This window comes from Micromonospora sp. WMMA1996, assembly GCF_002573675.1.
Lineage (GTDB): Bacteria > Actinomycetota > Actinomycetes > Mycobacteriales > Micromonosporaceae > Micromonospora > Micromonospora sediminicola.
Map to the genome: position 1 here is coordinate 281839 of NZ_PDHU01000005.1, position 115343 is coordinate 397181.

99 protein-coding genes, 4 tRNA genes and 3 pseudogenes (2 of these 106 only partly in view) are annotated in these 115343 nt (G+C 72.9%); 71 read left to right on the forward strand and 35 right to left on the reverse strand.

Translation table 11 applies throughout. The features are described 5' to 3' along the window. On the reverse strand, positions 1-1254 hold the 5' portion of the coding sequence (locus COO58_RS26860) for a glycoside hydrolase family 10 protein (RefSeq protein WP_098747768.1). 408 nt of this gene lie to the left of the window's left edge; the window shows 1254 of its 1662 coding nt (coding positions 1-1254); the start codon lies at positions 1252-1254; the stop codon falls past the left edge of the window. A gap of 276 nt (positions 1255-1530) precedes the next feature. On the opposite strand from COO58_RS26860, the gene COO58_RS26865 reads away from it, so the two are divergent. Continuing rightward, a complete protein-coding gene (locus COO58_RS26865; protein WP_098747770.1) occupies positions 1531-3027 on the forward strand; it encodes an amino acid permease in 1497 nt (498 codons plus the stop codon). A gap of 96 nt (positions 3028-3123) precedes the next feature. On the opposite strand, the gene COO58_RS26875 is transcribed toward COO58_RS26865, so the two are convergent. Genes COO58_RS26875 through COO58_RS26895 form a run of 5 tightly spaced genes read right to left on the reverse strand, consistent with a single transcriptional unit; the run spans position 3124 to position 8818 of the window. Beyond that, positions 3124-4137: a glycoside hydrolase family 43 protein gene (locus COO58_RS26875; protein ID WP_091569451.1), complete on the reverse strand. Its 1014-nt coding sequence runs from the start codon at positions 4135-4137 to the stop codon at positions 3124-3126. Beyond that, positions 4134-4958, reverse strand: a complete 825-nt coding sequence (locus COO58_RS26880) for a carbohydrate ABC transporter permease (RefSeq protein WP_091569455.1) — start codon at positions 4956-4958, stop codon at positions 4134-4136. Before COO58_RS26880 ends, COO58_RS26875 begins: the two co-directional genes overlap by 4 nt. Before the next feature lie 10 nt (positions 4959-4968). Beyond that, complete coding sequence (locus COO58_RS26885; RefSeq protein ID WP_098747772.1) at positions 4969-5931, reverse strand: carbohydrate ABC transporter permease; 963 nt, start codon at positions 5929-5931, stop codon at positions 4969-4971. 6 nt (positions 5932-5937) lie between these two features. Continuing rightward, a complete protein-coding gene (locus COO58_RS26890; protein ID WP_091569466.1) occupies positions 5938-7269 on the reverse strand; it encodes an ABC transporter substrate-binding protein in 1332 nt (443 codons plus the stop codon). Between the two features lie 37 nt (positions 7270-7306). Continuing rightward, the gene (locus tag COO58_RS26895) at positions 7307-8818 is read right to left on the reverse strand and encodes an alpha-N-arabinofuranosidase (RefSeq protein WP_098747882.1); all 1512 of its coding nucleotides are present in this window, start codon (positions 8816-8818) and stop codon (positions 7307-7309) included. A gap of 151 nt (positions 8819-8969) precedes the next feature. Here COO58_RS26895 and COO58_RS26900 point away from each other — a divergent pair, with 151 nt between their 5' ends. Next, positions 8970-9977, forward strand: coding sequence for a LacI family DNA-binding transcriptional regulator (locus COO58_RS26900; RefSeq protein WP_091569476.1), 1008 nt, complete (start codon positions 8970-8972; stop codon positions 9975-9977). Between the two features lie 124 nt (positions 9978-10101). On the opposite strand, the gene COO58_RS26905 is transcribed toward COO58_RS26900, so the two are convergent. The 3 genes from COO58_RS26905 to COO58_RS26915 form a co-directional block, all read right to left on the reverse strand. Continuing rightward, entirely contained in the window at positions 10102-10827 is a 726-nt protein-coding gene (locus COO58_RS26905; RefSeq protein ID WP_098747773.1) for a methyltransferase domain-containing protein, read from the reverse strand. A gap of 564 nt (positions 10828-11391) precedes the next feature. Beyond that, positions 11392-11709, reverse strand: a complete 318-nt coding sequence (locus COO58_RS26910) for a hypothetical protein (protein ID WP_091569484.1) — start codon at positions 11707-11709, stop codon at positions 11392-11394. Between the two features lie 38 nt (positions 11710-11747). After that, on the reverse strand, positions 11748-13385 hold the full coding sequence (locus COO58_RS26915) for an ABC-F family ATP-binding cassette domain-containing protein (RefSeq protein WP_098747775.1): 1638 nt from the start codon (positions 13383-13385) through the stop codon (positions 11748-11750). Positions 13386-13470: 85 nt separating this feature from the next. Between COO58_RS26915 and COO58_RS26920 the strand changes: the two genes are divergently transcribed. The 3 genes from COO58_RS26920 (at position 13471) to COO58_RS26930 (ending at position 15001) form a co-directional block, all read left to right on the forward strand. Next, positions 13471-14241: an ROK family protein gene (locus tag COO58_RS26920; protein ID WP_098747777.1), complete on the forward strand. Its 771-nt coding sequence runs from the start codon at positions 13471-13473 to the stop codon at positions 14239-14241. Positions 14242-14327: 86 nt separating this feature from the next. Beyond that, entirely contained in the window at positions 14328-14690 is a 363-nt protein-coding gene (locus COO58_RS26925) for a M48 family metallopeptidase (RefSeq protein ID WP_091569498.1), read from the forward strand. A 56-nt stretch (positions 14691-14746) separates the two neighbouring features. Beyond that, on the forward strand, positions 14747-15001 hold the full coding sequence (locus COO58_RS26930) for a Smr/MutS family protein (RefSeq protein ID WP_013288724.1): 255 nt from the start codon (positions 14747-14749) through the stop codon (positions 14999-15001). A gap of 142 nt (positions 15002-15143) precedes the next feature. Here the strand turns inward: COO58_RS26930 and COO58_RS26935 are convergent, their stop codons facing one another. From COO58_RS26935 to COO58_RS26945, 3 genes are all read right to left on the reverse strand, one after another. Next, positions 15144-15593 (reverse strand): GNAT family N-acetyltransferase, encoded by a 450-nt coding sequence (locus COO58_RS26935; RefSeq protein ID WP_091576919.1) that lies wholly within the window; start codon positions 15591-15593, stop codon positions 15144-15146. A 192-nt stretch (positions 15594-15785) separates the two neighbouring features. Continuing rightward, positions 15786-16388 carry a dihydrofolate reductase family protein gene (locus tag COO58_RS26940; RefSeq protein WP_091569503.1) on the reverse strand — a complete coding sequence of 201 codons (603 nt, stop codon included), beginning with the start codon at positions 16386-16388 and terminating at the stop codon, positions 15786-15788. A gap of 85 nt (positions 16389-16473) precedes the next feature. Beyond that, the gene (locus COO58_RS26945; RefSeq protein WP_176558986.1) at positions 16474-17070 is read right to left on the reverse strand and encodes a TetR/AcrR family transcriptional regulator; all 597 of its coding nucleotides are present in this window, start codon (positions 17068-17070) and stop codon (positions 16474-16476) included. Positions 17071-17188: 118 nt separating this feature from the next. On the opposite strand from COO58_RS26945, the gene COO58_RS26950 reads away from it, so the two are divergent. Continuing rightward, entirely contained in the window at positions 17189-18046 is an 858-nt protein-coding gene (locus tag COO58_RS26950; protein WP_098747781.1) for an SDR family oxidoreductase, read from the forward strand. A gap of 20 nt (positions 18047-18066) precedes the next feature. Here COO58_RS26950 and COO58_RS26955 read toward each other — a convergent pair whose 3' ends face one another. Beyond that, on the reverse strand, positions 18067-20448 hold the full coding sequence (locus COO58_RS26955; RefSeq protein WP_098747783.1) for a M28 family peptidase: 2382 nt from the start codon (positions 20446-20448) through the stop codon (positions 18067-18069). A gap of 297 nt (positions 20449-20745) precedes the next feature. Here COO58_RS26955 and COO58_RS26960 point away from each other — a divergent pair, with 297 nt between their 5' ends. From COO58_RS26960 to COO58_RS26990, 7 genes are all read left to right on the forward strand, one after another. Next, entirely contained in the window at positions 20746-21957 is a 1212-nt protein-coding gene (locus COO58_RS26960) for a PP2C family protein-serine/threonine phosphatase (RefSeq protein ID WP_091576921.1), read from the forward strand. Between the two features lie 28 nt (positions 21958-21985). Beyond that, positions 21986-23755 carry an ATP-binding protein gene (locus COO58_RS26965; RefSeq protein ID WP_098747784.1) on the forward strand — a complete coding sequence of 590 codons (1770 nt, stop codon included), beginning with the start codon at positions 21986-21988 and terminating at the stop codon, positions 23753-23755. Beyond that, positions 23752-24204 carry a response regulator gene (locus COO58_RS26970; RefSeq protein WP_091569521.1) on the forward strand — a complete coding sequence of 151 codons (453 nt, stop codon included), beginning with the start codon at positions 23752-23754 and terminating at the stop codon, positions 24202-24204. Before COO58_RS26965 ends, COO58_RS26970 begins: the two co-directional genes overlap by 4 nt. Further along, positions 24197-25006, forward strand: a complete 810-nt coding sequence (locus tag COO58_RS26975) for an inositol monophosphatase family protein (protein ID WP_091569525.1) — start codon at positions 24197-24199, stop codon at positions 25004-25006. Before COO58_RS26970 ends, COO58_RS26975 begins: the two co-directional genes overlap by 8 nt. Before the next feature lie 191 nt (positions 25007-25197). Beyond that, complete coding sequence (locus tag COO58_RS26980; RefSeq protein WP_098747786.1) at positions 25198-26241, forward strand: hypothetical protein; 1044 nt, start codon at positions 25198-25200, stop codon at positions 26239-26241. Between the two features lie 36 nt (positions 26242-26277). Continuing rightward, positions 26278-27831 (forward strand): fused MFS/spermidine synthase, encoded by a 1554-nt coding sequence (locus COO58_RS26985; protein ID WP_098747788.1) that lies wholly within the window; start codon positions 26278-26280, stop codon positions 27829-27831. Between the two features lie 71 nt (positions 27832-27902). Then, on the forward strand, positions 27903-29531 hold the full coding sequence (locus tag COO58_RS26990) for a serine/threonine-protein kinase (protein ID WP_098747789.1): 1629 nt from the start codon (positions 27903-27905) through the stop codon (positions 29529-29531). 68 nt (positions 29532-29599) lie between these two features. On the opposite strand, the gene COO58_RS26995 is transcribed toward COO58_RS26990, so the two are convergent. Together COO58_RS26995 and COO58_RS27000 are read right to left on the reverse strand one after the other, a co-directional pair. Then, entirely contained in the window at positions 29600-30268 is a 669-nt protein-coding gene (locus COO58_RS26995; protein ID WP_098747791.1) for a TrkA family potassium uptake protein, read from the reverse strand. Next, complete coding sequence (locus COO58_RS27000) at positions 30258-31592, reverse strand: TrkH family potassium uptake protein (RefSeq protein ID WP_098747884.1); 1335 nt, start codon at positions 31590-31592, stop codon at positions 30258-30260. The genes COO58_RS26995 and COO58_RS27000 overlap by 11 nt, the downstream gene beginning before the upstream one ends. A 106-nt stretch (positions 31593-31698) precedes the next feature. On the opposite strand from COO58_RS27000, the gene COO58_RS27005 reads away from it, so the two are divergent. Continuing rightward, the gene (locus tag COO58_RS27005) at positions 31699-32817 is read left to right on the forward strand and encodes a glycerophosphodiester phosphodiesterase (RefSeq protein WP_098747792.1); all 1119 of its coding nucleotides are present in this window, start codon (positions 31699-31701) and stop codon (positions 32815-32817) included. A gap of 595 nt (positions 32818-33412) precedes the next feature. Here the strand turns inward: COO58_RS27005 and COO58_RS27010 are convergent. Next, a pseudogene (locus tag COO58_RS27010) lies at positions 33413-33644 on the reverse strand (GntR family transcriptional regulator). Positions 33645-33922: 278 nt separating this feature from the next. On the opposite strand from COO58_RS27010, the gene COO58_RS27015 reads away from it, so the two are divergent. The 8 genes from COO58_RS27015 (at position 33923) to COO58_RS27055 (ending at position 43694) form a co-directional block, all read left to right on the forward strand. Then, positions 33923-34228, forward strand: a complete 306-nt coding sequence (locus COO58_RS27015) for a DivIVA domain-containing protein (protein WP_091569557.1) — start codon at positions 33923-33925, stop codon at positions 34226-34228. A gap of 345 nt (positions 34229-34573) precedes the next feature. Continuing rightward, positions 34574-37858 carry a VWA domain-containing protein gene (locus COO58_RS27025; protein WP_255292780.1) on the forward strand — a complete coding sequence of 1095 codons (3285 nt, stop codon included), beginning with the start codon at positions 34574-34576 and terminating at the stop codon, positions 37856-37858. Positions 37859-38150: 292 nt separating this feature from the next. Further along, positions 38151-39353, forward strand: a complete 1203-nt coding sequence (locus COO58_RS27030) for a substrate-binding domain-containing protein (RefSeq protein WP_098747796.1) — start codon at positions 38151-38153, stop codon at positions 39351-39353. Positions 39354-39356: 3 nt separating this feature from the next. Beyond that, entirely contained in the window at positions 39357-40100 is a 744-nt protein-coding gene (locus COO58_RS27035; protein WP_098747797.1) for an ABC transporter ATP-binding protein, read from the forward strand. Beyond that, positions 40100-40831, forward strand: a complete 732-nt coding sequence (locus tag COO58_RS27040) for an ABC transporter ATP-binding protein (RefSeq protein ID WP_098747799.1) — start codon at positions 40100-40102, stop codon at positions 40829-40831. Before COO58_RS27035 ends, COO58_RS27040 begins: the two co-directional genes overlap by 1 nt. Further along, a complete protein-coding gene (locus COO58_RS27045; protein WP_098747801.1) occupies positions 40828-41718 on the forward strand; it encodes a branched-chain amino acid ABC transporter permease in 891 nt (296 codons plus the stop codon). Before COO58_RS27040 ends, COO58_RS27045 begins: the two co-directional genes overlap by 4 nt. After that, the gene (locus COO58_RS27050; protein WP_098747802.1) at positions 41715-42833 is read left to right on the forward strand and encodes a branched-chain amino acid ABC transporter permease; all 1119 of its coding nucleotides are present in this window, start codon (positions 41715-41717) and stop codon (positions 42831-42833) included. Before COO58_RS27045 ends, COO58_RS27050 begins: the two co-directional genes overlap by 4 nt. Positions 42834-42938: 105 nt before the next feature. Next, positions 42939-43694, forward strand: coding sequence for an SDR family NAD(P)-dependent oxidoreductase (locus COO58_RS27055; protein WP_098747804.1), 756 nt, complete (start codon positions 42939-42941; stop codon positions 43692-43694). A 58-nt stretch (positions 43695-43752) separates the two neighbouring features. On the opposite strand, the gene COO58_RS27060 is transcribed toward COO58_RS27055, so the two are convergent. Then, positions 43753-44574, reverse strand: a complete 822-nt coding sequence (locus COO58_RS27060) for a hypothetical protein (protein WP_091569586.1) — start codon at positions 44572-44574, stop codon at positions 43753-43755. A 142-nt stretch (positions 44575-44716) separates the two neighbouring features. On the opposite strand from COO58_RS27060, the gene COO58_RS31020 reads away from it, so the two are divergent. The 4 genes from COO58_RS31020 to COO58_RS27080 all read left to right on the forward strand — a co-directional run bounded on the left by COO58_RS31020 (position 44717) and on the right by COO58_RS27080 (position 50386). Continuing rightward, the gene (locus COO58_RS31020; protein WP_255292781.1) at positions 44717-46786 is read left to right on the forward strand and encodes a BTAD domain-containing putative transcriptional regulator; all 2070 of its coding nucleotides are present in this window, start codon (positions 44717-44719) and stop codon (positions 46784-46786) included. Further along, complete coding sequence (locus COO58_RS27070; protein WP_098747806.1) at positions 46783-48903, forward strand: RecQ family ATP-dependent DNA helicase; 2121 nt, start codon at positions 46783-46785, stop codon at positions 48901-48903. The genes COO58_RS31020 and COO58_RS27070 overlap by 4 nt, the downstream gene beginning before the upstream one ends. A 135-nt stretch (positions 48904-49038) precedes the next feature. Next, positions 49039-49269 carry a heavy-metal-associated domain-containing protein gene (locus COO58_RS27075; protein WP_091569593.1) on the forward strand — a complete coding sequence of 77 codons (231 nt, stop codon included), beginning with the start codon at positions 49039-49041 and terminating at the stop codon, positions 49267-49269. Then, positions 49262-50386 (forward strand): hypothetical protein, encoded by a 1125-nt coding sequence (locus COO58_RS27080; protein ID WP_098747807.1) that lies wholly within the window; start codon positions 49262-49264, stop codon positions 50384-50386. Before COO58_RS27075 ends, COO58_RS27080 begins: the two co-directional genes overlap by 8 nt. Positions 50387-50390: 4 nt before the next feature. Here COO58_RS27080 and COO58_RS27085 read toward each other — a convergent pair whose 3' ends face one another. Continuing rightward, a complete protein-coding gene (locus COO58_RS27085; protein WP_091569599.1) occupies positions 50391-50810 on the reverse strand; it encodes a helix-turn-helix domain-containing protein in 420 nt (139 codons plus the stop codon). Positions 50811-50992: 182 nt separating this feature from the next. On the opposite strand from COO58_RS27085, the gene COO58_RS27090 reads away from it, so the two are divergent. Next, a complete protein-coding gene (locus COO58_RS27090; RefSeq protein ID WP_091569602.1) occupies positions 50993-51424 on the forward strand; it encodes a hypothetical protein in 432 nt (143 codons plus the stop codon). Here COO58_RS27090 and COO58_RS27095 read toward each other — a convergent pair. After that, positions 51421-52575 carry an SAM-dependent methyltransferase gene (locus tag COO58_RS27095; RefSeq protein WP_091569605.1) on the reverse strand — a complete coding sequence of 385 codons (1155 nt, stop codon included), beginning with the start codon at positions 52573-52575 and terminating at the stop codon, positions 51421-51423. The genes COO58_RS27090 and COO58_RS27095 overlap by 4 nt on opposite strands. 162 nt (positions 52576-52737) lie before the next feature. Further along, the gene (locus COO58_RS27100) at positions 52738-54408 is read right to left on the reverse strand and encodes a DEAD/DEAH box helicase (RefSeq protein ID WP_091569609.1); all 1671 of its coding nucleotides are present in this window, start codon (positions 54406-54408) and stop codon (positions 52738-52740) included. A gap of 307 nt (positions 54409-54715) precedes the next feature. Between COO58_RS27100 and COO58_RS27105 the strand changes: the two genes are divergently transcribed. Then, positions 54716-55360 carry a ferritin-like fold-containing protein gene (locus COO58_RS27105; RefSeq protein ID WP_098747809.1) on the forward strand — a complete coding sequence of 215 codons (645 nt, stop codon included), beginning with the start codon at positions 54716-54718 and terminating at the stop codon, positions 55358-55360. A gap of 46 nt (positions 55361-55406) precedes the next feature. Here COO58_RS27105 and COO58_RS27110 read toward each other — a convergent pair whose 3' ends face one another. Next, entirely contained in the window at positions 55407-55634 is a 228-nt protein-coding gene (locus COO58_RS27110) for a DUF3107 domain-containing protein (protein WP_013288692.1), read from the reverse strand. Between the two features lie 65 nt (positions 55635-55699). Further along, positions 55700-56338, reverse strand: a complete 639-nt coding sequence (locus COO58_RS27115; RefSeq protein ID WP_091569618.1) for a TetR/AcrR family transcriptional regulator — start codon at positions 56336-56338, stop codon at positions 55700-55702. Between the two features lie 149 nt (positions 56339-56487). On the opposite strand from COO58_RS27115, the gene COO58_RS27120 reads away from it, so the two are divergent. The 6 genes and pseudogenes from COO58_RS27120 to COO58_RS27145 form a co-directional block, all read left to right on the forward strand. Next, complete coding sequence (locus COO58_RS27120) at positions 56488-59568, forward strand: hypothetical protein (RefSeq protein WP_098747810.1); 3081 nt, start codon at positions 56488-56490, stop codon at positions 59566-59568. Positions 59569-59617: 49 nt separating this feature from the next. Then, positions 59618-60658 carry an alpha/beta fold hydrolase gene (locus COO58_RS27125; protein ID WP_091569843.1) on the forward strand — a complete coding sequence of 347 codons (1041 nt, stop codon included), beginning with the start codon at positions 59618-59620 and terminating at the stop codon, positions 60656-60658. A gap of 5 nt (positions 60659-60663) precedes the next feature. Continuing rightward, positions 60664-61527, forward strand: coding sequence for a DUF3152 domain-containing protein (locus COO58_RS27130; RefSeq protein ID WP_091569847.1), 864 nt, complete (start codon positions 60664-60666; stop codon positions 61525-61527). A 76-nt stretch (positions 61528-61603) separates the two neighbouring features. Next, positions 61604-62416, forward strand: a complete 813-nt coding sequence (locus tag COO58_RS27135) for a DUF3152 domain-containing protein (protein ID WP_091569852.1) — start codon at positions 61604-61606, stop codon at positions 62414-62416. Positions 62417-62457: 41 nt separating this feature from the next. Continuing rightward, positions 62458-63705: an adenylyltransferase/sulfurtransferase MoeZ gene (moeZ, locus tag COO58_RS27140; RefSeq protein WP_176558987.1), complete on the forward strand. Its 1248-nt coding sequence runs from the start codon at positions 62458-62460 to the stop codon at positions 63703-63705. 73 nt (positions 63706-63778) lie between these two features. Next, a pseudogene (locus tag COO58_RS27145) lies at positions 63779-64648 on the forward strand (hypothetical protein); the annotation flags it as partial. Positions 64649-65323: 675 nt separating this feature from the next. On the opposite strand, the gene COO58_RS27150 reads toward COO58_RS27145, so the two are convergent. Both COO58_RS27150 and proB read right to left on the reverse strand, forming a co-directional pair. Then, positions 65324-66565 carry a glutamate-5-semialdehyde dehydrogenase gene (locus COO58_RS27150; protein WP_091569861.1) on the reverse strand — a complete coding sequence of 414 codons (1242 nt, stop codon included), beginning with the start codon at positions 66563-66565 and terminating at the stop codon, positions 65324-65326. Positions 66566-66630: 65 nt separating this feature from the next. Then, the gene (proB, locus tag COO58_RS27155) at positions 66631-67788 is read right to left on the reverse strand and encodes a glutamate 5-kinase (protein WP_091569866.1); all 1158 of its coding nucleotides are present in this window, start codon (positions 67786-67788) and stop codon (positions 66631-66633) included. Positions 67789-67801: 13 nt separating this feature from the next. Between proB and COO58_RS27160 the strand changes: the two genes are divergently transcribed. The 3 genes from COO58_RS27160 to COO58_RS27170 are packed head-to-tail and all read left to right on the forward strand — an operon-like array spanning position 67802 to position 71041. After that, positions 67802-68116 carry an MGMT family protein gene (locus COO58_RS27160; protein ID WP_098747812.1) on the forward strand — a complete coding sequence of 105 codons (315 nt, stop codon included), beginning with the start codon at positions 67802-67804 and terminating at the stop codon, positions 68114-68116. Positions 68117-68148: 32 nt separating this feature from the next. Then, complete coding sequence (locus COO58_RS27165; protein WP_098747814.1) at positions 68149-69507, forward strand: MFS transporter; 1359 nt, start codon at positions 68149-68151, stop codon at positions 69505-69507. A gap of 55 nt (positions 69508-69562) precedes the next feature. Further along, on the forward strand, positions 69563-71041 hold the full coding sequence (locus COO58_RS27170; RefSeq protein ID WP_098747815.1) for an aminotransferase class V-fold PLP-dependent enzyme: 1479 nt from the start codon (positions 69563-69565) through the stop codon (positions 71039-71041). A gap of 55 nt (positions 71042-71096) precedes the next feature. Here COO58_RS27170 and COO58_RS27175 read toward each other — a convergent pair whose 3' ends face one another. From COO58_RS27175 to COO58_RS27185, 3 genes are all read right to left on the reverse strand, one after another. Then, the gene (locus COO58_RS27175) at positions 71097-72050 is read right to left on the reverse strand and encodes a hypothetical protein (protein ID WP_091569883.1); all 954 of its coding nucleotides are present in this window, start codon (positions 72048-72050) and stop codon (positions 71097-71099) included. 117 nt (positions 72051-72167) lie between these two features. Next, positions 72168-73364 (reverse strand): hypothetical protein, encoded by a 1197-nt coding sequence (locus COO58_RS27180; protein WP_091569888.1) that lies wholly within the window; start codon positions 73362-73364, stop codon positions 72168-72170. Beyond that, a complete protein-coding gene (locus COO58_RS27185) occupies positions 73357-73917 on the reverse strand; it encodes a SigE family RNA polymerase sigma factor (protein ID WP_091569892.1) in 561 nt (186 codons plus the stop codon). The genes COO58_RS27180 and COO58_RS27185 overlap by 8 nt, the downstream gene beginning before the upstream one ends. A gap of 263 nt (positions 73918-74180) precedes the next feature. Here COO58_RS27185 and COO58_RS27190 point away from each other — a divergent pair, with 263 nt between their 5' ends. The 3 genes from COO58_RS27190 (at position 74181) to COO58_RS27200 (ending at position 76829) form a co-directional block, all read left to right on the forward strand. Beyond that, positions 74181-74477 carry a hypothetical protein gene (locus tag COO58_RS27190; protein ID WP_098747817.1) on the forward strand — a complete coding sequence of 99 codons (297 nt, stop codon included), beginning with the start codon at positions 74181-74183 and terminating at the stop codon, positions 74475-74477. A 438-nt stretch (positions 74478-74915) separates the two neighbouring features. Continuing rightward, positions 74916-75476: an NADH-quinone oxidoreductase subunit B gene (locus COO58_RS27195; protein WP_091569900.1), complete on the forward strand. Its 561-nt coding sequence runs from the start codon at positions 74916-74918 to the stop codon at positions 75474-75476. 36 nt (positions 75477-75512) lie between these two features. Then, positions 75513-76829 (forward strand): DUF2252 domain-containing protein, encoded by a 1317-nt coding sequence (locus COO58_RS27200; protein ID WP_091569905.1) that lies wholly within the window; start codon positions 75513-75515, stop codon positions 76827-76829. An 18-nt stretch (positions 76830-76847) separates the two neighbouring features. Here COO58_RS27200 and COO58_RS27205 read toward each other — a convergent pair whose 3' ends face one another. After that, on the reverse strand, positions 76848-77894 hold the full coding sequence (locus COO58_RS27205; protein ID WP_176558988.1) for a glucose 1-dehydrogenase: 1047 nt from the start codon (positions 77892-77894) through the stop codon (positions 76848-76850). A gap of 102 nt (positions 77895-77996) precedes the next feature. Between COO58_RS27205 and COO58_RS27210 the strand changes: the two genes are divergently transcribed. Next, complete coding sequence (locus tag COO58_RS27210) at positions 77997-78752, forward strand: NADH-quinone oxidoreductase subunit C (protein ID WP_098747820.1); 756 nt, start codon at positions 77997-77999, stop codon at positions 78750-78752. Beyond that, positions 78752-79714 carry an NADH-quinone oxidoreductase subunit NuoH gene (nuoH, locus tag COO58_RS27215; protein ID WP_091569914.1) on the forward strand — a complete coding sequence of 321 codons (963 nt, stop codon included), beginning with the start codon at positions 78752-78754 and terminating at the stop codon, positions 79712-79714. The genes COO58_RS27210 and nuoH overlap by 1 nt, the downstream gene beginning before the upstream one ends. A 102-nt stretch (positions 79715-79816) precedes the next feature. Here nuoH and COO58_RS27220 read toward each other — a convergent pair whose 3' ends face one another. Beyond that, positions 79817-80881: a glutathione S-transferase family protein gene (locus COO58_RS27220; protein WP_369700223.1), complete on the reverse strand. Its 1065-nt coding sequence runs from the start codon at positions 80879-80881 to the stop codon at positions 79817-79819. 76 nt (positions 80882-80957) lie between these two features. On the opposite strand from COO58_RS27220, the gene COO58_RS27225 reads away from it, so the two are divergent. The 9 genes from COO58_RS27225 (at position 80958) to COO58_RS27265 (ending at position 90368) form a co-directional block, all read left to right on the forward strand. Further along, positions 80958-81374 carry an ester cyclase gene (locus tag COO58_RS27225; RefSeq protein ID WP_098747823.1) on the forward strand — a complete coding sequence of 139 codons (417 nt, stop codon included), beginning with the start codon at positions 80958-80960 and terminating at the stop codon, positions 81372-81374. Between the two features lie 60 nt (positions 81375-81434). After that, the gene (locus tag COO58_RS27230) at positions 81435-82022 is read left to right on the forward strand and encodes an NADH-quinone oxidoreductase subunit I (protein ID WP_091569924.1); all 588 of its coding nucleotides are present in this window, start codon (positions 81435-81437) and stop codon (positions 82020-82022) included. Continuing rightward, positions 82019-82678 (forward strand): NADH-quinone oxidoreductase subunit J, encoded by a 660-nt coding sequence (locus COO58_RS27235; RefSeq protein ID WP_255292783.1) that lies wholly within the window; start codon positions 82019-82021, stop codon positions 82676-82678. The genes COO58_RS27230 and COO58_RS27235 overlap by 4 nt, the downstream gene beginning before the upstream one ends. Next, positions 82675-83049, forward strand: a complete 375-nt coding sequence (nuoK, locus tag COO58_RS27240; RefSeq protein WP_098747825.1) for an NADH-quinone oxidoreductase subunit NuoK — start codon at positions 82675-82677, stop codon at positions 83047-83049. The genes COO58_RS27235 and nuoK overlap by 4 nt, the downstream gene beginning before the upstream one ends. Further along, the gene (locus tag COO58_RS27245) at positions 83046-84974 is read left to right on the forward strand and encodes an NADH-quinone oxidoreductase subunit L (RefSeq protein WP_098747827.1); all 1929 of its coding nucleotides are present in this window, start codon (positions 83046-83048) and stop codon (positions 84972-84974) included. The genes nuoK and COO58_RS27245 overlap by 4 nt, the downstream gene beginning before the upstream one ends. Further along, a complete protein-coding gene (locus COO58_RS27250) occupies positions 84971-86476 on the forward strand; it encodes a NuoM family protein (RefSeq protein ID WP_098747829.1) in 1506 nt (501 codons plus the stop codon). Before COO58_RS27245 ends, COO58_RS27250 begins: the two co-directional genes overlap by 4 nt. Further along, on the forward strand, positions 86473-87942 hold the full coding sequence (locus COO58_RS27255) for an NADH-quinone oxidoreductase subunit N (protein WP_098747831.1): 1470 nt from the start codon (positions 86473-86475) through the stop codon (positions 87940-87942). The genes COO58_RS27250 and COO58_RS27255 overlap by 4 nt, the downstream gene beginning before the upstream one ends. 150 nt (positions 87943-88092) lie before the next feature. Next, positions 88093-88971 (forward strand): zinc metalloprotease HtpX, encoded by an 879-nt coding sequence (gene htpX / locus COO58_RS27260; RefSeq protein WP_098747885.1) that lies wholly within the window; start codon positions 88093-88095, stop codon positions 88969-88971. Positions 88972-89108: 137 nt separating this feature from the next. Continuing rightward, complete coding sequence (locus COO58_RS27265; RefSeq protein WP_091569953.1) at positions 89109-90368, forward strand: MFS transporter; 1260 nt, start codon at positions 89109-89111, stop codon at positions 90366-90368. A 4-nt stretch (positions 90369-90372) separates the two neighbouring features. Here the strand turns inward: COO58_RS27265 and COO58_RS27270 are convergent, their stop codons facing one another. The 4 genes from COO58_RS27270 to COO58_RS27285 form a co-directional block, all read right to left on the reverse strand. Next, positions 90373-90894: a hypothetical protein gene (locus tag COO58_RS27270; RefSeq protein ID WP_091569957.1), complete on the reverse strand. Its 522-nt coding sequence runs from the start codon at positions 90892-90894 to the stop codon at positions 90373-90375. Beyond that, positions 90875-91381 (reverse strand): SigE family RNA polymerase sigma factor, encoded by a 507-nt coding sequence (locus tag COO58_RS27275; protein WP_098747833.1) that lies wholly within the window; start codon positions 91379-91381, stop codon positions 90875-90877. The genes COO58_RS27270 and COO58_RS27275 overlap by 20 nt, the downstream gene beginning before the upstream one ends. A 66-nt stretch (positions 91382-91447) precedes the next feature. After that, the gene (locus tag COO58_RS27280) at positions 91448-92788 is read right to left on the reverse strand and encodes an MFS transporter (protein ID WP_091569967.1); all 1341 of its coding nucleotides are present in this window, start codon (positions 92786-92788) and stop codon (positions 91448-91450) included. Positions 92789-92880: 92 nt separating this feature from the next. After that, entirely contained in the window at positions 92881-93375 is a 495-nt protein-coding gene (locus tag COO58_RS27285) for a YajQ family cyclic di-GMP-binding protein (protein ID WP_091569971.1), read from the reverse strand. 147 nt (positions 93376-93522) lie between these two features. On the opposite strand from COO58_RS27285, the gene COO58_RS27290 reads away from it, so the two are divergent. Next, a tRNA-Tyr gene (locus COO58_RS27290) sits at positions 93523-93606 on the forward strand. 633 nt (positions 93607-94239) lie between these two features. Here COO58_RS27290 and COO58_RS31025 read toward each other — a convergent pair. Then, positions 94240-95010 (reverse strand): hypothetical protein, encoded by a 771-nt coding sequence (locus COO58_RS31025; RefSeq protein WP_245666652.1) that lies wholly within the window; start codon positions 95008-95010, stop codon positions 94240-94242. Between COO58_RS31025 and COO58_RS27300 the strand changes: the two are divergent. Both COO58_RS27300 and COO58_RS30020 read left to right on the forward strand, forming a co-directional pair. Beyond that, positions 94978-95229, forward strand: a pseudogene (locus tag COO58_RS27300) (HAD family hydrolase); the annotation flags it as partial. The gene COO58_RS31025 and the pseudogene COO58_RS27300 overlap by 33 nt on opposite strands. 123 nt (positions 95230-95352) lie before the next feature. Further along, a complete protein-coding gene (locus COO58_RS30020; RefSeq protein ID WP_141561958.1) occupies positions 95353-97116 on the forward strand; it encodes a hypothetical protein in 1764 nt (587 codons plus the stop codon). A gap of 359 nt (positions 97117-97475) precedes the next feature. On the opposite strand, the gene COO58_RS27315 is transcribed toward COO58_RS30020, so the two are convergent. Beyond that, positions 97476-97979 (reverse strand): hypothetical protein, encoded by a 504-nt coding sequence (locus COO58_RS27315; protein ID WP_141561959.1) that lies wholly within the window; start codon positions 97977-97979, stop codon positions 97476-97478. A gap of 767 nt (positions 97980-98746) precedes the next feature. Here COO58_RS27315 and COO58_RS27320 point away from each other — a divergent pair. The 17 genes from COO58_RS27320 to COO58_RS27400 form a co-directional block, all read left to right on the forward strand. Continuing rightward, positions 98747-101275: a bifunctional diguanylate cyclase/phosphodiesterase gene (locus COO58_RS27320; protein ID WP_091569989.1), complete on the forward strand. Its 2529-nt coding sequence runs from the start codon at positions 98747-98749 to the stop codon at positions 101273-101275. Between the two features lie 96 nt (positions 101276-101371). Continuing rightward, a tRNA-Thr gene (locus COO58_RS27325) sits at positions 101372-101444 on the forward strand. Positions 101445-101469: 25 nt separating this feature from the next. Beyond that, positions 101470-101542, forward strand: a tRNA-Met gene (locus COO58_RS27330). A gap of 132 nt (positions 101543-101674) precedes the next feature. After that, positions 101675-101842, forward strand: a complete 168-nt coding sequence (gene rpmG, locus COO58_RS27335) for a 50S ribosomal protein L33 (RefSeq protein WP_013288652.1) — start codon at positions 101675-101677, stop codon at positions 101840-101842. 119 nt (positions 101843-101961) lie between these two features. After that, positions 101962-102408, forward strand: coding sequence for a MaoC family dehydratase N-terminal domain-containing protein (locus tag COO58_RS27340; RefSeq protein ID WP_091569995.1), 447 nt, complete (start codon positions 101962-101964; stop codon positions 102406-102408). Between the two features lie 2 nt (positions 102409-102410). Beyond that, positions 102411-102803, forward strand: a complete 393-nt coding sequence (locus tag COO58_RS27345; protein WP_091570006.1) for a MaoC family dehydratase — start codon at positions 102411-102413, stop codon at positions 102801-102803. 127 nt (positions 102804-102930) lie between these two features. After that, positions 102931-103003, forward strand: a tRNA-Trp gene (locus tag COO58_RS27350). Between the two features lie 215 nt (positions 103004-103218). Next, on the forward strand, positions 103219-103608 hold the full coding sequence (gene secE, locus COO58_RS27355; RefSeq protein WP_091570011.1) for a preprotein translocase subunit SecE: 390 nt from the start codon (positions 103219-103221) through the stop codon (positions 103606-103608). A 35-nt stretch (positions 103609-103643) separates the two neighbouring features. After that, on the forward strand, positions 103644-104366 hold the full coding sequence (gene nusG, locus COO58_RS27360) for a transcription termination/antitermination protein NusG (protein WP_091570014.1): 723 nt from the start codon (positions 103644-103646) through the stop codon (positions 104364-104366). 186 nt (positions 104367-104552) lie between these two features. Continuing rightward, positions 104553-104984: a 50S ribosomal protein L11 gene (rplK, locus tag COO58_RS27365; protein WP_091570017.1), complete on the forward strand. Its 432-nt coding sequence runs from the start codon at positions 104553-104555 to the stop codon at positions 104982-104984. A gap of 88 nt (positions 104985-105072) precedes the next feature. Continuing rightward, a complete protein-coding gene (gene rplA / locus COO58_RS27370; protein WP_091570020.1) occupies positions 105073-105789 on the forward strand; it encodes a 50S ribosomal protein L1 in 717 nt (238 codons plus the stop codon). 81 nt (positions 105790-105870) lie between these two features. Further along, the gene (locus tag COO58_RS27375; RefSeq protein ID WP_245666132.1) at positions 105871-106977 is read left to right on the forward strand and encodes an ATP-binding cassette domain-containing protein; all 1107 of its coding nucleotides are present in this window, start codon (positions 105871-105873) and stop codon (positions 106975-106977) included. Then, positions 106974-107663 (forward strand): hypothetical protein, encoded by a 690-nt coding sequence (locus COO58_RS27380; protein ID WP_091570026.1) that lies wholly within the window; start codon positions 106974-106976, stop codon positions 107661-107663. Before COO58_RS27375 ends, COO58_RS27380 begins: the two co-directional genes overlap by 4 nt. 316 nt (positions 107664-107979) lie before the next feature. Further along, a complete protein-coding gene (gene rplJ / locus COO58_RS27385) occupies positions 107980-108528 on the forward strand; it encodes a 50S ribosomal protein L10 (protein WP_091570029.1) in 549 nt (182 codons plus the stop codon). Between the two features lie 54 nt (positions 108529-108582). Continuing rightward, positions 108583-108972, forward strand: coding sequence for a 50S ribosomal protein L7/L12 (gene rplL / locus COO58_RS27390; protein ID WP_091570033.1), 390 nt, complete (start codon positions 108583-108585; stop codon positions 108970-108972). 571 nt (positions 108973-109543) lie between these two features. Then, the gene (locus COO58_RS27395) at positions 109544-112975 is read left to right on the forward strand and encodes a DNA-directed RNA polymerase subunit beta (RefSeq protein WP_091570037.1); all 3432 of its coding nucleotides are present in this window, start codon (positions 109544-109546) and stop codon (positions 112973-112975) included. An 80-nt stretch (positions 112976-113055) separates the two neighbouring features. Next, positions 113056-115343, forward strand: partial view of a DNA-directed RNA polymerase subunit beta' gene (locus tag COO58_RS27400; RefSeq protein WP_091570040.1) — the 5' portion only. It continues 1600 nt past the right edge of the window; the window shows 2288 of its 3888 coding nt (coding positions 1-2288); the start codon lies at positions 113056-113058; the stop codon falls past the right edge of the window.

A 115343-nucleotide genomic window follows, 5' to 3' on the forward strand; every position in this document is an offset into this window, starting at 1 on the left:
GTTGGCCCGGACCTGCACCGCCGAGAAGTGCACGTTGCCGAGCACCTCCGGGTAGGACCGGTTCAACGTCAGGTGGTTCGACAGTTCCTGCGGGTTCATCCAGAACGACCCGTACGCCGGCTCACCGCTCTTGTAGTCGGCCTGGCCGATGTAGAGCTGGACGCGGGTGCCGCGCACCTGCTCGGCCCACCACGGCACCAGCCGGGCGTAGTCGGCCGCCGGGTACTGGCCGATGTACCAGTAGAGCTGCGGCACGACGTAGTCGATCCACTCCTCCTTGATCCACTTGCGGGTGTCGGCGGAGATGATGTCGTACGACTGCGAGCCGGTGGTGTCCGAGCCGTTCGGGTCGGCCGACGCGTTGCGCCAGATCCCGAACGGGCTGGCCCCGAACTTCACCCACGGCTTGGCCGCCTTGATCTTGGTGTTCATCTCCTGCATCAGCAGGTTGATGTTGTCCCGCCGCCAGTCGGCCTTGTCGGTGAAGCCGCGGTTGTACTGCGCGAACGTGGCGTCGTCCGGCACCTGCCAGGTGCCGCTCGGGTACGGGTAGAAGTAGTCGTCGAAGTGCACGCCGTCGACGTCGTACCGCGTGACCGCGTCCATCATCGCGGTCTGGACGAACTCGCGGACCTCGGGGATGCCGGGGTTGTAGTAGAGCCGGCTGCCGGCGACGCCGGCGGGCGGGTAGGCGAAGACCCAGTCGGGGTGCTGCCGGGCCGGGCTGTTCGGCGCCAGCTTCGACAGGTCGGCGCCGGCGCCGCCGGGCGCGGGCATGGAGACCCGGTACGGGTTGAACCAGGCGTGGAACTCCAGGTTCCGCTTGTGCGACTCGGCGACCAGGAAGGCCAGCGGGTCCCAGCCCGGGTCCTGGCCGCGCACCCCGGTCAGGTACTCCGACCACGGCTCGTACGGCGAGGGCCAGAACGCGTCCGCGGTCGGGCGGACCTGGACCACGACGGCGTTGTGGTTGAGCTTCTGGGCCAGGTCGAGCCAGGCCAGGTATTCGGCCTTCTGCTTGGCGACCTGGTCCGGCGCGGTCCAGGAGTCCTTGCTGGGCCAGTCGATGTTCGTCACCGAGGCGATCCACATGGCCCGGAACTGCCGCTTCGGCGTGGCCGGGTTCGTGACGCAGTCGGTGGAGGTCGTGTCGGTGGAGGTGGGCGCCGGCGCGGCCTGCGCCGGGCTGCCGGCGACCAGCGCGCCGAGCAGCGCCGCGGCCAGCGCGGCGGCTCCCAGCCGAGTTGCCTTCATGCGGTGCGGTCCCTTCGTCGGGTCCGGTGGGACGGCAAGATTCGCCGCGTGACTCAAGTCACCGGTAGAAAACTTTCATCAATCCGTACGCGGCGCAAGACCTCCGCGCCGGATCGATGCGTCCGGTCCGGCCGGCGGCTCCCCGGTGAACCCCGCCACGTTTCGCATCGTGACCGAACCGACACGTGGGGTGCTGGATTGGGCAGGGGGAGGGCTGGGTAGCTTGGCCGGTCACGGACCGCCACCGCGGTGGTCACACCGTGGGGGAGGTGATCCATGTCAGTCCTGCGGACCAAGCCGATCCAGGACGTGCTCGCCCAGGGTGACGCCGACGGCAGCGACGGCAAGCCCGGGCTGCGCCGCCGGCTCGGCTCGTTCGACCTGATGGGCTTCGGCATCGGGATCGTGATCGGTACCGGCATCTTCACGCTGACCGGCATCGAGGCGAAGAACAGCGCCGGCCCGGGTGTGGTGATCTCCTTCGGCATCGCCGGCGTGGTCGCGCTGCTCGCCGCGCTCTGCTACGCCGAGCTGGCCGCCAGCGTGCCGACCGCCGGCAGCGCCTACACCTACGCGTACGCGACCATGGGCGAGATCGTCGCCTGGATCATCGGCTGGGACCTGCTGCTGGAGTTCGCGCTCGGCGCGGCGGTGGTGGCCCGGGGCTGGTCCGGCTACCTCGCCGACCTCGTCGGCCTGCCCAGCGCCTGGTTCGCCGAGGAGGGCAGCGTCGTCAACCTCGGCGCGATCGCCATCGTGCTGGTGCTCGGCGCGATCGGCATCGTCGGCATCCGCGAGTCCGCCCGGGTGACCAACCTGCTGGTCCTGGTGAAGGTGGCGATCTGTGCCTTCATCATCATCGCCGGGCTGTTCTTCGTGAAGGCGGCCAACCTCAGCCCGTTCGTCCCGTCCAGCGAGCCGGCCGGCGCCGGCGAGGACGGGATCCGGCAGCCGGTGACCCAGGCCATCTTCGGGATGGAACCCTCCGTCTTCGGCTTCGCCGGCGTGCTCACCGCCGCCGCCGTGGTGTTCTTCGCGTACACCGGGTTCGAGGCCGTGGCGAACCTGGGTGAGGAGACCCGCAAGCCCAAGCGGGACCTGCCGCTGGGCCTGCTCGGCACGCTGCTCATCTCCACCGTGCTCTACATCGGCGTCTCGCTGGTCGTCGTCGGCATGGTCAAGTACACCGAGATCGACGAGGGCGCGCCGATCGCGTCCGCGTTCAAGGCGGCCGGCGCCGGATGGGCCGCGGTGCTCGTCTCCATCGCCGCGATCGCCGGCCTGACCAGCGTGATCCTGGTCGACCTGGTGGCCATGGGCCGGATCGGCTTCGCCATCGCCCGGGACGGGCTCATCCCGCCCTCGATCGCCAAGGTGCACCCGCGCTGGGGCACCCCGTACCGGATCTCCGCGATCATGACCGTGGGGGTCGCGCTGCTCGCCGGCTTCCTGCCGCTCTCCGCGCTGGCCGACCTGGTCAGCATCGGCGCGCTCTGCGCCTTCGTGCTGGTCTCGATCGCGGTGCCGATCCTGCGCCGGCGGCGGCCCGACCTGAACCGGCCGTTCAAGGTGCCGTTCTCGCCGGTGCTGCCGATCGTCTCCGCGCTGGCCTGCCTCTACCTGATGTTGAACCTGTCGGTGGAGACCTGGCTGCGGTTCCTGGCCTGGATGCTGCTCGGCGGCATCATCTACTTCGGCTACGGGCACCGCAAGAACCGCCTGGCCCGCCGCGAGCACTCCTCGGACACCCCCGAACCCGCCCCCACCCCCTGAGGCGGGCCCCTGAAAGGAAGGGCCCCTTCTTAACACCCCGGTGTTAAGAAGGGGCCCTTCCTCTACCGGAGGCGTTAAAAGGGGGCCCTTCCTTCCTCAGGGGCGGGGCTGGGCGGACCCGGTGGGGCCCTTGAGCACCGGCTTGCCGTCGGTCCAGACGATCTCGTCCAGCCACACCTGCCGACCCGGGTCGGTGGTGCCCTCCTGCCCCGGCGGCCACGCGTGGTAGATCAGCCAGGTACGCCCGTCCTTCTCCACCATCGAGGCGTGCCCCGGCCCGGACGCCACGTCGTTGCTCTTCAGGATCGGGTTCTCCGGCGCCTTCACGCACGGCCCGGCCGGCCCCTCGCACACCGCATAGCCCTCGGCGTAGGTGTCCCTGTCGTACGCGTTGGCGGCGAAGAACAGGAACAGCTTCCCGTCGTGCCGGTGCAGGAACGGCCCCTCGATCAGGGTGCCCTCCCACGGCTCGGTCTGCTTCAGCAGCTTCGCCGCCGGGCCGGTCAGCCGCAGCCCGTCCGGGGAGAGGCGTTGCGACCAGAGCCAGGTGTCCACCCCGATCGCGTTGCCGTCGTTCTTCCACAGCAGCCACAGGCTGCCGTCGGTGTCCCGGAACGGGCTGGCGTCGATCGAGCCGCCCAGGTCCGCCTGGCAGACCAGCGGCCCGGCGGAGTCGTCGACGTACGGGCCGAGCGGTGTGCTCGCCTTCGCCCGGCCCAGGCACTGCCGGCCGGAGGCGCGGTCGGCCACGGTGTAGTAGAGGACGAACCGGTCCGGGGCGAGCTGGATCACCTCGGGCGCCCAGGTCTTGCCCGCGTCCGCCCAGTCCGGCAACTCCGGCAGCGCGTCGCCGGCCGGGGTCCACTCGACCAGGTCGGGTGAGGTGAGCACCGGGACGTTACGCCCGCCGGCGTTGGTGTGGAACAGGTACCAGGTCTCGCCGACCCGGATCGCCTGCGGGTCGGGGGCGTCGCTGCGGACGACCGGGTTGGTGAACACGCGCGCGTCCTCCGGCGTACTCGATGGGGTGGGTCCGCTGTCGCAGCCGGCGACGAGCAGCGCGGCGGCCAGGGCCGCCGCGCCGCGTCGCCGGAGTCGCCGGCCGGTCATCCCTTCAGGCCGCTGCGGGAGACGCCCTGGATGACGTGACGTTGCGCCAGCACGAACAGGATCAGCACGGGCACGCTGGCCAGCATCGCGCCGGCCATGATGACCGGGTAGTCGGTCACGTACGCGCCCTGGAGCAGGCCCAGGCCCGCCGGCAGGGTCAGCCGCTCCGGGCTGAACAGCACGTACACCGGCCAGAGGAAGTCGTTCCAGTTGGTGAGGAACGACAGCACCGCCAGCGTGGCCAGCGCCGGCTTCGACAGCGGCAGCAACACCTGGCGGAAGATCTGCCACTGGTTCGCCCCGTCCAGCACCGCGGCCTCCTCCAGCTCGGCCGGGATGGAGAGGAAGAACTGGCGCAGGAAGAAGACCCCGAACGCGCTGGCCGCGCCGGGCACGATCACCACGGTCAGCGTGTCGATCCAGCTCAGCCGCTCGGCGATGATGAAGTTCGGGATGATCAGCGAGGTCGGCGGCAGGAACAGGGTGCCGACGATCAGCGCGAACAGCACCCTGCGGCCCCGGAACCGCATCCGGGCCAGGGCGTACGCGGCCATCGACGCGGTGACCAGCACCAGCAGCGTGTGCAGGGTGGCCGCCAGCATGCTGTTGAGGAACCACCGCAGCACCGGGTTGGCCGCGTTGTTCAGGATCTGGTCGTAGCCGTAGGTGGAGAACGGGTTCGGCAGCCAGCCCGGCGGGACCTGCTGCGCGTCGTCGTAGGTCTTCACCGAGGTCAGCAGCATCCAGACCAGGGGAGTCACGAAGATCGCGGTGATCAGGAGCAGGACGGCGTAGCGCAGCGCCGGACGCAACTTCGACATGGCGGTCCCCTCAGTCTTCCCGGTAGCGGAACAGCCGGAAGTTGACGATGCTCACCACCGCCAGCATCAGCGCGAAGAACACGCTCATCGCGGCGGCCCGACCGGCGTCGTAGTCGCGCAGCCCTTCGTCGACGATCCGCCAGACCACGGTCCGGGTCTGTTCGCCCGGCGCGCCCTGGGTGATCAGGAAGGCCTGCCCGAAGACGTTCGCCGAGGCGAGGATCGTGGTGGTGAAGACGAAGAGCATGACCGGGCGCAGGCCGGGGATCGTGACGTGGCGGAAGCGGTCCCAGCCGCCGGCCCCGTCGACCTTCGCCGCCTCGTACAGCTCGGCCGGGATGTCCTGGAGACCGGCCAGGTAGATCACCGCGTTGAAGCCGCAGGTCCACCACACGGTCACGCCGACCAGCGAGACCCAGGCCCACGGCACGTCGGTGACCCACGGCGTGTCCGAAGGGAGCCCGACCAGGCCGAGCAGCCGGTTGACCAGGCCCAGGTTGGCGTCGAGCAGGAACCGCCAGAGCAGGCCGATCACCGCCACGCCGAGCACGTACGGGGCGAAGAACGCGGCCCGGAAGAACGTGCGGCCGGGGAACGAGCGGTTGAGCAGCAGCGCCAGCCCCAGCGGGACGACCACCAGCAGCGGCACCGAGAAGAGGGTGAAGACCCCGGTCGCCCGGACGCTGGACCACCAGTCCCCGTAGATGGCCGAGTCGCTGGAGAACAGGTCCTGGTAGTTGTCCAGCCCGATGAACGGCCGGTTGGGCAGCTGAAGATCCCACTGGTGCAGGCTGATCCAGACCCCGAACAGGATCGGCGCCAGGCCGAAGACGCCGAACAGGACCAGGTACGGCGCGAGGAAGAGGTACGGCGTGGCCCGGTTGCCGCGTTCCGTCGCGCCCCGGCGGCGGGTGCGCCCCGCCGGGGGCGGCGCGCCGTCACGCGCCGCCCCGACCTCGATCACGTCCGCCACGACGGATCAGTTCCCGTACTTCTTGCGGTTGTCCTCGAGCTGCTTGTTGGCCTTCGCCACGCCGTCGTCCAGGGCCTGCTTCGGCGACTTCTTGCCCAGCGCCGCCTCGTTGAAGGCGCTGTAGAAGGTCAGCATCGTCTCGCCGAGACCCGGGGCCGCCGGCGGGAACGCGGCGTACTCCAGCTCCGGCGCGAGCGCGTTGACCTCGGTGAGCGCCTTGAACTCGGCGCTGTCCCGGACCGCCTTGCGGGCCGGCACCTGGCCGCCCTTGGCCCAGTCCAGCGAGTGCTGGCTCAGCCAGTTGATGAAGACCTTCGCGCCGGAGACCTTGTTGTCGTTCGCCGCGCGCTGCTTGACGATGGTGAAGTTGTGCGAGTTCGCCCAGGCGGCCTGCTGGGTGCCGATCTGGGGCAGCGGGGCCACGCCCCACTCCACGTTCGCGCTCTTCTTCAGGTCGTTGATCTGCCAGATGCCGTTCCAGTTGAACGCGTTCTTGCCGCTCTTGAACGCCAGGTAGTCGGCGTCCTGGCCGACGTTGGCCGGCGAGTGGCCCTGCTTGATCAGGTCGACCAGCCAGGTGCACGCCTCGACCGCCGGGTCGGAGTTGAAGGTCGCCTTCGCCACCTCGTCGTCGAAGAGCTTCCCGCCCCACTGGTGCAGCAGGCTGTAGAACGTCATGCCGCCGGTGAACTGGAACGGGCTGACCCAGAAGCCCTGCACGCCGGACTTCTTCAGCTCGGTCAGCGCGGCGGTGTACTCGTCCTTCGTCGCCGGCGGCTTGTTCGGGTCCAGGCCGGCCTTCTGCATGACGGCCTTGTTGTAGTAGAAGCCGAGCGGGTGCATGTCCAGCGGGATGCCGTACCGCTTGTCGTTGTAGAGGCCGCCCTTCCACACCGTCGGGGCGAAGTCGCCCTCGCTCAGCTCCAGGGTCTTGGCCACGTCGTCCAGCTCGCTGATCGTGCCGCGGGCGGCGAACGTGGCGAGCTGGTCCATGTGCATGACCGCGATGTCCGGGCCGTTGCCGCTGGACACCGCGCCGGGGAGCTTGCTGTAGTAGTCCTCCCACTGGTACGTGATCACGCTGACCGCGATGTTCTGGTGCTCGCTGTTGAACTGCTGCACCAGGGCCTTGAAGATGTCGCCGTCGCCGCCGGTGAAGCCGTTCCACAGCTTGAGGTCGACCTTCGGCCCGGTGTATTCCTTGCCGCCGTTGCCGGCCGCGCCGGACGGGCCGGAGCTGCTGCCGCCACCGCATCCGGTCAGCGTCAGCGAGGCCGCCGCACCGAGGCCGAGGCCGAGGCCGAGCAGGCGCCGCCGGCTCATCTCGTTCTGGATCATGCTTACTCCTTGGGGGACGGGATGAAGTATTGCCTGGTCACGACTGCGGGGCGAACCGCAGCAGGTTCCAGGAGGTGGCGGGCAGCGCCACGGTGCAGCGGCCGCCGTCGAGGGTGGGGGTGTGGAGCTGCCGCGGCGTGACCCGCTCGGGGTCCGCCTCGGTGTTGGTGGCGGCGGGGTCGGCCCCGGCCGCGAGGGTGGTGTGCGCCTCGGCGCGCAGGCCCGGCAGGCCGCGCAGGTCCAGGTCGAGCGGGACGTCGTTGGGGCCGCGGTTGACCGCGAAGACGGCCAGGCCGCCGGTCTCCTCGTCGTGCACGGCGACGGTGTCCAGCACCGGCACGTCGCCGTACCGGCTGGTCCGGTAGGTCGGGCCGACCGGCTCGGTGCGCAGGACCGTGCCGCGCGCGTACCGGGCGGTGAGGGCGAACGGGTGGAAGATGCTCTGCCGCCAGGCGGGGCCGCCGGTGCGGGTGCGGATCGGGGCGATCACGTTGGCGAGCTGCGCCTGGCAGGCCACGCCCACCCGGTCGGCGTGCCGGAGCAGGGTGATCAGCAGGTCACCCACCACGACGGCGTCGACCGCGGTGAAGTCGTCCTCGATCAGCGCCGGGGCCTCGACCCAGCCGCGCCGGTCCAGGTCGGCCTGGAGACGGGACTGGTACCAGACGTTCCACTCGTCGAAGGAGATCTTCAGCTTGCGCTTCTGCCGCAGCTTGGCGCCGACGTAGTCGGCGGTGGCGGTCACCTCGGTGATGAAGGCGTCCATGTCGACGGCGGAGGCGAGGATGCTGGCCCGGTCGCCGTCCGAGGGGTCGTAGTAGGTGTGGGCGGAGATGTAGTCGACGTGCTCGTAGGTGTGCTCCAGCACCGTCGCCTCCCACGACGCGTACGTGGACATCTGCCGGTTGGAGCTGCCGGAGGCGATCAGGCTGATCGACGGGTCGATCATCTTCATGGCGCGGGCGGTCTCGGCGGCCAGCCGGCCGTACTCGTCGGCGGTCTTGTGCCCGACCTGCCACGGCCCGTCCATCTCGTTGCCGAGGCACCACAGCCGCACCCCGTACGGCTGCTCGGCGCCGTGCTTGCGGCGCAGGTCGGACAGTTGGGTGCCGCCCGGGTGGTTGGCGTACTCCAGCAGGTCGCAGGCCTCGGCCACGCCGCGGGTGCCGAGGTTGACCGCCATCATCGGCTCGACCTCGGCCTCGGCCGCCCAGGTCATGAACTCGTCCAGGCCGAACGCGTTGGTCTCGATCGTCTTCCAGGCCAGGTCGAGCCGGCGCGGGCGGTCGCCCACCGGCCCGACGCCGTCCTCCCAGCGGTAGCCGGAGACGAAGTTGCCGCCGGGGTAGCGGACCACCGACACGCCCATCTCCCGGGTCAGGTCCAGCACGTCGCGCCGGAGGCCGAGCGGATCGGCGGTCGGGTGCCCCGGTTCGTAGACCCCGCCGTAGACGCAGCGGCCCATGTGCTCGACGAAGGAGCCGAAGAGCCGTCGGTCGGCCGGACCGACCCGGAACGCCGGGTCGACCGTGAGCTGCGCGTTCGGCACGAGTGCCACCTTTCCCTCGGTGCTGTCGCCGGGTGACCGCGGTCACCCGTGTCCCTGGTTTCTACAACGTTGTAAGCAACGCTGTAAAGGGGTCGTTACGTCGTCGTGACGCGGTAGAGTGCGGCCAGCGTTCACCGGGGAGGGAAGTTCAGTGCGGCACAGGCTCAAGGACGTGGCGGAGCGGGCCGGCGTGTCGGTGAAGACCGTCTCGAACGTGGTCAACGGCTACCAGCACGTCCGCGCCGACACCCGGGCCCGGGTCGAGGAGGCCATCGCCGAACTCCACTACCGGCCCAACCTCTCCGCCCGCAACCTGCGCAAGGGGCGCACCGGCGTGATCGCGCTGGCCGTGCCCGAGCTGGACATCCCCTACTTCGCCGAGCTGGCCCGGCACGTGGTCACCGCCGCCGCCGAGCACGGCTGGACGGTGCTGATCGACCAGACCGGCGGCGGCTCCGAGCAGGAACGCAAGGCGGCCAGCGGGATCGGCGACCACATGATCGACGGCCTGATCCTGAGCCCGCTCGCGCTCACCGCCGACGACCTTGCCGCCCTCGACGGACTGCCGATGGTGCTGCTCGGCGAGCGCGTCGACCACGGCCCCGCCGACCACGTCATGGTCGACAACGTGGCCGCCGCCCGGGAGATCACCGCCCACCTGGTCGGCCTCGGCCGCCGCCGGATCGCCGCGATCGGGTCGCAGCGCACCCCCGAGGGTGCCAGCGCCCGGCTGCGCCTGGCCGGCTACACCGCCGCGCTGGCCGAGGCCGGCATCGCGTACGACGACAGCCTGGTGGCGCCCGCGCCGGCCTGGCACCGCGCCGACGGCGCGGCCGCCATGCGGCACCTGCTCACCTCCGGGGTACGCCCCGACGCCGTGTTCTGCTTCAACGACACGCTCGCGCTCGGCGCGCTGCGCGCCCTGCACGAGGCGGGCCTGCGCGTGCCCGAGGACGTGGCGGTTGCCGGGTTCGACGACATCGAGGACGGCCGCTTCTCGATCCCGACGCTGAGCACCGTCGCCCCGGACAAGGAGCGCGTCGCCCGGCTCGCGGTGGAGCTGCTCGCCGGCCGGCTCGGCGCCGATCGCGAGGCCCCGCCGAGGGAGCTGGTCGCCCCCCACCGCCTGGCCCTCCGCGAATCCGCCCCACCCTCCTGACCCTCCACGCCCCCGCGCCCCGCCCGCCCCCCGCCCAGCCTCGTCGATCATGAAGTTGGCGGCGTTTTCGATCTCTGAGAGTGCCGCTAACTTCATGATCGACGGGGTGAGCGGGTGGGTGGGGTCAGTCGAAGAAGCGGGCCAGGTGGGAGGGGGGTGGGGCGGGGGCGTCGGGAGGTAGGGGGGTGAGGTCGGCGAAGACGGAGGCGCCGTCGCAGCCGACGTGCAGCGGATACCAGCGCGGGGTGCCGGGCGGGCGCTGGCCGCAGATGCCCTTGAACGTCTGCACGTCCAGCAGTCGGACGTGGGTCGGGTCGGCGACCGCGTTCACGTGCCGCCACCAGGGGCTCATCACGTGCAGCACCCCGCCCGGTCGCAGCACCCGGTGGCACTCGTCGAACAGTGGCAGGAAGTCGATCAGGTGCTCGACGATGTGCACCGCGAAGAACACGTCGACCGAGTCGTCGCGCAGCGGCAGTGAGCCGGCGAGGTTGGCGACCGCGTTCACCCCGGGCGCCGGATAGATGTCCAGCCCCAGGTTGCCCGGCCACTGCTTGGTCGCCCCGCAGCCGAGGTCGACCACCACCGGCGGCCGGCCGGCGACGCCCACCCGGCACCACACGCCGAGCACCCCGGACAGCCGGCCGATCAACTCCCGGACCAGTCGCAGCTCCGCCGGGTCGGCGACCTCGCCGGTCAGGTGTGCCACCCCCCGGTCGAAGCTCACCTCCACGGTCACCCCGCGCAACCGCTCGTCGTGCCGGGCCATGTCGGCCCACGCCTCGGCGAGGAAGCCGTCGGCCTGTCGGAGCCGCTCACCCGAGAGCGCGGCCTGCCCCATCGCCACCATGTGCCACCTCCGGCGGCGCGTTACCCCCAATTCACCCCGATACACACCCACCATGCCCTGCCGGCCGGGACCCGGACGCACCCTGGGCCGTTACCGACCACGCGACGAGCCGTCGGGCCGTCCGGCCCCGAGCGCGGCCATGGGCCCTCCGCCGCGCTGCATCACCGGGCGGCGGCTTGCCCGTCCGGGCCTGTCGCGCCGACGAAGACCCCCGACGCCGTCTCCCCCGGCGGCGGCTCGCTCGCCCGGGTGCCTCGCGCCCGCGAAGGCCCCGGCGCTGTTCCCTCCCGCGTCGGCGGCGGCTCGCTCGTCCGGGCGTGTCGCGCCCACGAAGGCATCCCCCTGACAACGATATGACTCAGAGTCATAAATATGACCAGGAGTCATATCGCTCCGGGGGCGGTAATCACCCGCCAGCCAGCACGAGCCGTTTGCGCATGCGCACTCCCTCGCCCTCGACGATGACCAAGGAGTTTGTGTCGTGAGTGGCCCGCCCCGCTGACGCAAACTCCTTGATCACCGCCGGGACGGGGGAGCGGGGGGAGGGGAGGGAGGGGGAAGGGGTCAGGTGGGGAGGGTGCGGCGGGGGGTTCGGGAGCCGCGCATGCGCTGGCGCGGTTGTGCCGGGGCCGTCTTCGGGCGCTTGAGGTGGTAGCGGTGCAGCTCGGCGTTGCCGGGCAGCGACGGGTCCTCGCTCATCGCTACCAGCTCCCAGCCCTGGTCGCCGGCCCGGTTCAGGTGGGCCAGCGCGGTGTCGCCGTAGGGCGTCACGTCGATCATGGAGCCGTCCGGGCCGTACCAGATGAAGACGATCTCCCAGCCGGTGTCCGTGGTCGCGGCCTGGCGGCGGCGGACCAGCAGCGCGTACTCCCACTTGAGCATGGGCTCATTGTGGCCCCGCGCGCGCCGGTCGGCACGGATCAATCCTCGGCGATCCGCCCGTCGGTCACGCGCAGCCGCCGGTTCACGCTCACCGCGTCCAGCATCCGCCGGTCGTGGGTCACCAGCAGCAGCGTGCCCGGGTAGGTGGCCAGCGCCGACTCCAGCTGCTCGATCGCGGCCAGGTCGAGGTGGTTGGTCGGCTCGTCGAGCACCAGCAGGTTGACGCCGCGCCCCTGGAGCAGGGCCAGCGCGGCCCGGGTCCGCTCGCCCGGGGAGAGGGTCGCCGCCGGGCGCAGCACGTGGTCGGCGCGCAGGCCGAACTTGGCCAGCAGTGTCCGCACGTCCGCCGGCGTGAGATCTCCTACGGCGGCGCCGAACGCGTCGAGCAGCGGCTGGTCGCCGAGGAACAGTCCCCGGGCCTGGTCCACCTCGCCCACCACCACACCCGGCCCGAGCGCGGCGTGGCCCTCGTCCAGCGGCAGCCGGCCCAGCAGCGCGGCCAGCAACGTGCTCTTGCCGGAGCCGTTCGCCCCGGTGATCGCCACCCGGTCGGCCCAGTCGACCTGGAGGTCCACCGGGCCGAGGGCGAAGCCGCCCCGGCGCACCACGGCACCGCGCAGCGAGGCCACGACGGCGCCGGCGCGGGGCGCGGCGGCGATCTCCATCCGCAGCTCCCACTCCTTGCGCGGCTCCTCGACCACCTCCAGCCGCTCGATCAACCGGGCGGTCTGCTTGGCCTTCGCCGCCTGCTTCTCGGTGGACTCGGTCCGGAACTTGCGGCCGATCTTGTCGTTGTCGGTGGCCTTGCGCCGGGCGTTCTTCACGCCCTTCTCCATCCACGCCCGCTGGGTCCGGGCGCGCGCCTCCAGGTCGGCCTTCGTGTCGGCGTACTCCTCGAACTCCTCGCGGGCGTGCCGGCGCGCCACGGCGCGCTCCTCGAGGTAGGCCGCGTAGCCGCCGCCGTACTGGTTGACCTGCCCCTGGTGCAGGTCCAGCTCCACGATGCGGTTGACCGTGCGGGTGAGGAACTCGCGGTCGTGGCTGACCAGCACGGTGCCGGCGCGCAGCCCGGTGACGAAGCGTTCCAGCCGGTCCAGCCCGGCCAGGTCCAGGTCGTTCGTGGGCTCGTCGAGCAGGAAGATGTCGTAGCGGCTGAGCAGCAGCGAGGCCAGCCCGGCCCGGGCCGCCTGCCCGCCGGACAGGCCGGTCATCGGGTGCTCCAGCTCGACGTCGAGACCCAGCTCGCCGGCGACCTGCGCGGCCCGCTCCTCCAGATCCGCGCCGCCGAGGTCGAGCCACCGTTCCAGGGCGGTCGCGTACGCGTCGTCGGCGCCGGCCGCCCCGGCGGTCAGCGCCTCGGTGGCGGCGTCCAGCGCGGCCTGCGCGTCGGTCACGCCGGTACGCCGGGCCAGGAAGTCCCGGACCGTCTCACCGGGCCGGCGCTCCGGCTCCTGCGGCAGGTAGCCGACCGTGGCGGTGGGCGGGTTCAACGCCACCGTCCCCTGCTCCCGGGGTTGAAGGCCGGCGAGCGTCCGCAGCAGCGTGGACTTGCCGGCGCCGTTGACCCCGACCAGGCCGACCACGTCGCCGGGCGCGACGACCAGGCTCAGGTCGGAGAAGAGAAGGCGGTCACCGTGGCCGGCGGTGAGATCCTTGGCGATCAACGTGGCGCTCATCAGGGAACCGAGCCTACCGGCGGGCGCATCCGGATTACCGTGACCCGCGCTCGGGGCGACGCTTGTCTGAGGGAGACTCACAGCCGTGGCGACCACACTGGCGATCGACTGCGGGGGCGGCGGGATCAAGGCCTCCGTGCTGGACGCCGCCGGGACCATGCGGGCCCGACCGTTGCGCGTGCCCACGCCGTACCCCTTGCCCCCGAGCCTGTTCGTGATGACGTTGCTGGATCTCGGCGCCCGGCTGCCCGCGGCGGACCGGCTCACCGTCGGCATGCCCGGCATGATCCGGCACGGCGTGGTGGTGGCCACCCCGCACTACGTGACCCGCTCCGGGCCGCGCAGTCGCGTCGACCCGGACCTGGTCGCGGAATGGTCCGGGTACGACGCGCGCGGCGCGCTGGCCGAGGCGTTCGGCATGCCCGCGCTGGTCCTCAACGACGCCGAGGTGCACGGTGCGGGCGTGGTCGCCGGGACCGGCTGCGAGCTGGTGCTGACGCTCGGCACCGGGCTGGGCAGCGCGCTCTTCGACGGCGGGACGATCGCCCCGCACCTGGAGCTGTCGCACGCGCCGGTGCGGTGGAACACCACCTACGACACGTACGTGGGGGAGCCGGAGCGGCGACGACTCGGCGACGCGTTCTGGTCCCGGCGGATCCGGCAGGTGGTGGACGGCCTGCGGCCGGTGTTCCGCTGGGACCGGCTCTATCTCGGCGGGGGCAACTCGCGGCTGATCCGGCCGGAACAGGTGGCGCGGATGGGGGACGACGTTGTGGTCGTCCCGAACACGGCCGGAATCGTCGGTGGTGTCCGGGCCTGGGACCTGGTGGGTGACCGGTACGACCCGACCCCCTGATCTTCACCCCGTGGAACACTCGCGCTCGCGCCGGTGTTGTGCCAGCGTCGGACAAAGGGCTGACGCGACACGAGGAGGTGGGTCGAGTGGACCTTCTGGCGGAGTACCGGCGGGCGACCATGTTCTTCGACTCCGGGGACCCGACCGGGGCGGCCCGGCTGCTCGAACCGATCATCGAAGCGGAGCCGGACAACTCCTCGGTCCGGCAGCTGCTGGCCCGGGCGTACTTCCAGTCGGCGCAGCTCAACCGCGCCGAGGAGCAGTTGCGCGAGCTGGTCGACCGGGACCCGAGCGACCACTACGCGCACCACGTGCTGGGTCGGACGCTGGAGCGGATGAACCGGCCGGCCGACGCGCTGCGGCACCTTCGCATCGCGGCGGCCATGTACTCGACGAACACCGACTACACCACGGCCCTGCGCCGGGTGGAGGGCAAGGTCGGTCGTTGAGCCCCGTCGAAGGGCAGCCCGGGTGGGCTGCCCTTCGGCGTACCTAGGATGGGATCGTGAAGCTGAAGCTCGACCTCCACGACATCTACAACAAGGGCCACGACATCGACCGCGCGCTGCGCGGGATCATGGACGAGGCCGTGGCGAAGAAGGCCACGCTCGTGGAGATCATCCCGGGCAAGGGCTCCGGCGCGCTCAAGAAGAAGGTGCTGCGCTTCCTCGACCAGAAGGACGTCAAGCAGCTCTACCACCGGGTCGAGAAGGACTCGAAGAACTTCGGCCGCCTCTTCGTCCACTTCCGCTGGAAGTAGACCGTCCCCGTTTCTTGATCCACTCCACTACGCCGATGTGGCGGTTTCCCGACAGCTCGGATACGGCCACTTCCCTGAACTGGTGTCGATCGAGTGGCGCGGGCCTTGGCCGTCCGGCGCCGAGCAGTCGTCACTGACCGGCTCAGAGGTCGCGGACGGCGACCGTCTGGCCGCCGCTGCGTTCGCCGGTCGGCCGGAAACCCAGCTTCAGGTAGAACGGTTCCGGCCCGCCGGGGCGGGGCTCCCAGGTGACGTACGCCCGGTCACCGCCCCGGGCCCGGATCTCCGCGCACACCGCGTCGACCGCGAACCGGCCGTAGCCGCGGCCCTGCGCGTCGGCCGCGATGTTCAGCCGCCAGAGACCGGCCCGTACGTCGTCCGGGCGGTCGTTCCACGCGATGTCGAAGAACGCCATCAGGAAGCCGACCAGCCGGTCCCCGTCGTAGATCACCCTCGGCCAGGCGTGCTCCGGGAAGACGTACGCCTCGGCCAGCGACTTGACCACCGGTGCCACCAGATCCTCCTGGTCGGGGCGCACCGACAGGCCGAGAGCCGCCTCGTAGTTGTCGGGGGTGATCGTCTCCAGCCGCATGCGGCGCAGCGTAGCGAGCGGGTGCGCGCCCGGCGAGCCGGTATCTCCGGCCCGGATCCGCGCCAGGAGCGCGGGGACCCAGTGGTCCCCGAACCGGTACTGAAGGTCGGCCGGTCGCTGGTCGGCTCCACCACGCCGAGGTGGCGGGGTCCCGGTCAAGCGGTCCCCGCCCCCTCGGCGAGCTGGTGTGAGTCAGGCCGGACGCCGTACCCGGTAGGCCAGGTGGGTGACCCCGGTGCCCTCGACCACCCGGAACGGCCCGTCGAACTCCACCGGCGCGATGCCCAGCCCGGAGAAGAACGGGATCCCGTCGCCGAGCAGCACCGGCACCAGGTCCACGTGCACCTCGTCGAGCAGCCCGGCCTCCAGCACCTGCCGGGCGATCGTCCCCGCGTTGACCCCGACCTCCTTGTCACCGGCGAGGGAACGGGCCCGGGCGATCGCCGCCTCGATGCCGTCGGTGACGAACACGAACGACTCGCCCTCGGGCTCCCAGCCGTCCGGCACCCGGTGGGTCACCACGACCACCGGCTTGTCCATCGGGTGCCGCCCGCCCCAGCCGTTGGTCAGGTCGAACAGGGTACGGCCGACGACCAGCGCCCCGGTGCGCTCGACCAGCGCGCGGATGTGCGCGGCGCTGGCCGCCGAGGTCCGGAACGTCATTTCCGGGTTGGCGGTCGGCACCTCCACGTCGCCGTTGCCGTACCACTGGAAGAGGTGTTCGAACCCGCCGTGCGAAGGGTCCGCGACGTAGCCGTCCAGGGACATCGTCGCGCCGGTGGTCACCTTGCTCATCGTGTGCTCCTCGGGTCGCGTGAACCAGCTTTCACCCGGGGTAGAAGCCGACCGGCCGTTCCTCGACATCCCGGCGGAGAAAAGTTCAGCGGCGGGGCCGTAGCCCGTCGAGCGCGGTGGCGACGAGGCGGTCGGTGTAGTCGGTCGTGAGTGGTCCGCCGCGGTGCAGCCAGCGCTGGAACAACGGACCCCAGATCAGGTCCACCGCGACGTCGAGGTCGAGGTCGTCGGCGAGTTGCCCGGCCAGTTGGGCGCTGCGCAGGCGCTGCCGCTTGGCCTCCCGCAGCGGCCCGTCCAGTCGTTGCGCGTACGTCGCCGCCAGGTCGGGGTCGTGGGCGATCTCGGTGGCGAGCGCGCGCATCGGTTGCTCGTACCGCGCGTCGGTCAGCTCGACGACGGTGGCGCGGAGCACCTCGGTCAGGTCGGCGGCCAGGTCGCCGGTGTCCGGCAGCCGGATCGGCTCGCCCTCGGCGCCTTCGCTGAGCATGAGGAAGGCGTCGAGGACGACCGCACCCTTGGAGGGCCACCAGCGGTAGATGGTCTGTTTGCCGACGCCGGCGCGGGCGGCGATGCCCTCGATGCTGAGCTTCGCGTACTCGACCTCCTGGAGCAGGTCGAAGGCGGCGGTGAGGATGGCGCGGCGGGATGTCTCCCGTCGGCGGGCCGTGTTCGGCGGCGTCATGGGCGGCATCCTACCAGCGAGACGAACCGTCTCGTCTTGACGGAGGGACCGGGGCGAGCTAGCCTCGATCCGGTAACGAGACGGACCGTCTCGTCTCAGTCACTGAGGGAGCCCTCGCATGCCGACCCCGTCCGACGCCACCCCCCGCACCTGGTTCATCACCGGCGCCAGCCGCGGTCTGGGCCGCGCCTTCGTCGACGCCGCGCTCGACCGTGGCGACCGGGTGGTCGCCGCCGCCCGGACCGTCACCCCGGACGACGTCCACGTGCGGCACGGCGACCGGCTGCTGGCCCTGCCCCTCGACGTCACCGACCGGGCGGCCGTCTTCGCCGCCGTGGCCACCGCGGTCGAGCGGTTCGGACGGCTCGACGTCGTCGTCAACAACGCCGGCACCCTGTCCATGGGCATGATCGAGGAGTACACCGAGGCCGAGGCGCGGGCCCAGTTCGAGGTCAACGTCTTCGGCGCGTTGTGGGTCAGCCAGGCCGTGCTGCCCCACCTGCGCGCCCAACGGTCCGGTCACATCGTGCAGGTCTCCAGCATCGCCGCGCTCGCCGGCTTTCCGAGCACCGGCATGTACAGCGCGAGCAAGTTCGCGCTGGAAGGCATGAGCGAGGCCCTGGCGATGGAGGCGGCGGCCTTCGACATCAAGGTCAGCATCGTGCAGCCCGGCGGCTACTGGACCGACCTCTACACCAGCATGACGACCACCAGCCCGGTGGAGGCGTACGCGCCGCTGCGCGCCGAGCTGGAGCGACAGTGGGCGGCCGGCTCCGTCGACAGCGAACCCCGGCTGGCCGCCGAGGCGCTGCGGCACCTGGTCGACAGCGACGACCCGCCACTGCGGCTGCTGCTCGGCAGCATGGTCTACGACCTGGCGTTCGACATCTCCCGCCGGCGGATGGACACCTGGGCGGGCTGGGAGCGGGTCAGCCGAGCGGCGGAGCAGGCGGTGGCGGCCCCCGCCGGCACCTGACGCCGACGGGGGCCGCGCCGCTAGAGCGGGTACGTGCGCGCCACCGCCAGCATCTCCGAGCTGTGCGAGCCGACCACGCCCACGTCCGCCGGCCGGGCCCGGAACCCGGGCAGCGCGGACAGACCGTCGCTGGCGTCCATCGCGCGCAGGTTCACCGGGCCGTCGCCGGTGGACGCCAGCGTCAGCGTCACCTCGACGCCCTCCGGCGGCGGGGCGTGGAAGACGATCCCGAAGCCCCACCGGCCCTCGCGCGCCTTGACCGGCACCTCCCGCCCGGCCACCGACGCGGCCCGCACGGTCGCGGTGGTGGTGTCCACGTGCAGCGTCAGCAGCCGCACCGGCCGCTGCGGCGTGACCCGCACCCGCAGTGTCCGCTGGTCGCCGGCACGGGTGTCGGCGAGCGTCTCCAGCTTCGGCGCGGGCAGGGACGCCGCCTGCGCCGGCCCGGCCCGCAACTCGCCGTCGCCCAGGCCGGGGAAGTCGTCGGCCACCGAGACGCTCCGGTCGACGTACCCGTCGGTCCAGGGCTGCGGCGCCTCCTCGTGACTGAGCCAGGCCGCCTTGCCGGTGCCGGCGTCCAGCGCGTACATCAGGTGGGTCGGCACGGGGTGGTCGGCGTCGAAGCGGTCCACGGCCAGGCCGACCCCGGCGAGCACCACCGCGGCCAGCGCGGCGGCCGTGGCGGGCAGCGCGCCGAGCCGGCGGGCCCGCAGCGCGAGCAGGCCCCGCTGGCCGCCCGCCTGCGGGTGCAGCAGGTCCACCACGGGCAGCGCGGCCAGGCCGAGCAGCACCGCGACGAGCGCGGCCACCGCGCCCATGCCCATGCCGAGCGCCGGGAAGAGCAGCACCACGGTGGGCAGCAGGATGACCACGGCCACCGCGGCGGCCAGGGTCACCGCGACCACCGGCCACGGGCCGTCGCGCCGGGTGGCCAGCGCGGTGAGGCCGGCGACCGCGCCGGCCAGCGCCGGCACTGTCGTCAGGTACGCCCCGCCGGGCACCAGCACGGCGAGCAGCACCCCGAACAGGGCCAGCCAGGTCAGCCCGCCGAACGCCAGGGCGGCCGGGCCGACCCGGCGGCGGCTCAGCGCGTACCAGCAGAGCAGCACCGCGGCGGCGAGCGCCACCACGGCGAGCCGGTACCAGACCGGACGGTACGGGTCGAGCAGCTCCGCGTATCCGGGGCGGACCGTGGTGATCGCGGTCCAGAGCAGCCAGGCGCCCAGCGGGGCCACCACGAGCGGCACCAGGGTCAGGGCGACGCCGGCGGCGAGCGTGCCGGCGGTGGCCCGCCCGCGCCGGCGCAGCAGCCAGCCGAGCGCGCCGACCGCGAGCAGCGTGACCACGGCCAGCGGCAGGGTCAGCCAGCCGGGATAGCGGACCAGGCCGCCGGGCACCGGGAAGTAGGTGTCGTCGTGGCCGGCGCGCAGGTCGCCCAGGTCGGTGCGGCCGAACTCGCGGGCCAGGCCGAGCGCGTTGTCGCCGTGCATCTGGAGGCTGCCCCGGTCCATCCGGGCCGGCACGTCCAGCGGCGTGTGGTAGATCGCCCCGCCGTCGATGTAGGCGGAGTTCAGTCCGACGAACCTCTGGTCGAGGAACGCGGTGAAGTCGGTGTCGTTGGGCAGCGCCCGGTAGATCTCCACCGCGAACGAGGTGCCCACCGGGTGCGGGGCGGCCCGACCGAAGACGTCCACCAGCTTCGCGTTGTTCCGCGAGGTCTCGAACATGATCACCGGGCCGGTGGAGCCGCGCGCCTCCAGGTTGAGCACCACCCCGCCGTCGGCGGCCAGCGGGTGGTCGGCGGCGAAGCCGGCGGCGCCGCACAGGCACGCCTCCTCCGCGTCGGTGAGCACGAAGACCACGTCGTTGCGGGGGCGCGGGCCGGTGGTCAGCGCCCGGGCCACCTCCAGGATGGTGGCGGTGCCGGCGGCGTCGTCGTTGCCGCCGGGCCCGGTCTGCACCGAGTCGTAGTGGGAGACGAGGAAGACCCTGCCGGTCGGGTCGGTGCCGGGGAGCCGGGCCACCACGTTGCGGACCCGGGCCAGCGTCGCCCCGCCGGCCGCGCCGCTGAGCTGCCCGGCCTCGGGCGCGACCGCGTCCTGCACCTGCGTCTCCAGGCCCAGCCCGCGCAGCGTGCCCACCAGGTGCTCGCGTACCCGGTCGTTGGCCTCGCTGCCGGCCACGTGCGGCCGGGCGGCGATCACCTCCACGTTCCGGTACGCCCGGGCGGCGCTGAACTCGTCGGCCGGCGCGCCCGCCGGGCGCGGCGCCGGGGTGGACAGGTCGAGCAGGACGCCCGCCCCGACGGCGAGCAGCGCGACCAGCGCGGCGACGGCGGCGGGCAACCGGCGGCGCGGCTTGGCCAACGCCCGGTCGGCGGGGCGGGTGGGGGGTGCGCCCACGGGGACTCCTCGGGGTGGATCTACGGGGGTGGGCATCATCCTGCACCCCCGGGCCTCGCGGCGGCACCACCCGGTCGGTGCCTCGCCGCCCTGGCACCGCTCCCGGCGTAACATCGGTGGTCGGCCGTGCCGCTGTCCGGGTGGACGAGGTTCACCGCCGACCGATGCCGACGGCGGTCGTGTGGTGTGCGACCGTTTGTCTTAGCCTGGATCGCCCACGGCGCCCGGAAGGAGCCCGACATCACCAGCGAACTCCCGCGCCTCGCGGCGGTGACCCGGCCGCACGGGGGGAGCAGCATGCCGGGTTCCGTCGTCGTGCCCCGGGCCGGCGCGGGGCTGCACGGCGGCCTCCCGCCGGGCGAGCGGCTGCGGGTGCTGCTGGTCGAGGACGACGAGGGCGACGCCTTCCTGGTCGGCGAGCTGCTCGCCGAGACCAACTCGATGATCGACCTGCTGGTGGCGACCAGCCTCAGCGAGGCCCGGCAGCGGGTGATGGGCGTGGACTGCGTCCTGCTCGACCTGGGCCTGCCGGACGCGCAGGGCCTGGACGGGCTGCGCCGGGTGCTGGAGATGGCCAGCGGCGCCGCGGTCTGCGTGCTGACCGGCCGCTCCGACGAGCACCTGGGCATCGTGGCGGTCGCCGAGGGCGCGCAGGACTACCTGGTCAAGGGCCAGGTGGACGGTGTCCTGCTGACCCGGGCGCTGCGCTACGCGGTGGAGCGCAAGCGGGCCGACGAGAACGCCCGCCGGCTGCGCGAGGTGGAGCTGCGTCAGGCCGAGTCGGCCCGCCTGGAGCGCGGCCTGCTGCCGCAGCCGCTGATGACCACCGACGAGGTCGCGGTGCACACGTTCTACCGGCCCGGCCGGCACGCCGCGCTGATCGGCGGCGACTTCTACGACGTGGTGCAGACCCGACCGGACCGGATCGACCTGATCGTCGGCGACGTCTGCGGCCACGGGGTGGACGAGGCCGCGCTCGGCGTCGAGCTGCGCGTCGCCTGGCGGGCCCTGGTGCTGGCCGGGGTGCCCGACGACGAGGTGCTGCCCGCGCTGGAGCAGGTGCTGATGAGCGAGCGCCGCCTCCAGGAGATCTTCGCGACGGTGGCGACCGCCCGGCTCGACCTGGCGTCGGCGCGGGCCACCGTCCGGCTCGCCGGCCACCCGCCGCCGCTGCTGCTCAGCGGCGGTAAGGTCGCCCCGGTGCCGGCCAAGGGCGGCCTGCTGCTCGGCGTCCGACCCCGTCGCCCCGTCGCGTTCGACCTGGAGTTCGACACCGACGACTGGTCGCTGCTGATGTACACCGACGGCCTGATCGAGGGCCGGGTCGACGGCGGCGACGAGCGGCTCGACGTGCCGGGCCTGACCGACCTGCTCGCCGACCCGGCCAACCGGGCGGTGCCGCTGGCCGAGCTGCCCGCCTGGCTGGTCGGTCGCGCCGAGCAGATCAACGGCGGCCCGCTGGCCGACGACGTGGCGATGCTGCTGGTCACCCGTGGTGGCGGCCGGTGAGCGCGAGAGACGAGCGAAAGTGGGATCGGTGAAGGCGTACCAGCAGGGGTGGACCCTGCGGCGGCGGGTGGTCGCGCTCCTTGGCGTGGTGCTGGTGCTGCTGCTCGGGCTGGCCGCCGCGGAGGCGGCGGTCGCCGCGAAGAACCGGCAGAACATCGACGCGGTGCTGCTCAAGACCGGCCCGCTGCGGGTCCAGGCGCAGGAGCTGATGAGCGTCCTGCTGGACCAGGAGACCGCGGTGCGCGGCTACGCGGTGAACGGCGACCGCAACGACCTGGTGCCCTACCGGGAGGGCGTGCAGCGCGAGCAGGCCCTGATCGCCTCCATCCGTGACCTCTCCGCCGACTACCCGGACGTGCGCCGGGAGCTGGGCCTGGTCGAGCAGCGGACCGCGCAGTGGCGCAGCCAGGTCGCCGAGCCGGTGATCGCGACCACGGAGCGCAGCGGCCCGGCCGCCGGGCAGGCGCTGATCACCGACCAGACCCGGCAGCAGTTCGACGGCATCCGCACCGCTGTCACGACGCTTCAGGACGAGGTCCTCACCGTCCGGAAGGAGACCGCCGACCGGGTCAACGCCACCAGCAACGCGCTGGTGGTGCTGCTGATCATCGCGGCCCTGGTGGTGGCGGTGGCCGGCACGGTCATGCTGCTCTCGCTCGACCGGATCCTGATCCGCCCGCTGGCCGGGCTGGTCGGGCAGGTGCGCGAGGTCGCCGCCGGCGACTACCAGCACCACATCGAGGGGTCCGGCCCGCCCGAGTTCCGCCGGCTCGCCGACGACATCGACCTGATGCGGCAGAAGATCGCCCAGGAGCTGGACGAGGTACGCCAGGCGCGGGAGCGGATCGAGTGGGTCAACAGCCAGCTCCAGAAGCAGGCCGAGGAGCTGACCCGCTCCAACCGTGACCTGGAGCAGTTCGCGTACGTGGCCTCGCACGACCTCCAGGAGCCGCTGCGCAAGGTGGCCAGCTTCTGCCAGCTCCTCCAGCGGCGCTACGCCGGGCAGCTCGACGAGCGGGCGGACCAGTACATCGCGTTCGCGGTGGACGGCGCGCAGCGGATGCAACGGCTCATCAACGACCTGCTCGCGTTCTCCCGGATCGGCCGGTTGACCACCGGCTTCACCGAGGTCGACCTGAACAAGGTGATGGGCGACGTGGCCGGGCAGACCGAGGCGGCCCGGCAGTACGCCGACGCCGAGCTGACCTGGGACGAGATGCCGACGATCCGCGGCGAGGAGCCGCTGCTGACCAACCTGCTGGTCAACCTGGTCAGCAACTCGGTGAAGTTCCGCCGCCCCGACGTGACGCCCAAGGTGCACGTGTCGGCCCGGCTGGTGGACGGCGAGTGGGAGATCAGCTGCCGGGACAACGGCATCGGGATCGAGCCGGAGTTCGCCGACAAGATCTTCGTGATCTTCCAGCGGCTGCACTCCAAGGACGCGTACCCGGGCACCGGCATCGGGCTCGCCATCGTCAAGAAGATCGTGGAATATCACGGCGGTCGGGTCTGGGTGGACACCGACGCCGAGGTCGGCACGACGATCCGGTTCACGCTGCCCGCGCTGGAGGCCGACGTCGAGGCGGCCCGGGCGGCCGACGAGGCCGGGGCCGCCGAGGGCGCCGAGGCGACCGAGCCGGTGGAGGGGTCGACCGGGGACGGGGCGTCGACCGGGGAGGGCGCCGAGGACGCCGCCCCCGAGGTCGCCACTCAGCCGGACGGCCCGGTACGCGAGGAGTCGCCCGCACGGGCGGACGGACACGGTACAAACGGTGGCATGAAGGAGACGGTGGGATGACCGCGCCTGCGGACGGCAAGAGCCCGATCGAGGTCCTGCTCGTCGAGGACGACCCGGGCGACGTGCTGATGACCCAGGAGGCGTTCGAGGAGCACAAGCTCCGCAACCGCCTCACCGTCGTCTCCGACGGCGCGGAGGCCCTGGCCTACCTGCGTCGCGAGGGCCAGTACGCGGACGCGGTCACCCCCGACCTGATCCTGCTCGACCTCAACCTGCCCCGCCGGGACGGCCGGGAGGTGCTGGAAGAGATCAAGAAGGACGAGGAACTGCGCCGGATCCCGGTCGTGGTGCTCACCACCTCGCAGGCCGACGAGGACATCCTGCGCAGCTACCAGCTGCACGCCAACGCCTACGTGACCAAGCCGGTGGACTTCGAGCGCTTCATCTCGGTGGTCCGCCAGATCGACGAGTTCTTCGTCAGCGTGGTCAAGTTGCCGCCGCGTGGCTGACCCGCTGCTGGACGACGTCGCCGCGCTGCTGCGGGAGGCCGCGGCCGACGTCGTGGTGCCGCTGTTCCGCCGGCTCGACGCGTCCGACATCTCCGAGAAGGCACCCGGCGAGGTGGTGACCGTCGCCGACCGCGAGGCCGAGAAGCTGATCTCCGAAGGGCTGCGACGGCTGCGGCGCGGCTCGGTCGTGGTCGGCGAGGAGGCCGTCGCCGACGATCCCGACCTGCTGCGGCACCTGCACGGCACCGGCGACGTCTGGCTGGTCGACCCGGTCGACGGCACGTCCAACTTCGCCGCCGGCCGGCGGCCGTTCGCGTTGATGGTGGCGCTGCTCACCGACGGCGTACCGGTGGCCTCCTGGGTCTACGACCCGCTGGACGGCACGATGGCGGCCGGCCGGCTCGGCGCGGGCACGACGCTGGACGGCACGCCGGTGCGGGCCGCCGGGTCGGCGCCGGAGGCGGGCGCGCTGCGCGGCACCGCGATGACGAAGTTCCTGCCGGCGGACTTCCGCCGCGACGTCGAGGCCGGCGGTCGGCGACTCGGAGAGCTGCTGCCCGGCCAGCACTGCGCCGGCCGGGAATACCTGGACATCCTCACCGGCGCCCAGCAGTTCGTGCTGTTCTGGCGCACCCTGCCCTGGGACCACACCCCCGGCACGCTGCTCGTCCGGGAGGCCGGCGGGGTGGCCCGCCGCTTCGACGGCACCGACTACCACCCGGCCGACGAGGGCCGGGGCCTGCTGGTCGCCGCCAGCGAGGAGATCTGGGACGAGGTGTACGCGGCGCTGCTGGCCCGCTGATCGGCGCTGGGCGACGACCGCGACACGCTGCGTCGACGTTACGCGCTCCGCGCCCTCGCCGGCCTGGCGCGGGGCGCGCGGTCCGGTATCGTGACCGGCGGTCTCCGCCAGCAGGCCGCCGCCCGGCGCCGGCGGAGACGCCGCCGCGCACGGTCGACTCGGGGGGCCGGCGGTCGACGGAAGGACCAACAGTGCCCAGGACCAGCCTCACCGGCCGGCGCGTCCGCCGGTCGTTGCTCGCGCTGCTCGCCGCGACGGCCGTGCTGCTCGGCGCCGGCAGCCTCGCCGTGGCCGGCCCGGCCGCCGCCGCGCCGAGTCCGAACGCCCCCGACGAGGGCGACAGCAAGCAGCTGCGGGCGGCGCTGGAGGCCGCGGCGAAGGGCCACATCGACGCCAAGAACCGGCTGGACAACTCCAGGCGCCGGCAGGCCGCGCTGGCCACCCAGCTCAAGGACATCGAGGCGCGCCTCGTCGGGTTGACCGCGCAGGCCGGTGAGGTGGCCGTGCAGTCCTACCGGCTGGGTCGGCTCAACGAGGCGTCGATGCTGCTGGCCAGCTCCGGGCCGGACGACTTCCTCCAGCGGGCCGCCGAGCTGGACACGATGGCCCAGCGGGACAGCAAGCGCCTGGGTGACCTGGCCCGGGCCAAGGCCGAGGCGGCCGAGTCGAAGCTGGCCATCGACACCGAGGTGCGGGAGCAGCAGAAGCAGCTCGCCGTGCTGGCCCGCAAGAAGAAGGACGCCGAGGTCGCGCTGGCCAAGGTCAGCTCCGGGGCCGGCTCCGGCTTCAGCGGCGGTTCCTCGTCGGCCAAGCCGGCGCCGCGCAACTCGGACGGCTCGTGGCCGTCGGAGTCGTGCTCGGTGGACGACCCGACCCCCGCGTCCGGCTGCATCACGCCGCGCACGCTGCACATGCTCCAGCAGGCCAAGGCCGCCGGCTACAAGCGCTACGCGTCGTGTCACCGCAGCGGCGGGGGCGGCGAGCATCCCAAGGGCCGGGCCTGCGACTTCGCCGCCGCCACCGACGGGTTCGAGGACCGCACGGCCACCGGCGGCGACAAGGCGTACGGCGACAGCCTCGCCACCTGGGCCAAGAACAACGCGAACCGGCTCGGCATCATGTACGTGATCTGGTATCGCCAGATCTGGATGCCGAACACCGGTTGGCGGGCGTACAGCGGGGGCGGCAGCCCGGCCGCCGACCACACAAACCATGTTCACATCTCGATGTACTGACCCGGTGGCCCAGGAACGCTGCGTACCATCGCGACGGTGAGCAGCACATCGTCCGACGTCATCACCGAGCCGGTCGCCGGCACGACTGCCCCGCCGCGGGCCCTGCCGAACGGGCTCGCCGCGTTCCTGGTCTTCCTCTCCAGCGGCGCGGTGCTGGTGCTGGAGACCGTCTCACTGCGCCTGGTCGGCCCGTACGTCGGGGTGACGCTCCAGGTGACCAGCTCGGTCATCGGCATGGCGCTGGCCGCCATCGCGTACGGGGCGTGGATGGGCGGGTGGCTCGCCGACCGGCGGGACCCGCGCACCCTGATCGCCCCGGCGCTGGTGCTGGCCGGCATCGCCACCGCGGTCACCCTGCCGATCGTCCGCTACGCCGGTGAGGTGCTGCGCGGCGGCGCGGCGAGCGCGGTGCTCCTGCTGACCGCGGTGACCGTGCTGCTGCCCGCGGCGCTGCTGGCCGGGATCACCCCGCTGGTGGTGAAGCTCCAACTCGCCGACCTGCGCCGCACCGGCCAGGTCGTCGGCAAGCTCTCCAGCATCGGCACGCTGGGCGGCATCACGGCCACGCTCGGCACCGGCTTCATCCTGGTCGCCGCGCTGCCCAGTTCGGTGATCGTGCTGGCGCTGGCCGCGGTGCTCGGGGCGACCGGGCTGGCGCTCGGCTTCTGGCTGCGGCGGCGCTCCGGCGGCGGGCCGTCGGCCCCGGGCCGGGCCAAGGCCGCGCTCGCGCTGCTCGGCCTCTCCGCGGCCGGGCTCACCGCCGCCGCCCCGAACCCGTGCGACGTGGAGACCGCCTACCACTGCGCGCGGGTCGAGGTGGACCCGCAGTGGCCGGAAGGCCGCACGCTCTACCTCAACTCGGCCGAGCACTCCTACGTCGACCTGGGCGAGCCGACCCACCTGAAGTACGGGTACACGCAGTGGATCGGCCTGGTCGCGGACCTGGCCCGTCCGGCGCGGCAGCCGGTGGACGCGCTGCACCTGGGCGGCGGCGGCTTCACCGTGCCGCACTATCTGGCCGCGACCCGGCCGGGCACCGACAACCTGGTCTTCGAGCTGGACGGCGGCCTGGTCGACCTGGACAAGCGGGAGCTGGGCCTGCGTACCGGTCGGCAGCTGCGCGCCCGGGTGGGTGACGCGCGGGTGCTGCTCGGGGGCGAGCCGACCGACAGCCGCGACCTCATCGTCGGGGACGCGTTCGGCCACCTGGTGGTGCCCTGGCACCTGGCCACCCGCGAGATGGCCGCCGACGTCCGGCGGGTGCTGCGCCCGGACGGCGTCTACGTGCAGAACGTCATCGACTACCCGCCGGACCGGTTCATCAAGGCCGAGCTGGCCACCGTCTCGGCGGTCTTCGAGCACGTCGCGCTGATCGCCCCGCCCGGCGCGGTCGCCGGTCGGCAGGGCGCGAACTTCCTGATCATCGCCTCGGACGCGCCGCTGCCGCTGGCCGGGATCCCGGCCGGGCTGAAGCTGCTGCCGGAACCGGCCGAGCTGCTCGACGAGGCCCGCACCGCCGAGTGGGTCGGGGACGCGCAGGTCCTCACCGACGACTACGCGCCGGTGGACCAACTCCTCGCGACCGCCTGAACGGGTGACTTTCCTGACCGATTCCGACCGCTGAGGTGTACGAGGGCCCACTTCGGGCAACAGGACCGACCATGGGCGGACCGGTCAGGAACGGCGTGCAACTGCTCGGCGAGCGATACCGGCTCGTCGAGCAGTTGGGTGCGGGCGGCATGTCGGTCGTGTGGCGCGGCTACGACGAGGTGCTCGGCCGGCAGGTGGCGGTCAAGGTGCTCGCCTCCCGGCTGGCCAGTGACAAGGCGTTCCGGCACCGGATCCGCGTCGAGGCGCAGGCCGCCGCGCGGCTCTGCCACCCCAATATCACCAACGTGTACGACTACGGCGAGTCGATCCAGGTCGGGTTGACCGTTCCGTACGTGGTTATGGAGCTGGTCGACGGCGGCCCGCTCAGCGGCCGGCTCGGCCGGGACGGGCAGCTTCCCTGGCGGGAGGCCATGACGATCGGCGCGGAGGTGGCCTCGGCGCTGGCCACCGCGCACGCCCGGGGCGTGGTGCACCGGGACGTGACCCCGGGCAACGTCATGCTCACCCCGACCGGCGTGAAGGTCGTCGACTTCGGCATCTCGGCTCTGGTGGGGGAGAGCGACAAGGGGCCGGACGGCGCGCTGCTCGGCACGCCCGCCTACCTGGCCCCGGAGCGGCTGGACAACGGGCACGTCTCGCCGGCCACCGACGTGTACGCGGTGGGGCTGCTGCTCTACCGGATGCTCACCGGCCGGCTGCCGTGGCAGGCCAGCACCACCACCGAGATGCTCCGCGCCCACATGTACCGGGATCCGGACCCGATGCCGCCGGTGCCGGGGCTGCCCGCCCAGGTCGCCGAACTGGTCCAGCGCTGCCTGGCCAAGCGCCCCGAGGACCGTCCGCCGACCACCGAGGTGGCCCGGACCCTCGCCGAGGCGGCCGGCATCGCGGCGGTCGTGCCGGTGTCGCCGGCGTTCGGCCGGATCGACCCGGCGCTGATGGAGAACGCCGGCACCACCATCCTGCCCTGGTCGGCGGAGACCGACGCGCTGCCGTTCTCGGTGGTCCGCACCCGGACCCGGCGGGCCGCGGTGCGGCGGCGCCGGGTGGAGGCCGGGGTGGCCGCCGCCGGCCTGATCGCGGTCACCGCAACCCTGTGGGGGGTGACGTCGCGGAGCCCGGCCAGCGGCGGCGTGGAGCCGACCGAGGCGCGGATGGGGCTGCCCGAGCCGACCCCGTGCGCGGTCGACTACTCGCTGCGCCGCGACACCGGCAAGGACTTCTCGGCCGAGCTGACGGTGACCAACACCGGCACCCGCGAGCTGCGCGACTGGACCATGAACTTCAGCTTCCCCGGCAAGCAGGCGATCACCACGGCCCAACCTCCGGTACGCCAGGTGGGGCGGGCCGTGTCGGTCACCGCCCCGGCGACGACTCCGGTGTTGGCGCCGGGCGCGTCCACCAAGGTCACGCTGGCCGGGCGCTACAGCGGGAGCAACACGCTGCCGGTGGAGTTCACGATCGGCGGACGCACGTGCGGGGTGCAGGTGTCGGGCATCGCCGGTTCGGTGCCGATCACCGTCGCGCCGACCACCAAGCCGCCCGCCAAGCCGGCCACCAAGAGCACCGCCAAGACGACCGCCAAGGGCGGGACGGCGAAGGCGAAGCCCGCGCCGAAGCCGAAGGCCGAACCGGCGAAGCCGAAGCCCAAGGCGGGCCCGAAGGGAAAAGGGAAGTAGACCGGCCGAAGGGTGGTGAGCACGGCAAGGCCAAGGGCAAGGGTCCGAAGGGCCCGAAGGGTTGACGGTCAGGCCAGCGCGGCGAAGCGCTGCACCTGGGCGATGCTGCCCTCCACGATGAGCACGCTCTCCGGCTCCAGCACGGTCTCCGGCCCGGCGTAGCGGAACGGCTGGCCGGGCTGCTTGGCGCCGACCACCATCACGCCGTACCGGTCCTGCGGGGCCAGCTCGCGCAGCGAGCGCCCGACCAGCGGCGTAGGCACCCGGATCTTGGCGATGGCGAAGTCGTCGCCGAACTCGATGAAGTCGAGCATCCGGCTGACGATCAGGTGCGCCACCCGCTCGCCGGTCTCCGCCTCCGGGAACACCACGTGGTGCGCGCCGACCGAGTGCAGGATCTTCGCGTGCTTCTCCGAGGTGGCCCGGGCCCAGATCTGCGGTACGCCCAGCTCGGTCAGGGCCAGGACGGTGAGCACGCTCGCCTCGACCGAGGCGCCGATGGCGACCACCACCCGGGGGAAGTCGGCGATGCCGAGCTGACGCAGCACCACCTCCTCGGTGGCGTCGGCCTGCACCACCCGGTCCAGCTCGCCGGACCAGCGCTGGACCCGCTCCGGGTCGCGGTCGACGGCCAGCACATCGTGGTCGAGCCGGGCCAGTGAGCCGGCCAGGTGACAGCCGAACCGGCCGAGGCCGATCACGGCGACGCCGGTGTCCTCGGAACGTCTAGCCGACAATGGGTTGCTCCTCCGGGTAGCGGTACAGGCGTCGCCGGGTGTTCAACGCGATCGCGGACCCGAGGGTGAGCGGGCCGACCCGGCCGATGTACATGAGCGCGATCAGCACGTACTGCCCGGACGGCGGCAACTGCTGGGTCAGGCCGACGGTGAGCCCGGTGGTGCTGAACGCCGAGGTGACCTCGAACAGCGCGGCGTGGAAGCGCACGTGCGCGGTCAGCGCGATCAGGCCGACCGTGCCGGCGGTGACCAGCGCGACGCTGAGCAGGGCGACCGTCAGCGCCTGCCGCTGGCTGGCCGAGGCCACCCGGCGGTGCCCCACCGTGGTGTCCGGTTCGCCGCGCAGCTCCGCCCAGATGGCGAAGCCGAGCAGGAAGAACGTGGAGACCTTGATGCCGCCGGCGGTGCTGGCGCTGCCGCCGCCGATGAACATCAGGCCGACGAACATCGGGTAGCTCTCCTCGGTGAGCCGATCCACGTTGATCAGGTCGAAGCCGCCGGTGCGGCTCAGCGCGATCTGGCCGAAGGTCGACAGCACCTTGCCCGGCACGTCGTAGGTGCCGATCGTGTACGGGTTGCCCCACTCGGCCAGCAGCAGGTAGCCGAAGCCGACGGCGATGAGCACCAGGCTGCCCCAGACGGTCAGCTTGGTGGCGACCGCCCAGCGCGCCGGCCGCCGCCACTCCCGGGTGGCCTCGAAGAGCGCCGGGAAGCCGAGCCCGCCGATGATCGCGCCGGCGCAGAGCGGCAACGTCACCCAGGGGTCGCGGGCGAAGGCGACGAGGCCGTCGGAGTAGAGCGTGAAGCCGCCGTTGTTGAACGCCTGGATCGAGTGGAACACGCCGGCCCAGATCGCCCGCCCGGGCGCGTAGTCGTAGACCAGCCACAGCCGCGCGCCGACCACGGCGGCCACCAGCGCTTCCGTGACGAAGACGGTGGCCGCGATCCGCAGCAGCAGCCGGCGTAGGTCACCGAGGCCGAACTCGGCGGTCTCGGCCTGGACGAGCAGCCGGTTGCGCAGGCCGAGCTGGCGGGAGACCGCGAGGATCACCAACGACGCGCCGGTCAGGATGCCGAAGCCGCCGAGCTGCGTGAGCACGGTGATCATCACCAGCCCGAAGCCGTTCCAGTAGTTCGGCGTGTCGGTGACCGTCATGCCGGTCACCGAGACCGCCGAGGTGGAGGTGAACAGCGCGGTCTCGAACGAGGTGTAGCGCTGCTCGCTCGTGGCCCAGGGCAGCATGAGCAGCCCGGTGCCGACCAGGATCACCACCAGGAACCCGAGCGGCACCAGCCGGACGGGCTTGCGGAGCAGGCGGCGCACCACGTCATCTTCCGTCCGGAGATTCACCGGCAGGTCAGGAACCGACCAACTGGCGGCCAACCGGGACCGGTCTGCTGTGCGTACCCATCGACGACAGGAGACGGCGTTGCGACGTACCCTTTCCGCCCTCGGCGTGGCCGGCGCGCTGCTCGCGGCGGCGGCCGTGGTGGTGCCGGCCGTGGCCGCCCAGGCCGGCCCGGACCACCACGCCGAGCGCCCCCGCGCGACCCAGCGGCCGATCGTGATCGGTCACCGGGGGGCCAGCGGCTACCGCCCGGAGCACACCCTGGAGGCCTACCGGCTCGCCATCCGGCAGGGCGCCGACTTCATCGAGCCGGACCTGGTCTCGACGAAGGACGGCGTGCTGGTCGCCCGGCACGAGAACGAGATCTCGGGTACGACGGACGTGGCGGCCCACCCCGAGTTCGCCGCCCGCAAGGCGACGAAGACCATCGACGGGGTAGCGGTCACCGGCTGGTTCACCGAGGACTTCACGCTGGCCGAGCTGAAGACGCTGCGGGCGAAGGAGCGGCTGCCGCTGGTGCGGGTGGCCAACACCGCGTTCGACGGCAGGTTCGAGATCCCCACCTTCCAGGAGGTCATCGACCTGGCCCGGGCCGAGTCGAAGGCGCGGGGCCGGACCATCGGCGTCTACCCGGAGACGAAGCACCCCACCTACTTCGCGTCGATCGGGCGGGCGCTGGAGGAGCCGCTGGTCGCGGTGCTCCGGAAGAACCGGCTGACCCACCGCAACGACCCGGTCTTCATCCAGAGCTTCGAGACCGCCAACCTGCGCAAGCTCGACACGATGACCGACGTGCGGCTCGTCCAGCTCATGGACGCGGTCGGCGCCCCCTACGACTTCACCGCCGCCGGCGACCGCCGGACCTACGCCGACCTGGCCACCGCCGCCGGCCTGGCCTGGGTGTCCCGGTACGCCGACGGCGTCGGCCTGAACAAGAACCTGATCGTGCCCCGGGACGCCGCCGGCCGGCTGCTCGCGCCGACCTCGGTGATCCGGGACGCGCACCGGCTCAAGCTGGTGGTGCACGCGTGGACCTTCCGGGCCGAGAACCAGTTCCTGCCGGTGGACTTCCGGATCGGCGCCGACCCGAACGCGCGCGGTGACATCACGTCCGAGTACGAACTCTTCTTCGACCTGGGCCTCGACGGCGCGTTCGCCGACCAGCCCGACACGGCGGTCGCCGCCCGCGCCGGCCGCTGACGCCCGCTCACCCGTCGGGGTGCCCGCGTTCGCGCGGACACCCCGACGTGCCTCCCGCCTGCAGCGATCGCCCGCCCGCCCGCTTGCCGCGCCCGCCCGCCTGCCGCGCCCGCCTGCCGCGCCCGCCCGCCCGCCGCTCTCGCCCGGTCGCTTGCCGCGCTCGCCCGCCTTCCACGGTTGCCCGGTCGCTTGGCGCGGTCGCCCGCCTGCCCGCCACGGTTGCCCGGTCGCTTGGCGCGGGTCGCCCGCCTGCCTGCGCCGTCGCCCGCCTCGCGCCGCTGCCCGTTGCCCACTGCTCAGGGAAGGCGGCTGTGCTTGCCAGCGCCTTTAGAGCTGATAGCAGATTCGACTCACGCCCCGCCGGCCGCCGGGCCCCAGCGTTAGGAGGGGGCCCTTCCTCTACCGCAGACGTTAATAAGGGGCCCTTCCTTACACCGGGGCACGCGGCCCCGGGCGGGGTGATGAGTCGGAGCTGTTATCAGCTCGAAAGGCGGCGGGAGGGCGGTGACCCTCTCGCGCCTGGGGAGGTGATGACGTGGGTGGACCGGCTGGCGTGGGTCGGTCAGGTCGTCACATTGCCAGTCGGCCCCGGGGGCTACTGTCCCGGTGGCTCGGCGACGTAGGTGCCACGGCCGGGCTGGCCGGTGATCAGCTCACGGTCGTGCAGCAGGGACATCGCGCGATAGGCCGTGTTGATGTGGACGCCGTAGGTCTCGGCCAGTTCGCGGGTCGAAGGGGAGCTTGTCGCCGGGCTTCAACTCACCGCTCCTGATTCTCGCGGCGATGTCGTTGGCGATCAGGCGGAAGGGCGCTTCGGCTGTGGGCATGGTGAGGACTCCGGTTGGTTCGGCGATTCCGATCCTGCCCTACCTGCACAAGTAACTGCAACAGGTTGCGAACACGTCGACAGTGGAGGCTCGCGCAACACCAGTTACTGGTGTAGGTTGACGGAGTCCGGCTCCGGTTGGTTCGGCAAACCGCGGGGTCGGACCCGGATTGGGCTCCGGGGCCGTACCGCCGAACGAGGCTGCGGTCGCGGGGCCGGCGACCCGCCCGCGTCCCCTGTCTGCGGGCGGGTCGCCGCCACGGCTGGCGAGGAGGATTCGTGCGCAACGTGCTCCACCTGTTCCACCCGGCCCGGCGACCTCGTGGGGGCCGGGCGCCGAACGAGGGCTGGTACCGCTCCGAGTCGTGCCGACCGCTGAGCGTCGGGCAGATCCGCGAGCGGCGGTTCCGCACCGTGCGGCGTGGCGGACTCGACCCGGCGGACGTGCACGCGTTCCTGCACCGGGTCGCCGGCGACCTGGCGCTGGCCCGGCACGACGCGGCCCGGTGTGCCGAGGAGAACAACCGGATCAAGCGGGCGCTTCGCGCCTGGCAGTCCCGGTTCGCGCCGGGGGCGTACCGGTGAGTCGGGAACGGTTCGTCGTACACCTGCCGGTGCTCGCGGCCGACCTCGACGGCGCCCGTGGGTTCGCCAGGGCCATCTGTCGCGCGCTCGGCTTCCTGGCCGACGTCGAGCGGGCCGGGACGACCGTGTCGCGGGAGGACGAGCAATCCCTCCGCCACTGGGTCTGGTGCGACCGGGTGCTGGACGGCGGCCGGCGCTGCCCGCGGGCGGCCGAGCACGACGGTGGTTGTGGGCCGGTGGCGACGACTACTCATGATCGGCGAAGCGGCCACCGAAACGGACATTTCACCCAATAATGGCGTGGCCGCCTGCGACGAGGGGCAGGCGCTTCACGGGGGATTGTGCATGTCCATTCTGAGAGCTACACGAATGCGGCGGTGGTGGTTCGCGGCCGCCGCCGCGACCCTGGTGGGTGGCCTGCTGCCGTTGGTCGGCCCGCAGGCGGCGACGCCGGCCCGCGCGGCCGACGCCAACAACGCGACGCTCGTCGTCAACAAGGGTGGCGACCGCGTCGGTGAACAGACCGTCGGGCCGCTGGCCGGTGCCACGTTCGACTTCTACGCGGGAGTCAGCGGGACGCGTCCCGCCCCGGGCGCCACCCCGAACGCGTCCTGCACCACCGACGCCAGCGGCAGGTGCGCGGTCGACCTGCCTGGCCGCACCGGGACCAGCCAGGGCTACTGGATCATCGAGCGCAGCGCGCCGGACGGCTGGCGGGTCGTGGACAGCCTGGTCACCGGCAACGGGAGCAGCGCGCCGTTCCAGTCCACGCCCTACAACGGCGTGTTCACCGGAGCGGTGGCCAACAACCAGACGTACACCTTCCCGGTGGAGACCACCGGCAACACCAACCGGACGGCGCGTGGCCCGGTGTGGGCCGACGAGCGCGACAACCCGGCGCTGCCCGGGTCGTGCGGCCTGCACGTCGCGCTGCTGATCGACGTGTCCGGCTCCATCCGGCCCGACCTGCCGGTGGTCAAGAACGCGGCGAACGGCTTCGTCGACGCACTCACCGGCACCCCGTCGGAGATCGCGCTCTACTCGTTCGCGACCGACGCCACCGCGGTGCTCAACCCGACGCCCGTCTCCGACCAGGCCGGGGCGAACACCGTCAAGGACGCGATCAACGGCCTCACCGCCGGCGGCACCACCAACTGGGACCAGGGTCTCTGGCAGATCGCCGCGGCGCCGTTCGACTACGACGCCGTGATCATCCTGACCGACGGCAACCCCACCGTGTACGGGCCGCCGCCCGTCCAGGGCTCCGGCAGCTACACCCGGTTCGTGGAGGTGGAGAACGGCATCTTCTCCGCCAACGCGGTAAAGGCGAAGGGCACCCGGGTGGTCGCGGTCGGCGTGGGCGCCGGCGTGTCCGGCGCGCCGGACAACCTGATCGCCATCTCCGGGCCGGTGGCCAACTCGGACTACTACCAGACCGGCTACGACCAGCTCGCGGCCGTGTTCCGGGAACTCGCACTGGAGAACTGCCGCGGCACCATCAGCGTGGTCAAGAAGGTGATCCCGCCGGGCGGCGGTGACCCGCAACCGGCTGGCGGCTGGACCGTCTCCTCCAGCAGCGCCGGCGTGACGCCGCCGAGCGCGGTCACCGACACTTCGACCGGAGCGGTCAACCTCGCCGTCGACCTCGGCGGGCAGCCGAGCCGCGCGGTGGCGATCGCGGAGACGCCGCAGGCCGGCTTCGCCCTGGTCCCGCAGGACGGTCTGAACGCCACCTGCGCGGCCAGCGGTCAGCCGGTGCTGGTCACCAACAACGGCGACTTCGGGTTCAACGTCAACGCCCTCGCCAACGACGCGGTGACCTGCGTGATCCTCAACCAGGCCGAGGTCGCCCCGGCCACCGTGGTGGTGAACAAGACCTGGGTGATCAACGGGCAGACCTATCCGGATCCGGAGCAGGGCACCTCCTTCCAGGCCGCGCTGGTGCTGCCCGGCATCGACCAGCCGGCATGGGGCGTGGAGTACCACGACTACGAGGTCGGGCAGTCGATCGTCGTCGACGAGAACATCACCGCGTTGCCGCCGGGCTGCACCAACACGGCCAGCGGGGACCTCGGCGAGCAGACGCTTGCTGCCGGGACCAACACCTTCCAGATCACCAACACGGCGACCTGTGAGACGAAGCTGGCCCTGGTCAAGTCCGTGCGGAACCCGTACGGCGTGCCCGAACCGCCGGCCTCGGCGTGGGACCTGACCGCGTACGGGCCGAACGGGTTCACGGTGAATAGCGGCGACCCGGCCCGCCCGGTCGTCGAGGACGCCGTCTACGCGCTCGGCGAGAACACCGTCCCCGGCTTCACCCAGACCGTGGTGCAGGGTGCGGTGATCGTGCCGCCGGCCACCGGTAGCTGGAGCTGCGCGCTGCGGCAACGGGACGGCTCGGTGGGCAACCCGGGCTTCGACGGCACCGACGGTCGGGTGTCCGTGCAGATCGGCCAGACGGCGGTGTGCACCGCGGTGAACGAGGCGCAACCCGCCCAGCTGACCCTGGTCAAGGAGGTGCGCAACACCCACGGCGGCACCGCGAAGCCGACGGACTGGGTGCTGAGCGCCACGCCGCCGGCCGGCTCGGTGACGCCGGTCACCGGTCGCAGCGGGCAGCCCGCCGTGACCAAGGCGGCGGTGAACCCGAACGTCGGCTACACGCTCGCCGAGAGCGACGGCCCGGCCGGGTACGAGCAGGTCGGCGCGCCCACCTGCGTGCTCACCGGCACGCAGACCCCGGTGCAGACGCCGGACAACGTCCTCACGCCCACCTTCGGGCAGGACATCACCTGCACGTTCGTCAACGCGGACGTGCCGCCACCGCCGCCGGCCCCGGGCCGGGTCACCCTGGTCAAGGAGGTGCAGAACACCTACGGCGGCACCGCGAAGCCCACCGACTGGGTGCTGAGCGCCACCCCGCCCGACGGCTCCGGGGCGGACCCGGTCAGCGGTCGCAGCGGTGAGCCCGTGGTCACCGATGCCCAGGTGGTCGCCGGTGTGCCGTACACCCTCAGCGAGAGCGGCGGGCCGTCCGGCTACGAGCTGACCGAGCTGCGCTGCGTCTTCAACGACACCGGCGAGCCGGCGCCCACCCCGGACAACGTGCTGACCCCGGCCGCCGGTCGTGCCTACACCTGCACCTGGCGCAACGGGCAGCTCGATCCGGGCGGGACGTACCTGACGCTGGTCAAGAAGGTCTGGGGCAAGGCCGCCCCGACCGAGTGGACGCTGAGCGCGACGCCGCAGAACGCGGCGACGCCGATCAGCGGCCCGTCCGGCAGCGCCGAGGTGACCAGGGTGTCGGTGCAGGCCGGCGTCGGCTACCGGCTCGCCGAGTCGGGCGGCCCCGAGGGCTACCAGGAGGCCGGGGCGCCGGAGTGCGTGCTGACCGGCACCGACACCCGGGTGCCCGTGGTGGACCGGGTGGTCACCCCGGCGCAGGGGCAGGACGTCACCTGCACCTTCGTCAACCGCATGGCGGAGAAGCCGTTCCCGCCGTTCCACCCGGGCAAGCACCTGCCGGTCACCGGCATGAAGCTCACCGGGGTGATCGGTGGCGGCGCGCTGGCGGTGACGGCCGGTGTGGTGCTGACGGTCCTCGGATGGCGGCGACGCCGATCGGTGTGACGCTGGATGGTCGGCCGGTGAACGGCTGACCGTGGCGGCCCGGTGGGACCTGCTCCCGCCGGGCCGTCGCGCGTACGCGGTCCGCGATGGCCCGGGCCGACATTGCGGCCGTGCCCCGCGTGGTGCGGCGGGCCGTCCCGAGTCGGCGGGGTTACGTGGTGGTGTCCGACGTTGTAACGTGCGGCCATCCCGTCCCGGGCACTTGTGTGCGCCGACCACATAGCCCGTGGGTGACGTCACTTCTAGCGTGAGCCGACAACTGACAATCCTCCTGTCCTCACCTGGAGTCGCAATGACGATCCGGCACACGCGACGGGTGTTCCTTTCCGCCGCCACGATGATGGCGGCCGCGCTGGCCGCCACGGCCTGTGGCAGCCCGCAGGACACCGCCTCCGGCGGCGGCGACGCCGCGCCGGTCAAGGTCGGTCTGGTCTACTCCCAGTCCGGGCCGCTGGCCAGTTACGGCAAGCAGTACATCGAGGGGTTCAAGGCGGGCCTCGACTTCGCCACCAAGGGCACCGGCAAGGTCGGTGACCGCAAGATCGAGGTGACCGAGGCCGACGACGCGGGCGACCCGGCCAAGGCCGTCTCCGCCACCAAGGACATGATCGGCAAGGGTACGAAGATCATCGCCGGGTCCACCTCCTCCGGGGTGGCGCTCCAGGTGGCTCCGATCGCGGCGCAGAACAAGGTCCTGTTCATCTCCGGTCCGGCCGCCACCGACGCGGTGACCGGCGCGAACAAGTACACGTTCCGGTCCGGCCGGCAGTCGTGGCAGGACGTGACGACCGCCAAGTCGTTCATCGGCGACGCGGCCGGCAAGAAGGTCGTCGTCTTCGCCCAGGACGGCGCGTTCGGCGACGCGAACGAGGCCGCCGTCAAGGCCGTGATCGGCGGCGCCGGCGCGACCGTGAGCAGCGTCCGCGCGCCGGCCAGCGCCACCGAGTTCACCCCGTTCGCCAGCCAGATCAAGGCCGCCAAGCCGGACCTGCTCTTCGTCGCCTGGGCCGGCACCACCGCCGGCGCGATGTGGCAGACGCTGGACCAGCAGGGCGTCCTCGCCTCCACCACGGTCGTCACCGGCCTGGACATCCGCGCCTCCTGGCCGACGTTCGGCGCGGCCGGCAGCAAGATCTCGTTCCTCTCGCACTACTTCGACGGGGCCAGCGACACCGAGGCCGCCAAGGCCGCCAAGGCGAAGGTCGCGGGCGGCACGCTCGACCTGTTCCACCCGGACGGGTTCGCCGCCGCGCAGATGGTCGTCCGCGCCGTGCAGGAGGGCGGCGACGACGTGGACAAGATGATCAAGGCGCTGGAGGGCTGGGAGTTCGAGGGCGTCAAGGGCACCATGAAGATCCGCGCCGAGGACCACGCGCTGCTCCAGCCGATGTACCAGGCCAAGCTCTCCGGCAGCGGCACCACCTTCACGGCCACCGCGCAGAAGACCCTGACCGGTGACGAGAGCGCGCCGCCGGTCGCGCAGATGAAGGGCTGACCCGTGCTCGCCACCCGCGGTCTGACCTGGCGGATCGGTGAGGTCGCCATCGTCGACTCCGTCTACCTCGATCTCCAGCCGGGAGAGTTCCTCGGCGTGATCGGGCCCAACGGCGCCGGCAAGACCTCCCTGTTCAACCTGATCACCGGCCTGCGCCGGCCCACCGAGGGGAAGGTCCTGCTGGACGGCGCGGACATCACCGCGCTGGCCCCGCACCGCCGGGCCCGGCTCGGGCTCGGGCGGACCTTCCAGGCCTCCTCGGTCTTCGGCTCGCTGACCGTCCGGGAGAACGTCCGGCTCGCCGTACAGGCGCACCGGGGTGGCTCGATGAAGCTGTGGCGGCGGGCGGCGGCCGACCGGGAGGTGGCCGCCGCCGCCGACGCGGCGCTCGACCGGGTCGGCCTGCACCACCGGGGCGCGGCCCTGGCCGGCACGCTCGCCCACGGCGAGAAGCGCAAGCTGGAGATCGCCCTGCTGCTCGCCGGGGAACCCCGGGTGATGTTGCTGGACGAGCCGATGGCCGGGGTGAGCGCCGAGGACGTGCCCGAGCTGGTCAGCGTGATCAAGTCGCTGACCGGGGACAGCGGCCGGGCGGTGCTCATGGTGGAACACCACATGGACGTGATCCTGGAACTGGCCGACCGGATCGCCGTGATGCACCACGGCGCGCTGCTGGCCTGCGACACCCCGGACACGGTGATGGCGAACGCCACCGTGCAGGAGGCGTACCTGGGGGAGGCGCTCTGATGGCGGCGGAACCGATCCTGTCGGTGGAGGACCTGTCCGTGCGGATCGCCGGGCTGCACATCCTCCAGGGCGTGTCGTTCGAGGTGGCGCCGACCGGCGTCACCGTGCTGCTCGGGCGCAACGGCGTCGGCAAGTCCACCACCCTGCGCGCGATCGTCGGGCTGACGCCGCGCAACGGCGAGGCCCGGGGCACGGTGCGGATGGGCGCGCAGAGCCTGCTCGCCCGCCCCACCCACCGGCTGGTCCGCGGCGGCCTCGGCTACGTGCCGGAGGACCGCTGCGTCTTCGCCGGGCTCACCGTCGCCGAGAACCTGCGGCTGGCCGAGCGGCGGGGCACCACCCCGGCGTACGACAAGGTCTTCGCGCTCTTCCCGGAGCTGGACCGGCGCGGACGGCAACGGGCCGGTTCGCTCTCCGGCGGGCAGCAGCAGATGCTCGCCATCGGCCGGGTGCTCCTCAACGACAACCGGCTGCTGCTGGTCGACGAGCCGACCAAGGGGTTGGCGCCGAAGGTGGTGACCGAGGTGGCCGAGGTGCTGGAACGGGTCGCGGAGTCCGTGCCGGTGCTGCTGGTCGAGCAGAATCTGGCGGTGGTGCGGCGGCTGGCGTCCGACGCGGTGGTGCTCTCCGCCGGTCGGGTCGCCTGGACCGGCGACGCCCGCGAGCTGCTGCTGGAGACCGCGCTGACCAAGTCGCTGCTGGGCGTCGGCGCCGCGGAGGTGCACTCGTGAACACGGTGGTCCTGCTGACGCTGACCGGGCTGGGCCTGGCGGCGCTCTACTTCCTCGTCGCCTCCGGCCTGTCCCTGGTCTTCGGCCTCGCGGACGTGCTCAACTTCGCGCACGGGCTGTTCCTCGGCGTCGGCGCGTACGCGACCTGGTGGGCGGCGGGCAACCTGCCCGGCGCCGGGCCGGACGGAATCGGCTTCGTGGTGGCGGTCGCCTTCGGCGTGCTGGCCGGATCGCTGGTCGCGGTGCTGGTCGAGCTGGTGCTGATCCGGCCGCTCTACTCCCGCACCATCGAGCAGGTGCTGGTCACCGTCGGCCTGTCGCTGGCCGGGGTGGCGCTGCTCCAGGCCACCTGGGGTGCGGACCCGCGTCCGTTCCCGCGCCCCGACTGGAGCCGGGACGTGACAGCGGTGTTCGGCGCCCAGGTGCCCAACGCCGGGCTGCTGCTGATCGTCGCCGCCGTGGTGGTGCTCGGCGCGCTGCTGGCGTTCCTGCGCTACACCCGGTACGGCCTGATCATCCGGGCCGGGGTGGAGAACCGGGAGATGGTGACCGCGCTCGGCATCGACGTCCGCAAGGCGTTCACCCTGGTCTTCGCGATCGGTGGGGCCGCCGCCGCGCTGGCCGGCGCGCTCGGCGGCGTCTACTTCGGCACCGTCTCGCCCGGGCAGGGCGGCTCGCTGCTGATCTTCGCCTTCATCGTGGTGGTGATCGGCGGGATGGGCTCGGTGGTCGGGTCCGCGTACGCGGCGGTCGCGGTGGGGCTGCTGCAACAGTTCGTCAACTACTACGGCACGTCCGGGCTGGGCGACCTGTGTGTGGTCGGCCTGCTCGCCGTGGTGCTGCTGCTGCGTCCGCAGGGCCTGGCCGGAAAGGTGGCTCACGCATGACCGAGGTCAAGAGCGCGGAGGTGCCCGCGCCTCCGGCGACGGTGCCCGACGAGCTGACCCCCGGCCACTCGCGGTGGCACGGGCTGCGCCCGTACCTGCCGCTGGTCGCGCTGGTGGTGGCGGCGGTCCTGCCCTACTCGACGCTGAACCTGCCGGGGATCTTCGAGGGGCCGCTGAACTCGCCGGGCACGCTGCAACTGCTCGCCATCTGCCTGGTCTTCGGCGGCCTCGCGGCCGGCTACGACCTGCTGTTCGGGCGAACCGGGATGCTCTCCTTCGGGCACGCCCTCTACTTCGCCGCCGGTGTCTACGGCACCGACGTGCTGATCACCAAGGCCGGGCTGCCGCTGTGGCAGGCCGCGCTGCTGACCGTGGTCGGCGGCACCACGCTCGCCGCGCTGCTCGGCGCGGTGGCCCTGCGTACGGTGGGCATCGCGTTCGCCATGGTGACGCTCGCCTTCGCCCAGGTCGGGGCGATCCTGGTGGCCCGGGACTTCGGTGGCCTCACCGGCGGTGAGGAGGGGCTGCCGCTGGACGTGTCCGGGCTGCCGGCCGCGCTGGTCGGCGTCACCAACACGGTGAACCTCTACTGGCTGGCGCTGGCGTACCTGGCGATCGTGGTCCTCGTGGTGCACCGGGTCAGCGGATCGCCGACCGGCCGCGTCCTGGCCGGGCTGCGCGACGACGAGCGGCGGATCGGGGTGCTCGGGCTCGACCCGTACCGGTTCAAGCTGGTGGCGTTCACGCTGGCCGGCGGCCTGGCGACGGCCGGTGGCGTGGTCTACGTGCTGATCGTGGGTGGCGCCAGCCCGCACATCACCTCGTCCGAGCTGACGCTGTCGCTGCTGGTCATGGTGGTGCTCGGCGGCCCCGGTACCCGGTGGGGCCCGGTGCTGGGCGGCGTCCTCTACATGTACCTGGACCACCGGCTCACCGCGTTCGGCAGCAGCGACGCGGTGAACAGCCTGCCCGCGTTCCTCAGCCACCCGCTGAGCCAGCCCCTGTTCGTCCTCGGCACGGTCTTCATCCTGGCGGTGTACTTCTTCCCCGGCGGCCTGGCCAGCCTGCGTTCCCGCCTCACCCCTCTCCTGACCGCCCTCCGCCCCCGCCGCTGACCCCACCCCTCCTCGTTGATCAAGGAGTTCGCGTCCGGCCCACCGGCATAGGATGACGCGAACTCCTTGATCGACGAGGTCGGGGAGAGGCTCGGGGGAGGGAACGTGGCGGAGCGGCAGCAGCGGCTGGCGGTGGTCAGCGGGGGTGGGACCGGGATCGGGGCCGCCGTCGCGCGCGGGCTCGTCGAGGACGGGTTCGACGTGCTCGTGGTAGGACGGCGGGGGGACGTGCTCGACGCCGCCGCCCGGCGGATCTCCGAGCAGTGCGGCCGGGCCGGCGCGGTACGCGCGGTCGCCGCCGACCTGACCGATCCGGCCCAGCTCGCGGCCGTCGTCGACGCGGTCGACGGGCGGACCGTGGACGCGGTGGTCAACAACGCCGGGGGCTATCTCGGCGGGCCGACCGGAACCCTCGACGAGGTGGCCGCCTGGTGGCGCGCCAACCTGGACGCCAACGTGCTCACCGCCGTCCTGCTGACCGAGGCGCTGCGGCCCGCCCTGCGTCGTCCCGGCGGCCGGGTGGTCCTGCTCAGCTCGATCGCCGCCCAGCGTGGCGGCGGCGGGCCGTACTCGGCGGCCAAGGCGGCGCTGCACGGCTGGGCGTACGACCTGGCCGCACAGCTCGGACCGGAACAGATCACGGTCAACGTGGTCAGCCCCGGCTACGTCGCGGAGACCGAGTTCTTCGGCGACCGGATGACGCCGGAGGGCCACGCCAAGCGGGTGGCCGCCACCCTCGTCGGCCGGGCCGGGACGCCAGACGACATCGCCGCCGCCGTGCGCTATCTCGTCGGTCCGTCGGCCGGCTACGTCACCGGTCAGGTCCTGGGCGTCAACGGCGGCTCCGTCCTCGGCCGCTGAACACGACGACGGGCGGCGGCCCCCCGTGTGGCCGCCGCCCGTTCCCGTGCGTCGTGGATCAGCCGTTGAGCATCTCGTACGCCGAGGCCGTGGCCTTCTGCGCGCCGGCCGGCGGGGCCAGCTCCGGCGCCTTGCCGAAGTCGTAGTACTTCGTGACCAGCTTCATCGCCTTGTGCTTGCCGGCCGCCGGCACGTCCAGGGTGAACGTGGTCAGGTTGCCGTCCGGGCCGACCACGGCGGTGAACGGCACCTTCCGGCCCGCCGCACCCAGCGCGGTCAGGTCCAACCCGTCGAACGTGCTCTTCACGTCCTCGTTGTCGGCCAGGTCGGCCAGCCCGGTGTACGTGCCGTCGCCCTTGTCCTCGACCGTCTCCGCGGTGCGGATGATCGCGGCGGTGTTGCCCGGGTCGGTGCCCTCGTAGCTGGGGGCGTTCTCGCCGTCCGCCAGCTTCTCGCGCTCCATCTTCATCCAGGTCTTGGGCAGCTTGAGCGCGTCGTGCAGGCCGGGCAGGCCGGTCAGCTTGACCCGCATCCACAGGTCCTCGTCGAGCACCCGGAACGTCATGTCCATGGTGAACTTCGGGTCGTCGTTCTGCTGCTTCATGCCGAGTTCCATGCCCTTGGCGGCCGGGTCCACCACGCCGGTGAACCGGTCGGTGCCGTCCTGGGTGGAGAACCGGAAGCGGGGGTCCTGCTCGGTCGGCACGGCGGCCAGCAGGGCGGCCTTCGGGTCGGCCGACGGCGCCGGTGCGGCGCCGGCGCCCTCGGGGGCGTTCCCGGTGCTGCCGCACCCCGCGGCGAGTGCGGTGGTGGCCAGCACGGCGGCCGCGCGGAGCACGATCCGCCGGGCGGTGGCGGCGGTGCCGTTTCGCTGCGTCATCTCGTTCGACTCACTTTCCCAGGTGGTTGTTGCCGGGGAAGCATCGCAGGCAGCGACGGCCGCTCCGCTGCCGATATGCTGCCGTCCGACTGCCGTCGGCCGCGGCGGGCGACGGCTGGGGGGTACGGGGGCGGAAACTCGCATGTCAGAGGCGCTGCGCTTCGAGCTTCTCGGCCCGCAGCGGGCCTGGTACGCCGACCGTCCGATCGATCTCGGCCCGGCCAAGCAGCGGGCCGTGCTGGCCGTGCTGCTGCTCGCCGCCGGGCGTCCGGTCCCCACCGGGCAGATCGTCGAGGCGGTCTGGCCGGAGGAAGCGCCGGTGAACGGCCCGAACGTGGTGCAGAAGCACGTGGCCGGGCTGCGCCGGGTGCTGGAGCCGGACCGGTCGCCGCGCACACCCGCCCGGGTGCTCACCCTCACCGACGCCGGCTACCTGCTGCGGGTCGCGCCGGAGACGGTGGACGCGGTGCGCTTCGAGCGCGGCGTGCAGCGCGCCCGGCAGGCGCAGTCGGCGGGGCGCGCCGCGGACGCGCTGGACGAGGTGACCGCCGCGTTGGAGCTGTGGCAGGGCGAGCCGTTCACCGGGTTCACCGGCCCCTGGTTCGACGCGGCCCGGCACCGGCTGGTGGAGCTGCGGGCCGTCGCCCTGGAGACGCGTACCGAGCTGGAGCTGGCCGCGGGCCGGCACGGGGAGGTGGTCGGCCGGCTGGTCGAGCTGGTCGCCGAGTTCCCGGTCCGCGAGCGGCTGCGTCTCCAGCTCATGCTGGCGCTCTACCGCAGCGGCCGGCAGGCCGAGGCGCTGGCCGCCTACCGCGACTTCGCCGCGTCGCTGCGCGAGGACCACGGCATCGAGCCGGGGGAGGCGCTCCAGACGCTGCACCGGCGCATCCTGCGCTCCGACCCGACGCTGCTGCCGACCGTCGCCGAGCCCCTCGACCCGCCCGCGGTCCCGCTCCCGCCGGCCGGCGGCCCGGCCGCCACCACCGCGGCGTCCGCCCAGCCGAGTGCCTCCATCGCACCGCCCGTCCAGCCGGCCGCACCGCCGGGCACGGACACCGCGCCGACCGCCGGACCGGGCGTCACCGCCGCGTCGCCGCCGGCCCAACCGGCTCCACCCCGGCCCGACGCCCCCGCCACCCCGCTGCCCGGTCCGGCCACCGCGCCGGCCGGACCCGTCGGCCCGCCAGTGCCGCCCGCGCACGTGCCGACGCCAGCCGCGCCGCATGAGCACGTGCCGACGCCAGCCGCGCCGCACGAGCACGTGCCGGTGCCGCCCGTGTCGGTCGGGCACGTCGAGTCGCCACCCGTGCCGACCGGGCACGTGCCGACGCCGTCCGTACCCGTCGGGCCGCCGACCGACCCGGCCGGCGTGACGCCGGCACCGGGCGGCCCCGGCTCCGTCGACCCGTCGTCGGGTCCGGTGTCCGCCGTGCCGGTCGCGTACCCGCAGGCGCTCTTCGTCTCCGCCGGGCGGCCGGCGGAGACGCCGCCGGACCGGCGCTCGCCGGGTTGGGTCCGGGCCACCGCGACGCTGGTGGGCGCCGCCGTCACCGTGCTGTCGGTCGGCATCCTGACCTGGGCGGTGATCCTGGCGTACGCGCTCTGGCGACGCAGTTGGCGTCTCGCGTTGGGCGCGCTGCCCTACTTCCTGCTCGTGGTGAGCGTGTTCGGCCTCGCGGTCAGCAGCCCGGTCGAGGAGGAACCGAGCGACCCGATGGTCATCTACTTCCTGTTCGGGCTCTGCGTCTGCTGGATGCTCGGCACCCTGCACGTGGTGCTGCTCAACCCGGCGTTGTGGGCGGCGCTGCGGGGCTTGTTCTGGACCGGGCCGCAGCGCGCCGACGAGCAGCGGCGGCTGCGTCGGGAACAGGCGCGGTACCTGCTGCACCACTACCCCTCCGCGCGGCGGGACCTGCGGATCGGCCGCCCCGACCTGCTGCGGGAGTTCGACGACGGTGGCCTGGTCGACGTCAACGCGGTGCCCGACACGGTCTTCGCGACGCTTCCCGGTCTCACCGCCGAGCAGCGCCGGCAGGTCGCCGTCGACCGGTGGCTGCGTGGGCCGTACGGGTCGCTGGAGGAGCTGGTCGTGCGCTGCCAGCTGCCCCCGGCCGCCACCGGGGCGCTACGCGAGGTGCTGCTCTTCCTGCCACCCGAGCCTCCGCCCGGGCCGCCCGTGACTCCGACGTCCCCTGGTAGAAATGCCGGATGAGCCAGGATCGGACGGCCGTTCGGGAACGTGCCGAGGCGGTGCTGAGGCGGCTGGCGGGTGAGCACGCCCGGCTGCGCGAGGACCAGTGGCGGGCGATCGAGGCGCTGGTCGTCGACCGGCGACGGGTGCTCTGCGTCCAGCGCACCGGCTGGGGCAAGTCGGCGGTCTACTTCGTCGCCACCGCGCTGCTGCGGGAGAGCGGCGAACACGGGCCGACGGTGATCGTGTCGCCGCTGCTGGCGTTGATGCGCAACCAGGTCGAGTCCGCCGCCCGGGCCGGCATCCGGGCCCGCACCATCAACTCGGCCAACCTCGACGAGTGGGACCAGATCACCGCCGAGATCCACGCCGGGGCGGTCGACGTGCTGCTGATCAGCCCCGAGCGGCTGAACAACCCGGACTTCCGCGACACCGTGCTGCCCAGGCTCGCCGCCACCACCGGCCTGCTGGTGGTGGACGAGGCGCACTGCGTCTCCGACTGGGGGCACGACTTCCGGCCCGACTACCGTCGGCTGCGCACGTTCCTGGCCAACCTGCCCGAGCGCACGCCCGTGCTCGCCACCACGGCCACCGCCAACGCCCGGGTCACCCGGGACGTGGCCGAGCAGCTCGGCGACGCGCTCGTGCTGCGCGGCACGCTCGACCGGGAGTCGCTGCGCCTCGGCGTGCTGGACCTGCCGAGCCCGGCCCACCGCCTCGCCTGGCTGGCCGACCACCTGGACCGGCTCCCCGGCTCGGGCATCGTCTACACGCTCACCGTGGCCGCCGCGACCGAGACGGCCGAGTTCCTCCGGGCCCGGGGGTGGTCGGTGGCCTCCTACACCGGGCAGGCCGAGGACGCCGACCGGCGCGCCGCCGAGCAGGACCTGCTCGACAACAAGATCAAGGCGTTGGTCGCCACCAGCGCGCTCGGCATGGGCTTCGACAAGCCCGACCTCGGCTTCGTGGTGCACCTCGGCGCGCCACCCTCGCCGATCGCCTACTACCAGCAGGTCGGGCGCGCCGGCCGGGCCGTCGAGCACGCCGAGGTGCTGCTCCTGCCCGGCGCCGAGGACGCGGCGATCTGGCGATACTTCGCCTCGCTGGCCTTCCCGCCCGAGGAGCAGGTCCGCACCGTGCTCGCCGCGCTGGACACCGAGCGGCCGATCTCCACCCAGGCGCTGGAGCCGATGGTCGACCTGCGCCGGGCCCGGCTGGAGCTGATGCTCAAGGTGCTCGACGTCGACGGCGCGGTCCGCCGGGTACGCGGCGGCTGGCTCGCCACCGGCGAGCCGTGGGTCTACGACGAGGCCCGGTTGCGGCGCGTCGCCGACGCGCGCACCGCCGAGCAGCGGGCCATGCGGGAGTACGCGTCCACCTCCGCCTGCCGCATGCGCTACCTGCGGGAAGGGCTCGACGACACCGGGGCGCAGGACTGCGGTCGCTGCGACAACTGCGCCGGGCCGCTGTTCGACGCCGAGGTCTCCACCGAGGCGCTCACCGCCGCGCAGACCTTCCTCGGCCGCCCCGGCGTCCAGATCGCGCCGAAGAAGCTCTGGCCGACCGGGCTGGACGCGGTCGGCGTACCCCTGAAGGGCCGGATCCCGCCGGCGGAGCAGGCGCTGCCCGGTCGGGCCGTGGGGCGCCTGTCCGACCTGGGGTGGGGCGGGCGGTTGCGGGGCCTCGTCGGGCCGGACGCGCCGGACGGCCCGGTGCCCGACGACGTGGCGGCGGCCGTGGTCGAGGTGCTGAAGGCGTGGGCGCACGGCGACGACCCCTGGCCCCGCCGCCCGGCCGGCGTGGTCGCGGTCGGCTCCCGGACCCGGCCGCTGCTGGTCGGCTCGCTCGCCGAACGGATCGCCTCGGTCGGCCGGCTCCCGCTGCTCGGCCAGGTCGTCCCGACCGGTCCGGGCGGGCCCGGTGGGCCGCGCGGCAACAGCGCCCAGCGGGTACGCGCGCTGCACGACGCCTTCCGCCTCCCGGACGAGCTGGCCGACGCGCTGCCCGGGCTGGACGGACCGGTGCTGCTCGTCGACGACCTGGTCGACTCGGGCTGGACGATGAGCATGGTGGCGCGCCTGCTCCGGCGCGCCGGCGCGCCGGACGTGCTGCCGCTGGCGCTCGCCGTCGCCGGCTGACCCCGTGCAAGGAGGGGCACCTTCTTAACGCCTCCGGTAGAGGAAGGGGCCCCGCTTAACACCGGGGATGCGAGCCGGGCCACCGTCCGCGCGGCCGTGGTCGGTGGGCGTCCGGGCCGGCGGTACCGTGGGGCCATGACCGAGCAGCGACCCGTCGTCCAGACGTACACCGTGACCGGGATGACCTGCGAACACTGCGTCCGGGCGGTGACCGAGGAGCTGTCCGCCCTGCCGGGCGTCGAGGAGGTCCGGATCGACCTCGCGGGCGGCACGGCAACGGTCACCAGCGCGTCCCCGCTGCCGGTGGAGTCCGTCCGCGCCGCTGTCGACGAGGCGGGTTACGAGATGGTCGGCGGCGTTGCCTGAGTCGCCGTCCGCGCCGCCCGGCGTCGACCTGCCGGCGCGGTCCGGCGGTGACGTCGACGTACCCGCGCTGTCGATCGGCGGCGACGCGGCGGAGGGTGCTGGCGGCGGCGACGCGGCGGAGGGCGGCGGTGAGCCGGCGGCCGGCCGCCGGGCCGCGGCGCGCGAGACGGCCCCGGCCGGGCCGGTCACCGTGGACCGGGAGACGCTGCGGCTGGCCCTGGTGGTGGGTGGCCTGGTGCTGGCCGTGCTCCTCGGTTTCGGGCTGGGCCGGCTGAACCCGCCGGCGAACCCGGCCGGATCCGGAGCCGTGGCGCCCACCGGTGGTCCTCCCGCCGGCGGCGCCCACTCGCACGCGCCGGGCACCGGCGCGCACAGCCACGACGGCGCCACCGTCGCCCAGGGCGGCGGTGACGGCGCGACCGGACTGTCGATCAGCTCGGCCGGCTACACGCTGGTGCCGTCGGCCGGGGAACCGGCCGCCGGACGCGCCGGCGACCTGCGGTTCCAGATCCGCGACGAGCAGCGTCGCCCGGTGACCCGCTTCGCGGTCGTGCACGACAAGCCGATGCATCTGATCGTGGCCCGCCGGGACCTCAGCGGCTACCGGCACCTGCACCCGACGATGGCCGCCGACGGCACCTGGTCGGTGCCGGTGGCGCCGTTCGACCCCGGCGTCTGGCGGATGTACGCGGACTTCACCGCCGTCGCCGACGACGGGCGCCAGGTCGCCGTGGTGCTCGGCGCCGACGTGACAGTGCCCGGCACGTTCGCGCCCCGGCCGCTGCCCGCCGCGGCCACGTCGGCCACGGTCGACGGCTTCACCGCCACCTGGACCGGCACGCCGGAGGTGGGGCGGTCGGTGCCGCTGCGGTTCCGGGTCACCGGCGCGGACGGCGGAGCCGCCGCGTTGGAGCCCTACCTCGGCGCGTACGGGCACCTGGTGGCGCTGCGCGAGGGTGACCTCGGCTACCTGCACGTGCACCCGGAGCCGGTGCGCGACGGTGACGCGGTGACGTTCTGGCTGACCGCGCCGGGGCCGGGCCGCTACCGGATGTTCCTGGACTTCCAGGTCGGGGGCGTGGTGCGGACCGCCGCGTTCACGCTGACCGTCGACTGACCGGTCAGCCGGCCCGGCGGACCGGCCGGCGGGCCAGGTAGCGGAGCAGGTCGCGGATGTGGTGCTTCTCCTCGGCCGGGACGTTCGGGTCGGCCAGCCGCTCCAGGATCACCCGGACGTCGGCCTCCACCGGGCCGTCCTCCGCGCCTCGGCGGCGGGGCACCGGACCGGCGTCGGGCAGGCCCAGCGCGCGGAACGCGGCGGCCACCGGCAGGTCGAGGGCGGCGCAGAAGCCGCGCACCTTGGCCAGCTCGGGATAGTCCTGCCAGTCGCCGGCCAGCCAGCGGAACACGGTCGAGCGGCCGACGCCGGTGTGGGTGGCGAGGTCGGTCACCGTCCAGCCGCGCTCCTCGCGGGCATCGTCGATGGCCCGTCGCACGAAGCGCGCGAAGGCCATCTGCGGTGACACGTCTGCGGAACCCATCCCTGGGTCTGTCCCCTTCCGCCGGTGGCCCGGTTCTGCGTCCTGAGCCTAGTACGCCCGCGCGAGGAAGTAACTGACTGATCGGTCGAAAGGTCCCGCCGGCGGGACTGACGAGGGCGTGACGGTTGCGAGGTGTCAACTAAGCTGGACCGATCCCCGGCAGCGACACGACGAGGAGCAGCATGACCGAGCCGGACCGCCCCGTCCCGCACCGTCCCGGCGCCGTGAGCCTCTTCTTCGTGGCCAAGGCCGGCGTGTTCGCGCTCGGTTTCTGGGTCTGGCTGCTGGTGCTGGCCGTGCAGGGTGACCCGGCGACGGGCGTGCACCTGATCGCCGCGACCGGCGCGATCTGCACGACGCTGGTCGGGGTCGTGCTGGGTGCCCGGATGGCGCTGCAGCGCAACGCCGCCCTCCGGCACGCCGAGGTCAAGCGGCTGCTGGTCGACATCTCCTGGAACGCCTTCGCCGCCGCCGGCAACGCCGACCAGCCGGCGAAGGTGGTGCCGTTCCCCAGCCCGCCGCAGGACGGCGAGCGGGTCACCAACCGGGGTCCGGGCGACCGGGTGTCGATGCTGGACCGGGGCGACCGCAACCGGGGCGAGCGCCGCCGTTAGGGCCGGTCCGCCCCGTCGAGCAGCGTCTCCAGCCGGGGCGTGACGCCCCACTGGTCGACCAGCTCGCGATACTCGGCCCGCTGGCTCCCGGTCGGCGCGCCCGCCGTGCGCCGGGCCCGGATGAGCAGGTTGCGAGGCGTGTGCTGGGAGTCGACGAACTCCACCACCTCCGCGCGGTAGCCGTGCAGCCGGAGCAGCCCGGCCCGTACCGCGTCGGTGAGCACGTCGGCGAAGCGTTCGCGCAGGATGCCCTGCCGGGTGAGCAGCTCGTACGGCGCAGGCGCTGGCCGGGACCGCAGCTGGGCGGCGAGGTCGTGGTGGCAGCAGGGCGCGGCTAGCACCCAGCGGGCGCCCCAGCGCACCGCCCGGGCCAGCGCCTCGTCGGTGGCGGTGTCGCAGGCGTGCAACGCCAGCACCAGGTCGGGGGCGGGGTCGACGGCCGCCTCGGCGATGGTGCCGGCCACGAAGCTCACCCGGTCGGCCCAGCCCAGCCGCTCGGCCAGCTCGGTGTTGCGGCGGCGCTGGTCCTCACGGACGTCCACCCCGACGAGCGTCACGTCCAGTCCGCGCCCGGTCAGGTAGCGGTGGGCGGCGAAGGTCAGGTAGGCGTTGCCGCATCCCAGGTCCACCACGCGCAGCGGGCCGGTGAGGTCGTCCGGCAGGGTGGCCGCCAGCGCCCGGAGGAACGCGTCGACCTGGCGACGCTTGGCCGCCGAACCACCGATCTCGGCGAACAGCGGGTCACCCGGGTCGAGCAGCCAGTCCTTGGCCCGGTCGTGTCCCTCCGCCGCACCGGCCGGTCGGCTGGCCGCGGCCCGGTGCACCTGCGCCTCGCCGGACTTGGTGACCCGAAGTTGGAGCGTGGCGTCGGCGGTCTCCACGTGCCAGTTGCCGAACGGCTCGGCGAGCAGTTCGTCGACGGCCGCGTCGGCCTCCGCGCCGGGGGCCACGTTGCGGGTGTGCGGCCGCGCCCCGTCGGAGGTGGCGATCTGCAACCGGGGACCGGCCTTGAGGGTGACCGGGCGCAGCTCGGCGCGGACCACCGAGGGGCGCTGCCCGCGTCGACGCCCGGCGGCGACCGCCCGGGTCAGCCCGGGGCCCAGCAGCAGCGCCCGCACCTCGCCCAGTGCCGAGTCCAACGCTTCCGGCATCGCTACTCCTTCGTCCTTCCGCCCTCCCCGCGTCCTCTCGCTCCCACGGTCGATCACGAGGTCGACGGTGAGATCACCGTGCCGGCGAAGCAGGCCGGCGCCGGGGTGGGGACAGGGAGCGGCCCCCGGAGCGGATCCGGGGGCCGGTCGTGTCTGTGCTGGTCAGTCGGTGGTGGTGACGGTGGCCTCGGCGGGTGCGCCGGTGCCACCTCCGCCACGGCGACGCCGGCGACGGCGTGGCTTGGTGGCGGTCTCACCCTCGGCGGATGCCGCCGGGGTGGTCTCGCCGGTGCTCTCGGCGCCGATCACCGTGGCCGGCTCGCCGGCCACCGTCTCGCCGGCCCGGCGGCGACGCCGCCGGCGCGGGGTACGGGCGCCCTCGTCGGCGCCGGTGTCGGTGGCGCCGCTCTCGGCGGGGGTGCCGACGGGCTCGTCGCCGCGACCCCGCCTGCGCTCCCGGCCCCGGCTGTCACCGCGACCCTCGCCCCGGCCGCCCTCGCCGCGTCGGGCGCCCCGCCGCGACCGACCGCCGCCCAGGTCCTCCTCGACCTCGGCGGACAGCCCGGCGCGGGTGCGCTCGGCGGTCGGCAGGGTGCCGCTGATGTCGGTGGGGATGTCCAGGTCGGTGTAGAGGTGCGGAGAGGTGTGGTAGGTCTCCGGCGGCTCGGGCATGTCGAGCCCGAGGGTCTTGTCGATGATCCGCCAGCGGGGCACGTCGTCCCAGTCGACGAACGTCACCGCGACACCGGTGGCCCCGGCCCGGCCGGTGCGGCCGATCCGGTGGGTGTAGGTGTCCTGGTCCTCGGGGCAGTCGTAGTTGATCACGTGCGTGACGCCGGTGACGTCGATGCCCCGGGCCGCCACGTCGGTGGCGACCAGCGTGTCGATCTTGCCGGCGCGGAACGCCCGCAGCGCCCGCTCCCGGGCGCCCTGGCCGAGGTCGCCGTGCACGGCGGCCACGGCGAAGCCGCGGAAGTCGAGGTCCTCGGCGACGCGGTCGGCGGCCCGCTTGGTGCGGGTGAAGATCATGGTCAGCCCGCGCCCCTCGGCCTGGAGGATCCGCGCCACGATCTCGACCTTGTTGAGCGAGTGGGTGCGGTACGCGAGCTGCTGGGTCTGCGGCGACGGACCGGTCTCGGCGGTGTGCCCGGCGTGGATGGTCACCGGGCGGCGCAGGAAGCGCCGCGACAGCGCGACGATCGGGTCCGGCATGGTGGCCGAGAAGAGCATGGTCTGCCGGTCCTCCGGCAGCATGGCCAGGATCTTCTCGACGTCGTCGAGGAAGCCCAGGTCGAGCATCCGGTCGGCCTCGTCGAGGACGAGCGCGCGGACCCGGTCGAGCCGCAGGTGCTTCTGCTTCTGCAGGTCCAGCAGGCGACCGGGCGTGCCGACGAGGATCTCGACGCCCTTGCGCAGCGCCTCGATCTGCGGCTCGTAGGCCACGCCGCCGTAGATCGGCAGCACCCGGACGCCCCGGGTGCGACCGGCGGCGTCGAGGTCCTTGGCGACCTGGATGCCCAGCTCGCGGGTGGGGACGACGACCAGTGCCTGCGGCACGCCGTCGCTCCCCTCGGACGGGGCGAACACGCGCTCGAGCAGCGGGATGCCGAAGCCGAGCGTCTTGCCGGTGCCGGTCGGCGCCTGCCCGATCAGGTCGACGCCGCGCAGCCCGATCGGCAGCGCGTATTCCTGGATGGCGAAGGCGCGGGTGATGCCGGCGGCCTCCAGCGCCTCGACGGTCTCCTGTCGGGCGCCGAGCGCGGCGAACGTGGGTGCCTCCGGTCGGACCGGAGCGGTGGGGGCCAGTGGCTGGCCGGAGATCTGCTCACTCATCTGGATGTGGGGGTGCCCTCTCGTGGTGCGCCCCTCATGTCCTCAGGGCGCGATCGGTGTGGCGCGGGCCACGCGGTCGGGGGCGGTTTCGCCGAGCCGGACCGGGCCGCACGCGCTCCGGGGACCGGTGCTGACCGGCGGAGCTGACGGAATGCTCATCAACCACGCTGACCAGGTCGGTGCCCACGGCAACTGTCTCATCCTACCTGAACGGCCCCTGAGCCGTCCCGATTCCAGGTGGCGGCCCCGCGCGCGGGGGCAATCGTTGTGACTTGGGTCACAGGGGCTGACGGGGTAGCCTCCGCTCGTGTCCGCCCCCGACCCCGCCGTCACCGACCTGTTCGGCCTCGTGGCGTACGGCGAGCTGCTCGCCTTCGACCGCCTCGCCGCCGACGCCCGCCTCGCCCCCGACCTGCGCCGCCGGGCCGCGCTCAGCGAGATGGCCGCGGCCGAGATCGCGCACTACCGCTGGCTCGCCGACCGGCTCGGCGCGCTGGGTGCGACCCCGGAGGCGGCGATGGCCCCCTACGTCGACGCGCTGCGGGCCTACCACGACTCGACCGAGCCGCGGGACTGGCCGGAGGCGGTGACCAAGGCGTACGTGGGGGACGCGATCACCGACGACTTCCTGCGCGAGATCGCCGGCGGTCTCGACGGGCCGGACCGGGCGCTGCTCCTCGACGTGCTGCACGACTCGCGGTACGCCGAGTTCGCCGCGGCCGAGATCCGCGCCGCGATCGAGGCCGACCCGCGGATGGCCGGACGGCTCTCGATCTGGGCCCGGCGGCTGCTCGGCGAGGCGCTGTCCCAGGCCCGGCGGGTCGCCGCCGCCGACGACCGGGGGGCGCTCGCCGCGCTGATCGGGCGGGCCGGTGGGGACGTGTCGACGCTGCTGCGGCGGCTCACCGAGGCGCACACCGCGCGGATGGTGGCCGCCGGGCTGAACAACTGAGTCGCCGCGGCGGGCGCCCCCGCCACGGCGACCGGTGCGCCGGGGATCAGCGGACGGTGAACCCGACCGCGCGGGGCGAGGCCTCCGCGATCTCGACGTAGGCGACCTTGCCGACCGGCACGATGACCCGCCGGCCCTTCTCGTCGGTCAGGGAGAGCGTGCCCTCACTCTTGGCGAAGGCGTCGGTCACGATCTGCTCGATCTCGGCCGGCGACTGCGCGCTCTCCAGGACCAGCTCCCGCGGCGCGTACTGCACGCCGATCTTGACCTCCACTGTGCCTCCTCAACTGGGGCGAAAAAGCCACCGTGGGAAGGCTATCCGATCCGGCGGCCCGATGTTCAGGCTGACTCACCTTGCAGCGGGAAGCTGGCGATGCCACGCCAGGACAGCGCCGCGACCAGCGCCTCGGCCTCCGCCTTGGGCACCTGGCGGCCGCCCGCCAGCCAGAACTGGGCGGCCGTCTCGGCCGCGCCGACCAGACCGGACGCCAGCAGCTCGGCGTGGAACCGGCTGACCCCGGTGTCCGAGATGATGGTGTCGGTGATCGCCGCGATGCAGCCCTGCTCGACCCGCTCCACCCGCTGCCGCACGGCCGGGTCGTTGCGCAGGTCGGACTCGAAGACGAGCCGGAACGCCTCGCTCTCGTGGTCGACGAAGTCGAAGTAGGCCCGCACCGCCGCGCCGACGCGCTCCTTGTTGTCGTTGGTGCCGCGCATCGCGTCGTGCACCTTCGCGACGATGGCGTCACAGTGCGTGTCCAGCAGCGCCAGGTAGAGCTCCATCTTCCCGGGGAAGTGCTGGTAGAGAACGGGCTTGGAGACACCGGCCCGCTCGGCGATGTCGTCCATCGCGGCGGCGTGGTAGCCCTGCGCGACGAACACCTCCTGAGCAGCGGCGAGCAGCTGCTTGCGGCGCGCCGAGCGGGGCAGGCGGGTGGGCCGGCCGGCGGTCTGTGCACCGTTCCCCACTGCGGTCATGGGAACCTCCGAGTATCTGCGTACGAGCCGGCACGTATCACCCGAACCGGTCCGGGTTCGTGAACCCGTCGCGGAATTGGCCCGCCGCTGTAACTTATCGCCACTGTCACCACACGGTAGCCTCAGCGGGGGCGACCAAGGAGCGCGCGGTGAGTGAAACAGGGCAACCCGGAGCCGCCACCCCGGGAGAGCACGGCGACGGGACGGGCCAGCACGACGACCCGGCCCGCACCGGCGGCGGATGGGCGCCCCCGGCGAACGGCTGGTCCCGGGGCGCGCCCGCGCCCGGCGGCTGGCCCTACGGCGACCTCGGCGGCAGTTGGGCCGCCTCCTCGCCGAGGCACGGTGACCTCCCGGCCCCGCCCGGCCAACCCGCGACCGAGGAGTCGCCGGCCCGGCTCAACGGGCGACACGTCAACGGCGTGCGCCACCCGGGGGAGGAGCAGCCCGTGACCCGCCAGGCGCCGGTGAGCGCCCCGCCGGTGGGCGGCGAGCCACTCCGGGAGACCGACGGTGACCGGCTGGCCGTGCCGGCGCCCCGCCCGGCGCCCGCGATCGAGCAGCAGCTGCCCGGGGTCGACTCCGCCGGCTCCCGGCACGCCTCGGACGAGACGTCCGCCGGCCGACTCCCCCGCTGGCCCGAGGGCGGCCCGACCTCCGCGCCCCCGACCTCCGCGCCCCCGGCCCTCCAGGTGCCGCCGGTCGGGGCCGCCGCCTCCGGTTTCGAGGTGCCCCCGGGCTTCCACGCGCCCACCACCGAGCCGGCCCCGTCGCTCTCCCGGGGTTGGGCCGACCGGGCCCCCGGGCAGCCGTCGGTCGCCGATCCCGGTCGGGCCGAGCAGCCGCACCGCGACCCGGCCGAGCAGCCGCCCCGCCACCCGGCCGAGCACCGACCCGCCGAGGGGCGGGGACCGGCCGCCGAGCCGCGGGCCGCCGCCGAGCACCCGGGCGCGTCCGACCACCGGGCCGCCGCCGAGCACCCGGGCGCCGCCGAGCACCGGGGCCCGACCGAACACCGGGGCCCGACCGAGCACCGGGGCGCCGTGCCCGACGACCCGGGCGCGGGCCCGGTCGGCGAGCCGGACTGGTCCGGCCCGTCCTGGAACAGGCCGAGCTGGGGCGACGGCTGGGCGCCGCCGTGGGCACGCGCCGACGAGCCGGTCGGGCGGCGGGCGGCACGGGACGACGAGCCCGCCGAGCGCCCGGCACGGGACGACGAGTCGGTCGGCCGTCGTGCCGCCCGGGAGGACCGCGCGGCCGAGTGGGCGCCCGAGCCGGTGCGGCCGTACGCGCCGGCCGGCGTCGAGCCGCCCGTCGGCTACGAACCGCCCCGCCCCGAGCCGGTCCGCCCGTACGAGCCGGTGCGCGCGGAGCCGTCCGCCGGCCCGGAACCGGCGCACCCCGAACCGACCCGGCCGTTCCGCCTGCCCCGGTCCGAACCGGAGCCGCGGCCGGGCTACGAGCCGTCCGCCGAGCGCCCCTCCTGGGCCGGCCCGCCGGTGCCGGTGACCCCGTTCGGCGGGTCCGCGCCCGCCGAGCCGACCAGCGCCCCGCCGACCTCCCGGGAGGCGCCCACCGGCCCGCCGTCCGCGGCGTACGCGCCCGCGCCGGCCGGTCCGCCCCACCCGTCGGCGCCGACCGGCCCGCCGTCCGCGAGTTACGCGCCCGCGCCGGCCGGTGAGCCGTTCGCCGGCTACCTCTCCGCGCCCGCCGCGCCGCCGTCCGCCGGACCGGCTCCCGTGCCGTCCCCGCGTGCCGCCGGCGAGCCCCCCGCCGACCCCCGGCAACCGCCGGCCGGGTCCGAGCAGTCCGTCGCACCGGCCACCACCCGGCCGGTCTCCGCCGTCCCCGCCACCGGTGGGACGACGCGCTTCGACCCCGCGCCCCACCCGACGAGCGCACCTCCCTACGCGGCCCGCCGGTCCGCCCCCGAGCCGGTGCCGGCCGCCGACGCGGTCGCCGAGCCCCGGTCGGCGGAGTCGCCCCCGGCGGTGCTGCCGCAGCGCGTCCCCGCCGAGCCGGACGTGCCCGTCGTGCCGGAGCCGCCAGCCGTGGAACCGTCCGCCGAGACTCCCGAACTCGCCCGTATCGCCACCCACCTGCGCCGTGACGACGAGCCCGCGCCGCTGCGCGAGCGGCCGGAGGGCTTCGACGTCAACGCCATCCTCGACGCGGTCCGTGAGGTGGCCGGCGTCCGGGACGCCGCGCTCCGGCGTACCCCGGCCGGCGCGCACAGCCTCCGGCTCGACCTGGCCGACGGCGCGGACCCGGCCGAGGTGAGCCGGGTGGTGGCCCGCCTGCTCCAGGAACGGATGGGCCTGGCCGCCGCCCCGCAGAACCTGCCCGGCGCGCCGGCCCTGCCGCCGCCGCCGGTGCGCCGGCGGTCCGCCGCGGCGCGCGTCGCCGAGGGCCGGTCGGTCCCGACGGTCGACCCCCGATCCGGTACGCCGCAGTCCCGGCCCGTCGACGAGCCGGGTGCGGTGCCGTCCGGGTCGACCGAGGACGACACGTCGGCGCGTACCGGCGTGGTGCGACCCGCCGCCAACCGACCCGCCGAGAACCGGTCCGGCGAGGGCCGGTTCGGCGGGGTGGAGTCGCGTGCCGGCCGGCCGGCCGACGCGCCCGCGGACGGCGACGAGCCGCCCCGCCGCCGCCGGCAGGCCGCCCACCGGGGTCGGGCCACGGTGGAGGAGACGTCGCTGGCGGCCGCGCCGACCGGCATGTCCACCGGCAGCCCGGTCACGCTGGGCACCTCGTACGCCGGTGGGCAGATGACCACGACGGAGACCGCGCCGTCGCGACCGCTGGACACCGGCGGCGTCCCGGGTCCGCGGGTGGTGATCGAGCACGTCCTGGTGAGCACGTTCGGGCTGGACGCGACCACCGAGGTGCGCCTGATCGCCGGGGACCGCACGGCCGAGGGGCACGCGACCGGGCCGGCCGTCGACGGGTACGTGCTCCGGCTCTGCGCGGTGGCCGCGGCCGCCGCGGTGGACGAGCTGCTCGGCCGGGTCGTCCCGGCCGGTGAGCGCGGCCGGTGCTTCGTCGAGCACGCCGCCGTGGTGCCGTTCGGCAACTGCGAGGTGGCCACCGTGGTGGTGCTGCTGGTCTGCGACGGCTGGGTGGAGCAGTTGGCCGGGTCGGCGCTGGTCGCGGGCGACCCCCGGCAGGCGGTGGTCCGGGCCACCCTCGCCGCGGTGAACCGGCGGTTGGAGGCGTTGCTCGCCTGACCGCCCGGTCGCGGTGTGCGGTCGGGCCGGGGCGGGGAAGACTGGAACCATGAAACGCGCCGAACTCTGGCCGGACCATGTCCTTCCCGCGCATCACGTCCCGCCGCCGTGGCCGGGTCGGCACGTGCGTCTCGACGGGACGCTCGTCCACGTCCGGGACACCCCGGCCACCGCGCCCGGCGCCGAGCCGGCCCTCTACGTGCACGGTCTCGGCGGCTCGGCGCAGAACTGGACCGACCTGGCCGGCCTGCTCGCGGGGCGGCTCGACGGCCAGGCGATCGACCTGCCCGGGTTCGGGCGCAGCGAGCCCGGGCGGCGCTACACCGTCCCGGCGTTCGCCGACCGGGTGGTGAGCTGGATCGAGCACAGCGACCGGGGGCCGGTGCACCTGTTCGGCAACTCGCTCGGCGGCGCGGTCGCGGTGCGGGTGGCCGCCCTCCGGCCGGACCTGGTCCGGACGCTCACGCTGATCTCGCCCGCGCTGCCGTTCCTGGACTTCCGGCGTTCGTTGCAGGGGCGGATGCTGCCGTTGCTGGCCATCCCCCGGGGCGAGCGGTTGGCCGCCTGGCGGCTGGCCCAGCTCGCCCCGGAGGTGATGGCCCAGCAGGTGATGGAGTCGTGCGTCGCGGACCTGACCCGGATCAGCGAGCAGCGCCGGCAGGAGGCGATCGACGAGATCCGGATCCGGTACGAGGCGGCCCACTACGCCGCCGCGTACGTCCGGACGTTCCGGGGCCTGGTCGGCAGCTTCCTGCGGTCGTACCTGCCGGGGGCCGGCGCGCTCTGGCGGCAGGCCGCGGCGGTGCGGGTGCCCACGCTGGTGGTGGGTGGCCGGCAGGACCGCCTGGTCGACGTGCGGGTCGCGCCGCAGGCCGCCCGGGTGATCCCGGACAGTCGGCTGCTGCTGCTCGACGGCGTCGGTCACGTGGCCCAGCTGGAGGTGCCCCGGACCGTGGCGCGGGCGGTGCTGGCGTTGCTGGCCGAGGCGGCCCCGGCCGCCACGCCGGCCCCGAACGGGACGAAAGCGCAGGCCAGGGCCATGGTCACCGGAACGGAGGAGAGCGGAACCGGGCGTGACGTGGCAGTCTGAGCCGGATGCCCAGCTCCCGCCGTCCGCGTGCCGCGCGGTCCACGTCCTTTGCCCGCCGATGGCGTTCCGCCGTCGTGGTCTGCGCCTTCGCCGCCGCTGCCGCGGTCGGTGTCGGGGTCGCGTTGCAACTTCCGTCGGCCGGGGCCGAGGTGCTGGTCACGGACGGGTTCGCGGCCCAGCCGCCGGCGCCGCCCGTGCCGGCGCCGCCGCCGAGCGTCTCCCCGTCGCCGTCCCCGGCGCCCAGCTCACCGGCGGCGCCCGTGCTGGCTCTGCCCGGCCCGGTGCCGGCGCACGGCCGGGGCAGCTTCGGCTACGACGACCGGACCAGCGGCGTGCTCGGGACGGCCGGGACGCTGCGCCGGTTCCGGGTGGCGGTGGAGAACGGCTCCGGCGAGGACGTTCACGCCTTCGGTGGGGCGGTGCAGCGGGCCCTGACCGGGCCGGGGAGCTGGGTGGACGGCGGCCGGTTGCGGTTGCAGCGGGTCGCGCCGGGGGAGCGGTACGACTTCACGATCTACCTGGCCACCCGGGACACGGCGGGCCGGCTGTGCGGGGCGGGTGGGATCGACATCCGCAAGGGCGGGGTGCCGTACACGTCGTGCCGGGTGCCGGGCAAGGTCGTGATCAACCTGGACCGGTGGCGCACGTCCGCCCCGCACCTGGTGGCCGCGCGGATGCCGCTGGACGCCTACCGGCTCTACGTGGTCAACCACGAGGTGGGGCACCAGTTGGGGCACCACCACGAGGCCTGTCCGGGCGCGGGCCGGCCGGCGCCGGTGATGCAGCAGCAGACCCTGTTCCTCGACGGGTGCCGGCCGAACCCGTGGCCGTACCTGGGCGGGAAGCGGTACACCGGCCCGGCGCTCTGAAGGCGTTCGTGAGGGATTCTCGCGGCTTGCGCCGCAAAAGCAGCTAAATGCCCGAATTGCGTGGCACCCTGGTGGCATGACGTCGTCGTCCCCTTACGACCCGCCTGCCGCGCCCGAACGACCCGGCCTGCGCCGGATGCGCCGCCGCCGACGGCGGTCGGTGCTGCTGCTGACCATGATGCTCGCGGCCGGCGGCGGCGCCCTGGGGATCACCCGACTGAGCGAGCCGCCGCGCACCGAGCGGGTCCCGCTCGCCGCCGTGCCGTCGCTCGCCCAGGGCGCCGAGGCCGAGATCCCGGCGGCTCCGACCGGCTATCCCACCGCCGGTTCCGGCACCTTCGCCGTGGCCGAGGGCCGGTCGGAGGTACGCGGCCAGGCCGGCCCGCTGCGCCGCTACCGGGTCGAGGTCGAGCAGGGTACGGGTCAGGACGCCGACGAGTTCGCCGCCACCGTGGACGCGGTGCTCGGCGACCCGCGCAGCTGGATCGCCTCCGGGGAGCTGCGGGTGCAGCGGGTGCCCGAGGCGGCCGCCGCCGACTTCACCGTCTACCTGGCCACCCCGGCCACCTCGGAGCGGATGTGTGCCGAGGGCGGGCTGCGCACCGAGCGGTACACGTCCTGCCGGCTTCCCGGCCGGGTGATCCTCAACCTGGCCCGCTGGATGTCGGCGGTCCCCGACTACGGCGCCCCGCTGGAGGTCTACCGGACCTACGTGGTCAACCACGAGGTCGGCCACGAGTTCGGCGAGCTGCACCAGGCCTGTCCCGCGCCCGGCGCCCCCGCGCCGGTGATGCAGCAGCAGACGTACGGGCTGGACGGCTGCGTGCCCAACGCCTGGCCGTACGTCGACGGGGTCCGCTACGACGGTGAGCCGACCGACGGCGTCTGAGTTATTCCCGGTCCCGCAGTTCGGGCCGAGTGTCCCTCATCATGGCCGATCCCCACCCGGGCGAGCGACAATGGCGCGGTCCCACCGCCGATCCCGGGGAGTCCACCGTGTCGTTGCCCCCGCTCGTCGAGCCCGCCGCCGAGCTGACCGTAGACGAGATCCGCCGCTACTCGCGCCACCTGATCATCCCGGATGTCGGGGTCGAGGGGCAGAAGCGGCTGAAGAACGCCCGGGTGCTCTGCGTCGGCGCCGGCGGTCTCGGCTCGCCCGCGCTGATGTACCTCGCCGCCGCCGGCGTCGGCACGCTCGGCATCATCGACTTCGACACCGTCGACGAGTCGAACCTCCAGCGCCAGATCATCCACGGCGTCTCCGACGTCGGCCGGTCCAAGGCCGAGTCCGCCGCGGCCTCGATCCGGGAGATCAACCCGCTGGTCAACGTGGAGATCCACAACACCGCGCTGGACCGGGAGAACGTGCGGGACATCTTCTCCCGCTACGACCTGATCGTCGACGGCACCGACAACTTCGCCACCCGCTACATGGTCAACGACGCGGCCGTGCTGCTCGGCAAGCCGTACGTCTGGGGTTCGATCTACCGCTTCGACGGCCAGGCGTCGGTGTTCTGGGCCGAGCACGGCCCCTGCTACCGCTGCCTCTACCCGGAGCCGCCGCCGCCCGGCATGGTCCCCTCCTGCGCTGAGGGCGGCGTGCTCGGCGTGCTCTGCGCGTCCATCGGGTCGATCCAGGTCAACGAGGCGATCAAGCTGCTCGCCGGCATCGGGGAGCCGCTGGTCGGCCGGCTCATGGTCTACGACGCCCTGGAGATGAGCTACCGCAAGATCAAGGTCCGCAAGGACCCGAACTGCGCGCTCTGCGGCGAGAACCCCACGGTCACCGACCTGCTGGAGGACTACGAGGACTTCTGCGGCGCGGTCTCCGAGGAGGCCCAGGAGGCGGTGGTCGACTCGACCATCACCGCCCTGGAGCTGAAGGAGTGGCAGGACGCCGGCAAGGACATCTTCCTGGTCGACGTCCGCGAGCCCGCCGAGTACGAGATCGTCCGGATCCCCGGCTCCACGCTGATCCCCAAGGGCGAGATCATCTCCGGCGAGGCGCTGGCGAAGCTCCCGCAGGACCGGCAGATCGTGCTGCACTGCAAGTCCGGCGTCCGGTCCGCCGAGGCGCTCGCCGCGCTCAAGGCGGCCGGGTTCAAGGACGCCGTGCACGTGCAGGGCGGCGTGCTGTCCTGGGTCAAGCAGATCGACCCGTCGCTGCCCGCCTACTGACGTCGATGTCCCGAAGGGCCCTTCCGGTGCGCCGGGAGGGCCCTCGGCGTGTCACCGGTGGGCCGGGCCACCTCTGACCGAGCTACCGAGGCGTAACCGCGTCGGCGCAGGTAGCGTCGCCTGCGTGGTGGATCTGGAAGCGGCGATCGGGTTCGTCGTGGCGCACGGGGACGCGGTGGACCGCGCCCGGCTGTCGCGGCTGCGCACCGGCGCGTCGGTGCCGCCGGAGCTGCTCGACGCGGCGGAGTCCGGCCAGGCCGTCGGCGGCGGCTGGCCCGCCGTGCTCGACGGCGAGGTGGCGTCCGTCGACGCGACCTGCTTCCGGCTGTCCGAGCTGGACGACCTGGGCGCGCTCGGCCGTCCCGCCGCCCGGCACGCGCTCGACTGGCTGGCCGCCGGCCAGCTCGCCGACGGGGGCTGGGACGAGCACCCGTCGCTGGCCGGGTTCGCGCCGGAGTGGGCCACGCCCGGCGATCCCGAAGCCCGGTTCTACCTGACCGCCGACGCCGGGTTCTGGCTCACCGTGGCCGGGCTGGACGCCCGCGCCGCCGGCCCGCTCGACCACCGCGTCGGCGGGGCGTACGCCGGGGTGGTCCAGGCGGCGGCCCAGGCGCTGGCCGGGCGGCTCGCGGCGGACGGGAGCTGGCCGTCGTTCCTGCCGGCCGGCTGGCTGGCCGCGGCCGTGCTGCACCGCCAGCAGATGTACTACGAGTCAGCCCGGATCCAGGCCGTGCTCGCCGACCGGATCCCCGGCATGTCCCCGGCCGACGTGGCCTGGCTCGCCGCCACGCTGCGGCGGGTGGAGGTGGGCGAGGAGCAGTGGCTGCTGGTGTCGGCGCGGCGGCGGCTGGCCGAGACCCAGCGCAGCGACGGCGGCTGGGACAGCGACGACGGGCACCAGTTCGACGTGCACACCACGCTGCGCGCGATACGGGCCTGCCGCCCGACCGCCCCCGAGGCGCCGGTGTCCGGCGCGCCGTTCGTGGTGCCGCGCATCGTCGCGCTGCCGGCCGCGCCGGCCCCGCGTACCGCCCCCGAAGCGTCCTCCGCCCACGCCCCGCGTTCCGTTCCCGGCGCGTCCTCCGCCCAGGTCCCGCTTCCCGCCCCCGAAGCGCCCCCGGTCCAAGCCCCGCCGCCCGCCCCCGACGCGCCCTCGGCCCAAGCCCCGCTTCCCGCCCCCGACGGGTCCTCCGGTGCGGTGCCCGACCTGCGCACAGGCTTCGTTCCAGGTTCGCCCCCGGCCCTCGTCGCAGATCCGACCTCGCTCCCCGTCCCGGCCCCCGCTTCGCTCGCCGGGCACCCGGTCCCACCCGCACCGCCCGTCGATCATGGAGTTGTGGCGCCCAGCATGTCGGATTGACCCCGTTGTCCGAGGTGCCACAACGCCAAGATCGACGAAAAGGCGGGCGGGAGTGCGGGAGTTCCGGGAAGGAGCGCCGCGACAATGCCCCACCCCGGACCGCGCGCCGGATCTTGGAAGGAAGTGGCCGCTCTGAGGGCCGTTTCCTTCCAAGATCTCGTGCGAGGTGCGGTGGGTGACGAGTTCTCATCCCGAACCCGGTCTCACCCACACCGCCCGACGAGGACGTGGGCGGGCGGACGCGGAGCCGTGGGTGGATCAGCGGACGTGGCCGTCGCCGGTGACCACGTACTTGGTGCTGGTCAGCTCCGGCAGGCCCATCGGCCCGCGGGCGTGCAGCTTCTGCGTCGAGATGCCGATCTCGGCGCCGAAGCCGAACTCGCCGCCGTCGGTGAAGCGGGTCGACGCGTTGACCATGACCGCGGCGGCGTCCACCCGGGCCACGAACTCCCGGGCCGTCCGCTGCGAGTCGGTGACGATGGCCTCGGTGTGGCCGGTGCCGTACCGGCGGATGTGCGCGACCGCGTCGTCCAGGGAGTCGACCACGGCGACCGAGATGTCGGCCGAGAGGTATTCGGTGGCGAAGTCCTCGTCGGTCGCCGCGACCACCCCGGCGGAGTGCGCGGCGACCTCGGGGGTGCCGTGGACGGTCACGCCGGCCTCGGCGAAGGCGGCCAGCACGGCCGGCAGGAAGACGTCCGCGACGGCGCGGTGGACCAGCAGCGACTCGGCCGTGTTGCAGGTGGACAGCCGCTGCGTCTTGGCGTTCAACGTGACCGCCAGCGCCTTGTCGAGGTCGGCGGCGGCGTCCACGTACACGTGGCAGTTGCCCACGCCGGTCTCGATCACCGGCACTGTCGACTCCTCGACCACTGCGCGGATCAGCGACGCGCCGCCGCGCGGGATCAGCACGTCGACCAGGCCCCGGGCGCGCATCAGCTCCTTGACCGAGTCGCGCGAGGAGGAGTCGAGCAGTTGCACCGCGTCCGCCGGCAGGCCGGCGCCGGCGACCGCGTCGCGGAGCACCTCGACCAGGGCGGCGTTGGAGTGCGCCGCCGAGGAGGAGCCGCGCAGCAGCGCCGCGTTGCCCGACTTCAGGCAGATGCCGGCGGCGTCGACGGTCACGTTCGGCCGGCCCTCGTAGACGATGCCGACCACCCCGAACGGCACTCGGACCTGACGCAGCTCCAGCCCGTTCGGCAGGGTCGAGCCGCGCACCACCTCACCGACCGGGTCGGGCAGTGCGGCCATCTCACGCAGCGCGTCGGCGATGGCGGCCACCCGGCCCCCGTCGAGGGCGAGCCGGTCCAGCACGGCCGCGGACAACCCGGCGTCGCGCCCGGCCGCCAGGTCCGTCGCGTTCGCCGCCAGGATCTCCGGGGTACGCGCCACGAGCGCGTCGGCCATCGCGTGCAGCGCGGCGTCCTTGGCCGTACGGGTTGCCGTGGCCAGGACCTCCGCCGCGTCCCGGGCCCGGCGGGCCTGCTCGACGACGCTCATCTGCGCTCCTCAGGTGTTAGGAGGGGCCCCTTGTTATGCAGAATGCGTTAACAAGGGGCCCCTGCTTACAGCAAAACGAGGTCGTCGCGGTGGACGACCTCACGTTCGTAGGCCGGGCCGAGCGCCGCGGCCAGCTCCGAGGTGGAGCGCCCGAGCAGGCCGGGCAGTTCCACCGCGTCGTAGTTGACCAGACCCCGGGCCACCGGCGCGCCGGCGGTGTCGACCAGGTCCACCGGGTCGCCGGCGGTGAACGCGCCGTCCACCGCGGTGATCCCGGCCGGCAGCAGCGACTTGCGCCGGCCGACCACGGCCTGCACCGCGCCGGGGTCGAGGTGGAGCCGGCCGCGGGGCGCGGTGGCGTGCGCCAGCCAGAAGAGCCGGGCGGCGGGCCGCCGGGCACTCGGGTGGAAGTAGGTGCCGACGGGCTCGCCGGCCAGCGCCGCCCCGGCCAGCGGCGCGGCGGTGAGCACCACCGGGATCCCGAAGCCGGTGGCGATCCGCGCCGCCTCGACCTTGGTCACCATGCCGCCGGTGCCCACCCCGGCCCGGCCGGCCCCGCCCACGTCGACGCCGGCCAGGTCACCCTCGCCGCGCACCTCGGTGATGCGGGTGCTGCCCGCGCGGGCGGGGTCGCCGGTCCAGAGCGCGTCCACGTCGGAGAGCAGCACCAGCAGGTCGGCGTCGACCAGCGCGGCGACCAGCGCGGCGAGGCGGTCGTTGTCGCCGAACCGGATCTCCTCGGTGGCCACCGTGTCGTTCTCGTTGACGATCGGCACGGCCCGCAGGTCGAGCAGTTTGCGCAGGGTCCGGTACGCGTTGCGGTAGTGCGCCCGCCGGGTCACGTCGTCGACGGTCAGCAGCACCTGCCCGACGGTGTGCCCGTGCCGGGCGAACGCGGTCGCGTACCGCCCGATGAGCAGGCCCTGGCCGACGCTGGCGGCGGCCTGCTGGGTGGCCAGGTCGCGCGGGCGCCGGGGCAGCCGCAGCGGCGCGAGACCGGCGGCGATCGCGCCGGAGGAGACCAGCACGACCTCGCGACCGGCGGTGGCGAGCGCGCCGAGCGTGTCGACGAGCGCGTCGACCCGGGCGTCGTCCAGCCCGCCCGTCGCGGTGGTCAGCGAGGACGAACCGATCTTGACCACGATCCGGCGGGCCGAGGTGACTGCTTCACGCACCCGACCATTCTGCGCGCTGCGCTCCGCGGGACCGTGGCGCGTTCCCATATCGTGGCAGCTCGTGACACCTGACGAATACGTCGAGGCGGTGCTGACGCTGGTCGAGCGGATCCCGCCGGGCCGGGCCATGTCGTACGGGGCGGTCGCCGACGCGCTGGCGGAGCGCTCCGGGCGGGCGTCGGCGCGGCTGGTCGGCTCGATCATGGCCCGGCACGGAGGCGGGGTGCCGTGGCACCGGGTGGTGAACGCGGCCGGCCGGCTCCCGCCGGGTCACGAGCGGGAGGCCCGGGCCCGGCTGCGCGCGGAGGGCTGCCCGTTGCGCCGGGACCGGGTGGACCTGGCGGCGGCGGCCTGGTCGCCGGAGGAGGGGATGTGACCGCGACCATAACGTGAGTAGCATTCGGCTCCATGACAGCTTCGGGCCTGCCCCGCCGGGTGCACCTCGGATACGCGCTGGGCTCCCTGGCCACCGGCGCGTTCGGCACCGTGCCCGGGCTGCTCCTGCTGCCGTACCTCACCGACACCCTGGGCGTGGCGGCCGGGCTGGCCGCGCTGCTGGTGCTCCTGCCGAAGGCGTGGGACGTGCTGGTCAACCCGGTGGCCGGGCGGATCTCCGACCGGACCCGCTCCCGCTGGGGTGCCCGCCGGCCCTACCTGCTCGGCGGTGGGCTCGCCCTGGCGGTGCTGTTCGCCGCGATCTTCGCCGCGCCGTTCGGGAACGGTCCGGCCGCCGCCGGGTACGTCGCGCTCGCCTTCCTGGCCGCCGCGACCGCGTTCGCCTTCTTCCAGGTGCCCTACGTGGCCATGCCAGCCGAGCTGACCGCCGACCCGGCGGAGCGTACCCGCCTCATGACCTGGCGGATCGCGGTGCTGGCACTGGCCATCCTGGTATCCGGCGCGGTGGCCCCGGCGGTGGTCGCCGCGGGCGGCGACGGCCTGCCGGGCCACCGCTGGATGGGCCTGTTCGTGGCCGCGCTGATCGTGGCCGGCGCGGTCGGCGCGTTCCTCGGCACCCGGTCCGCGCCGGCCGCGACGGTGGGGGAGAGCGAGCCGAGCCTGCGTGCCCAGCTCGCGGTCGCCGGCCGCAACCGGCCGTTCCGGGTGCTGCTGATCTGTTTCGTGATCCAGTCCGCCGGGGTGGCCACCGTGCTGGCCGGCGTCAAGTACTTCGCCGACCAGGTGCTGCGCGCGCCGGACAGCGGCCCGACGCTGCTCTTCGCCTGCTTCGTCGCGCCGGCGCTGCTGGTCATGCCGCTCTGGAGCCGGGCCGGTGCCCGGCTCGGCAAGCGGGCGTCGCTGGTCGCCGCGTCGCTGCTCTTCGCCGCCGGCGCGCTCACCCTGGTGACCGCGCCCGCGCTGCCGGCCGCCGGAGCGTACGCGGTGGTGGCGGTGATCGGCGTCGGGTACGCCGGCCAGCAGGTCTTCGCGCTGGCCATGCTGCCGGACTGCATCGCCTACGACACCGCGCGCACCGGGCGGCGGCAGGCCGGGGTGTTCACCGGGCTGTGGACCGCCGGGGAGACGTTCGGACTGGCCCTGGGGCCGGGCATCTACGGCCTCGTGCTCCAGATCTCCGGCTACGTCTCGTCGTCGACCGGGGTGGCGGCGGCCCAACCGGGCAGCGCCCGGCTCGGCGTGCTGCTCGGCTTCACCGTGCTGCCGGCCCTGCTCGTCGCCGCCCCGGTGGTGCTGCTGCGCGGCTACACGCTGACCCCCGCGCACCTGAGCACCGCGTCCGACGCCGTCCCGCCGACCGTGCGCGCGTGAGCCACCACGTCACACCCGCCGCCGCGGACCGTCACGAGAGGAACACCGGAGACCGATGACCGACACGGCAGGTGCGGGCGCGCTGCCCGCCGAGGGAATGCCCGCGCCGCGGGTGCTGGACGAGATCCGGGCGCTGCGGGCCGGCGACCGACCCACCCACGGTGGGCGGCTCTTCGCCTACGTCTACGACCCGGGCGTGGCCGGGCTGGACGAGCTGGCCCAGGCCGCGTACGCGGAGAGCGCGCACGTCAACGGCCTCGATCCGACCGCCTTCCCGTCGCTGCTGGCGATGGAGAACGCGCTGGTCGCCGCCGCCGCCCGGCTGCTCGGCGGCGGCCCGGGCACGGACGCGCCGGACGTGGTCGGCAGCGTCACCGGCGGCGGCACCGAGTCGCTGCTGCTCGCGGTCAAGGCGGCCCGCGACGCCCGTCCCGACCTCGCCGAGCCGCGGATGGTGGTGCCGGCCAGCGCGCACGCCGCGTTCGCCAAGGCGGCGCACTACCTGCGGGTGGCGCTGGACCGGGTGCCGGTCGACCCGGTGACGCTGCGGCCGGACGTGGCAGCGGTGGCCGCCGCGATCCGCCCGGAGACCGTGCTGGTCGTCGCGTCCGCCCCGTCCTACGCGCACGGCGTGGTCGACCCGGTCGCGGAGATCGCCGCCGTCGCGGCGAAAGCCGGCGTGCGCTGTCACGTGGACGCCTGCTTCGGCGGCTGGGCGCTGCCCTGGCTGCGCCGGCTCGGCGCGCCGGTGCCGCCGTTCGACTTCGCCGTGCCCGGGGTCACCTCGATCTCGGTGGACCTGCACAAGTACGCGTACGCCCCGAAGGGGGTGTCGGTGCTGCTGCACCGGGACGCGGCGCTGCGCTCCCCGCAGTACTTCGCGTACGCCGACTGGCCCGGCTACACGATGGTCAACCCGGTGATCGCCTCCACCCGCTCCGGCGGGCCGATCGCCGCCGCGTACGCGACGCTCCGCCATCTAGGCGAGGACGGCTACCTGCGGCTGGCGGCGTCGACCCGGGACGCGGTCGCCGGGCTGGCCGACGCGGTCCGCGCCGTCGACGGCCTGCGGTTGATGGCGGAACCGGAGTCCACTGTGGTCTGCCTCACCGCCGAGGACCCCACGCTCGACCTGTTCCTGCTGGTGGACGAGCTGACCGCGCGGGGCTGGCACACCCAACCCCAGCTCCGGTACGCCGACCTGCCGGCCAGCGTGCACCTCACGGTGACCGCCGCGGTGGCACCACGGGTGGCCGAGTTCGGCCCGGCGCTGGCCGACGCGGTCGCCGCGGCCCGCGCCGCCGGGCCGGTCGCGCTGCCGCCGGACCTGCTGGCGCTGGCCGGCGGCCTCACCCCGGAGGCGCTCACCCCGGAGTTGGTGGCCGGGCTGGCCGAAGGGCTCGGCCTGGGCGGTGGCGCCGGTGCGCCGGATCGGATGGCGGTGGTCAACACGCTGCTCGACGCCGCCCCGGCGCCGGTGCGGGAGCGGCTGCTGGCGGAGTTCGTCGGGCTGCTCCAGCGCCCGGCCTGGTGACCCGAAGACGTCCGGCCGGCACCCACGGGCGCCGGCCGGACGGACGAGGAACCGGTCAGGCCGCGTCGGCCACCCGGACGGTGAACGAGGCGGTGTTGTCGGCCGGGTCGGCGTCGGTCACGGTGTTGCCGTACCACTGGGTGCCGAGCTGGAACGAGACGGTGCCGAGGTCGCCCGGCGTGGTCTCCGGCTCGGCGCGCAGCAGCACGTCGAAGCTCCGCCGCTCACCGGTCATGAAGCGGTCGCCCGGAACCACGAAGTTGGTGAAGAAGCTCGGCGCGTCCTGCGGGTCGGTACCCCAGATCACCACTCCGGCCGGCAGCCCGGTCGCCTCGACCGACAGGTACTCGTGCGCGGTGTCGCCGGCCCACCCGACGGTCACCGGCAGTCGACCCTGGTAGCTGCCGTCCTCCTGGCGGGTCAGCGTGACCGCCCCGGCCGTGGTGATCGAGGCGCGGGCCTGGGTGTCCTGCACGTAGGGCACCGGGTTGCGCAGCGAGCCCGAGGTGGAGCGGAAGCGGGCGGCGAAGCTGGCCCGGTCGGCGACCTCGTTCCGGCCGTCGCCCACGTTGACCGAGATGCGCCCGCCCTTCGCGATCATCGCGACGTCCCGGGTCGGGGTGAGGACGTCGAAGCCGATCGAGAACGACCGGCTCTCGCCCGGTTCGATGTCGCCGCCGGGCACCGAGCAGGTGGCGGTCCGCCGGTTGTCCTTGGGGGCGCCGAAGCCGCACGCCTCCTCCGGGTCGAGCCGGCCGAGCGAGCCGGCGACCGGCTCGACCACGAAGACGCTGAAGTAGGTGGCGTCCGGGCCGTTGTTGGTCACCGTGACCGGCAGGCTGCCGTGGTAGCCGCGGTTCGTCGGTTCGAGCACCAGCCGGCCCACCGAGATGTCGGCGGCGGAGCTGTCGGTGGTGGGCGCGGCGGTCGCCGGAGCGGCGAGCGCCAGCAACGCGGCGCCACCGCCGAGCACGACGCCGGCCAGTCGACGTCCGGTGCGAGTGTTCATCTGGAAGGTCCTCCCGTGGTCCCCGTCACCGCACGGCTCGTCCGCGCGGTGTCACCCGTAGCACGCGACGGGTGTCGATCCGGTTGCGATCTTTTCTGGGTGAGATCCGACAGTGGTTCAGCGGTACGTGTAGCGGTCCTCGTTGTTCTCGTGGTCCTGGTCCAGCAGCGGGTCGGCGTCGGTGCCGACCGGCGACACCTCGGCGATGCCGGTGCCGCTGGCGCTGTTGGTGTTGCGGAGTCCGAAGCGGAAGGTCCGCTCCGCGCCGGGGCCGAGCGGGCCGAACCGGCAGACGATCGGTCCCTTCGGCGGCGCCCCGTCCCGGCAGGCCGACCAGTCGCCACCGTCCGCCACCGTGCCCACCTGCATCCGCAGGTGCAGCTCGACCAGGTCGGCCGGAACCGCGCCGAGGTTCCGCACCGTGACGGCGATCGTCCCGGTACGCGCGCCGTCCGCGTCCGGCGCGCTCCACGCCACGTTGCCGGCGGAGACCGTCAGATCGGTCAGGTGCGGGTTCGGGGCGAACGAGGTGGGCCCGTCCACCTGGGTGAAGCGCGTTCCGGACCAGCGGTAGCCGCGCCACTGACGCTGCGACCAGTCCAGCGACCAGCCACCGCCGGGTGAGCGGTCCGCCATCTCCACCCGAACCGTGCCCCGGTCGGTGACCTGCGTGTCCAGCAACCACCCGGGCGCCGTCTTCGCGGACCGGGTGACCTGGCCGAGCACGACGATCCGACCGTCGGCATCCCGGTCGAGCGCCACCACCTGCGACGGGCCCTGCTGGAAGATCAGGCAGCGGAGCAGGGCGACCGTCTCGACCGCGCCGTCGCCGTCCACGTCCCCGTGGGCGAGCTTCTCCAGGAGCACGTCGCCCTCCTTCCGGTAGCTGGCGGCGAGCCGGGTCGGCCCGGCCGTGCAGACCGCGCTCGGCGCCCACGCCGGCAGGTCGAGCCGGGCGGCCAGCAGTTGGGACCGGGTGATCCGCCCGTCCGGCGCGGTCGAGGCCGGGCCGCCCGTGCTCGGCGACGCGGACGGCGTCGGCGCCGGCGGTGACGTGCTCGCGGACGGGCTCGGGGTGCCGGTCTGCGCGGGAGCGGGCGACGGGTCGGGCCGCCGCTCCAGGGCGGCGTTCGCGCCCACCGGAATCGCCACGGCGAGCACCACGGCCGCCGCGGTGACCACCGCGGTCCGCCGGCGGCGCCGACGCACGGTCCGCCGGACCGCGGCGGTTCCGGCCGGGTGCACCACCGGGGCGTACGCGGCGCGGAACTCGGCGAACTCGCCGCCGACCAGGATGTCGTCGGGCTCAGTCATGATGGTTCACCTCGTTCGTCGTGGTGAGTTGCGCCGCCAGCGCGGCCCGCCCCCGGTGCAGCCAGGACTTGACGGTGCCCTCCGGCACGTCCTCCTGGGCCGCGATCTGCGCGACGCTGAGATCGGCCAGGTAGTGCAGCACCACCGCGCGGCGTTGGTTGGTGGGTAGGACGGCCAGCGCGGCGGTCAACGCGACGCGGTCCGGGCCGGGCCCCGGCACGTGCTCCTCACGCTGCCGGTGCAGCCACGCCTGGGCCGTCCGCAACCGCCGCCACCGGCTGGTCGCCAGGTTCCACGCCACCCGGCGGACCCAGGCCACCGGGTCGTCGTAGCGGGACACCCGGGACCAGCGCGCGAACGCCCGGCAGAACGCCTCCTGCACCATGTCCTGCGCCTGCGTCAGGTCACCGCAGTAGGCGGTGAGCTGGATGGTCAGCGACCGGAAATGCGCGTGGTAGAGGCCGTCGAAGTCGACCGTCTCCGGCCCGTCCGGGCGCCTCGCCGTCCTTTCGGGCGGCGGATCGTCGAGCCGCGGCTCCCTCGTCACCGTCATCTGGTCCTCCCCGTGAGCATGCCGCCGGCGCGGTCACACCGGTCACACGCCCAGACGTCGGCCCGGGTTGCGGGGTTGCCGCGTCGACGCCGGCGGGGACTGTCCGGTCGGGGACAACTCCGGGCGGTATGACGGCGATCACATTCCGGGAATCCCAACAACCATCGTAAGTATTTACGTTTATGGATTAATGGTGGTTTATGTGGATCTTTCCCATCCGTAGCGTCTTCCTCAACGGAACGACCGACACGGGAGGACACGACATGGACATCCGGAAGATCACACTCGTTGGCGCGACCGGCCTGGCCGGCCTGGCCCTGGGCATCGGCGCCGTGGCGGCGATCGGCCCCGGCCCCTCCGTCGCGCTGGCCATCGGCCCCGGCCCGTCCGTGCCGCTGCCGATCGGTCCGGGTCCGTCGGCGTTGGCCGGGTGGATCGGTCCGACGAAGATCGGCCCCGGCCCGTCCGTGCCGCTGCCGATCGGTCCCGGCCCGACCGTGATCACCGCGTGGCTCGGCCCGACCGGGATCGGCCCCGGCCCCGGCGTCGCGGGGAACTGACCGTCTCGACCGCCCGGCCGGCACCGCCGGCCGGGCCGTCGGCCCCACACCCCGGCCGGCGTCCGTCGCGGGCAAACGCCCGGGCGCGCGGGGCCGTGGCCGACCCTCGCTCGGTCGACCTGACGAGGGCGGGGGCGGCCGTCCGGTGCCGCCCGGCGTCAGCCGACCCGGCTCACCCGCACGAAGCCGGCCCTCGCGCGGGCGGGGCGACGGTCAGGGTGGCGGGGACGGCCGGCGCGCCGTCGGATGCGTACGGTCATGGTGTTCCTCCCCGTGTCGTGGACGGCCGACCGGCCGGCCACGTGGCCGGGAACCTACTCGCGCGGGAGCCGACCGGTCGCCCCGAGGGGCAAAGCGTGCAATCCGCCGCCGGCCCCGACTTCCGGTCCGACCGCTGTGGTTGACTGTCGGTCCGGGGACAGCGGAGGGAGGCCCGACGTGCAGCTGCCGGCCGTGCTCGGTGAGCCGATCCGGTTCGTGCTGAACTGGGGCCGCCGCTACTCGCTCTGGGTGTTCAACTTCGGCCTGGCCTGCTGCGCGATCGAGTTCATCGCGACCAGCATGGGCCGGCACGACTTCATGCGGCTCGGCGTGATCCCGTTCGCCCACGGCCCCCGGCAGGCCGACCTCATGGTGGTCAGCGGCACCGTCACCGACAAGATGGCCCCGGCGGTCAAGCGGCTCTACGACCAGATGCCGGAGCCGAAGTACGTGATCTCGTTCGGCGCCTGCTCGAACTGCGGCGGCCCGTACTGGGACTCCTACTCGGTGACCAAGGGCGTCGACCAGCTCATCCCGGTCGACGTCTACGTGCCCGGCTGCCCGCCGCGGCCGGAGGCGCTGCTGCACGGCATCCTCCGCCTCCAGGAGAAGATCGCCGCCGAGGAGTCCGGCGTCGGCGGCGTCCCCCGCCCCGACCGGCTCGCCCCGCCGGCGGACTCGGTCCCGCGGCCGGTGGAGGCGCTGACCGCACCCCCGGTGCGTCCCCCGGTCGGCTGAACCGCCGGGTGGCGCAGCGGGACTAGCCTGCGGACCATGACCGACTCCGCGGAGAAGCGTTCCGCCTTCATCGTCGACGTGCTGACCGAGGAGTTCGGCGCGTCCATGGCGATCGACCCGGCGGCGTTCCGCCGGAAGTTCCGCAAGATGGCCGCCTCACCGTTCGCCTTCTACCGGGGCAGCGCCTCGCTCTTCTACGCCGACCAGCTCGGCGACTTCGCCAGCGAGCGGTTCCTCGACGACCGGACCAGCCGGGTGTGGATCCACGGCGACCTGCACGCGGAGAACTTCGGCACCTACATGAACGCCTCCGGGCAGCTCGTGTTCAACGTCAACGACTTCGACGAGGCGTACGTCGGGCCGTTCACGTGGGACCTCAAGCGCCTGGCCGCGAGCGTGGCGCTGCTCGGTTACGCCAAGGCGCTCTCCGACCGGGTGATCGGCGAGCTGGTGACCGGCTTCGCCCGCTCCTACCTGGCCGAGTTGCGGGCCATCTCCGCCGGTGGGGACGACGCGATCGGCTCGATCACGCTGGAGAACGCGGACGGCGTGCTGCGCCGGGTGCTCCAGCAGGCCCGGCTGAACACCCGGGTGGACCTGCTCGCCGCGCAGACCACGATCGACAACTACGAGCGCCGCTTCTCCCTCGGCGACGGCGTGTACGAGATCGACGCCGCGACCCGGGAGAAGGTCTGCGCCGCGTTCGAGGACTACCTGGGCACGCTGCCGGAGTCGACCTCCCGGCTGCGCCCGGTGGCCACCACCATCAAGGACGTGGTGCTGCGCAAGGGGGTCGGCATCGGCTCGGCCGGGCTGCCCTCGTACAACCTCCTGCTGGAGGGGCACACGCAGGCGCTGGAGAACGACGTCGTCATCTACATGAAGCAGGCCCAGGTGCCGGCCGTGGCGCGGCACATCGACGACGAGCGGGTCCGGTCGTACTTCCGGCACCAGGGGCACCGCACCGCGGAGTCGCAGCGGGCGTTGCAGGCGCACGCCGACCCGTGGCTGGGGTTCACCGAACTGGACGGCGCCGGGCAGCTCGTCGCCGAGGTCTCCCCGTACGCGGCGGACCTCGACTGGGCCGACGTCAACGAGCCGGAGGAGCTGGGCGGGGTGCTCACCGACCTGGGTCGGGCGGTGGCCCGGATGCACTCGGTGGCCGACGACGAGTCCAGCCATGACCTGGTCGACTACTCGACCGAGGACTCGATCGTCGCGGCGGTGGACGCGGACGCCGACGGATTCGTCGACTACCTGGTCGACTTCGCCCACCGGTACGGGATCCGGGCCCGCGAGGACCACCAGCTCTTCGTGGACCTGTTCCGCAACGGCCGGCTGCCCGGCATCTGAGCGGGCACCCGCCCCGCCTCACTGCGCGAAGTCCAGCACCACCTTGATGTCCTCGCCCGTCGAGGCGTACGCCTCCCGGTACGCCGAGACCGGCACCCGGCGGGTGATCAGCGAGTTCAGCCACGACCGGTCGGCCCGGGCGAGCGCCTGGGCGGCCAGGTCCCAGTGCCGGCGGCCGGCGTTGACCGAACCGAAGACCACGTTGTTCTCCAGCACCAGCTCCCGGTTCAGGGCGCCCGCGTCGAAGTCGATGGTCCGGCCGCCGCTGGAGACGCCGGTCAGGCAGACGATGCCGGTGGGCGCGGCCTTGCACATCGCGTCCAGCACCACCGGCGGCGCGCCGGTGCACTCGACCACCACGTCCGGTTGCAGGTCCAGCTCGGCCACGGTCGAGCTGTGGTAGGTGGCGCCGAGCGCGCGAACCAGGTCCGGCTTCGGGCCGGTGGTGTTGCGGTCCAGCACGTGCACGGACAACTCCCGCTGGCTGGCCAGCAGCGCGGCCAGCAGCCCGATCGGCCCGGCGCCCGTGATCAGCGCGGTCTTCGGCTTCCACTCGGCCCGGCGGCCGATCCGCTCGATGTGGTCCCACGCCTTCGCCACCACGCTGGTCGGCTCCAGCAGCATGCCCACCGACGCGAGCGCCTCGTCCAGGCCGACGGCGAACTTGGGCTGCAACCGCCAGCGGTCCCGGGCGAACCCGGGCAGCCCCTTGATGCCGTGCTCGGTGTACTGACCGTTGCGGCACATGTCCCACTCGTCCATCGCGCAGTTCGCGCACGGCACCGGGTCGGGGTGGCGGACCACGCCGGCCACCAGGTCGCCCGGGTGCAGCGTGCCGGTCGGGTCCTCCAGCACCCGGCCCAGCGACTCGTGCCCGAGCACGAGCCGCTCCTGTCCCGGGGGCGCCTCGCCGTACTCCCCGGCGATGATCTCGTGGTCGGTGCCGCAGACGCCGACCGCCAGCGCCTCGACCAGGATCGCGCCCTCCTCGGGCTCCGGCTCGGGCCACTCGTCGGTCAGTCGGAGCGAGTCCGGGACACCCGGGGTCACAGTCACAGCGCGCACGGTCCTCATCTTTCCCCGCCGTGCGCCGGTCCGCCCGGCAAAGCGACGATCCGGGCCGGGCGGCCCGACCCGGCCCGCGGCCGCCGGCCATAGGATCAGCGCATGACTCCGGAAGAGGTCGGCCGGCGGGTGGTCGCGCTGCTCGCGCCCGTGGAGGCCGCCGCGTCGGTCTCCGGCGGTCAGGGGTACGCCCGCGCCACCGTCGACGTACCCCCGGCGAGCTGGGCGGACGCGGTGCGCGCGGCGCGCGACGACGCGGAGCTGGAGTTCGACTTCCTCGACTGGCTGTCGGCGGTGGACGAGCTGGCCGACGGCTTCGACGTGGTGGTGCACCTCTGGTCGGTGCGGCACCGGCACGGTCTGCTGCTGCGCACCCGGGTGCCCCGCGCGGCGCCGGTCGTGGCGTCCGTGGTCGACGTCTTCCCCGGCGCCGACTGGCACGAGCGGGAGACCCACGAGATGTTCGGCATCGACTTCGCCGGGCACGCCGAGCTGCGACCGCTGCTGCTGCCGCCGGAGTTCGAGGGGCACCCGCTGCGCAAGGAGTTCGTGCTCGCGTCCCGGGTGGCCAAGCCGTGGCCCGGCGCCAAGGAACCGGGCGAGTCGGAGGCCGGTGGCGGGCGGCGACCGGTCCGGCCGCCGGGCGTACCGGCGCCGGGGGAGTGGGGAACGACGCCCACCCCGGCCGGCGCGGCCGGGGCGGGCGAGGGCCCGCGCGGCGGTACGCCGGCCCGCCCGGCCCGGGAACGTCCGGCGCGCCCGGCCCCCGGTGGACGTCCCGCGCGTCCCGCGTCCGGGGAACGGCCGACCGGGCCGCCCCGCCAGGAACCGCGGCCCGACGCGGCGGGGGAGTCCTGATGCCCGACTGGTTGGAGCTGGTCCTGCGGGTGGTGGGCGTGCTGGTCGCGTTCCTCACCCTGCCGCTGATCGTCGGGCAGGCCGAGCACAAGGTGATGGCCCACATGCAGGGCCGGCTCGGCCCGATGTACGCCGGCGGTTTCCACGGCTGGGCGCAGCTGGTGGCCGACGGGATCAAGTTCGTGCAGAAGGAGGACGTCACCCCGCGCGAGGCGGACCGGCCGGTGTTCCGGCTCGCGCCGGCGGTGGCCCTGGTGCCGTACCTGCTCGCCCTGCTGGTCATCCCGCTCGGGCCGGGTGACCTGGTCGCCCAGCCGCTGGACATCGGCCTGTTCTTCGTGCTCGCGGTGGTGGGCATCGGCGTGCTCGCGGTGCTCATGTCCGCCTGGGCGTCGGCCAACAAGTACAGCCTGCTCGGCGGGTTGCGCGGCGCCGCCCAGCTGCTCGGCTACGAGCTGCCGCTGGTGCTGGCCGCCGCCTCGGTGGCGATGGCGGCGGGCACGCTCAGCCTGCCCGGCATCGTGGAGGCGTGGCATCCCTGGTGGCTGCTCTGGCAGGCGCCGGCCATGGTGATCTTCTTCGTCGCCGGGCTGGCCGAGATCCGCCGCCCGCCGTTCGACATGCCGGTGGCCGACTCCGAGCTGGTCTTCGGCTACATGACCGAGTACACCGGCCTGCGCTTCGCGTTCTTCCTGCTGGCCGAGTACGTCGGCATCGTGGTGATCGCGGCGCTGACCACGGTGCTCTTCCTCGGCGGCTGGCAGGGCCCGTTCGCGGACGCCCAGCTCGGCTGGCTGTGGACGCTGCTGAAGGTGTTCGCGGTCGCCTTCGTGATCATCTGGCTCCGGGTGAGCTACCCGCGGCTGCGCGAGGACCAGCTCCAGCGCCTCTGCTGGCTGGTCCTGGTCCCCCTGGCCCTGGCCCAGCTGGTCCTCACCGCCGCCGTCCGCCTCGCCCTGTAACCCCCTCACCCCTCCTCGTCGATCTTGCACTTCCTGCCCCGGCAAAAGGTGCGAGACGCACGAACCGGGGGCCCGAAGTGCAAGATCGACGAGGGAGAGGGCTCAGCGCAGCGGGGTGTGTGCGGGGTCCACACGCTCGTCCGGGGTGGGGGGCGGGGGTGGGGTGCCGTCGCCGAAGGGGCGGCCGCCCAGGTCCTCCCGGCCGTGCGGGGTGAGCCAGTTGCTCAGGTCGGGGCCGAGCGGCACGATGCCGGTCGGGTTGATGTCGCGGTGGACCTCGTAGTAGTGCCGCTTGATGTGGTCGAAGTCGATCGTGTCGCCGAAGCCCGGGGTCTGGAACAGGTCCCGCGCGTACGCCCACAGCACCGGCATCTCGCTCAGCTTCTGCCGGTTGCACTTGAAGTGCCCGTGGTAGACCGGGTCGAAGCGGACCAGCGTGGTGAACAGCCGCACGTCCGCCTCGGTGATCGTGTCGCCGACCAGGTAGCGCTGCCCGGCCAGCCGCTCGCTCAACCAGTCCAACCGGTCGAAGAGCCGGTGGTACGCCCGCTCGTACGCCTCCTGGCTGCCGGCGAATCCGCACCGGTAGACGCCGTTGTTCACGTCGGCGAAGACCTTCGCGTTGACCTCGTCGATCTCGGCGCGCAGCGGCTCCGGGTAGAGCTGCGGCGCGCGAGGCCGGTGGTGGGCCGTCCACTCGGTCGACAGGTCCAGGCTCATCTGCGCGTAGTCGTTGGTCACCACCTGCCCGGTGGGCACGTCCACCAGCGCCGGCACCGTGATACCCCGCTCGTAGCCGGGGAAGCGGGCGAAGTAGGCGTCGGCGAGCCGTTCGATGCCGAGCACCGGGTCCCGGCCGCCCGGGTCCAGGTCGAACGTCCAGCTCCGCTTGTCGTGGGTGGGCCCGGCGACGGCCATCGAGATGGCGTCCTCCAGCCCGAGCAGGCGCCGGACGATGATCAGCCGGTTCGCCCACGGGCACGCCCGACTGACCGCCAGCCGGTAGCGGCCCGGCTCCACCGGCCAGCCGTCCCGCCCGTCGGCGGTGATCCGGGTGGCGATGTAGCGCTGGTCCCGGGTGAACTCGCCGCCCGGTTCCACGTACTTGCCACCGGTCCGGTCGAGGACCTCGTCGTTGCTGCCGGCCACGCCCACCTCCCGAGTCAACTTCCGCTCCCATCATGGTCGCTCCGGCCGGTCCCGGCAGGCCGAGCGGGGCAGAGGGGGGCATAGGCTGCCGGCCGTGACCGATGTGGAGGCGGCGGCCCGACGCTTCATCGCCGACGTGTGGAACGGCGGCCGCGAGGAGAGCGCGTACGAGCTGGTGGCCCCGGACTGCCCCGGGCTGGGCGGCACCGGGCCGGAGGCGACGCTCGCCTGGCACCGGGACCGGCGGGCGTCCTTCCCCGACCTGCGTTACAAGATCGTCGAGGTGGTGGCCGGCGCCGGTCGCGTCGCGGTGCACTGGCGGGCCGCCGGCACGCAGGCCGGGCAGTTCGGTCCGGTGCCGCCGACCGGCCGGGTGGTCAGCTATTCCGGCGCGACGTTCCTGCGCTTCGACGACGCCGGCCGGATCGTGGACGTGTGGAGCGTGAACGAGCTGTTCCAGGTGCTCCAGCAGTTGGGCGTGGAGATGCTGCCCCCGCTCACACCCGGTTGATCGTCCGCCAAGAGTCGGGGGTGGTCGCGCGCGCCCGGGCCACAGGGCAGGATGGGCGGCATGAGCGAGCACGGTGGAGTGCCCGGCGCCGGGCTGGTGAAGGGGCTGGCGGTCACGTTGAAGACGATGACCCGCCGCTCGACCACTCAGCAGTACCCGGACGTGGCCCCCGAGTTGCCGCCCCGCTCCCGCGGCGTGATCGCGCTGCTGGAGGAGAACTGCACGGTCTGCATGCTCTGCGCCCGCGAGTGCCCGGACTGGTGCATCTACATCGACTCGCACAAGGAGGAGGTGGCGGTGCCCGGCGCCGCCCGCCCCCGCCAGCGCAACGTGCTCGACAAGTTCGACATCGACTTCTCGCTCTGCATGTACTGCGGCATCTGCATCGAGGTCTGCCCGTTCGACGCGCTCTACTGGTCGCCCGAGTTCGAGTACGCCGAGTACGACATCAAGGACCTGCTGCACGACAAGGACCACCTGGGCGAGTGGATGGCCACCGTGCCCCCGCCGCCGGCCCACGACCCGCTCGGTGACCCCTCGAAGGAGGAGACCACCGCCGCCCGCAAGGCCGCCGGCCCGCCCGCCCGTCCGGCCCCGACCCGGGTACGCCCCGAGGCCGACGAGCCGGGCGGAGGCGCGGCCTCGTGACCGGCGCGGACGTGCTGCTGCTCGCCCTCGGCGCGGTCGCGGTGGGCGCGGGCGCGCTGGTGGTGGCCACCCGGCACCTGGTCCGGGCCGGGTTGTGGCTGGTGGTCTGCCTGGGCGCGCTGGCCGGCGACTACCTGGTGCTCACCGCCGAGCTGGTGGCCTGGGTGCAGGTGCTGATCTACGTGGGCGCGGTGGTGGTGCTGCTGCTGTTCGCGGTGATGCTGACCCGCGCCCCGATCGGCCCCTCCGACGACCTGGACCGGCCCGGCTGGCCGGCCGCGCTGGTCGGCGCCGGCAGCGGTCTCGGCCTGGCCGTGCTGCTGATCGACGCGTTCCGCTGGTCCCGGGTGGAACTGCCCGCCGCGGGCACCGCCGAGCGCCTCGGCGAGCAGGTGTTCCGCTCCTGGGTGCTGCCGTTCGAGGTGCTCTCGGTGCTGCTGCTCGCCGCGCTGGTCGGCGCGATCGTGCTCTCCCGGCCGGACATCGGCCGCCCGTCTCCGTCCGGCCCGACCGTGGCGCCGGCCGCCGGCAGCGGCCCGGTGGGCCCGCCGGGCCCGCCCGCCGCGTCCGACGGCACCGAACAGACCGTGGCGGCCGCGCCGTCCGGACCGACGGGCCCGCCCGCCGTGGCCGCCGACGAGGGCGGGCGCCGGTGAGGCCGGTCATCCCGTACGTCACCGCCGCGCTCCTGTTCGGCCTCGGCGTCTACGGCGTGCTGCGCCGGCGCAACGCGGTGCTGGTGCTGATGGCGGTGGAGCTGATGCTCAACGCGGTCAACCTGGTCCTGGTCACCGCCGACACCACGGTCCGGGCGGCGCTGCCGCACTCCGGGCAGGTGTTCGCGCTGTTCGTCATCGTGCTCGCCGCCGCCGAGATCGGTGTCGGGCTGGCCATCGTGCTCCAGCTCTACCGGCTGCGGGCCAGCGTCACGGTCGACGACGTCCCGCTCGACGAGCGGGCGCCGGCCGTGCCGGACGAGGTGCGCCAGGGGCGACCCGCGGGTGTACCGGACGAGGTGCGCCGATGAGCACGTCGACGCTGTGGCTCGCGGCGGCGCTGCCGGGCGCGCCGCTGGTCGCCGGCCTGGTCGGGCTGCTGCTGCCGCCCGCGTCGAGCGGGGACCGGGCGCCGGCCCGCCGGTCGGCCGTCGCGCTGGGCGTGGCCGGCGCGGCGGTGGCCCTGCTGGCCGCGCTGGTGCTGCTGGTCCGGGTGGACGGGCCGGTCGAGGCGGCCACCACCTGGGTCGACCTGGGCGGCCTGCGGGTCACGCTGGGCCTGCGGCTGGACGGCGTGGCGGTGCTGGTCGCCACCGCCGTCGCCGCGGTGGCGCTGGCGGTGCAGGTCTACTCGACCGGCTACCTGCGGCGCGGCCCGCACGACGACGTCGACGTCGACCACCGCTACCCGCCGTACGCGGCGCAGCTCAGCCTCTTCACCGCCGCCATGCTCACCGTGGTGGTGTCCGGCGACCTGATCATGCTGCTGGTCGGCTGGGAGGTGATGGGCATCTGCTCGTACCTGCTCATCGCCCACGACCGGCGGCTGCCCGAGGCGCCAGGCGCGGCGGTCAAGGCGTTCCTGGTCACCCGGGTGGGTGACGTCGGCTTCCTGCTCGGCATCGCGCTGCTCGGCGTGGGCGCGGGCAGCTTCCGGATCGCCGACGTGCTGGCCCACGACTACGGCGCCGGCACGCTGACCGCCGCCTGCCTGCTGCTGCTCGCCGGCGTGGCGGGCAAGAGCGCCCAGTTCCCGTTGCACACCTGGCTGCCCGACGCGATGGCCGGCCCGACGCCGGTCTCCGCGCTGATCCACGCCGCCACCATGGTCGCCGCCGGGGTGTACGCGGTGGCCCGGCTGTTCCCGCTGTTCGAGCGGGCCCCGGCCGCGCTCGCCGTGCTGGGCGTGATGGCGTCGGTGACCATCCTGCTCGGCGCGTTCGCCGCCACCGCCCAGGACGACATCAAGCGGGTGCTCGCCTGGTCGACGGTCTCCCAGATCGGCTACATGACCGGCGCGCTGGCCGTCGGCGCGCCGGCCGCCGCGCTGTTCCACCTGCTCACCCACGCCGCGTTCAAGGCGCTGCTGTTCCTCGCCGCCGGCGCGGTGATCCACGCCGTGGGCACCACGCTGATGTCCCGGATGGGTGGCCTGCGGGCCGGCATGCCGGTCACGTTCTGGTGCATGGTGGTCGGCCTCGGCGCGTTGGCCGGGGTGCCGCCGCTGTCCGGCTTCTGGAGCAAGGACGGCGTGCTCGCCGCCGCCGAGGCCGCCGCGCTGGACGGGGCCGGCCCGACCGCGCCCTGGGTGGGCTGGCTGGTCTGGCTGGCCGGGCTGCTCGGTGTCGCGGTCACCGCCTGGTACGCGACCCGCCTGCTGCTGCGCACCTTCTTCGGCGCCACCCGGATGCCGCTGGTCCGGCCGCACGACCCGCCGGCGTCACTGCGCCTGCCGGTGCTGCTGCTCGCGGTCCCGGCCGCGCTGCTCGGCCTGGCCGCCTTCCTGCCCTGGTTCGCCGACCGCCTGAGGGTGCCGGCCGACGAGGCCACCGGCGAGGCGGTGGAGCTGGTCCACCTCGCGCCGAACCTGATCCTGCCGTTCCTGCTGCTGCTGGTCGGCGCGGGCGTCGCCTGGGCCGGCTGGCGCCGCGACCCGGCCGCCGACCCGGCCCGCTTCCTGGGCCCGCTGCGGCCGGTGTTCGCCCGGGCGTTCCGGCTCGACGACGTCCAGCACGCCCTCGTCGTACGCCCGACCGGCGCGCTGGCGCGGGCCGTGCGGACCGGCGACGAGCTGGGCGTGGACGGTCTGGTCGAGGGGAGCGGCCGGGCGGCGGTGGAGCTGGGCGGCGGGCTGGCCGCGCTGCACCGGGCGGCGTTGCCGCGCGCGGCGGCCGGCGTGCTGGCCGGCGCGCTGCTGATCGGCCTGGCGGTCGCCCTGATCGGAGTCACCTCATGACGTTCGGGCAGGTCCTGCTGGTCGCGGTGCTCGCGGTCCCGGCGCTGGGCGCGGTCGCGACCGCGGCCGTGCCCGGGGACCGGGCCGGTCGGCTGGTCGGCACCGTCGCCGCCGCGCTGACGCTGCTGGCGACGCTGCCGCTGGTCGGTGGCGAGCACGGCTGGTTCGGGTACGGGCCGCGCCCGGCCGTGCAGCCCTGGCACCGGCTCGATCTGCCGTGGGTGCCCGGGCTCGACCTGCGTTTCCACCTCGGGGTGGACGGCATCTCCTGGCCGCTGGTGGTGCTGACCGCGCTGCTCACGCTGCTGTGCTGCGCGTACACGCTGTGGCGGGTGCCGGCCGGCGGCGGCAGCGGGCGGGCCCTGGTGGCGCTGCTGCTGGTGGTCGAGGTGGGCATCCTCGGCACGTTCCTCGCCCTCGACCTGGTGCTCTTCTTCCTCTTCTTCGAGGTCGTCCTGCTGCCCATGTACGCGATCATCGCCGGCTGGGGCGGGGACGACCGGCGGCGCGCGGCGCGCAAGTTCGCGCTCTACACGCTGTTCGGCTCGGTGCTGCTGCTGGTCGGCGTCTACGTGGTGGTGGCCGAGGCGGGCACCGCCGACCTGGTCGCGTTGACCGGCGGCGTCGGCCTGTCCCGGGGCACCCAGTTCGCCGCGTTCACGCTGCTGGCGCTGGCGTTCGCGGTGAAGAGCCCGCTCTGGCCGCTGCACTCGTGGCTGCCCGACGCGCACACCCAGGCGCCCACCGTCGGCAGCGTGATCCTCGCCGGGGTGCTGCTCAAGATGGGCACGTACGGGCTGATCCGGGTCGCCGTCGGGGTGGCGCCGGAGGGCGCCCGCTGGGCGTCACCGGCGCTCGGCGTGCTGGCCGTGGCGGCCATTCTGGTCGGCGGCCTGGTCTGCCTGGCCCAGGACGACCTGAAACGGCTGATCGCCTACTCCAGCGTGGGCCACATGGGCTTCGTGCTGCTCGGCGTGGCCACGCTCACCGCCACCGGGCTCCAGGCCGCGTTGATCGGCAACATCGCCCACGGGGTCATCACCGGCCTGCTGTTCTTCCTGGCCGGCGCGGTCAAGGACCGGACGCACACCGGCGCGCTGGCCGAGCTGTCCGGGCTGCGGGAGACCGCGCCCCGGCTGGCCGGGCTGCTCGGCTTCGCGGCGGTCGCCTCGCTGGGGCTGCCCGGGCTGGCCGGCTTCTGGGGTGAGGCGTTCGCGGTGGTGGCGGCCGTGCGGCGGGGCGGCCCGCTGTGGCTGACGCTGGCCGTGCTGGCGGCGCTGGGCGGGGCGCTGACCGCCGCGTACTTCCTCCGGCTGCTGCGCCGGGTCACCCACGGCCGGCCCAGCCCGGCGGTGGCCAGCCTCACGCCCGGCCTGGCCGGCGCGGAACTGACCGCCTGGGCGCCGCTGGTGCTGCTCGCCCTCGCGGTCGGCCTGGCGCCCGCGCTGGTCCTCTCCTACGCCTCCGGCCCGGTGGAGGCCCTGCTGGGGGTCGTCCCATGAGCCTGGTGCAGAGCGTCGACAACGTGGCGCTGCTGCCGGCGTACCTGGCCGCCGGCACGGCCGTGCTGGTGCTCCTCGTCGACCTGCTGGTGGCACGCCCCGCCGTCACGGTCGCCGTGGCGTCGCTCGGCGCGGCCGGCACGGCGACGGGTGCCGGGCTCGTCGGCGCTGCCGGCGACCGCCGCACGTTCTGTGTCGCGGCGGACTGCTCCTGGGTGTGGAACGGCCGGGCCGCCCTGGTGGCGGTGGTGGTCGCCCTGCTCACCCTCGGTGTGCTGGCCATCTCCGGTCCGCTGCTGCGCGCCGGGCGCACCCCGACCGGCGAATACTGCTTCCTGCTCGCCTGCGCGATGACCGGCGGCGTGGTGCTCGGCGCGGCCGGCGACCTGATCACCCTCGTCGTGGCGCTGGAGACGCTGACCCTGCCGCTCTACGTGCTGGTGGGGCTGCGGCGGGGCAGCCTGGCCGGCGCCGAGGCGGCGGTGACGTTCTTCGTGGTCAGCGTGGTCGCCACCACGGTGACGCTGCTCGGCGCGGCGCTGCTCTACGCGGTGACCGGCACGCTGCACCTGGACCGGCTCGGCGCCACCCTGGCCGCCCGGGACGACCTGACCGACCTGCCGCTGACCACGGTCGCGGTGGCGCTGGTGGTGGCCGGGCTGGCGTTCAAGGTCGCCGCGGTGCCGTTCCACGCCTGGGCGCCGGCCACCTACGACGGCGCGCCGCTGCCGGTGGCCGCCTACCTGTCGACCGCCTCGAAGCTGGGCGGCGTGGTGGCCCTGCTGGCGGTGGTGCAGCGGGCGCTGCCGGGTGACGTGACCGGTCCGGTGCTGGCGCTGCTGGCGGTGCTGACCATGACCGTGGGCAACCTGGTGGCGCTGCGGCAGCGGCGTACCGTGCGGTTGCTGGCCTGGTCGTCGGTGGCGCAGGCGGGCTACATCCTGGCCCCGCTGGGCGCGCTGGCGCTGGCCGCCGGACGCACCCCCGACGCCCGGGCCGGGGCCTACGCGGCGGCGGTCGCGTACACCGTCTTCTTCGTGCTGCTGGAGCTGGCCGCGTTCGCCGCGGTGGTGGCGTTGCGGCCGGCGGACGGCGACGGCGGCACGCTGGCCGACCTGCGCGGCGCGGCCCGCCGGCACCCGTGGGTGGGCGGCGCGTTCGCGCTGGCGCTGATCGGGCTGGCCGGCCTGCCGCCGGGGCTGGCCGGGCTGTTCGCGAAGGTGACGGTGGTGCGGTCGCTGCTGGCCGGGCACGCCGGCTGGCTGGCCCTGGTGGTGGCGGTGAACGCGGTGCTCGGCCTGGCCTACTACCTGCGGGTGGCCGCGTCGCTCTACGCCGCGCCCGACCCGGCCGCCGCCCCGCTCCGTCCGGCGCGCCTGGTGCTGGTGGCGCTCGGCGTGGCCACCGTGGCGGCCGTGGTGATCGGTGTCGCACCGCAGCTCGTGCTGGACGTCGCGGCCCGTTGAGGCGGTTCGTGCCCGGGTGGGCGGTTGGTTCAGCGGGCACACAGCGATCCCCAGCCAACTTTCAGCCATGAGCCGGATGGTTGACGGGTACCGGTGTGTTGAACCGGTCAGCGGGTCCCCCGCGTGGGCCCGCGCACCGAAGGAGCGATCGTGCATCACAACCGTCTGAAGACCGCAGCGCTGCTCGGCCTGTTGACCTCGCTGATCCTCGCGGTCGGCTACTGGTTCGGCGGTAGCGGCGGTCTCGTCATCGCCGTCGTCGTCTCGTTGCTGATGAACGGCGTGACCTACTTCTACTCCGACAAGCTCGCCCTGCGCTCGATGCGGGCGCAACCGGTCAGCGAGGCCCAGTTCCCCGAGCTGTACCGGATGGTGCGGGAGCTCTCCACCCAGGCCGGCAAGCCGATGCCCCGGCTCTACGTGAGCCCGACGGCGCAGCCCAACGCGTTCGCCACCGGGCGCAACCCGGAGCACGCGGCGGTCTGCGTCACCCAGGGAATCGTGGAGATCCTCGACTACCGGGAGCTGCGCGGCGTGATCGGGCACGAGCTGTCCCACGTCTACAACCGGGACATCCTGATCTCCAGCGTGGCGGCGGGCCTGGCCGGCATCATCACCATGTTGGCCAACATCGCCTGGTTCATCCCGCTCGGCTCCTCCGACGACGAGGACGGCCCGAACCCGGCCGTGCTGCTGCTCACCCTGATCCTCGGCCCGATCGCGGCGACCGTGATCCAGCTGGCGATCAGCCGCAGCCGCGAATACCAGGCCGACGCGTCCGGCGCCGAGCTGAGCCGCGACCCGCTCGCCCTGGCCAGCGCCCTCCGGAAGATCCACATGGGTACGCAGAGCCGCCCGCTGGCGCCGCAGGGCCAGCTCACCAGCACCGCCCACCTGATGATCGACAACCCGTTCAAGCGGGGCGGCGGCATCGCCGCGATGTTCGCCACCCACCCGCCGATGGAGCAGCGGGTGGCCCGCCTGGAGCAGATGGCCCGCAACTCCGGGCCGGTGCAGTTCCAGCGCTGACCCGCCGTACTCCGCACCGCGCCCGCGTCCCACGACGCGGGCGCGGTGGTGTGTCCGGGCACAATGCGTTTCCCCCGGTCAGGTCGCGCCGTTAGGGTCGAAACGTCTCCCACTCATTACCACCCGGAGGTTCGACCGTGGCCGCACTGCGCCAGTACCTGGGCGTCTGGCGGATCCCCGGCGCGCCGATGCTGCTGATCCTCGGCATCGTCGGCCGGCTCGGGATCGGCATGACCCCGCTGGCGCTGCTGCTCGTCGTCGAGCAGGTCACCGGCCGCTACTCCCTGGCCGCCGTCGCCGGTGGCATCTACGCGCTCGCCGGCGCCGCGCTCAGCCCGGTCGCCGGCCGGATCGCCGACCGGGTCGGACCCACGCCGGTGCTGCTGGCCACCGCGCTGGCCCACCCGCTCGCCCTGCTCGGGCTGCTCGCCGCCAGCCGCTCCGGTGCCGGCAACCTCGCCGTGATCTACCTGGCCGCCGGCGTCGCCGGCGCCACCTACCCGCCGCTCACCGCCGCGATCCGGGGCGCCTGGAACGACCTCACCGCACCGGCCACCGGCCGGGCGCACCTGCGCAACACCGCGCTCGCCGCCGAGACCTCCCTCTTCGAGGTCGTCTTCGTGCTCGGGCCGCTGCTGGTGGCCGGGTTCGTGCTGCTCGCCGACGCGTCCGCCGCGCTGGTCGGCGCCGCCGTGGTCACCCTGGTCGGCACCGGCACGGTCGCCCTCGGCCGGGTCATGCGCGGCTGGCGCCCGCACCCCCGGGAGCACCACGCGCGCGGCCTCGGCCCGCTGCGGGTCGGCGGCTTCCCCGCGCTGCTGGTCTGCGTGGCCAGCCTCGGCATCGCGTTCGGCGCCTCCGGCGTGATCGTCCCGGCCTTCGCCGCGAACACCGGCACCGCCGACCCGGAGAGCCTGGCCGGCGTGCTGCTCGCCGTCTGGGGCATCGGCAGCGCCGTCGGCGGTTTCTGGTTCGGCGTGCGCAAGCCGGCCGCCAACATGACCCGCCAGTTCGCCTGGCTGCTCGCCACCGTCGCGGCCAGCCTCGCCGTCTTCGCGGTGATCCCCGACCCGGCGGCGCTCGGCGTCGCGCTGGTGCTCGGCGGCGCCGCCATCGCCCCCGCGCTCACCCTGGAGAACACCCTGGTCGGGCGGATCGCCCCGGCCGGCATGCTGAACGAGGCGTACACCTGGGTGGTCACCATGTCGGTGGCGGCCAGCGCCGCCGGCGGGTCGATCGCCGGGCTGATCGTCGACCACGCCGGCGGCGTGCCGTGGGCGTTCGTCTTCGCCGGGGCGGCGGTCGGCGTCGGCGCCCTGGTCGCCGCGCTCCCGACCGGCCCGATCGCCCGGGCCGAAGCCACCGCCGTACGCGCCGAGCAGTCGCTCGCCGCCTGAGCGCTCACCGGTCGCCGGTCACCACCACCCGCTCCACCCCGGGCAGCCCCGCCACCGCGTCCCGGATCGGCGTCGGGTCCTCACCGTCTGCCAGCAGAACCGAGGTGACGACCCGTCCGGTGGGGTCCGGCCGGGACGCGACGGTCAGGCCGCCGCAGCGCAGCCCGACGTCCCCCCGCGCCTGCGAGATCCGGTAGCTCACCTCCCCGAGCTGGGGATCACCCGCGCCCGGCCGGAACACGACGTCCAGCCGCACCGGCCGGTCGGCGTGACAGCGGGCCGACGGCGTCGCGGACGCCGCGCCCGCGCCGCCGCCGACCGGCGCCGGCGACGCCGCCGGCCCGAGCAGCGCCGGCAGGGTCGCCGCGCCACCGGCCACCGCCACCGTCGCCACCCCGGCCAGGACCGTCGCCCGTCGCCGGCTGCGCGCCCGACCCCGGGCCCGTACCTCCGCCGACGGGCTCAGCCGCAGCCCGGCCACGTCGTGCTCCAACGCCCGCAGGGCGTCACCGATGCGTGCCGACATCGATCTCCTCCTTCTCGTCGGTGAGCAGAACGGCGAGCGCGGCGCGCGCCTGGGACAGGTGCGACTTGACCGTCCCCACCGGCATGCCGGTGCTCCGGGCGATCTCCACCACGGGCAGGTCGTGCAGGTGGTGCAGGACGACGACCAGCCGCTGCGCGTCCGGCAGCCGGCGCAGCGCCGCCAGCACCGCGACCCGGTCCGGGCCCGGACCGGGCACCGGGGCGTCCCCGCCCAACCGGGCCCGGGCAGCGAACCAGCGCCGCAGGCCACGCCAGCGGTTGGCGGTCAGCCGCCAGGCCACCATCCGCACCCAGCCCTCCGGATCCTCGTACGCCCCGACGGTCGACCAGCGCTGCCAGGCCCGCGCGTACGCCTCCTGCGTCACGTCCTGGGCCTCGGCCAGGTCACCGCAGAGGGCGTAGACGTGGTGCACGACCCGCCGGGCGGTCGCGGTGTAGAAGGCGTCGAATTCCTCGGACCCGTCCATACCGACCTCCCCGTGTCCGCTCTCACCACACGACACCCCGCGGCGGGTCCGGCGGTTGCACCGGGATCAGGGCACTCCCGGCCGTACCCGGTCCGCCTCGCCGGCCGACGGTTCCTCCCGGTCGCGGTGGGGGTGGCCGCGGCGGTCCTCCGTCGGCGGCCCGGCCCTCCTCCGGGAGCGCCGCGCCGGCCCGGGGCGGGCGAGGAACCCGGCCGTGACCACACCCAGCGCGAGGATCGCCGTGGCGCAGGCCAGCAGCGTGGGCCGCGCGCCGAGCGCGGCGGTCAGCGGGCCGCCGAGCATGGTCCCCAGCGGGACCGCCAGCACGGTGACCGCCCCGTTGGCGGCCAGCACGCGGGGCAGGTCCCCGGCGTCGGCACGGCTCTGGACCAGCGCGGTGGAGGTCGGCCGGTAGGGCGCCCAGGCCAGGCCGGCCAGGGCGAAGGCCGGCAGCGCCAGGGCGAACGGCGCACCCAGCCCGAGCGGCAGCAACGCGGCGCCGAACGCCACCACCACGCCGACGAGCGTGGGCCGCAGCGGCCACCCGCGCAGGTGGCCGGTGACCAGGCCGCCGAGCAGCGAGCCGACCCCGAACGCGGTGTAGTAGGCGCCGAGCGTCGCGGCGGAGGCGTGCGGGTCCTCGCTGACCAGCACCGGCATGGCGACGTAGAAGGGTCCGAAGAGGAAGAAGAAGCCGACGGTCAGCGACAGCAGGCCGAGCAACGACCGGTCCCGCCCGATGATCCGGAACCCCGAGGTACGCGACGGACCGTCCCCCGCCGCCCGCCCGGCGCGCCGCTCACGCGCCGGAACGGCGAGGCGGTAGCTCACCGCGAGCACGGCGAAGCTGGCGGCGTCGACCGCGAGCACCCACACCGGGCCGACCTGGACGATGAGAAGACCGGCCAGCGGCGGACCGACCACCGTGGCCGCCTGCCCGAAGAGACCGAGCAGCGCGTTGGCGGCCAGGTGGTGCCGCTGCGGCAGCAACTCGGCCACCAGCGTGAACTGTCCGGCCGCCCCCCACGGGTGCAGCAGCGACGACACCGCGAGCAGGGCCACGTAGAGCCCGACGTCCAACACCCCGGCGAGGTGGGCGACCGGGATCGCCCCCAGCGCGACCGCGCGGACCGTCGCGTCCCAGCCAGCGAGCTGCGCGCCGCCGCGTCCGCCCAGCAGCCGGCCGAACAGCACCGTGCCGGCCGCTCCCGGCAGCGTGTACGCGGCCACCGCGAACGCCGTCCAGGTGCCCCGCTGGTCGACCGGCGCGAGGTGCAGCGCCAACCAGGTGATCGCGACCAGGGCCAGCCCGTCGCCGAGCGCGGACACGGCGAGCCCGGGCAGCAGCCGGCGGAGCACCGGTTGGGCGAACACCGGCCGGTAGGGGAGCAGCATCGTCGGTCGCATGGTGCCCAGCCGACCGCATCAGGGGCGCGTACCCCAAGGAAGTTGCCCGAGGGCAGAAGGCCGGCCGCCGTGCGGGCGGCCGGCGGGCGCGACTACCGGTAGTTGGTGAACTGGAGCGCGACCCCGAAGTCCTCGCCCTTGAGCAGCGTGATGACGGCCTGGAGGTCGTCCTTCTTCTTGCCGGTGACCCGGAGCTGGTCGCCCTGGATCTGCGCCTGGACGCCCTTCGGACCCTCGTCGCGGATCTTCTTGCTGATCGCCTTGGCCTTGTCCGACTCGATGCCCTGGATCACCTTGGCGTCGATCTTGAAGATCTTGCCCGACGGCCGGGGGTCGCCGGCGTCCAGCGACTTCAGCGAGATGTTCCGCTTGACCAGCTTCTCCTTGAAGACCTCCAGCGCCGCCCGGACGCGCTCCTCGGTCTCCGCCTGGAGGCCGATCGCCTCCTCGCCCGACCAGGAGATCTCGGCGCCGGTGCCGCGGAAGTCGAACCGCGTCGCGAGCTCCTTCTCCGCCTGGCGGAGGGCGTTGTCGACCTCCTGGCGGTCGACCTTGCTCACGATGTCGAACGACGGGTTCGCTGCCATGCTTCTGCTCCTGCTGTCCGGCGGTGTGTCCTGTTCCGTCCCGCGCTGACCAGCCCGGGACCCCCTGACGGTACCCGCTTGCGACGGAGCCGGGGGCAACCGCTATCCTTGCTTCCGCCGCCGCGTTGCGACGCGGTGGGGTGCCCTGGCGGGTTGCCCGAGCGGCCAATGGGAGCGGACTGTAAATCCGTCGCGAAAGCTACAGAGGTTCGAATCCTCTACCCGCCACCAGGTGCAGAAAGAGGCCCTTGACCAGCGAGAACGCTGGTCAAGGGCCTCTTTCGTGAGTCTCGCTCGGTCTCGCTCCAGCCCGCTCAATCTCGCTGGCTGTGTCGTATGCGTGTCGCCGTCAGTCAGCTAAAGGAACAGCCGCAGGAGTCCCGTCATGGCTGCAATCACTGTGGCGACGGCGGTGAGTGTGCCCGCGAGTGCCCTCATCCACTCGGCCCGGTCGCTGTGCGTCTTCTTGCCCCGGTGACGCTGCCCGTTGTTTCCCATCACCGGCCTTGCTACCTTCGGCACCTGTTCTCCTTGTCCTGAAAGCTCAGCAGGGGCATTCCGGTGCGGAGAGCGAGCGGCATCCGGGGTCCAGCCGGGTGCCGCTTTGTGTCGTTGGTCTTGCAGCTCCCCGCTCGCGCTCTTGATTGCAGCGTGTCGCCGGCCGAGTGGCAAGTACGGAGAGTGCTGTAAACCCGGGTTTTCAGCTACGGATCGTAACGAAAAGTCGTCCAACTTGGGCGTTTTGCGTCCGGGAAAAGGCTTGAAGGGGTTCTGCCGCGATGCGATAACGCTCCGCTGCATCGCGGCAGTGTATAAACGACGGGTCCCTGCACCCTGCGTGACCCGCCGTTGGTGGCGAGTGATCTAGGACACAGTTTGGGTGCCTCGCTCGCCAAGGGCCGCCTCTATCCGGCGGCGGGCAGCTTCCTCCTGGCCGTAGACACACTTCGCGTAAACCCGCATGAGGACGTGCACGCTGTGTCTGGCCCATTCGGCGACCTGGGTAGCCGGACCCCAGCGTTGAGCCAGAGTGACACGGCGGCGTGCCGTAGGTCGTACGGACGCCTGGCCAGCGCTGAGCGCTGCTGGGCCGGAGTGAGCACCTTTGCCCGCGCGTCGCGCCACGCCTTGCCGTAGGTGTTGGCCGTAGGTGTTGTTCGGGATCGGCTGGCCGGCGGTCGGCACGTACCGACCCCCGGGGCCGCGTCGGGTAACGAACAGCTTGCCGTTCGATCCCGGCGGGTACTCCTTGATGTGGCGATCGAGTAGCCGCACGAGCGGCGGTGGCACGGGTACATCCCGGGTTGCTGCCTTTGCCCGGTGCTTGAGCCCTCGGTCCTCGGCGGTGTCGTCACCATCGCCCCAGTCTCGGCCCACGGCCACCGTCGAGCCGGTCAGGTGCAGCACGGCCCACCCCCCACACTGGGCGGGCCGCTCGTACTCGTCTTCGCGCAGGTGGAGGACTTCTTCGGGCCGCAGCGCGCCGTAGTACATGCATCCGAAGAACGCTTCCAGCTCGGGCACGGTCCGCCCTACCTCGGCGAGTAACGCCCAAGCTTGATCGGGGTTGACCACCGCCCGCCGGTCCACCTCATCGGCCGCCGCATGAAGCCCAACCCGGAACCGATCCTGCAAGCCGTGCGCTCCCTCGGTGAGCTGCCAGCCCAGTGCGTGTTGATCGGTGACTCGCTCTCCGACATCGAGGGAGCGCGGGCCGCCGGCGTCGTGGTGGTCGGCTACGCGAATCGACCGGCGAAGGTCGACGCCTTCCGGCTCGCCGGGGCGGACGCGGTGGTCACCAGCATGGGCGAGATAGCCGCAGTGTTGATCGATCGTTGGGGCGTGCAGACCTGATAGACGTAGGAACGTGGCGCCCTAAATCCCCTATCGATGCTTCGGCTCAAATGTCGGTCACCAAATTACTTTCGCGGACTTGGTACGCTCTCGCTATCGGTCCACGCTAGCGGAGATTTAACGATGTCAGACGAATCGTCAAAGGGTGCGCCAGTCAGCGATGAACCATCCGAGGATGCAGAAGAAAGCGGCGATAAGCTGTCGTCTTCTGGACAAGAAAAGCAGGGTGTCAAGTTCTCGCCGGAACGCTTCCAGGACAACTATCGCAGAGTCGCGGATATTGGCGAAGGTCGCCGTTGGTACGACTTGCCGTACCGAGTTGTAAGTTGGCTTCTTTCCTCGCGGATGCGAAGGGTGATCCGCCCGCAAAAGCTCCGGGAGCGTCTGGCCTATCTTTCGACCTACCTCGCAGTCTTCAATGATCATGAGCGTAATAAAAAGTGGGACCTCGACGATCCCCTGCATAATGTCCGAGTTCCTCCTCAAGAGCACGTCCACATGCCCGGCATCTGGGTCGTTGAGCTCTTCCCTCCGAGCCAATTCTCTTCGCTTGATCAGGCCATTCGGAAGGGCGATTGGGACCGACATCGCCGGTGGATCTACGACGGCCGAGATAACCGGCGATACCTGGAGCTTTCTCGATCGGGTAAGGGGTGGTCTTGGTGGCGTTTGGCGGACATTGCTCAGAAGGGCAGCAAGATCTGGCTTGCAGATTCGACTAGAGAGGATTTGCCAGAAGCTTTCGAAACTGTGCAGTTAAAAGCCGTCCAAATTGGCGCAGGCTTGACGGCGGTTGTAGCCTTCTTCCGGTTGACTGACACCGCTGCTCGTCGTCTCGACCGCGTGTGGCACGAGAAGCATGAACCGAGGCTCGCTTTCGGCAAGGGCCTGCCGAGGGCTGAGGATCGCCAATGGGCGTCGTTCAGGCTCACGCAGAAAGCGCGTCGCGCTTTGCATGACGCTGCCCGCGGGTGGATGGCGGAGCGCTGCCCCGGCTACTTCTCGTCCTACAGCGAACCTCAACCTTTGCTCGATCTACTCCTCATGAACGAGTTCGACCCGACCAAGGGGGAGCGTGTAGACCGAGAGCTTGCCGATGCGCTAAGGGCGATTGGCTTTACTGGTGATCTTCTCCACACCACCTCATCAGATCTTCCCGGAATTCTTCTTTCGCCCGTTGACGGCGAGCTGTGCCGAGCGCTTGAGGGGAAGCGAACATGGGGCCTCTGGGGGAATCGCAAAGTTCTAGCCGCAATCCCTGGATACCTAGAGGGGCGCGGCAATGATGTTGACCATGCTATTGCGCACGTTGCTGACGATCGTATCCGTAGCTTTTCGGTGATCCTTGCCATTTCTGGCTTTTTGGAGATCGCTGAGTCGGAGTACGCGAAATTGCGCGACAGTGCGCGGGCGCGACATCACACTTTTAAGGCGAGTCGCCTGAATTACTTGCGGCGGAGCCTTCTGACGCTCAGTCTAGACCTGACGAGCGTAGCTCGGGACGTTCAGGAGTTCTGGAAGCGCAACTGGCGAGAGGCCCATGATATAGAGTTTATTGTCGACCAGGCTCCCTGGATCAGTCAGGAGGATCAGGCACTGGGGCGTGAACGCTTCGAGGCAACTAGTATGACCAGCGAGCTTCGCGAGCGGCAGCACAAGTGGTTCGACAAACTAATTACGGCCGATCGCGACTATCGCGATATATTATCGACGGTTGCGGCGCTCGGCGCGTCGGCGGACACCTACAAAATCAGCCGGGTGGCTCTTTGGGCCGCAATAGCTTCTTTGGCTATTGCGGCGGTCACGCTCCTGTTTGCCGAGGTCAAGGACCAGAACGTACTTAGCGCCCTGCTTTCGTGGTTGAAGCGGGTTCTTGAGGCTCAGTGAGTACCAGTCGTGGAGTTCGCAGCGGCGCAAGGGCGTTGGGAGCGGCGTACATGGCGTTGTCCATCCCACCCCATGGCGACGACGCGGTGGTGGAGATGGACGCCGCTCCCGCGTCCCCGCCTGTGCGACCGCTGTGCGCGTGCCGAGCGGCTTGCAGAAGCCCGCACGCATGTTGCATGCGTGTCACTCTGCCCTGGTTGATGTCCGTTTCTGCTGGTCAGCGAGTCGCGGTTGGCGCACTGTAAATCCGTCGCGAAAGCTACAGAGGTTCGAATCCTCTACCCGCCACCAGGTGCAGACGCGGCCCCTGACCAGCAGAGATGCTGATCAGGGGTCGTTGTCATTGGCCCTCCGGCCGGTCATGCTTCCTCGAGCAGCCGGCGCGCTTCGGCGACGACCTCGGCGTCCAGCTCCTCGGTCCCGGTGTCGGTCTGCTCGTGCACCTCGTGGACGGCCTCGACGTACTCGTAGGCGCTCTCGAGGTCGACGAGTTCGCCGGCCAGGGGAGTGCCCGCACGGGTGATGAACCGGTCGACCCACGAGGTGAGGTCCCGGGGTGTGATCGCCCCGGCGAGCAGCCGTCGCGCCATGACGCGGAGGACTTCCTCCTCGGCCTTCCGGCTGTCGTCGCCGTAGTGGGTCAGGGAGAGCTCCGCGAGGGCGCCGGGCAACCACCGGAGCAGCTCGTCGTCCTCGTCGCCCTTCACCGGGGAGACCCCGGCCAGGATCCGCAGGGTGGGAGTGTCGACGCCGGCCACCAGGCAGTCGCAGGCGGCCCCGACGACGTCGGTCGCGGTCGCGGCGCCGACGCGCCAGAAGGCGACGGTGTCCTGGAGGTGGGCCAGGGTCTCTTCCTCGGTCACCGACACATGATCGGTCGGCGGGCCGGAGATGTCGCGAGGTTTGGGGGCGCCGGACCGGCGTCACCAACCCCGGGATCCGCGGGTGTGGGGTCGGTCGGGTTCCGCCGCGTCCGGCATGTGCGCAGTCACCTCCAGCGCCCCCGCCGGATGGGGACGGGTGTCCGCGAATCGGACAGCGTGGGCCCTTGCCCAGACATCGACGATGGTGGAGTCTGGTCGGGGGTCGCCGTCACCGCCCGGACCGCGGTCCACTGTCGTCAGAGTAGATGATCATGAAGCGTGGTGAGTGAATTCGGTCTTACGCGCGGTTGGTCGGGAAGGCGCTGTGTGGCGTCTTCCGTAGCAGCGCCGGAACCGATCGTGACACCGAGCTGGGTCGGAGGGACGGGCGCGGGAGTCGAACGGATGATTTCCCTGTCTGCCGCGACAGGGGCGGTTCTCCACGCCTTTTGCGCGTGCCCCCCGTGTGGCACCATCGTGGAACCTCCACCTTCGCTGAAACTCTCTCGACAGGAGCAATCATGTTTGGTCGAAGGTTTGGCCGACTGCTTGGCTCACTTTTCGTCCTGGCTGCCTTCGTGGGCGGCGCCGCTGGTCTCGTCGGCGACGGCAGCACCGGGGGCGCGGTCCTCGTGGACATCACCTGGAACTGACCGGGGCTGCCGGTCGGCGTCGTCGGTCGGGCCCGGGCGTGCCTCGACGCTCGCCGACCTACCTGTGACCCGCAACGGACACGAAGCAGGGCGGCGCCAGCCCGAAGGAGCGGCATGACCGGACGCGACCATCCACGACGCCGGTCGTCCGAGGACGCGTGGATCATCACGGCGCCGATGGCGCTGGTCGCCGTCGCCTGCGCCACGGTGACGGCCCTCGTCGCGGAACATCCTGTCGGCCGATGGCCGCAGGCGGTGCTTCTCCTCGTACTCATGGTCGTGGCGGGGTTGCCGTTGCTGACCCTCGTCGTCCGGCGGCAGACGGTCGGCGTCACGTTGGCCGAGCTTCCGCTCGTGCTGGCGCTGTTCTTCCTGCCGCCGCTGACCGTGGTGCTGGTCCACACCCTGGCGTCTCTCATCACGCACCTGCGGCACCGCTTCGCGGCGCCCAAGGTCTGGTTCAACGTCGCCCGGGTGGCCGCCGGCACCTCGCTCGCCGTGCTGGTCCTCCAGGCCTTCCCCCCGTTGGAGGGGGTCGGGCCCCGCACCTGGCTGAGCATCTCCGCGGCGGTGGGCACGTTCATGCTGGTCAGCATGACCAGCGTGACGGCGGTGCACGTGCTGCTGCACGGGTGGCAGGCCGGCTGGGGCGTGCTCCGCAGCACCCGCACGGTGATGCTGACGGCCGCGATCAACGTGTCGGTCGGCCTGATCATGCTGATCCTGCTGCGGAGCAGTTGGTGGTCGCTGCTGCTGCTCGCCGCGTTGGGCGCGGGATTCGCCCTGGTCTACCGCTCCTACGCCCAGTTCTTCCGGCAGCACCGCACCCTGACCGACCTCTACGAGTTGACCCGCGCGGTGGTGGAGAGCGGGCAGAGCGGCACCCTGGCGGACGTCCTCATCGGTCGGGTCCGCGCCCTCATGCAGGCCGAGTACGCGACCCTCTGGCTGCCGGCCCAGGGGCGGCATCCGGCGACGCTGCTCACCGCCCGCATCGACGACCCGGGTCTGCTCGACATGGCCCCCGTCCCGCAGGCGCTGCGGGACAAGGTGCGGGAAACCGGGCGTACGGTGGCGGTCGGGCACGGGGTGACGACCGACGGCGAGTTCCGGGCCCGGCTGACGCAGCAGCGGGTCAAGGACGCCGTGGTGGTGCCGCTGCGCTCCGGGCCGGTGGTGATCGGCACCCTGGAGGTGGCCAACCGGCTCGGCGACGGCAACTACTTCACCTCGGCGGACATCGCGCTCGTGGAGACGGTCGCGGCGCACGCCGCCGTGGCGCTGGAGAACTCCCGCCTGGTCGACCGCCTGCGGCACGACGCCGACCACGACACGTTGACCAAGCTGCCGAACCGGCGCCGGATCAGCGCGGCGGTGGCCGAGGCGGTCAAGATCGCCGCTCCCGGCGAGGTGGTGGCGCTTCTGCTCTTCGACGTCGACCGGCTGCGCCAGGTCAACGAGTCGCTCGGCCACGCGGCCGGTGACAAGGTCCTGGTCGAGGTGGCCCAGCGGCTGCGCGTCTGCGCGCCCTCGTCGGCCCTGGTCGGCCGCGCCGGCGGCGACGAGTTCCTGGTGACGTTGCGGTTGGAGAGCGCCGAGGCGGCGCTGGAGCTGGCCGGTCAGCTGCGGGAGCAGATCCGCGACGAGATGGTGTTCGACGCGCTCACCCTGGACGTGGACACCGCCGTCGGGGTGGCCGTGCACCCCGAGCACGGCAGCGACGCCCAGGCGCTGCTGCAACGGGTGGACCTCGCGGCGACGGCGGCGAAGGCGGTGCCGGGCAGCGTCCAGCTCTACAGTCCGGGGCTGGAGTCCCGTTCGCTGCGCCGGCTCGACCTCGCCGGCGACCTGCGCCGGGCGCTCGACGACGCCGCGCTGGAGGTCTACTTCCAGCCCAAGGTCACCCTGCGCGACCGTCGGCTGGTCGGGGTCGAGTGCCTGGCCCGCTGGGAGCACCCGGCGCACGGCACGGTCGCGCCGGACGACTTCGTCTCGGTGGCCGAGCACACCGGCCAGCTCGGCCGGCTCACCGAGTTCGTGCTGCGGGAGAGCCTGCGCCGCAGCCGCGACTGGAGCCACGGCGACCAGCCGCTCTCCGTCTCGGTCAACCTGGCCGCGCGGACGCTCACCGACCAGCACTTCCCCGCGCTGGTGCGCGACCTGCTGGCGGAGTACGGCGTCCCGCCGCAGCGGCTCACCCTGGAGATCACCGAGGCCGGGGTGCTGGACGGCACCGAACGTCCCATCCCGACCCTGCGGAGCCTGCGCGACCTCGGGGTCCGGCTCTCGGTGGACGACTTCGGCACCGGCAACTCGTCCCTGGCGCAGCTGCGCCGGCTGCCGGTGCACGAGGTGAAGGTGGACCGGTCGTTCGTGCAGGGGATGGCGACCGATCCGAGCGACCTGGCCATCGTCAACGCCGTGGTGACGCTCTCCCAGCAGTTCGGGCTGACCGTGGTGGCCGAGGGGGTGGAGAGCGAGTTGACCCTGGAGCTGCTGCAGGACATCGGCTGCGAGATCGGCCAGGGCTTCCTGTTCAGCCGGCCCCTGCCGTACGAGCGTCTGGAGACCTGGTTCGGCGCCCAGGTCGATCCGGAGACGGTCGCCGCCGGGGAGCTGCCGCGCCTGCGTGTGGTGCCCTGATCAGGGGTGACACCCGACGGGGGGATCCGATTTCACCTCGGCGGCGCGGTCGTGTACTGTTTCCTCTGCGCGACACCCCCCGGGGTGATCGGGTAGGCCCCCTTAGCTCAGTCGGCAGAGCGTCTCCATGGTAAGGAGAAGGTCTACGGTTCGATTCCGTAAGGGGGCTCAGAGGGTCCGGCTGGACCCGCCACGGCGGTGTAGCTCAGATGGCAGAGCAAGCGGCTCATAATCGCTGTGTCGCCGGTTCAAGTCCGGCCACCGCTACTCTCGTCCTCCGGGTGACCCCGGTGGTCGGTGGGATGGGCGCCACAGGCGCCCACTTTGCATGTCTGCGTCGTCAGCGCGTACGCTGACACGCCGTAGTTCGTTATCCGTGAGCGAGGAAGGCACTCCGCCGTGGCGAAGGCGACCGATGTCCGGCCGAAGATCACTTTGGCGTGTGTGGAGTGCAAGGAGCGCAACTACATCACGCGCAAGAACCGCCGTAACGACCCGGACCGCATCGAGCTGAAGAAGTTCTGCCCCCGGGACGGCAAGCACACCGTCCACCGCGAGACCCGCTGATCCGCGGCCGGCGCTGCCGGCCCCGCAGCAGCTTCCGAACGCCGATCCGCCCGGTCGGTGGCCCCCGGGCCGCCCGACCGCACGGATCGGCGTTCGTGTTTTCCGTGTAGGTTCGCGGCATGTCCCTGGACCCGTCCTTCGTCGGCCGGACCTATCCGCCGACCGCCCCCTATCAGGTGGGCCGAGAAAAGATCCGCGAGTTCGCCACCGCCGTCGGCGCGACCGACCCGGCGCACCACGACCCGGAGGCGGCCCGGGCGCTGGGCCACCCCGACCTGGTGGCGCCGCCGACGTTCCCGGTGATCGTGACCATGGCCGCCAGTCGGCAGATCGTCGAGGACCCGGCGTTGGGCGTCGACTACAGCCGGGTGGTCCACGGCGACCAGCGGTTCGCGTACACCCGACCGGTGGTGGCCGGGGACGAGCTGGTGTGCGCGAACACCATCGAGGAGATCACCAACCGGGGCGGGCACGGTTTCCTGACCACCCGCACCGACGTGAGCACCGTCGCCGGCGAGCCGGTGGTCGCGGTCTGGTCCAAGATCGTCGTACGCGGGGAGGCGTGAGGATGGAACTGCCCGTCCAGACCTACCGGGTGACCCGGGCGGACCTCGTCCGCTACGCGGGCGCCTCGGGGGACTTCAACCCGATCCACTGGAGCGACCGGACCGCCACCGGGGTGGGCCTGCCCGGGGTCATCGCCCACGGCATGTTCACCATGGCCCTGGTCGGCCGCGCGGTCGCCGGCTGGGCCGGCTCGCCGGACGCGGTGGTCGACTTCGGTGTCCGCTTCACCCGCCCGGTGGTCGTGCCGGACACCGACGAGGGCACCGAGATCGAGGTCGCCGCGGTGGTCAAGGAAGTCACCGAGGACGGCCTGACCAGGCTCGACATCACCGCGACGTGCCGGGGCGAGAAGGTGTTGTCGCAGGCAAGGGCGTTGGTCCGGACGACGCGCTGAGGGTTCGCCCGACGCGCGAGGGGTGGACCGGTTGGGAAAGTCGCACGACTACCCGTACACTGGTCCGCCGTGGGGCAAGTGACCCCCGCTCAGCACCTTGTGCCCGGGCGGAGGTGAGTTGCCGCACAGGGGTGTAGCTCAATTGGCAGAGCAGCGGTCTCCAAAACCGCAGGCTGCAGGTTCAAGTCCTGTCACCCCTGCGCCTCAGGCCTGACCGTTCCCGTGGGTCGCGCCGCCTCACCGGCGGCGTCCGGCCCGTGGTGGTGGCACCGGTGGGGTGGTTCCGAGGCATTCGGGGCCCTCCTGGCCGGTCCGCCGGCCGCGGCCCGTCGCGGGACGGTTGGTCCGGCCGGTGTGATCAACACGCCGCGCACGCCGCCCGGCGTGCGACCCCATATCCCGCACGGAGGGCGAAGTGGCCGAGAGCAAGCGGCGCGGCGAGGACGACGGCGACGAGCGTCTGGACGACGCAACCGTCGACGGCGTGGCCGACGACGACGCCACCGACGCGGACGAGCCGGTCTCCCGGGGTGGCACCGCCACCCGTAAGCGGGCCAACGCCGAGCCGACCGAGGGCCGCAAGACCCGCAAGGACACCGAGCGGATCGGGCTCTTCGCCCGCATCGCCCGGTTCTTCCGCGAGGTTGTGGCCGAGCTGCGTAAGGTCATCTGGCCGACCCGCAAGGAGCTGCTGACCTACACGGCCGTGGTGGTCACCTTCGTGGCGGTGATGCTGGCGATCGTGGCCGGCCTGGACTACGGCTTCGCCAAGGCCGTGCTGTGGGTCTTCGGCAACCCCAGCTGACCTGCGGACAGCGATACTGACGGAAGTGAGCGAGCGTGCCTGAGTACGACGAGACCGCCGAGACCCCGGACGAGCAGTCCGCGGTGGCGACGGCGGCCAACAACGAGTCGGTCGAGGCCGCCAGCGAGCCGGAGTTCCCGACCACCGAGCCGGCCCCGGACGAGGACTTCGACCCGGTCGCCGAGCTGCGCCAGAAGCTGCGGTACGCGCCCGGCGACTGGTACGTGGTGCACTCGTACGCCGGCTACGAGAACAAGGTCAAGACCAACCTCGAGACCCGGATCACCTCCCTCGACATGGAGGACTTCATCTACCAGGTCGAGGTGCCGACCCGGGAAGAGGTCGAGGTCAAGAACGGCAAGCGGTCGCAGGTCCAGGCGAAGGTCTTCCCGGGCTACATCCTGGTCCGGATGGAGCTGACCGCCGAGTCCTACTCCTGCGTCCGGAACACCCCGGGGGTCACCGGCTTCGTCGGCGCGACCGACCGGGCCGACCGGCCGGCGCCGCTGAGCCTCGACGAGGTGCTCAAGTGGCTGGCCCCGGCGGTCGAGACCGAGCAGAAGAAGGCCAAGCCCGAGGTCAAGGTCCTCGACTTCGAGGTCGGCGACTCGGTCACCGTCACCGACGGCGCGTTCGCGTCGCTGCCGGCGACGATCAGCGAGATCAACGCTGACCAGCAGAAGCTCAAGGTGCTGGTGTCGATCTTCGGCCGGGAGACGCCGGTCGAGCTGAACTTCAACCAGGTCGCCAAGATCTGACGTACGTCGGCACCGGCGGCGCGCCCTCCCGGGGTGGCCGCCGGTGTGTCGTCTCACCGGCTCGCCCACCTCGGCGAAAACTCGGTAGAGGTTTGCGCTACCCTTTAACGTCGGCCCTCCGCATCGCGCTGACCGTGCGCGCCCGCGGGCGGCGGAGAATCCCAGTTCCAAGCCCCAGGAAGAGACATGCCTCCGAAGAAGAAGCTCGTCAAGACGTTCACGCTTCAGCTGCCGGCGGGCCAGGCCACCCCGGCGCCGCCGGTCGGCCCCGCGCTCGGCCAGCACGGCGTGAACATCATGGAGTTCTGCAAGTCCTACAACGCGCAGACCGAGTCCCAGCGGGGCGACATCGTCCCCGCCGAGATCAGCGTCTACGAGGACCGCACCTTCACCTTCGTGCTGAAGACCCCGCCCGCCGCCCGGCTGCTGATCAAGGCCGCCGGCGTGCAGAAGGGCTCGGGCGTCCCGCACACGCAGAAGGTCGGCTCGGTGACCCGCGCCCAGCTGCGCGAGATCGCCGAGAAGAAGATGGCGGACCTCAACGCCAACGACATCGACCAGGCCGAGAAGATCATCGCCGGCACCGCCCGGTCGATGGGCCTGACCGTCGCCGACTGATCTCGCTCCACCGCTCCACCCGATCTTTCTGTTCGTGGGAGGGCCGCGATCGCCGCGCGCCCGCCAGAGACCACAGGAGTCACCAGAAATGCAGCGCAGCAAGAGCTACCGCAAGGCCGCCGAGGTCATCGACCGGTCGAAGCTCTACACCCCCGCCGAGGCCGTCAAGCTGGCCAAGGAGACCACCAACGTCAAGTTCGACGCCACGGTCGAGGTCGCGATGCGCCTCGGCGTCGACCCCCGCAAGGCGGACCAGATGGTCCGCGGCACGGTCAACCTGCCGCACGGCACCGGTAAGACCGCCCGCGTGATCGTCTTCGCCGCCGGCGCGAAGGCCGAGGAGGCCGTCGCCGCGGGTGCCGACGAGGTGGGCACCGACGAGCTGGTCGCCCGCATCCAGGGTGGTTGGCTGGACTTCGACGCGGCGATCGCCACGCCGGACCAGATGGCCAAGATCGGCCGGATCGCGCGGATCCTGGGCCCGCGCGGCCTGATGCCGAACCCGAAGACGGGCACCGTGACCATGGACGTCACCAAGGCCGTCGCGGACATCAAGGGCGGTAAGATCACCTTCCGGGTGGACAAGCACTCCAACCTGCACCTGATCATCGGCAAGTCCTCCTTCTCGGAGGCCCAGCTGGTGGACAACTACGCCGCGGTGCTGGACGAGGTGCTCCGCGCCAAGCCGTCCGCCGCCAAGGGCACCTTCCTCAAGAAGGTCACCCTCACCACCACCATGGGCCCGGGCGTCCCGGTCGACCCGAAGATCGTGAAGAACCTGCAGGAAGCCTCCTCCGAGGCCTGATCGACGCGTACCGCCCGACGGGGCCCCGCCACCATCCGTGGCGGGGCCCCGTCGGTCTGTCCGCTGTGGCACGCTCGGCGGATGCGGCTCGAAGACGTCTGGCTCCGCTACCACCGGCACGGCCCGTGGGTGCTGCGGCAGGTCGAGGTGGCGATCGGTCCGGGTGAGGTCGCGGTCGTGCTCGGCCGCAACGGCGCGGGCAAGTCCACGCTGCTCCAGCTCGCCGCCGGGGTGCTGCGGCCGACCCGGGGCCGGGTGGCCGACCGGCCGCCGACCGTCGGCTGGGTGCCGGAGCGGTTCCCCGCCGACCAGCCGTTCACCGTCGGGGCCTACCTGTCCGCGATGGGTCGCGTCGCCGGCCTCCCGGGGCCTGCCGCCGACCGGGCGGTGCGGCACTGGGTCGAGCGGCTGGGCCTGAGCCGGTTCCACGGCGTGCGCCTGCCGCAGCTGTCCAAGGGCACCGCCCAGAAGGTCGGCCTGGCGCAGGCGCTGCTGCGGCCGCCCGGCCTGCTGGTGCTCGACGAGCCCTGGGAGGGGCTGGACGCGGCGGCCCGCCAGCTGGTCCCCGAGATGATCGGCGAGGTGCTGGCCGACGGTGGCGCGGTGCTGGTCAGCGACCACCGCGGGGAGACGGTCCGCCTGCCGGGCGCGCGGCAGTGGTCGGTCACCGCCGGCACGCTGACGGAGGCCGTGCCGTCCGATGGCCCGGCCGTCGCGGTGGTCGAGCTGGCGGTGCCGGTCGCGGGGCTGGCCGCCGCCGTCGCCCGGCTGCGTGCCGACGGCCACCAGGTCCTGCGGGTACGCGAGCACGCGGCCCCGCCCACCGTCGGGTCACCGGAGCCGGCCGCGGAGGCCGACGGCTCCGGCGAACGGGCGTTCGCCCCCGAGCCGGGCCCCACCGATCCGCCGGCCGCCGACTCCGACGCCGACCCGGAGGTGCCGGTCGCCGGCTCCGACGCCGACCCGAGGGGGCCGGTCGCCGGTTCCGGTGCCGAGCCGGAAATTCCGGCCGCCGACTCCGACGCCGAGCCGGGGGTGCCGGTCGCCGGTTCCGGTGCCGAGCCGGGGGTGCCGGTCGCTGGTTCCGGTGCCGAGCTGGGGGTGCCGGCCGCAGGCTCCGACGACAACCTGGAGGTCCCGGTCGCCGGCGCCGATCGTTCCGGGGTGGCCTCGGAGGTGGGCCGGTGATCGCCCTGGTCCGGCTGCGGCTGGCCGGCTTCGTGCGGACCGGGCGGGCGCTGGCGCCGGTGCTGGCCGGCCTGCTCGTGCTGGGGATCCTGCACGGCGGCGGTCGGGCCCGGCCGGCGGAGGCCTACGGGGTGTCCGCGGTGGTGCTGTTCCCGGTGCTGGCCTGGCAGACCAAGATCCTGCTGGACGTCGAGCCCGACGTGCAGCGCCGGCTGGCCCGGGTGGTGGTCGGGCCGGTCCGGGAGCGGCTCGCCGGCCTGCTCGCGGCGTTCCTGGCCGGGCTCGCCGTGGTGGTGGTCGCGCTGGCGGTGCCGTGGCCGCTCGGCGGGGTGACGCCGGCCGCCGGGCCGGGGGAGCGGTCAGTCCTCGTCGGGGTGGTCCTCGGGCTCTGGGCGCACCTGCTCGCCCTGCCGGCCGCGGTGGCGCTCGGCGCCCTGGCCAGCCGGGCGATCACCCGCAGCGCGGGCTACGGGGTGGCGGTGCTGGCGGTGGGCGCGGTCGGGGTGGTGGTGTTCGGCCTCTCCGACTCGGTGGCGCCGTGGCTGGTCCCGCCGGTGATGGCCACCGCGCGGGCGGTGACCGGTCCGGTCTCGCCCGGCGCCGGCCTGCTCCTCACGGGGTGGGCGGCGCTCTGGGCGGTGGTGGCGCTGGCCGGCTACTCCTGGGGTCGCCGCACCCGGGCCTGACCCGGGTGGGTGACCGGGAGCACACGGGGCGATTTGGCGCTGCGCGAGGCGTCGCGTAACCTGGTGCGGTAGTTCCACCCAAAGACCGCTGGTCACCGTGCCCGGGCACGGTCGAAGGTCCCGCGACGACGGGCGACCCGCGCAGGGCGGCAAGCGAAACTCGGTGTCACGCACGGTCCGCCGACTGTGCCTGTGCCGCCGGCCCTCGCCCCGTGCGCCCTGCGCCGGGGCTTTTCTCGTTGTCGTGGTGTCTCCGCCGCCGTCGCGAGTTCCTCGTCGCCGGCGTACCAGCTCCGAGCAACGAGAGAGGAGGGACATGGCGGACAAGCCGATCCGGGCCGACAAGGCCACGGCCGTCGCCGAGCTGACCGAGAGCTTCCGCGCCGCGGGAGCCACCGTGCTCACCGAGTACCGCGGGCTCACGGTTTCGCAGCTCACCCAGCTGCGACGCTCGCTCGGCAAGGAGACCAGCTACACGGTCGCGAAGAACACGCTGGCCAAGCGTGCCGCGGCCGATGCGGGCATCTCCGGCCTCGATGAGCTGTTCACCGGTCCTACCGCGCTGACTTTCGTTTCGGGCGACGTCGTCGAGGCGGCGAAGGGCCTTCGTGACTTCGCGAAGGCCAACCCGAAGCTCGTCATCAAGGGCGGTGTCTTCGAGGGCAAGGCCATTTCCGCGGCCGAGGTCACGAAGCTCGCCGACCTGGAGTCCCGCGAGGTGCTGCTGGCCAAGCTGGCCGGCGCCATGAAGGGCAACCTGAGCAAGGCCGCGGCCCTGTTCCAGGCTCCGCTCGCCAAGACCGCGCGTCTGGCGGCCGCCCTGCAGGACAAGCGCGAGAAGGAAGAGGGCGCCGAGGCGGCCTGAGGCCCCGCGGCGCACCCACGTTCTTAGTTTTCACTTGTAGAAAGGACGCCAGACATGGCGAAGCTCAGCACCGACGAGCTGCTCGACGCGTTCAAGGAGATGACGCTGATCGAGCTCTCCGAGTTCGTGAAGCAGTTCGAGGAGACCTTCGAGGTCACCGCCGCCGCCCCGGCCGCGATGATGATGGCGGGCCCGGCCGCCGGCGGTGCCGCCGCCGAGGCCGAGCCGGAGAAGGACGAGTTCGACGTCATCCTCGACGCCGACGGTGGCAAGAAGATCCAGGTCATCAAGGTCGTGCGCGAGCTGACCGGCCTGGGCCTCAAGGAGGCCAAGGACCTGGTCGAGGCCGCTCCGAAGGCCGTCCTGGAGAAGGCCAACAAGGAGACCGCCGAGAAGGCCAAGGCCAAGCTCGAGGGCGAGGGCGCCAAGGTCACCCTCAAGTGACCTTGCGTTGACCTGACGCGCGTCCGGCTCACGTGAGCCGGGGCACACCGCGTCGCGGCGGGCGGTGATCCGGGAACGGATCACCGCCCGCCGTGTTGGTGGTGCCCGACGGCAGTGGCGTGAGCAGGGCGTACAGGTTCCTCGCACCGGCTTCCCAGCGATGCCCGCCGGTAGCCCGTCGGTGGGAAAGACACCCCGAGCGGTAACCGGCCCTTGACGCGGCACCGGCCCGGCAGGCACGCTGACATCAGCAAGACCTTCCGCGCTTGCAACGGCCGCCTCTCGGGTAAGGCAACGGCAGCACCACCGCCGCGGCACCCGAGCGGACCGGCAGGAGCGTCGCGTTCCGAGCGGCCCGGTGGACCCGGTTTTTCGAGGTCCCAGGGCTTGTTCCGCGACGACCTGCGGGGTGGGCTGGACAGCGGTTAGCCTCTCGGCTACACTGCTAGTTTGCGCTGCCTTCCGACTTGACCCCTGCTCGGAAATGTCCGTTTGTGGATATTTCTGGTGGGGTCATTGGAGTGCACGCGTACCAGCCGTTCTGCAGCACCGGTCCTCGGAAGGACGCATCTTGGCAGCTTCCCGCCCTGCGAAGACCAGTCGTACGTCGAGCGCATTCGCGCCCCGCCGAGTTTCTTTCGGTCGGATCACCGAACACCTCGAGGTCCCCAACCTCCTCGCCATCCAGAACGAGTCCTTCGACTGGCTCGTCGGCAACGAGGCTTGGCAGGGCCGGTCGGCGGACGACCCGCACGCACGCTCGGGTCTCGCGGAGATCCTCGACGAGATCAGTCCCATTGAGGACTTCTCCGGCACCATGTCGCTCTCCTTCTCGGCTCCGCGCTTCGACGAGGTCAAGGCCTCGATCGAGGAGTGCAAGGAGAAGGACCTGACCTACTGCGCGCCACTGTTCGTGACCGCGGAGTTCACCAACAACACCACTGGCGAGATCAAGAGCCAGACGGTGTTCATGGGTGACTTCCCGATGATGACGCCGAAGGGCACCTTCATCATCAACGGCACCGAGCGCGTCGTGGTCAGCCAGCTCGTCCGCTCGCCGGGCGTGTACTTCGACAAGCAGCCGGACAAGACCTCCGACCGCGACCTCTCCAGCGTCAAGGTCATCCCGAGCCGGGGTGCCTGGCTGGAGTTCGACATCGACAAGCGCGACACGGTCGGCGTCCGCATCGACCGTAAGCGTCGGCAGGCCGTCACCGTCCTGCTCAAGGCCATCGGGTGGTCCGCGGAGCGCATCCGCGAGAAGTTCGGCTGGTCCGAGCTGATGATGACCACGCTCGAGAAGGACCACATCGCCGGGCAGGACGAGGCCCTGCTCGACATCTACCGGAAGCTCCGCCCTGGCGAGCCGCCGACCCGTGAGAACGCCCAGACCCTGCTCGACAACCTCTTCTTCAACCCGAAGCGGTACGACGTCGCCAAGGTCGGGCGCTACAAGTTCAACAAGAAGCTCGAGCTGGACGTGCCGATCACCACCGGCACGCTCACCGAGGACGACATCGTCGCCACCGTGGAATACCTCTGCCGGCTGCACGCCGGTGAGGAGGGCTACGAGGCCGACGACATCGACCACTTCGGCAACCGTCGCCTGCGTACCGTGGGCGAGCTGATCCAGAACCAGGTCCGGGTGGGTCTCTCCCGGATGGAGCGGGTCGTCCGCGAGCGGATGACCACCCAGGACGTCGAGGCGATCACGCCGCAGACCCTGATCAACATCCGCCCGGTGGTGGCGGCGATCAAGGAGTTCTTCGGCACGTCGCAGCTGTCCCAGTTCATGGACCAGACCAACCCGCTGGCGGGTCTGACCCACCGGCGCCGGCTGAGCGCGCTCGGCCCGGGTGGTCTGTCCCGTGAGCGGGCCGGCTTCGAGGTCCGCGACGTGCACCCGTCCCACTACGGCCGGATGTGCCCGATCGAGACGCCGGAAGGCCCGAACATCGGCCTGATCGGCGCGCTCTCCACCTTCGCCCGGGTCAACCCGTTCGGCTTCATCGAGACGCCGTACCGGAAGGTCATCGACGGTCGGGTCACCGACCAGATCGACTACCTGACCGCGGACGAGGAGGACCGGTTCGTCAAGGCGCAGGCCAACGCCCCGCTGCGGGCCGACGGCACGTTCGCCGAGGACCGGGTCCTGGTCCGCCGTAAGGGCGGCGAGACCGAGGACGTCGCGCCCGGCGCCGTGGACTACATGGACGTGTCGCCGCGGCAGATGACCTCGGTCGCCACCGCGATGATCCCGTTCCTCGAGCACGACGACGCCAACCGCGCGCTCATGGGCGCGAACATGCAGCGTCAGGCGGTGCCGCTGGTCAAGGCCGAGGCCCCGCTGGTCGGCACGGGCATGGAGTACCGCGCGGCCGTGGACGCCGGCGACGTGGTCGTCGCCGAGGTCGGCGGTGTGGTCGAGGACCTGTGCGCGGACTACATCACGGTCCACCAGGACGACGGCCACCGCCGGACGTACCTGCTGCACAAGTTCCGCCGCTCCAACGCCGGCTCCTGCGTCAACCAGAAGCCGGTCGTCTTCGAGGGCGACCGCGTCGAGGCCGGCCAGGTCATCGCCGACGGTCCGTGCACCGACGAGGGCGAGATGGCGCTCGGACGCAACCTGCTGGTGGCGTTCATGTGCTGGGAGGGCCACAACTACGAGGACGCGATCATCCTGTCGCAGCGCCTCGTGCAGCAGGACGTGCTCACCTCGATCCACATCGAGGAGCACGAGGTCGACGCCCGGGACACCAAGCTCGGCCCGGAGGAGATCACCCGCGACATCCCGAACGTCAGCGAGGAGATGCTCGCCGACCTCGACGAGCGCGGCATCATCCGGATCGGCGCCGAGGTCGTCCCCGGCGACATCCTGGTCGGCAAGGTCACGCCGAAGGGCGAGACCGAGCTGACCCCCGAGGAGCGGCTGCTCCGCGCGATCTTCGGTGAGAAGGCGCGCGAGGTCCGTGACACCTCGCTGAAGGTGCCGCACGGCGAGACCGGCACGGTCATCGGCGTGCGTACCTTCTCCCGCGAGGACGGCGACGAGCTGCCCCCGGGCGTGAACGAGCTGGTGCGGGTCTACGTGGCCCAGAAGCGCAAGATCCAGGACGGTGACAAGCTCGCGGGCCGCCACGGCAACAAGGGCGTCATCTCCAAGATCCTGCCGGTCGAGGACATGCCGTTCCTGGAGGACGGCACCCCGGTCGACATCGTGCTGAACCCGCTCGGTGTGCCGTCCCGGATGAACATCGGCCAGGTCCTGGAGACCCACCTCGGGTGGGTGGCCAAGACCGGCTGGAGCGTCGACGGTGACGACGAGGAGTGGAAGCGCCAGCTCAAGTCGATCAACGCGCACGAGTCCGAGCCGGACACCAACGTGGCCACCCCGGTCTTCGACGGTGCCCGCGAGGAGGAGATCTCCGGCCTGCTGGCGTCGACCCTGCCCAACCGGGACGGCAACCAGCTGATCGGGCGCACCGGCAAGGCGCAGCTGTTCGACGGTCGCTCCGGTGAGCCGCTGCCCGACCCGATCGCGGTCGGCTACGTCTACATCCTGAAGCTCAACCACCTGGTCGACGACAAGATCCACGCCCGCTCGACCGGCCCGTACTCGATGATCACGCAGCAGCCGCTGGGTGGTAAGGCGCAGTTCGGTGGCCAGCGCTTCGGTGAGATGGAGTGCTGGGCCATGCAGGCGTACGGCGCCGCCTACGCCCTGCAGGAGCTGCTGACCATCAAGTCCGACGACGTCCTCGGCCGGGTCAAGGTCTACGAGGCGATCGTCAAGGGTGAGAACATCCCCGAGCCGGGCATCCCGGAGTCGTTCAAGGTGCTGCTCAAGGAGCTGCAGTCGCTGTGCCTCAACGTCGAGGTGCTCTCCAGCGACGGTGTGGCCCTGGAGATGCGCGAGACCGACGACGAGGTGTTCCGCGCCGCGGAGGAGCTGGGCATCGACCTGTCCCGGCGCGAGCCGAGCTCGGTCGAAGAGGTCTGAGGCGGTGATTCGGGGGCCGGCTCGCCGGCCCCCGATCCCGCCCGTTAGCTAGCAGTACAGACGACGACATAGGGGACACAGTGCTCGACGTCAACTTCTTCGACGAGCTGCGCATCGGTCTCGCCACCGCCGACGACATCCGTCAGTGGTCCCACGGCGAGGTCAAGAAGCCCGAGACCATCAACTACCGCACCCTCAAGCCGGAGAAGGACGGGCTCTTCTGCGAGAAGATCTTCGGTCCGCAGCGGGACTGGGAGTGCTACTGCGGTAAGTACAAGCGGGTCCGCTTCAAGGGCATCATCTGCGAGCGCTGCGGCGTCGAGGTGACCCGCTCCAAGGTTCGCCGGGAGCGGATGGGTCACATCGAGCTGGCCGCTCCGGTGACCCACATCTGGTACTTCAAGGGCGTGCCGAGCCGGCTGGGCTACCTGCTGGACCTCGCCCCGAAGGACCTCGAAAAGATCATCTACTTCGCCTCGTACGTCGTGACGAGCGTGGACGCCGAAGCGCGTCACCGCGACCTCTCGACCATCGAGAACGAGATCCTGGCCGAGAAGCGGCAGTCCGAGAACAGCCGCGACTCGGAGATCGAGAAGCGGGCCGCCAAGCTCGAGGCCGACCTGGCCGAGCTGGAGGCCGAGGGCGCGAAGGCGGACGTCCGGCGCAAGGTCAAGGAGGGCGGAGAGCGCGAGATGCGCCAGATCCGCGACCGGGCCCAGCGCGAGATCGACCGCCTCGACGAGGTCCTCGACACCTTCCGCAAGCTGGAGCCGAAGCAGCTGGTCACCGACGAGCTGCTCTACCGCGAGCTGCGCGACCGTTTCGGTGAGTACTTCACCGGCAGCATGGGCGCCGAGGCCATCAAGGCCCTGGTCCAGAACATGGACCTGGAGGCCGAGGCGGAGAACCTCCGCGAGACCATCCGCTCCGGCAAGGGCCAGCGGAAGATCCGCGCGCTCAAGCGGCTGAAGGTCGTCGCGGCGTTCCAGAACACCCGGAACTCGCCGCTCGGCATGGTGCTGGACTGCGTCCCGGTCATCCCGCCGGACCTGCGCCCGATGGTGCAGCTCGACGGTGGCCGCTTCGCGACCTCCGACCTGAACGACCTGTACCGGCGTGTGATCAACCGGAACAACCGCCTCAAGCGGCTGATCGACCTCGGCGCGCCCGAGATCATCGTCAACAACGAGAAGCGGATGCTCCAGGAGGCCGTCGACGCGCTGTTCGACAACGGTCGTCGCGGTCGTCCGGTCACCGGCCCGGGCAACCGGCCGCTGAAGTCGCTCTCCGACATGCTCAAGGGCAAGCAGGGCCGGTTCCGCCAGAACCTGCTGGGCAAGCGCGTCGACTACTCCGGCCGTTCGGTCATCGTGGTCGGCCCGAAGCTCAAGCTGCACCAGTGCGGTCTGCCCAAGCAGATGGCGCTGGAGCTGTTCAAGCCGTTCGTGATGAAGCGGCTGGTGGACCTCAACCACGCGCAGAACATCAAGTCCGCCAAGCGGATGGTCGAGCGGCAGCGGCCGGTCGTGTGGGACGTGCTGGAGGAGGTCATCGGCGAGCACCCGGTTCTGCTGAACCGCGCGCCGACCCTGCACCGCCTGGGCATCCAGGCCTTCGAGCCGCAGCTGGTCGAGGGCAAGGCCATCCAGATCCACCCGCTGGTCTGCACCGCGTTCAACGCCGACTTCGACGGTGACCAGATGGCGGTCCACGTGCCGCTGTCCGCCGAGGCCCAGGCCGAGGCGCGGATCCTGATGCTGTCGTCGAACAACATCCTCAAGCCGGCCGACGGCAAGCCGGTCACCATGCCCACCCAGGACATGGTCATCGGCCTCTACCACCTCACCCACCTCACTCCGGGGGGCAAGGGCGAGGGCCGGGCGTTCAGCTCGGACGCCGAGGCGCGGATGGCGTACGACAACGGCGAGCTGCACCTGCAGACCCCGGTGAAGATCCGGCTGCACGACGTGGTGGGTGTCGACAACGGCGCCGGCGCCGAGCCGTGGACCGCGCCCGAGGGCTGGGTCGAGGGCGAGCCGGTGACGGTGGAGACCACCCTGGGCCGGGTCCTGTTCAACGAGACGCTGCCCCCGGGCTACCGCTTCGTGAACTACGAGATCCGCAAGGGCCAGCTCTCCGCGATCGTCAACGACCTCGCCGAGCGCTTCCCGAAGGTGGCCCTGGCGGCCACCCTGGACGGGCTCAAGGAGGCCGGTTTCCACTGGGCCACCTGGTCCGGCGTCACCATCGGCATGGAGGACGTCATCGCTCCGCCGCGCAAGCGGGAGATCCTGGAGCGGTACGAGAAGGAAGCCGACCGGATCGACAAGCAGTACCAGCGTGGTCTGATGACCGCCGAGGAGCGTCG

Excerpts from the sequence above, each read along its gene's own strand:
- COO58_RS26865 (WP_098747770.1), top strand. The coding sequence starts at position 1,531 with ATGTCAGTCCTGCGGACCAAGCCGATCCAGGACGTGCTCGCCCAGGGT.
- COO58_RS26875 (WP_091569451.1), bottom strand. The coding sequence starts at position 4,137 with ATGACCGGCCGGCGACTCCGGCGACGCGGCGCGGCGGCCCTGGCCGCC.
- COO58_RS26880 (WP_091569455.1), bottom strand. The coding sequence starts at position 4,958 with ATGTCGAAGTTGCGTCCGGCGCTGCGCTACGCCGTCCTGCTCCTGATC.
- COO58_RS26890 (WP_091569466.1), bottom strand. The coding sequence starts at position 7,269 with ATGATCCAGAACGAGATGAGCCGGCGGCGCCTGCTCGGCCTCGGCCTC.
- COO58_RS26905 (WP_098747773.1), bottom strand. The coding sequence starts at position 10,827 with ATGGTGGCGATGGGGCAGGCCGCGCTCTCGGGTGAGCGGCTCCGACAG.
- COO58_RS26910 (WP_091569484.1), bottom strand. The coding sequence starts at position 11,709 with ATGCTCAAGTGGGAGTACGCGCTGCTGGTCCGCCGCCGCCAGGCCGCG.
- COO58_RS26915 (WP_098747775.1), bottom strand. The coding sequence starts at position 13,385 with ATGAGCGCCACGTTGATCGCCAAGGATCTCACCGCCGGCCACGGTGAC.
- COO58_RS26935 (WP_091576919.1), bottom strand. The coding sequence starts at position 15,593 with ATGCGGCTGGAGACGATCACCCCCGACAACTACGAGGCGGCTCTCGGC.
- COO58_RS26940 (WP_091569503.1), bottom strand. The coding sequence starts at position 16,388 with ATGAGCAAGGTGACCACCGGCGCGACGATGTCCCTGGACGGCTACGTC.
- COO58_RS26945 (WP_176558986.1), bottom strand. The coding sequence starts at position 17,070 with ATGACGCCGCCGAACACGGCCCGCCGACGGGAGACATCCCGCCGCGCC.
- COO58_RS26950 (WP_098747781.1), top strand. The coding sequence starts at position 17,189 with ATGCCGACCCCGTCCGACGCCACCCCCCGCACCTGGTTCATCACCGGC.
- COO58_RS26960 (WP_091576921.1), top strand. The coding sequence starts at position 20,746 with ATGCCGGGTTCCGTCGTCGTGCCCCGGGCCGGCGCGGGGCTGCACGGC.
- COO58_RS26970 (WP_091569521.1), top strand. The coding sequence starts at position 23,752 with ATGACCGCGCCTGCGGACGGCAAGAGCCCGATCGAGGTCCTGCTCGTC.
- COO58_RS26990 (WP_098747789.1), top strand. The coding sequence starts at position 27,903 with ATGGGCGGACCGGTCAGGAACGGCGTGCAACTGCTCGGCGAGCGATAC.
- COO58_RS27025 (WP_255292780.1), top strand. The coding sequence starts at position 34,574 with ATGTCCATTCTGAGAGCTACACGAATGCGGCGGTGGTGGTTCGCGGCC.
- COO58_RS27030 (WP_098747796.1), top strand. The coding sequence starts at position 38,151 with ATGACGATCCGGCACACGCGACGGGTGTTCCTTTCCGCCGCCACGATG.
- COO58_RS27040 (WP_098747799.1), top strand. The coding sequence starts at position 40,100 with ATGGCGGCGGAACCGATCCTGTCGGTGGAGGACCTGTCCGTGCGGATC.
- COO58_RS27050 (WP_098747802.1), top strand. The coding sequence starts at position 41,715 with ATGACCGAGGTCAAGAGCGCGGAGGTGCCCGCGCCTCCGGCGACGGTG.
- COO58_RS27060 (WP_091569586.1), bottom strand. The coding sequence starts at position 44,574 with ATGACGCAGCGAAACGGCACCGCCGCCACCGCCCGGCGGATCGTGCTC.
- COO58_RS31020 (WP_255292781.1), top strand. The coding sequence starts at position 44,717 with ATGTCAGAGGCGCTGCGCTTCGAGCTTCTCGGCCCGCAGCGGGCCTGG.
- COO58_RS27070 (WP_098747806.1), top strand. The coding sequence starts at position 46,783 with ATGAGCCAGGATCGGACGGCCGTTCGGGAACGTGCCGAGGCGGTGCTG.
- COO58_RS27075 (WP_091569593.1), top strand. The coding sequence starts at position 49,039 with ATGACCGAGCAGCGACCCGTCGTCCAGACGTACACCGTGACCGGGATG.
- COO58_RS27085 (WP_091569599.1), bottom strand. The coding sequence starts at position 50,810 with ATGGGTTCCGCAGACGTGTCACCGCAGATGGCCTTCGCGCGCTTCGTG.
- COO58_RS27090 (WP_091569602.1), top strand. The coding sequence starts at position 50,993 with ATGACCGAGCCGGACCGCCCCGTCCCGCACCGTCCCGGCGCCGTGAGC.
- COO58_RS27095 (WP_091569605.1), bottom strand. The coding sequence starts at position 52,575 with ATGCCGGAAGCGTTGGACTCGGCACTGGGCGAGGTGCGGGCGCTGCTG.
- COO58_RS27100 (WP_091569609.1), bottom strand. The coding sequence starts at position 54,408 with ATGAGTGAGCAGATCTCCGGCCAGCCACTGGCCCCCACCGCTCCGGTC.
- COO58_RS27115 (WP_091569618.1), bottom strand. The coding sequence starts at position 56,338 with ATGACCGCAGTGGGGAACGGTGCACAGACCGCCGGCCGGCCCACCCGC.
- COO58_RS27125 (WP_091569843.1), top strand. The coding sequence starts at position 59,618 with ATGAAACGCGCCGAACTCTGGCCGGACCATGTCCTTCCCGCGCATCAC.
- COO58_RS27130 (WP_091569847.1), top strand. The coding sequence starts at position 60,664 with ATGCCCAGCTCCCGCCGTCCGCGTGCCGCGCGGTCCACGTCCTTTGCC.
- COO58_RS27135 (WP_091569852.1), top strand. The coding sequence starts at position 61,604 with ATGACGTCGTCGTCCCCTTACGACCCGCCTGCCGCGCCCGAACGACCC.
- moeZ (WP_176558987.1), top strand. The coding sequence starts at position 62,458 with ATGGCCGATCCCCACCCGGGCGAGCGACAATGGCGCGGTCCCACCGCC.
- COO58_RS27150 (WP_091569861.1), bottom strand. The coding sequence starts at position 66,565 with ATGAGCGTCGTCGAGCAGGCCCGCCGGGCCCGGGACGCGGCGGAGGTC.
- proB (WP_091569866.1), bottom strand. The coding sequence starts at position 67,788 with ATGGGAACGCGCCACGGTCCCGCGGAGCGCAGCGCGCAGAATGGTCGG.
- COO58_RS27165 (WP_098747814.1), top strand. The coding sequence starts at position 68,149 with ATGACAGCTTCGGGCCTGCCCCGCCGGGTGCACCTCGGATACGCGCTG.
- COO58_RS27170 (WP_098747815.1), top strand. The coding sequence starts at position 69,563 with ATGACCGACACGGCAGGTGCGGGCGCGCTGCCCGCCGAGGGAATGCCC.
- COO58_RS27175 (WP_091569883.1), bottom strand. The coding sequence starts at position 72,050 with ATGAACACTCGCACCGGACGTCGACTGGCCGGCGTCGTGCTCGGCGGT.
- COO58_RS27180 (WP_091569888.1), bottom strand. The coding sequence starts at position 73,364 with ATGACTGAGCCCGACGACATCCTGGTCGGCGGCGAGTTCGCCGAGTTC.
- COO58_RS27185 (WP_091569892.1), bottom strand. The coding sequence starts at position 73,917 with ATGACGGTGACGAGGGAGCCGCGGCTCGACGATCCGCCGCCCGAAAGG.
- COO58_RS27190 (WP_098747817.1), top strand. The coding sequence starts at position 74,181 with ATGGACATCCGGAAGATCACACTCGTTGGCGCGACCGGCCTGGCCGGC.
- COO58_RS27200 (WP_091569905.1), top strand. The coding sequence starts at position 75,513 with ATGACCGACTCCGCGGAGAAGCGTTCCGCCTTCATCGTCGACGTGCTG.
- COO58_RS27210 (WP_098747820.1), top strand. The coding sequence starts at position 77,997 with ATGACTCCGGAAGAGGTCGGCCGGCGGGTGGTCGCGCTGCTCGCGCCC.
- nuoH (WP_091569914.1), top strand. The coding sequence starts at position 78,752 with ATGCCCGACTGGTTGGAGCTGGTCCTGCGGGTGGTGGGCGTGCTGGTC.
- COO58_RS27230 (WP_091569924.1), top strand. The coding sequence starts at position 81,435 with ATGAGCGAGCACGGTGGAGTGCCCGGCGCCGGGCTGGTGAAGGGGCTG.
- COO58_RS27245 (WP_098747827.1), top strand. The coding sequence starts at position 83,046 with ATGAGCACGTCGACGCTGTGGCTCGCGGCGGCGCTGCCGGGCGCGCCG.
- COO58_RS27250 (WP_098747829.1), top strand. The coding sequence starts at position 84,971 with ATGACGTTCGGGCAGGTCCTGCTGGTCGCGGTGCTCGCGGTCCCGGCG.
- COO58_RS27255 (WP_098747831.1), top strand. The coding sequence starts at position 86,473 with ATGAGCCTGGTGCAGAGCGTCGACAACGTGGCGCTGCTGCCGGCGTAC.
- COO58_RS27270 (WP_091569957.1), bottom strand. The coding sequence starts at position 90,894 with ATGTCGGCACGCATCGGTGACGCCCTGCGGGCGTTGGAGCACGACGTG.
- COO58_RS27275 (WP_098747833.1), bottom strand. The coding sequence starts at position 91,381 with ATGGACGGGTCCGAGGAATTCGACGCCTTCTACACCGCGACCGCCCGG.
- COO58_RS27280 (WP_091569967.1), bottom strand. The coding sequence starts at position 92,788 with ATGCGACCGACGATGCTGCTCCCCTACCGGCCGGTGTTCGCCCAACCG.
- COO58_RS27285 (WP_091569971.1), bottom strand. The coding sequence starts at position 93,375 with ATGGCAGCGAACCCGTCGTTCGACATCGTGAGCAAGGTCGACCGCCAG.
- COO58_RS30020 (WP_141561958.1), top strand. The coding sequence starts at position 95,353 with ATGTCAGACGAATCGTCAAAGGGTGCGCCAGTCAGCGATGAACCATCC.
- COO58_RS27320 (WP_091569989.1), top strand. The coding sequence starts at position 98,747 with ATGACCGGACGCGACCATCCACGACGCCGGTCGTCCGAGGACGCGTGG.
- COO58_RS27340 (WP_091569995.1), top strand. The coding sequence starts at position 101,962 with ATGTCCCTGGACCCGTCCTTCGTCGGCCGGACCTATCCGCCGACCGCC.
- COO58_RS27345 (WP_091570006.1), top strand. The coding sequence starts at position 102,411 with ATGGAACTGCCCGTCCAGACCTACCGGGTGACCCGGGCGGACCTCGTC.
- rplK (WP_091570017.1), top strand. The coding sequence starts at position 104,553 with ATGCCTCCGAAGAAGAAGCTCGTCAAGACGTTCACGCTTCAGCTGCCG.
- rplA (WP_091570020.1), top strand. The coding sequence starts at position 105,073 with ATGCAGCGCAGCAAGAGCTACCGCAAGGCCGCCGAGGTCATCGACCGG.
- COO58_RS27375 (WP_245666132.1), top strand. The coding sequence starts at position 105,871 with ATGCGGCTCGAAGACGTCTGGCTCCGCTACCACCGGCACGGCCCGTGG.
- rplJ (WP_091570029.1), top strand. The coding sequence starts at position 107,980 with ATGGCGGACAAGCCGATCCGGGCCGACAAGGCCACGGCCGTCGCCGAG.
- rplL (WP_091570033.1), top strand. The coding sequence starts at position 108,583 with ATGGCGAAGCTCAGCACCGACGAGCTGCTCGACGCGTTCAAGGAGATG.